The sequence below is a fragment of the Ruegeria sp. K11 genome, from assembly GCF_056531905.1.
Genome location: NZ_JBQFMP010000009.1, coordinates 56,688 through 172,030, shown reverse-complemented (window position 1 = coordinate 172,030; position 115,343 = coordinate 56,688). Strand labels below are relative to the sequence as shown.

General features: G+C 57.1%; 105 protein-coding genes, 3 tRNA genes and 2 riboswitches (2 of these 110 cut by a window edge). Of the genes, 42 read left to right on the top strand and 66 right to left on the bottom strand.

Annotation, left to right across the window (positions count from 1 at the left end):
- The 6 genes from dxs to ACR0K4_RS15755 all read right to left on the bottom strand — a co-directional run.
- On the bottom strand, positions 1-1,294 hold the 5' portion of the coding sequence (gene dxs, locus ACR0K4_RS15780; RefSeq protein WP_480854729.1) for a 1-deoxy-D-xylulose-5-phosphate synthase. The gene continues 635 nt to the left of window position 1, outside the view; only the first 1,294 of its 1,929 coding nucleotides appear in the window; the start codon lies at positions 1,292-1,294; its stop codon lies beyond the left edge, outside the window.
- 14 nt (positions 1,295-1,308) lie between these two features.
- The gene (locus ACR0K4_RS15775; RefSeq protein WP_480519963.1) at positions 1,309-2,172 is read right to left on the bottom strand and encodes a polyprenyl synthetase family protein; all 864 of its coding nucleotides are present in this window, start codon (positions 2,170-2,172) and stop codon (positions 1,309-1,311) included.
- Positions 2,173-2,415 (bottom strand): exodeoxyribonuclease VII small subunit, encoded by a 243-nt coding sequence (locus ACR0K4_RS15770; RefSeq protein ID WP_480519961.1) that lies wholly within the window; start codon positions 2,413-2,415, stop codon positions 2,173-2,175.
- Positions 2,412-3,338 carry a histone deacetylase family protein gene (locus tag ACR0K4_RS15765; RefSeq protein ID WP_480854728.1) on the bottom strand — a complete coding sequence of 309 codons (927 nt, stop codon included), beginning with the start codon at positions 3,336-3,338 and terminating at the stop codon, positions 2,412-2,414. Before ACR0K4_RS15765 ends, ACR0K4_RS15770 begins: the two co-directional genes overlap by 4 nt.
- A 69-nt stretch (positions 3,339-3,407) precedes the next feature.
- Positions 3,408-4,109, bottom strand: coding sequence for a response regulator (locus ACR0K4_RS15760; RefSeq protein ID WP_480854727.1), 702 nt, complete (start codon positions 4,107-4,109; stop codon positions 3,408-3,410).
- Positions 4,106-4,618 carry a MarR family winged helix-turn-helix transcriptional regulator gene (locus tag ACR0K4_RS15755; RefSeq protein ID WP_480519955.1) on the bottom strand — a complete coding sequence of 171 codons (513 nt, stop codon included), beginning with the start codon at positions 4,616-4,618 and terminating at the stop codon, positions 4,106-4,108. Before ACR0K4_RS15755 ends, ACR0K4_RS15760 begins: the two co-directional genes overlap by 4 nt.
- A 160-nt stretch (positions 4,619-4,778) precedes the next feature.
- Between ACR0K4_RS15755 and ACR0K4_RS15750 the strand changes: the two genes are divergently transcribed.
- From ACR0K4_RS15750 to ACR0K4_RS15740, 3 genes are all read left to right on the top strand, one after another.
- On the top strand, positions 4,779-5,645 hold the full coding sequence (locus ACR0K4_RS15750; RefSeq protein ID WP_480854725.1) for a branched-chain amino acid aminotransferase: 867 nt from the start codon (positions 4,779-4,781) through the stop codon (positions 5,643-5,645).
- Positions 5,646-5,772: 127 nt separating this feature from the next.
- The gene (locus ACR0K4_RS15745; protein WP_480854724.1) at positions 5,773-6,723 is read left to right on the top strand and encodes an AraC family transcriptional regulator; all 951 of its coding nucleotides are present in this window, start codon (positions 5,773-5,775) and stop codon (positions 6,721-6,723) included.
- Positions 6,724-6,831: 108 nt separating this feature from the next.
- On the top strand, positions 6,832-7,197 hold the full coding sequence (locus ACR0K4_RS15740; RefSeq protein WP_480854723.1) for an SPW repeat domain-containing protein: 366 nt from the start codon (positions 6,832-6,834) through the stop codon (positions 7,195-7,197).
- Between the two features lie 80 nt (positions 7,198-7,277).
- Here the strand turns inward: ACR0K4_RS15740 and cobO are convergent, their stop codons facing one another.
- From cobO to ACR0K4_RS15715, 5 genes are all read right to left on the bottom strand, one after another.
- Positions 7,278-7,877 (bottom strand): cob(I)yrinic acid a,c-diamide adenosyltransferase, encoded by a 600-nt coding sequence (gene cobO / locus ACR0K4_RS15735; RefSeq protein ID WP_480854722.1) that lies wholly within the window; start codon positions 7,875-7,877, stop codon positions 7,278-7,280.
- 59 nt (positions 7,878-7,936) lie between these two features.
- Positions 7,937-8,872, bottom strand: coding sequence for a DMT family transporter (locus ACR0K4_RS15730; protein WP_480519945.1), 936 nt, complete (start codon positions 8,870-8,872; stop codon positions 7,937-7,939).
- 54 nt (positions 8,873-8,926) lie between these two features.
- Positions 8,927-9,580: an HD domain-containing protein gene (locus ACR0K4_RS15725; RefSeq protein ID WP_480854720.1), complete on the bottom strand. Its 654-nt coding sequence runs from the start codon at positions 9,578-9,580 to the stop codon at positions 8,927-8,929.
- The gene (aroC, locus tag ACR0K4_RS15720; protein ID WP_480854719.1) at positions 9,573-10,673 is read right to left on the bottom strand and encodes a chorismate synthase; all 1,101 of its coding nucleotides are present in this window, start codon (positions 10,671-10,673) and stop codon (positions 9,573-9,575) included. Before aroC ends, ACR0K4_RS15725 begins: the two co-directional genes overlap by 8 nt.
- Positions 10,674-10,800: 127 nt before the next feature.
- On the bottom strand, positions 10,801-11,241 hold the full coding sequence (locus tag ACR0K4_RS15715) for a 6,7-dimethyl-8-ribityllumazine synthase (RefSeq protein WP_480519939.1): 441 nt from the start codon (positions 11,239-11,241) through the stop codon (positions 10,801-10,803).
- 127 nt (positions 11,242-11,368) lie between these two features.
- Positions 11,369-11,518: riboswitch (FMN riboswitch) on the bottom strand.
- Positions 11,519-11,573: 55 nt separating this feature from the next.
- On the opposite strand from ACR0K4_RS15715, the gene ACR0K4_RS15710 reads away from it, so the two are divergent.
- Positions 11,574-12,188, top strand: coding sequence for an FMN-binding negative transcriptional regulator (locus ACR0K4_RS15710; protein ID WP_480854718.1), 615 nt, complete (start codon positions 11,574-11,576; stop codon positions 12,186-12,188).
- Positions 12,189-12,244: 56 nt separating this feature from the next.
- Positions 12,245-12,853: a glutathione S-transferase gene (locus tag ACR0K4_RS15705; RefSeq protein WP_480854717.1), complete on the top strand. Its 609-nt coding sequence runs from the start codon at positions 12,245-12,247 to the stop codon at positions 12,851-12,853.
- Between the two features lie 47 nt (positions 12,854-12,900).
- Here ACR0K4_RS15705 and ACR0K4_RS15700 read toward each other — a convergent pair whose 3' ends face one another.
- Complete coding sequence (locus ACR0K4_RS15700; RefSeq protein ID WP_480519933.1) at positions 12,901-13,347, bottom strand: c-type cytochrome; 447 nt, start codon at positions 13,345-13,347, stop codon at positions 12,901-12,903.
- A 487-nt stretch (positions 13,348-13,834) separates the two neighbouring features.
- Here ACR0K4_RS15700 and petA point away from each other — a divergent pair, with 487 nt between their 5' ends.
- From petA to ACR0K4_RS15685, 3 genes are read left to right on the top strand one after another with little or no spacing between them, the layout of a single operon-like run.
- Complete coding sequence (gene petA, locus ACR0K4_RS15695) at positions 13,835-14,419, top strand: ubiquinol-cytochrome c reductase iron-sulfur subunit (protein ID WP_480519931.1); 585 nt, start codon at positions 13,835-13,837, stop codon at positions 14,417-14,419.
- Positions 14,420-14,431: 12 nt separating this feature from the next.
- Positions 14,432-15,763 carry a cytochrome b gene (gene petB / locus ACR0K4_RS15690; protein WP_480519929.1) on the top strand — a complete coding sequence of 444 codons (1,332 nt, stop codon included), beginning with the start codon at positions 14,432-14,434 and terminating at the stop codon, positions 15,761-15,763.
- A 17-nt stretch (positions 15,764-15,780) separates the two neighbouring features.
- Positions 15,781-16,566, top strand: a complete 786-nt coding sequence (locus ACR0K4_RS15685; RefSeq protein ID WP_480519927.1) for a cytochrome c1 — start codon at positions 15,781-15,783, stop codon at positions 16,564-16,566.
- A 142-nt stretch (positions 16,567-16,708) separates the two neighbouring features.
- On the opposite strand, the gene mtaB is transcribed toward ACR0K4_RS15685, so the two are convergent.
- Both mtaB and dapF read right to left on the bottom strand, forming a co-directional pair.
- The gene (gene mtaB / locus ACR0K4_RS15680) at positions 16,709-17,965 is read right to left on the bottom strand and encodes a tRNA (N(6)-L-threonylcarbamoyladenosine(37)-C(2))-methylthiotransferase MtaB (RefSeq protein ID WP_480854716.1); all 1,257 of its coding nucleotides are present in this window, start codon (positions 17,963-17,965) and stop codon (positions 16,709-16,711) included.
- On the bottom strand, positions 17,962-18,804 hold the full coding sequence (gene dapF / locus ACR0K4_RS15675) for a diaminopimelate epimerase (RefSeq protein ID WP_480519923.1): 843 nt from the start codon (positions 18,802-18,804) through the stop codon (positions 17,962-17,964). The genes mtaB and dapF overlap by 4 nt, the downstream gene beginning before the upstream one ends.
- Before the next feature lie 210 nt (positions 18,805-19,014).
- Between dapF and ACR0K4_RS15670 the strand changes: the two genes are divergently transcribed.
- Positions 19,015-19,090, top strand: a tRNA-Lys gene (locus ACR0K4_RS15670).
- Between the two features lie 95 nt (positions 19,091-19,185).
- On the opposite strand, the gene ACR0K4_RS15665 is transcribed toward ACR0K4_RS15670, so the two are convergent.
- The 9 genes from ACR0K4_RS15665 to ACR0K4_RS15625 all read right to left on the bottom strand — a co-directional run bounded on the left by ACR0K4_RS15665 (position 19,186) and on the right by ACR0K4_RS15625 (position 31,331).
- Positions 19,186-19,410 carry a tyrosine-type recombinase/integrase gene (locus tag ACR0K4_RS15665; protein WP_480519921.1) on the bottom strand — a complete coding sequence of 75 codons (225 nt, stop codon included), beginning with the start codon at positions 19,408-19,410 and terminating at the stop codon, positions 19,186-19,188.
- A gap of 25 nt (positions 19,411-19,435) precedes the next feature.
- Positions 19,436-19,702, bottom strand: a complete 267-nt coding sequence (locus tag ACR0K4_RS15660; RefSeq protein WP_480519919.1) for a tyrosine-type recombinase/integrase — start codon at positions 19,700-19,702, stop codon at positions 19,436-19,438.
- A gap of 174 nt (positions 19,703-19,876) precedes the next feature.
- A complete protein-coding gene (locus ACR0K4_RS15655; protein ID WP_480519917.1) occupies positions 19,877-20,089 on the bottom strand; it encodes a hypothetical protein in 213 nt (70 codons plus the stop codon).
- A 372-nt stretch (positions 20,090-20,461) separates the two neighbouring features.
- Positions 20,462-20,770, bottom strand: coding sequence for a hypothetical protein (locus ACR0K4_RS15650; RefSeq protein WP_480519915.1), 309 nt, complete (start codon positions 20,768-20,770; stop codon positions 20,462-20,464).
- A 523-nt stretch (positions 20,771-21,293) separates the two neighbouring features.
- Positions 21,294-25,049: an RNA-directed DNA polymerase gene (locus ACR0K4_RS15645; RefSeq protein WP_480854714.1), complete on the bottom strand. Its 3,756-nt coding sequence runs from the start codon at positions 25,047-25,049 to the stop codon at positions 21,294-21,296.
- A 273-nt stretch (positions 25,050-25,322) separates the two neighbouring features.
- Positions 25,323-28,715 carry a DEAD/DEAH box helicase family protein gene (locus ACR0K4_RS15640; RefSeq protein ID WP_480854713.1) on the bottom strand — a complete coding sequence of 1,131 codons (3,393 nt, stop codon included), beginning with the start codon at positions 28,713-28,715 and terminating at the stop codon, positions 25,323-25,325.
- 348 nt (positions 28,716-29,063) lie between these two features.
- Positions 29,064-30,038, bottom strand: coding sequence for a hypothetical protein (locus ACR0K4_RS15635; protein WP_480854712.1), 975 nt, complete (start codon positions 30,036-30,038; stop codon positions 29,064-29,066).
- A gap of 12 nt (positions 30,039-30,050) precedes the next feature.
- Positions 30,051-30,395 (bottom strand): hypothetical protein, encoded by a 345-nt coding sequence (locus ACR0K4_RS15630; protein ID WP_480854711.1) that lies wholly within the window; start codon positions 30,393-30,395, stop codon positions 30,051-30,053.
- Between the two features lie 21 nt (positions 30,396-30,416).
- On the bottom strand, positions 30,417-31,331 hold the full coding sequence (locus ACR0K4_RS15625; protein ID WP_480854710.1) for a DUF5655 domain-containing protein: 915 nt from the start codon (positions 31,329-31,331) through the stop codon (positions 30,417-30,419).
- 291 nt (positions 31,332-31,622) lie between these two features.
- Between ACR0K4_RS15625 and ACR0K4_RS15620 the strand changes: the two genes are divergently transcribed.
- From ACR0K4_RS15620 to ACR0K4_RS15605, 4 genes are all read left to right on the top strand, one after another.
- On the top strand, positions 31,623-32,789 hold the full coding sequence (locus ACR0K4_RS15620; RefSeq protein WP_480854709.1) for a tyrosine-type recombinase/integrase: 1,167 nt from the start codon (positions 31,623-31,625) through the stop codon (positions 32,787-32,789).
- A 314-nt stretch (positions 32,790-33,103) separates the two neighbouring features.
- Positions 33,104-33,322 (top strand): helix-turn-helix transcriptional regulator, encoded by a 219-nt coding sequence (locus tag ACR0K4_RS15615; protein ID WP_480854708.1) that lies wholly within the window; start codon positions 33,104-33,106, stop codon positions 33,320-33,322.
- Positions 33,315-34,088 (top strand): TOTE conflict system archaeo-eukaryotic primase domain-containing protein, encoded by a 774-nt coding sequence (locus ACR0K4_RS15610; protein WP_480854707.1) that lies wholly within the window; start codon positions 33,315-33,317, stop codon positions 34,086-34,088. Before ACR0K4_RS15615 ends, ACR0K4_RS15610 begins: the two co-directional genes overlap by 8 nt.
- A gap of 12 nt (positions 34,089-34,100) precedes the next feature.
- The gene (locus ACR0K4_RS15605; protein ID WP_480854706.1) at positions 34,101-35,669 is read left to right on the top strand and encodes a DUF5906 domain-containing protein; all 1,569 of its coding nucleotides are present in this window, start codon (positions 34,101-34,103) and stop codon (positions 35,667-35,669) included.
- Positions 35,670-35,843: 174 nt separating this feature from the next.
- Here ACR0K4_RS15605 and ACR0K4_RS15600 read toward each other — a convergent pair whose 3' ends face one another.
- Positions 35,844-37,223, bottom strand: a complete 1,380-nt coding sequence (locus ACR0K4_RS15600) for an exonuclease domain-containing protein (RefSeq protein WP_480854704.1) — start codon at positions 37,221-37,223, stop codon at positions 35,844-35,846.
- Between the two features lie 125 nt (positions 37,224-37,348).
- On the opposite strand from ACR0K4_RS15600, the gene ACR0K4_RS15595 reads away from it, so the two are divergent.
- Genes ACR0K4_RS15595 through ACR0K4_RS15580 form a run of 4 tightly spaced genes read left to right on the top strand, consistent with a single transcriptional unit; the run spans position 37,349 to position 44,184 of the window.
- Positions 37,349-39,019, top strand: a complete 1,671-nt coding sequence (locus ACR0K4_RS15595) for a type I restriction-modification system subunit M (RefSeq protein ID WP_480854703.1) — start codon at positions 37,349-37,351, stop codon at positions 39,017-39,019.
- Positions 39,009-40,322, top strand: coding sequence for a restriction endonuclease subunit S (locus ACR0K4_RS15590; protein WP_480854702.1), 1,314 nt, complete (start codon positions 39,009-39,011; stop codon positions 40,320-40,322). The genes ACR0K4_RS15595 and ACR0K4_RS15590 overlap by 11 nt, the downstream gene beginning before the upstream one ends.
- Positions 40,322-41,047, top strand: coding sequence for an abortive infection family protein (locus ACR0K4_RS15585; protein WP_480854701.1), 726 nt, complete (start codon positions 40,322-40,324; stop codon positions 41,045-41,047). The genes ACR0K4_RS15590 and ACR0K4_RS15585 overlap by 1 nt, the downstream gene beginning before the upstream one ends.
- Positions 41,044-44,184 (top strand): type I restriction endonuclease subunit R, encoded by a 3,141-nt coding sequence (locus ACR0K4_RS15580; RefSeq protein WP_480854700.1) that lies wholly within the window; start codon positions 41,044-41,046, stop codon positions 44,182-44,184. Before ACR0K4_RS15585 ends, ACR0K4_RS15580 begins: the two co-directional genes overlap by 4 nt.
- Positions 44,185-44,415: 231 nt before the next feature.
- On the opposite strand, the gene ACR0K4_RS15575 is transcribed toward ACR0K4_RS15580, so the two are convergent.
- Positions 44,416-44,491: transfer RNA gene (locus ACR0K4_RS15575), tRNA-Thr, on the bottom strand.
- Positions 44,492-44,829: 338 nt separating this feature from the next.
- On the opposite strand from ACR0K4_RS15575, the gene ACR0K4_RS15570 reads away from it, so the two are divergent.
- The 4 genes from ACR0K4_RS15570 to ACR0K4_RS15555 all read left to right on the top strand — a co-directional run bounded on the left by ACR0K4_RS15570 (position 44,830) and on the right by ACR0K4_RS15555 (position 49,740).
- A complete protein-coding gene (locus ACR0K4_RS15570; protein WP_480854699.1) occupies positions 44,830-46,026 on the top strand; it encodes a YcaO-like family protein in 1,197 nt (398 codons plus the stop codon).
- Positions 46,023-47,372 carry a TfuA-like protein gene (locus tag ACR0K4_RS15565; protein WP_480854698.1) on the top strand — a complete coding sequence of 450 codons (1,350 nt, stop codon included), beginning with the start codon at positions 46,023-46,025 and terminating at the stop codon, positions 47,370-47,372. Before ACR0K4_RS15570 ends, ACR0K4_RS15565 begins: the two co-directional genes overlap by 4 nt.
- Positions 47,373-47,397: 25 nt before the next feature.
- On the top strand, positions 47,398-48,696 hold the full coding sequence (locus tag ACR0K4_RS15560; RefSeq protein WP_480854697.1) for a gluzincin family metallopeptidase: 1,299 nt from the start codon (positions 47,398-47,400) through the stop codon (positions 48,694-48,696).
- 153 nt (positions 48,697-48,849) lie between these two features.
- Entirely contained in the window at positions 48,850-49,740 is an 891-nt protein-coding gene (locus ACR0K4_RS15555) for a hypothetical protein (protein WP_480854696.1), read from the top strand.
- Between the two features lie 52 nt (positions 49,741-49,792).
- Here the strand turns inward: ACR0K4_RS15555 and ACR0K4_RS15550 are convergent, their stop codons facing one another.
- The 4 genes from ACR0K4_RS15550 to ACR0K4_RS15535 all read right to left on the bottom strand — a co-directional run bounded on the left by ACR0K4_RS15550 (position 49,793) and on the right by ACR0K4_RS15535 (position 55,532).
- A complete protein-coding gene (locus tag ACR0K4_RS15550; RefSeq protein WP_480520115.1) occupies positions 49,793-51,514 on the bottom strand; it encodes an adenylate/guanylate cyclase domain-containing protein in 1,722 nt (573 codons plus the stop codon).
- A 126-nt stretch (positions 51,515-51,640) separates the two neighbouring features.
- Entirely contained in the window at positions 51,641-52,285 is a 645-nt protein-coding gene (locus ACR0K4_RS15545) for a GNAT family N-acetyltransferase (protein WP_480519905.1), read from the bottom strand.
- 1,246 nt (positions 52,286-53,531) lie between these two features.
- Positions 53,532-55,289, bottom strand: coding sequence for an FkbM family methyltransferase (locus tag ACR0K4_RS15540; RefSeq protein WP_480854695.1), 1,758 nt, complete (start codon positions 55,287-55,289; stop codon positions 53,532-53,534).
- A 166-nt stretch (positions 55,290-55,455) separates the two neighbouring features.
- A tRNA-Arg gene (locus ACR0K4_RS15535) sits at positions 55,456-55,532 on the bottom strand.
- 115 nt (positions 55,533-55,647) lie between these two features.
- On the opposite strand from ACR0K4_RS15535, the gene ACR0K4_RS15530 reads away from it, so the two are divergent.
- Entirely contained in the window at positions 55,648-56,673 is a 1,026-nt protein-coding gene (locus tag ACR0K4_RS15530) for a LacI family DNA-binding transcriptional regulator (RefSeq protein ID WP_480519893.1), read from the top strand.
- 4 nt (positions 56,674-56,677) lie between these two features.
- A complete protein-coding gene (locus tag ACR0K4_RS15525) occupies positions 56,678-57,898 on the top strand; it encodes a winged helix-turn-helix domain-containing protein (protein ID WP_480854694.1) in 1,221 nt (406 codons plus the stop codon).
- A 4-nt stretch (positions 57,899-57,902) separates the two neighbouring features.
- Here the strand turns inward: ACR0K4_RS15525 and hpaR are convergent, their stop codons facing one another.
- Complete coding sequence (gene hpaR, locus ACR0K4_RS15520) at positions 57,903-58,337, bottom strand: homoprotocatechuate degradation operon regulator HpaR (RefSeq protein WP_480519889.1); 435 nt, start codon at positions 58,335-58,337, stop codon at positions 57,903-57,905.
- A 66-nt stretch (positions 58,338-58,403) separates the two neighbouring features.
- Entirely contained in the window at positions 58,404-59,555 is a 1,152-nt protein-coding gene (locus ACR0K4_RS15515) for a DUF3095 domain-containing protein (RefSeq protein WP_480854693.1), read from the bottom strand.
- Between the two features lie 133 nt (positions 59,556-59,688).
- Here ACR0K4_RS15515 and ACR0K4_RS15510 point away from each other — a divergent pair, with 133 nt between their 5' ends.
- From ACR0K4_RS15510 to ACR0K4_RS15490, 5 genes are all read left to right on the top strand, one after another.
- Positions 59,689-60,861 (top strand): MFS transporter, encoded by a 1,173-nt coding sequence (locus tag ACR0K4_RS15510; protein ID WP_480854692.1) that lies wholly within the window; start codon positions 59,689-59,691, stop codon positions 60,859-60,861.
- 16 nt (positions 60,862-60,877) lie between these two features.
- On the top strand, positions 60,878-61,912 hold the full coding sequence (locus tag ACR0K4_RS15505) for a glycosyltransferase family 4 protein (protein ID WP_480854691.1): 1,035 nt from the start codon (positions 60,878-60,880) through the stop codon (positions 61,910-61,912).
- Positions 61,913-62,025: 113 nt separating this feature from the next.
- Positions 62,026-63,048, top strand: a complete 1,023-nt coding sequence (locus ACR0K4_RS15500; RefSeq protein ID WP_480498200.1) for an aspartate-semialdehyde dehydrogenase — start codon at positions 62,026-62,028, stop codon at positions 63,046-63,048.
- Between the two features lie 113 nt (positions 63,049-63,161).
- Complete coding sequence (locus ACR0K4_RS15495; protein ID WP_480854690.1) at positions 63,162-64,772, top strand: DUF4139 domain-containing protein; 1,611 nt, start codon at positions 63,162-63,164, stop codon at positions 64,770-64,772.
- Positions 64,773-64,915: 143 nt separating this feature from the next.
- Positions 64,916-65,851, top strand: a complete 936-nt coding sequence (locus ACR0K4_RS15490; RefSeq protein ID WP_480519877.1) for an endonuclease/exonuclease/phosphatase family protein — start codon at positions 64,916-64,918, stop codon at positions 65,849-65,851.
- A 3-nt stretch (positions 65,852-65,854) separates the two neighbouring features.
- On the opposite strand, the gene ACR0K4_RS15485 is transcribed toward ACR0K4_RS15490, so the two are convergent.
- Both ACR0K4_RS15485 and ACR0K4_RS15480 read right to left on the bottom strand, forming a co-directional pair.
- A complete protein-coding gene (locus tag ACR0K4_RS15485; protein WP_480854689.1) occupies positions 65,855-66,391 on the bottom strand; it encodes an SRPBCC family protein in 537 nt (178 codons plus the stop codon).
- Between the two features lie 93 nt (positions 66,392-66,484).
- Positions 66,485-67,135 carry a carbonic anhydrase gene (locus ACR0K4_RS15480; protein WP_480519873.1) on the bottom strand — a complete coding sequence of 217 codons (651 nt, stop codon included), beginning with the start codon at positions 67,133-67,135 and terminating at the stop codon, positions 66,485-66,487.
- A gap of 143 nt (positions 67,136-67,278) precedes the next feature.
- Between ACR0K4_RS15480 and ACR0K4_RS15475 the strand changes: the two genes are divergently transcribed.
- The 3 genes from ACR0K4_RS15475 to ACR0K4_RS15465 all read left to right on the top strand — a co-directional run bounded on the left by ACR0K4_RS15475 (position 67,279) and on the right by ACR0K4_RS15465 (position 69,992).
- Entirely contained in the window at positions 67,279-67,668 is a 390-nt protein-coding gene (locus tag ACR0K4_RS15475; RefSeq protein ID WP_480520113.1) for a hypothetical protein, read from the top strand.
- Positions 67,669-67,731: 63 nt separating this feature from the next.
- On the top strand, positions 67,732-69,114 hold the full coding sequence (locus tag ACR0K4_RS15470) for a leucyl aminopeptidase family protein (protein ID WP_480854688.1): 1,383 nt from the start codon (positions 67,732-67,734) through the stop codon (positions 69,112-69,114).
- The gene (locus ACR0K4_RS15465) at positions 69,111-69,992 is read left to right on the top strand and encodes a C40 family peptidase (protein WP_480854687.1); all 882 of its coding nucleotides are present in this window, start codon (positions 69,111-69,113) and stop codon (positions 69,990-69,992) included. Before ACR0K4_RS15470 ends, ACR0K4_RS15465 begins: the two co-directional genes overlap by 4 nt.
- 4 nt (positions 69,993-69,996) lie before the next feature.
- Here the strand turns inward: ACR0K4_RS15465 and ACR0K4_RS15460 are convergent, their stop codons facing one another.
- The 11 genes from ACR0K4_RS15460 to ACR0K4_RS15410 form a co-directional block, all read right to left on the bottom strand.
- Positions 69,997-70,347, bottom strand: coding sequence for a DUF2794 domain-containing protein (locus tag ACR0K4_RS15460; RefSeq protein WP_480519867.1), 351 nt, complete (start codon positions 70,345-70,347; stop codon positions 69,997-69,999).
- A 77-nt stretch (positions 70,348-70,424) separates the two neighbouring features.
- Entirely contained in the window at positions 70,425-72,089 is a 1,665-nt protein-coding gene (locus ACR0K4_RS15455) for an ABC transporter permease (RefSeq protein WP_480519865.1), read from the bottom strand.
- Positions 72,090-72,211: 122 nt separating this feature from the next.
- Positions 72,212-73,429: a phenylacetate--CoA ligase family protein gene (locus tag ACR0K4_RS15450; protein ID WP_480854686.1), complete on the bottom strand. Its 1,218-nt coding sequence runs from the start codon at positions 73,427-73,429 to the stop codon at positions 72,212-72,214.
- A 19-nt stretch (positions 73,430-73,448) separates the two neighbouring features.
- The gene (locus ACR0K4_RS15445) at positions 73,449-74,282 is read right to left on the bottom strand and encodes an ABC transporter ATP-binding protein (RefSeq protein WP_480519861.1); all 834 of its coding nucleotides are present in this window, start codon (positions 74,280-74,282) and stop codon (positions 73,449-73,451) included.
- Positions 74,283-74,350: 68 nt separating this feature from the next.
- Positions 74,351-75,634, bottom strand: coding sequence for an ABC transporter substrate-binding protein (locus ACR0K4_RS15440; protein ID WP_480519859.1), 1,284 nt, complete (start codon positions 75,632-75,634; stop codon positions 74,351-74,353).
- Between the two features lie 74 nt (positions 75,635-75,708).
- Complete coding sequence (locus ACR0K4_RS15435; protein WP_480854684.1) at positions 75,709-76,785, bottom strand: branched-chain amino acid ABC transporter permease; 1,077 nt, start codon at positions 76,783-76,785, stop codon at positions 75,709-75,711.
- 3 nt (positions 76,786-76,788) lie between these two features.
- Positions 76,789-77,046 carry a hypothetical protein gene (locus ACR0K4_RS15430; RefSeq protein WP_480854683.1) on the bottom strand — a complete coding sequence of 86 codons (258 nt, stop codon included), beginning with the start codon at positions 77,044-77,046 and terminating at the stop codon, positions 76,789-76,791.
- 2 nt (positions 77,047-77,048) lie between these two features.
- A complete protein-coding gene (locus tag ACR0K4_RS15425) occupies positions 77,049-78,035 on the bottom strand; it encodes a branched-chain amino acid ABC transporter permease (protein WP_480854682.1) in 987 nt (328 codons plus the stop codon).
- 29 nt (positions 78,036-78,064) lie between these two features.
- A complete protein-coding gene (locus ACR0K4_RS15420) occupies positions 78,065-78,883 on the bottom strand; it encodes an ABC transporter ATP-binding protein (RefSeq protein WP_480519851.1) in 819 nt (272 codons plus the stop codon).
- Complete coding sequence (locus ACR0K4_RS15415; protein ID WP_480854681.1) at positions 78,873-79,136, bottom strand: hypothetical protein; 264 nt, start codon at positions 79,134-79,136, stop codon at positions 78,873-78,875. The genes ACR0K4_RS15420 and ACR0K4_RS15415 overlap by 11 nt, the downstream gene beginning before the upstream one ends.
- Complete coding sequence (locus ACR0K4_RS15410) at positions 79,133-81,076, bottom strand: AMP-binding protein (RefSeq protein ID WP_480854789.1); 1,944 nt, start codon at positions 81,074-81,076, stop codon at positions 79,133-79,135. The genes ACR0K4_RS15415 and ACR0K4_RS15410 overlap by 4 nt, the downstream gene beginning before the upstream one ends.
- 293 nt (positions 81,077-81,369) lie before the next feature.
- Between ACR0K4_RS15410 and ACR0K4_RS15405 the strand changes: the two genes are divergently transcribed.
- Complete coding sequence (locus ACR0K4_RS15405) at positions 81,370-81,768, top strand: hypothetical protein (protein ID WP_480854680.1); 399 nt, start codon at positions 81,370-81,372, stop codon at positions 81,766-81,768.
- A 30-nt stretch (positions 81,769-81,798) separates the two neighbouring features.
- On the opposite strand, the gene mutT is transcribed toward ACR0K4_RS15405, so the two are convergent.
- Genes mutT through ACR0K4_RS15390 form a run of 3 tightly spaced genes read right to left on the bottom strand, consistent with a single transcriptional unit; the run spans position 81,799 to position 84,274 of the window.
- Positions 81,799-82,197 (bottom strand): 8-oxo-dGTP diphosphatase MutT, encoded by a 399-nt coding sequence (gene mutT, locus ACR0K4_RS15400; RefSeq protein ID WP_223117286.1) that lies wholly within the window; start codon positions 82,195-82,197, stop codon positions 81,799-81,801.
- The gene (argJ, locus tag ACR0K4_RS15395) at positions 82,194-83,420 is read right to left on the bottom strand and encodes a bifunctional glutamate N-acetyltransferase/amino-acid acetyltransferase ArgJ (protein ID WP_480854679.1); all 1,227 of its coding nucleotides are present in this window, start codon (positions 83,418-83,420) and stop codon (positions 82,194-82,196) included. The genes mutT and argJ overlap by 4 nt, the downstream gene beginning before the upstream one ends.
- A gap of 5 nt (positions 83,421-83,425) precedes the next feature.
- Complete coding sequence (locus ACR0K4_RS15390; RefSeq protein ID WP_480519843.1) at positions 83,426-84,274, bottom strand: peptidylprolyl isomerase; 849 nt, start codon at positions 84,272-84,274, stop codon at positions 83,426-83,428.
- A gap of 176 nt (positions 84,275-84,450) precedes the next feature.
- On the opposite strand from ACR0K4_RS15390, the gene secA reads away from it, so the two are divergent.
- From secA to ACR0K4_RS15375, 3 genes are all read left to right on the top strand, one after another.
- On the top strand, positions 84,451-87,168 hold the full coding sequence (secA, locus tag ACR0K4_RS15385; protein WP_480519841.1) for a preprotein translocase subunit SecA: 2,718 nt from the start codon (positions 84,451-84,453) through the stop codon (positions 87,166-87,168).
- Positions 87,169-87,268: 100 nt separating this feature from the next.
- A complete protein-coding gene (locus tag ACR0K4_RS15380) occupies positions 87,269-88,189 on the top strand; it encodes a hypothetical protein (protein ID WP_480854678.1) in 921 nt (306 codons plus the stop codon).
- Between the two features lie 24 nt (positions 88,190-88,213).
- Positions 88,214-89,770, top strand: a complete 1,557-nt coding sequence (locus tag ACR0K4_RS15375) for a phosphate ABC transporter substrate-binding/OmpA family protein (RefSeq protein WP_480854677.1) — start codon at positions 88,214-88,216, stop codon at positions 89,768-89,770.
- 3 nt (positions 89,771-89,773) lie between these two features.
- Here the strand turns inward: ACR0K4_RS15375 and radC are convergent, their stop codons facing one another.
- From radC to dnaK, 13 genes are all read right to left on the bottom strand, one after another.
- Positions 89,774-90,529 (bottom strand): RadC family protein, encoded by a 756-nt coding sequence (gene radC, locus ACR0K4_RS15370; protein WP_480854676.1) that lies wholly within the window; start codon positions 90,527-90,529, stop codon positions 89,774-89,776.
- 35 nt (positions 90,530-90,564) lie between these two features.
- Complete coding sequence (locus ACR0K4_RS15365) at positions 90,565-91,299, bottom strand: ABC transporter permease (RefSeq protein ID WP_480854675.1); 735 nt, start codon at positions 91,297-91,299, stop codon at positions 90,565-90,567.
- Positions 91,296-92,021 carry an ABC transporter ATP-binding protein gene (locus tag ACR0K4_RS15360; protein WP_480854674.1) on the bottom strand — a complete coding sequence of 242 codons (726 nt, stop codon included), beginning with the start codon at positions 92,019-92,021 and terminating at the stop codon, positions 91,296-91,298. Before ACR0K4_RS15360 ends, ACR0K4_RS15365 begins: the two co-directional genes overlap by 4 nt.
- Positions 92,018-92,692, bottom strand: a complete 675-nt coding sequence (gene tenA, locus ACR0K4_RS15355) for a thiaminase II (RefSeq protein ID WP_480854672.1) — start codon at positions 92,690-92,692, stop codon at positions 92,018-92,020. The genes ACR0K4_RS15360 and tenA overlap by 4 nt, the downstream gene beginning before the upstream one ends.
- Positions 92,689-93,624: an ABC transporter substrate-binding protein gene (locus ACR0K4_RS15350; protein WP_480854671.1), complete on the bottom strand. Its 936-nt coding sequence runs from the start codon at positions 93,622-93,624 to the stop codon at positions 92,689-92,691. Before ACR0K4_RS15350 ends, tenA begins: the two co-directional genes overlap by 4 nt.
- An 18-nt stretch (positions 93,625-93,642) precedes the next feature.
- Positions 93,643-94,608, bottom strand: a complete 966-nt coding sequence (locus ACR0K4_RS15345) for a HesA/MoeB/ThiF family protein (protein ID WP_480854670.1) — start codon at positions 94,606-94,608, stop codon at positions 93,643-93,645.
- Positions 94,605-95,201: a thiamine phosphate synthase gene (locus ACR0K4_RS15340; RefSeq protein ID WP_480854669.1), complete on the bottom strand. Its 597-nt coding sequence runs from the start codon at positions 95,199-95,201 to the stop codon at positions 94,605-94,607. Before ACR0K4_RS15340 ends, ACR0K4_RS15345 begins: the two co-directional genes overlap by 4 nt.
- Positions 95,198-95,962 (bottom strand): thiazole synthase, encoded by a 765-nt coding sequence (locus ACR0K4_RS15335; RefSeq protein WP_480854668.1) that lies wholly within the window; start codon positions 95,960-95,962, stop codon positions 95,198-95,200. The genes ACR0K4_RS15340 and ACR0K4_RS15335 overlap by 4 nt, the downstream gene beginning before the upstream one ends.
- A gap of 2 nt (positions 95,963-95,964) precedes the next feature.
- Positions 95,965-96,159, bottom strand: coding sequence for a sulfur carrier protein ThiS (thiS, locus tag ACR0K4_RS15330; RefSeq protein WP_480854667.1), 195 nt, complete (start codon positions 96,157-96,159; stop codon positions 95,965-95,967).
- The gene (locus ACR0K4_RS15325; RefSeq protein ID WP_480519817.1) at positions 96,143-97,120 is read right to left on the bottom strand and encodes an FAD-dependent oxidoreductase; all 978 of its coding nucleotides are present in this window, start codon (positions 97,118-97,120) and stop codon (positions 96,143-96,145) included. The genes thiS and ACR0K4_RS15325 overlap by 17 nt, the downstream gene beginning before the upstream one ends.
- Positions 97,117-97,920 carry a bifunctional hydroxymethylpyrimidine kinase/phosphomethylpyrimidine kinase gene (thiD, locus tag ACR0K4_RS15320; protein WP_480854666.1) on the bottom strand — a complete coding sequence of 268 codons (804 nt, stop codon included), beginning with the start codon at positions 97,918-97,920 and terminating at the stop codon, positions 97,117-97,119. Before thiD ends, ACR0K4_RS15325 begins: the two co-directional genes overlap by 4 nt.
- Before the next feature lie 44 nt (positions 97,921-97,964).
- A riboswitch (TPP riboswitch) is annotated at positions 97,965-98,071 on the bottom strand.
- Positions 98,072-98,242: 171 nt separating this feature from the next.
- Positions 98,243-99,391, bottom strand: coding sequence for a molecular chaperone DnaJ (gene dnaJ / locus ACR0K4_RS15315; RefSeq protein ID WP_480854665.1), 1,149 nt, complete (start codon positions 99,389-99,391; stop codon positions 98,243-98,245).
- A gap of 74 nt (positions 99,392-99,465) precedes the next feature.
- A complete protein-coding gene (gene dnaK, locus ACR0K4_RS15310; protein ID WP_480519811.1) occupies positions 99,466-101,373 on the bottom strand; it encodes a molecular chaperone DnaK in 1,908 nt (635 codons plus the stop codon).
- 216 nt (positions 101,374-101,589) lie between these two features.
- Here dnaK and ACR0K4_RS15305 point away from each other — a divergent pair, with 216 nt between their 5' ends.
- Complete coding sequence (locus tag ACR0K4_RS15305) at positions 101,590-102,192, top strand: alpha-ketoglutarate-dependent dioxygenase AlkB family protein (RefSeq protein WP_480854664.1); 603 nt, start codon at positions 101,590-101,592, stop codon at positions 102,190-102,192.
- Here the strand turns inward: ACR0K4_RS15305 and ACR0K4_RS15300 are convergent.
- On the bottom strand, positions 102,189-103,010 hold the full coding sequence (locus ACR0K4_RS15300) for an ABC transporter permease (protein ID WP_480519807.1): 822 nt from the start codon (positions 103,008-103,010) through the stop codon (positions 102,189-102,191). The genes ACR0K4_RS15305 and ACR0K4_RS15300 overlap by 4 nt on opposite strands.
- Positions 103,011-103,132: 122 nt before the next feature.
- On the opposite strand from ACR0K4_RS15300, the gene cysQ reads away from it, so the two are divergent.
- The 6 genes from cysQ to ACR0K4_RS15270 all read left to right on the top strand — a co-directional run bounded on the left by cysQ (position 103,133) and on the right by ACR0K4_RS15270 (position 110,202).
- Positions 103,133-103,930 carry a 3'(2'),5'-bisphosphate nucleotidase CysQ gene (cysQ, locus tag ACR0K4_RS15295; RefSeq protein ID WP_480854663.1) on the top strand — a complete coding sequence of 266 codons (798 nt, stop codon included), beginning with the start codon at positions 103,133-103,135 and terminating at the stop codon, positions 103,928-103,930.
- Positions 103,930-104,730, top strand: a complete 801-nt coding sequence (locus tag ACR0K4_RS15290; RefSeq protein WP_480519803.1) for a 3-deoxy-manno-octulosonate cytidylyltransferase family protein — start codon at positions 103,930-103,932, stop codon at positions 104,728-104,730. The genes cysQ and ACR0K4_RS15290 overlap by 1 nt, the downstream gene beginning before the upstream one ends.
- 104 nt (positions 104,731-104,834) lie before the next feature.
- A complete protein-coding gene (locus ACR0K4_RS15285; protein WP_480854662.1) occupies positions 104,835-105,878 on the top strand; it encodes a glycosyltransferase family 2 protein in 1,044 nt (347 codons plus the stop codon).
- 176 nt (positions 105,879-106,054) lie between these two features.
- Positions 106,055-107,041: a glycosyltransferase family 2 protein gene (locus ACR0K4_RS15280; RefSeq protein WP_480854788.1), complete on the top strand. Its 987-nt coding sequence runs from the start codon at positions 106,055-106,057 to the stop codon at positions 107,039-107,041.
- A complete protein-coding gene (locus ACR0K4_RS15275; protein WP_480854661.1) occupies positions 107,038-108,738 on the top strand; it encodes a DUF5927 domain-containing protein in 1,701 nt (566 codons plus the stop codon). The genes ACR0K4_RS15280 and ACR0K4_RS15275 overlap by 4 nt, the downstream gene beginning before the upstream one ends.
- A 6-nt stretch (positions 108,739-108,744) precedes the next feature.
- Positions 108,745-110,202: a nodulation protein NodH gene (locus ACR0K4_RS15270; protein WP_480854660.1), complete on the top strand. Its 1,458-nt coding sequence runs from the start codon at positions 108,745-108,747 to the stop codon at positions 110,200-110,202.
- On the opposite strand, the gene ACR0K4_RS15265 is transcribed toward ACR0K4_RS15270, so the two are convergent.
- The 5 genes from ACR0K4_RS15265 to ACR0K4_RS15245 all read right to left on the bottom strand — a co-directional run.
- Entirely contained in the window at positions 110,186-110,704 is a 519-nt protein-coding gene (locus ACR0K4_RS15265) for a L,D-transpeptidase family protein (RefSeq protein ID WP_480519795.1), read from the bottom strand. The genes ACR0K4_RS15270 and ACR0K4_RS15265 overlap by 17 nt on opposite strands.
- Before the next feature lie 61 nt (positions 110,705-110,765).
- Positions 110,766-111,551 carry an ion transporter gene (locus tag ACR0K4_RS15260; protein ID WP_480519793.1) on the bottom strand — a complete coding sequence of 262 codons (786 nt, stop codon included), beginning with the start codon at positions 111,549-111,551 and terminating at the stop codon, positions 110,766-110,768.
- Positions 111,552-111,565: 14 nt separating this feature from the next.
- Positions 111,566-112,795 carry a class I SAM-dependent RNA methyltransferase gene (locus tag ACR0K4_RS15255; protein ID WP_480854659.1) on the bottom strand — a complete coding sequence of 410 codons (1,230 nt, stop codon included), beginning with the start codon at positions 112,793-112,795 and terminating at the stop codon, positions 111,566-111,568.
- 138 nt (positions 112,796-112,933) lie between these two features.
- Entirely contained in the window at positions 112,934-114,766 is a 1,833-nt protein-coding gene (locus tag ACR0K4_RS15250; protein WP_480854658.1) for an ABC transporter ATP-binding protein, read from the bottom strand.
- Positions 114,763-115,343, bottom strand: the 3' portion of a protein-coding gene (locus ACR0K4_RS15245; protein WP_480854657.1) for an ABC transporter ATP-binding protein. Its footprint extends 1,258 nt past the window's final position; only the last 581 of its 1,839 coding nucleotides appear in the window; its start codon lies off the right edge, out of view; it ends in the stop codon at positions 114,763-114,765. Before ACR0K4_RS15245 ends, ACR0K4_RS15250 begins: the two co-directional genes overlap by 4 nt.

The following is a 115,343-nucleotide window of genomic DNA, read 5'->3' as shown; positions in this document are numbered from 1 at the left end:
CTGCGCCGACCAATCCCGCGCGGTCGATGGCAAACCGCACCGGCAGGCGCTGGATCGCCACATCATGCACCACCTGATCGTAGCCACGTTGCAGGAAGGTCGAATACATCGCGCAGAACGGCTTCATCCCGCCTGCGGCCAGCGCCGCTGAGAAGGTCACCCCATGCTGTTCCGCGATCGCCACGTCGAAACAGCGCGACGGGTAGCGCTCGGCAAACAGGTTCAACCCGGTGCCATCTGGCATCGCGGCAGTCACCGCGACGATCTTGTCATCGCGCGCGGCTTCTTCGACCAGTGTTCTACCGAAGACCGAGGTATAGGATGGCGCATTGGAGGGCGCTTTCTTCTGCTCGCCCGTCACCACATCGAACTTGGCGGTCGCATGACCCTTGTCGCGGGCCTGCTCGGCGGGGGCATAGCCCTTGCCCTTCTTGGTCAGCACATGGATCAGGATCGGCCCCGTCGCCCGCGCCTTGACGGTGCGCAGAACCGGCAGCAACTGGTCCATATCATGCCCGTCAATGGGGCCGAGATAGGAAAAACCCAACTCTTCGAACAGCGTCCCGCCCACGGCCATGCCTTTCAGCATCTCCTTGGCGCGCTTGGCGCCTTCGCGGAAGGGCTCTGGCAGCAGCGAAACCGCGCCTTTGGCGGCAGCTTTCAGGTCGTGAAACGGTTCCTCGGCATAGATGCGCGACAGGTAGTTGGACAGGGCCCCCACAGGCGGCGCAATGCTCATCTCGTTGTCATTCAGGATGACGATCAGGCGCTTCTTCAGGTGGCCTGCGTTGTTCATCGCCTCAAAGGCCATGCCTGCGGACATCGAGCCATCGCCAATGACGGCAATCGCATCGCCCAGCCCCTCGGGCGTCACACCACCCAGATCCCGCGCCACGGCAAACCCCAGCGCGGCACTGATCGAGGTGCTGGAATGAGCCGCGCCAAACGGGTCATACGGGCTTTCGCTGCGTTTGGTGAAACCGCTCAGCCCGTCCTTCATGCGCAGGGTGCGAATGCGGTCGCGGCGTTCCGTCAGGATTTTATGCGGATAACACTGGTGGCCCACATCCCAGATGATCTTGTCGCGCGGCGTATCGAACACCGCATGCAGCGCCGTGGTCAGTTCCACTACACCCAGCCCCGCCCCAAGGTGCCCGCCAGTGACGGACACGGCCGAGATCGTTTCAGCCCGCAATTCCTGCGCTACCTGATGCAACTGCGCGTCCGAAAACTGCTTGAGGTCCGCAGGGCGGTTCACAAGGTCCAGCAGAGGCGTATTCGGGCGGTCAGACATTTGGCAATCCTGGCTTAGCTGTCCCGGGCAATAACGAAGCGGGCAGCCTGCTTCAAGGTTTCTGCCTTCGGCCCGTACCCATCAAGCGCTGCGCAAGCCTGTTCGACCAGTTCGGCTGCGCGGGACTTGGCGGCATCCAGACCTAGCAGCGAGACAAAGGTTGCCTTGCCCGCATCGGCATCTTTCTGCAGTCGCTTTCCGGCCTTTTCGGCATCCCCCTCGACATCAAGAATGTCATCGGCGATCTGAAAAGCAAGGCCAAGCGCTTGGGCATATTGGCGCAAGGGGGTCGGGTCGGCCTGCGCCAGACGCGCCCCAGCGCACGCTGACCATTCAATAAGGGCTCCGGTCTTTCCCGCCTGTAAGCGCGTAATCTGATCCAATGTCAGCGGGTCTGACGTCTCCGCCGCGATGTCAAGGGCTTGACCCAATACCATCCCCTGCGCACCGCTTGCTTTCGCCAGTGTTAGGGTCAAATCGGCGCGGATTTCGGCATGACCAACTTCGGGTTGGGCGCATAGCTCAAAGGCCAATGTCTGCAGCGCATCCCCGGCCAGAACGGCCGTCCCGTCATCCCATTTCACATGAACCGTGGGGCGACCGCGCCGCAGGTCATCATCATCCATGCAAGGCAGATCGTCATGAACCAGCGAATAGGCGTGCAGCGCTTCTATGGCGGTGGCAGGCCAGATCGCTCGGGTTTCATCGACCCCATGCAACCGCGCACTCTCGAGCACCAGAAACCCGCGCAGACGTTTGCCGCCCTCGGTGGCGTAGGCCATGGCCCGGGTCACGTCCAGATCGTCCAGCCCCCCCAGAACCAGATCGAAATGGCCCTGAATCCGCGCCGCGTCCTGCGCCAGCCTTTCACGAAACATTTACTGACCTTCGACAGGCGTCGTCCCGGTGGGCTGACCATCCGCGTTCAGCGTGATCGCGGCCACCTTTTCCTCGGCGCGCTTCAACTCATCCTCACAGCGTTTCTTCAACGCCGCCCCGCGCTCATACAAAGCGATCGACTGATCCAACGCCACATCCCCGCGTTCCAGCTGGCCGACCACGGCCTCAAGCTCTTTCATCGCTTGCTCAAAGGTCATCTGTTCGACTGGAGTATCGGTCATCGTGCTGCCTTTATCAGTTCTTCCACATGGGCGCGTGTCGCCTCAGCCAGTGCGTTCAGATCATACCCGCCTTCCAGAGTCGAGACGATACGGCCACCGCAAACCTCATCGGCAATCTTGCACAGCTCGGCGGTGATCCAGGCGAAATCGCCGGTGGACCAGTTGAGATTGGCCAGCGGATCATCCTGATGCGCGTCAAACCCGGCAGAGATGATGATCAGTTCCGGCTTGAACGCGCGCAAACGCGGAAAAGCTTGCGTTTCATAGGCCGCACGCATTTCCGAACCGCCTGTGCCGGGGGCCAGAGGCATGTTCACCACCGTTTCAAACGCGCCCGTCTCATCCGCGCGGCCTGTGCCGGGCCACAGCGGCATCTGCTGGCTAGTGATCACCAGCGCCCGCCGCTCGTCCCACAACAGGTCCTGCGTGCCATTGCCGTGATGCACATCGAAATCCACCACCGCCACGCGGTTCAGCCCGTGATGGTCCAGCGCATGTTTGGCCGCCAACGCCGCGTTGCCGAACAGGCAAAACCCCATCGCCGTCTCGGATTCTGCATGATGCCCCGGCGGACGAATGGCGCAGAACGCATTCCCGACCTCGCCGCCCAAAACCAGATCGACCGCCCGCACCGCCGCCCCTGCCGCGCGATAGGCCGCATCGACCGAACCCGGCGACAAAAACGTATCCCCATCGATCTGAGCAAACCCCTCAACAGGCCTGCCACGCCGAATCTCGTCGATATGGCTCTGCGGATGCACCCGCAACAGATCATCATCCGCCGCCATCGGAGCCGTGCGTCGATCCAACTCCAAAGGCTCTAACGCGTGCAAAACATGCTCCAACCGCGCCACCCGCTCGGGGTGCCCGTCCGGTGTCACATGCCCCAGACAATCGGCATGAGTCAAAAGCGCAGTCGTCATCAGGATCCCATCTTCATCTGGCTAAAAATATCCTCGCCGAAGGCAAAAAACCGCCGCGCAGCGGCTAAATCAATCCGGCGCCAGCATATACCCGGCGCCGCGCACGGTCTGCAGATAGCGCGGCTGTTTCGGGTCCTGCTCGATCTTGCGCCGCAGCCGCGTGATCTGCACATCCACGGCCCGTTCCTGCGCCTGGCCCTTGTCGCGGCCCAGATCTTCAACCAGTTTGGCCCGGCTGATCGGCTCGCCCGGCTGCGCCGAAAAAATCTTCATCAGCTGGCTTTCGGTGGCGGTCAGGCGCACTGGGTCCTCGCCCTGCCACATCTCTCCGCGTTCGATATCGTACCGGATCGGGCCGAGGTTCAATATCTTCGCAACCGTATCTTGCGCAGGCGTCTCCGGCATACGCCGCAGAATGGCGTTGATCCGCAGCAAAAGCTCTTTCGGTTCAAACGGTTTGGCCAGATAGTCATCCGCTCCGGCTTCAAGCCCTGCGATGCGATGCTCGGTCTCGCCACGTGCGGTCAAAAGCAGGATCGGGGTCGCATTTGTTTCCCGCAACGCCTTGGTCAGGCTCACGCCATCCTCACCCGGCATCATGACATCCAGCACAATCATGTCGAAATCCAACCCCGACAAGACGCGCCTGGCATGAGACGAATCGCGCGCTGATGTGACAAGAAACCCGTTGCGCATCAGGAATTTCTTGAGCAAATCCCGAATACGCTCGTCATCATCCACGATCAGAAGGTGGGCATCCATATCACTCATGAGGTGGTATCCCGCAATTTCTTGTAGGCATGACGCATATCAGCATCCATCATTGCTTCAAGTACTTTACGAAATCCCGAAACCGCCTCGGGACCCGCATCCTTATACGCCGCGCGCATCCGAACGCGCTGCGCTTCGGACAATGTGGCCTCTAGCGCACGACCCTCTTCTGTCAGAAATAGATGTCTTTCCCGTTTGTCCACTGTCCCCACACGACTTTGAACCAAACCGTCCTCGATCAAGGTTCGCAACACCCGGTTCAGGGACTGTTTGGTCACACCCAATATGGCCAACAGGTTGTTCACAGTGGTTCCCGGTGCCCGATTGATAAAGTGGATCGCCCGGTGATGCGCTCGCCCATAGGCCATGTCCGACAGTATGCGGTCCGGATCGGCGGTAAATCCGCGATAGGCAAAAAACATTGCCTCGATGCCCTGCCGCAGCTGTTCATCTGTCAGAAACAACAGACTTTCTCCGCCAAAAACCTGGGCGGGGCGGATATCCGACATATCGTGCCTCATTCGTTACTCATTTCCGAGTTTATGTCAGCGTTATTGACATTCCAAGGGTAGACAGGTATCGAACCGCAGTTTTTGCGCAATTTTGTCGCCGGATCACACCGGTCGGGCGCAACATTCGAACTCATCAACCCAAGGCAGGAGGTTTCGCATGGCGGGGTATGACGATCGTGACGGTGTCATCTGGTTGGATGGCAAACTGGTGCCTTGGCGCGAGGCCAATGTGCACATCCTGACCCATGCGATGCACTACGCGTCTTCGGTATTTGAAGGCGAACGGGCCTATAATGGCAAGATCTTCAAAAGCCGCGCTCATTCCGAGCGCCTGATTGCCTCGGCCGAGGCGCTGGATATGCCGATGCCGTATTCGGTGGACGATATCGAGGCCGCCAAGGAAGAAGCCCTGAACGCCAGCGGCCTGCAAGACGCCTATGTGCGCGTTCTGGTGTGGCGCGGGTCGGGCGACGATATGGGTGTGGCGTCGGCCAAGAACCCGGTGCGGATGGCTGTGGCTGTCTGGCCATGGGGCGCTTATTATGGCGACGCCAAGATGCAGGGCGCCAAGCTGGACATCGCGGAATGGAAACGCCCCAGCCCCGAAACGATCCCGGTTCACGCCAAGGCAGCAGGTCTTTACATGATCTGCACCATTTCAAAGCACAAGGCCGAGGCCAAGGGCTGCTCGGACGCGCTGTTCATGGATTGGCGCGGTTACGTGGCCGAGGCCACCGGGGCCAATGTCTTTTTCGTCAAGGACGGCGAAGTCCACACGCCGCTGGCCGATTGCTTTCTGAATGGCATCACCCGCCAGACTGTCATCCAGATGCTGAAAGACAAGGGCATCACTGTGCATGAGCGCCGGATCAAGCCCGAAGAAATGGCCGATTTCGAACAGTGCTGGCTGACAGGTACCGCCGCCGAGGTCACTCCGGTCGGACAGATCGGCGACTACACGTTCGAGGTTGGCGATCTGACGCGCGAAATCGCTGCGGATTACGAGGCGCTGGTCCGCGCCTGAAGCCTCAACACGTCACAATCAAGAACCCTCGCAGAATTGCGGGGGTTTTTCTTGACCCAACGTGCGAGAATTCTTGCTGATCGTTCAGCATACTGGACGTCTGCGCGTATTGGTGTAGCTTACACACATGTTAGATCTGCTCAGCGATATCCTCACCCGCCTGTCCCTGCGGGGAACGTTCTATTTCAGAACCTCGTTCACGCCGCCATTCGGCATACAGGTTCCCGCCTTTGAAAACGTCGCGCGATTTCACTTTGTGCAGCGCGGGGAATTGAAGGTACATGTCTCTAACACAGGCGAAACGCTGCGTTTGAAACAGGGCGATCTTGTATTGATCCCGCATGGATTAGCTCACGCTCTGTTGTGCAACGAAGTCAAACCACTGGACGCGCTGCCTCTGGAACAGGTGCTGGATGATGCGGGTTACAAAGGCGATGGCGTTCTGGTGTATGGCGGGGAAGACAAAAGCCGCGACACGCAGCTGATCTGCGGGCATTTCTCGTTTACCGGGCCGCCGGGGCGTCAGGGCACGGGTCATATGCTGATTGACCGCCTGCCGCCCTATATCCTGATCGAAAACTACGGTGAAGAGGCCGGGGCCTGGATCGAATCCACCCTGCGCATGATCGGATCCGAGGTTAACGGTGCCCGGATCGGTGGTGACCTGATCGCCCTGAAACTGTCCGAGGTGCTGTTTGCGCAGGCGATCCGTGCCCATCTGGAGCATCAAAGCCCAAGCGAATCTGCTCTTGCGGGGTTTGCCGATCCGCGGGTCTCGCGTGCGCTGACTGCATTCCATCAGGCCCCGGCGCAGGACTGGAGCGTCGAGCTTCTGGCGCGAGAAGCCGGCATGTCCCGCACTGCCTTTGCCCAGCTCTTTGCGGAAAAGATGGGAACGACCCCGATGCAATATCTGACTGACTGGCGGATGCAGATCGCATGTCATGGCCTGACCGAAAGTCGCTGGAATGTGGCCGACGCCGCCGCCGAGGTCGGATATGCGTCCGAGGCCGCTTTTTCGCGTGTGTTCAAAAAACAGGTTGGCCTGTCTCCCGCAGCTTACCGCGCGATGCACTAAAGCCCCGCCATTTTGAACGATCTGCAATTCATCGCGAACGATCCGGGCTGATACGTTCGGTTTCCTTCCCCTATCTTAGCAATATGCCAAGCAAGGAAAGGAGCCTTCATGTCCGCCCGTTTCGTCACCCGCAATATTCACGCCTATCTTGACTATCCCGTTGCCATCGCGCTGATGACCCTGCCCTTTATTTTGGGTCTGGGCCAATCCAACCCGCTGGCACTTTGGCTGTCCGTCGTCACCGGCGTCGCGGCCTTTGTGCTAACCGTTCTGACGGACCATCATCTGGGGATTTGGCGCGTCCTGCCTTACAAGCTCCACCTGACGGTCGACCTTCTGGTCGGTTTGACATTCCTGGCCGCGCCCAGCCTGCTTGGGTTTACCGGTCTGGATGCCGCCTTTTACTGGATCAACGGCGCAGCCGTGGTCATTGTCATCGCCCTCAGCGCCCCCGAACAAACTGCGGCAGCCTAGACTGCGCGCCATTCTGTCTGTCCCGCGAGAGTACACAAAGGATGCCCCGGTCATGGCCGGGGCATTTTCGTCTCTGTTACTTAGAAATCAACACCACGCTGCGCTTTTATCCCAGCCTGGAACGGGTGCTTTTCTTCGGTCATCTCCGTGACCAGATCGGCATAATCACGCAATGCCTGCGGCGCATCGCGGCCAGTTAGAAACACGCTGGTTTTGCCCGAGCGCTCGTTCAACCCCTCGATCACCTGATCCACAGACAGGTATTCATATCGCAAGGCAATATTGATCTCATCCAGCACCACAAGGTCGTAATCTCCGCTGTGCATCAGCGCCCGTGCCTTGTCGAAAGCAGCATTGGCGGCGGCAATGTCGCGCTCGCGGTCCTGCGTATCCCAGGTAAAACCTTCGCCCATCGTGTGCCAGGTGACCAGATCACGTTCCTCGAAGAACCGCCGCTCGCCCGTCTTCCATTTGCCCTTGATGAATTGCACCACAGCGACCTTCTGACCCCAGCCCAGCGCCCGGATCACCACACCAAACGCAGCCGATGACTTGCCCTTGCCCTTGCCCGTATTGATCAGCACAAGGCCCCGGCCAGGATCGACTGCCTCGGACACTTTCTTGCGGTGCTGGGCTTGCACCTTCTGCATCTTTTCCTTGTGATCTTGCGCGTCGCTCATGTGGGGAACCTTTTTTCGATGTTGCGCTCAACCTAAGTGAAGTTTGCCAAAGGTAAAGGTCAGGCTTTGGGGTCCGTGACCGAACGCGCCTTTCCGCGCTCCAGACCCAGCTGATGTTCGCGCAGAATGACCAGTACGTTGCCTGCAATAACCAGTGTCGCCCCGCCCAGCATCACCAGGGTCGGCAATTCGTCGAACCAGATGTAACCAATGACAATCGCAAACAGCATGGTCGTGTAATCATAGGGTGCCAGCATCGAGGCCTGCCCGAACCGGTAAGACGAGGTCACCAGAATCTGCGCGACGCCGCCAATCAGACCCATTGCGATGAGAATCAGAGCCTGATTCCAGGTGGGCAGGGTCCATCCCCAAAAAGCGGTCAACGCCGATAGCCCTGTTGCGATAAGCGAGAAATAAAACACGATAGCCGCCGGATGATCCACCTGCACGAGCTGTCGGATATGAATCTGCACAAACGCGCGCGCGATGGTGGCCGCCAAAACGCAAAGCGCCCCCACGGTGGCTGCGAGTTCCATGTTGTTGCCGCCAAGGCGCGGCCAGATCATGATCAGAACCCCCAGCAAGCCGATCGCCACCGCGCCGATGCGGATCATGCGGATGCGTTCACCCAGCATGAATGCGGCGAGAATCAAGGTAAAGATCGGGGTTGCATAGCCGATGGCCGTCACTTCGGGCAAAGGCAGCAGGCTGAGGCCGGTAAAGGTCAGTCCCATGGCCGAAGTGCCCAGCACCCCACGCCAGAAATGTCCCATAGGTTTTTTGACGACAAAGCCCTGCGCCAGCTCTCGGCGCCAGATCAGCCAGCCGATGATGACCGGTATGGCAAAGAGCGAGCGGAAGAACACCATCTCGCCGGGCGGGAAATCCTCGGACAGCGCTTTGACCAGCGCAGCCATCGAGGTGAATAACACCAGCGCACTCAGTTTCAGACCCACGGCGAGCATGGGTCGATGCGATGTTAAGGATTGAGCCATTGCGCCTTTATCTGCGCCTTTGCGGCTCAAAGATCAACGAAAGTATTGTACCAATCAGGCATTCTTCCAGCACGCTGGCAAGGGACGGCCGATCTCATCGGCCAGCTCTTCGAGGTACCGAATCAAACAAGCGACCCGCCGTCGCGCCAAAACCCGACCCGGCTCAGTCAACATGCCATCGGGCAAGTTCAGAAGCTTGACCTTCCAGTGATCAACCGAAAATCGCAAATCATCCAGAGGTCGGTTTTCCGCAAATGGGTCGGTCGGATCATATAGCACACGACCCAGTGCGCCGCTGACCATGAAAGTGCGCGCAATGCCAACTGCGCCCAGCGCATCCAGGCGATCGGCATCGCGCAGAATACAGGCCTCGCGCGTTTCCGGAGGAATATTGGCCGAAAAACTGTGGGCCGCAATCGCATGTTGCGTGGCGGCAATGCGGGCAGAGGAAAACCCAACCTGCCTCAGAATAGGCTCTGATTGTTCGGCAGATCGACGCGATGCGAACTGTCGCTGAGGGTCATCTTTGGGCAGATTCACCAGATCGTGCAGATAGCAGGCCGCCAACAGCACCTGCATGTCCGTCTGGTTGTCTGAAATGGCTTGAGCGTTGCGCCAGACCCTGTCCAGATGCGCCAAATCATGAGCCGGGTCGGTCTTCATGCGTTCTGCGACAGCGGCGCGCAGTCGGCTGCGCAGATCAGCCAATCTGCCCCCGATTCTCGCCAATCTGGCCGCGATGCAGCAACAAGTGATCAAGAATCACACAAGCCATCATCGCCTCGCCCACCGGCACGGCGCGAATGCCGACGCAGGGGTCGTGGCGACCTTTGGTGATGATCTCGGTCTCTTCGCCCGATTTGGTGATGGTCTTGCGGGTGGTCAGGATCGATGAGGTCGGTTTGACCGCAAAGCGCACCACGATGTCCTGCCCGGTCGAGATACCGCCCAGAATGCCGCCTGCGTGGTTACTGCTGTATTGGGGGCCGTTCTGGCCCATGAAAATCTCATCCGCATTGGCCTCGCCGGTCAGTTCGGCGGCTGCCATACCCTCGCCGATCTCGACGCCTTTGACGGCGTTGATCGACATCATCGCAGCAGCCAGATCCGTGTCTAACTTGGCGTAAATCGGCGCGCCCAGCCCGGCGGGAACGCTGCGGGCGACGACTTCGACCACCGCGCCGACCGAATTGCCGGATTTGCGCAGGTCATCGAGATAGGCGGCCCAGTCTTCGGCGGCTTTTGCGTCCGGGGTCCAGAACGGGTTCTGGTCTATCTGGGACCAGTCGAAATTGGCGCGGTCGATCTTGCGAGGTCCGATCTGGGTCATATAGCCGGTGATCTGCACATTTGGCGCGATCTGTTTGATGGCCTCGCGCGCCAGCCCTCCGGCGGCCACGCGGGATGCGGTTTCACGGGCCGAGCTACGCCCGCCGCCGCGATAGTCGCGGATACCGTATTTCTGCCAGTAAGTGATATCCGCGTGGCCCGGGCGAAACTTGTCCATGATATCGCCGTAGTCTTTCGAGCGCTGATCAGTGTTTTCGATCATCAGCTGGACCGGGGTTCCCGTGGTCTGGCCCTCGAACACGCCGGACAGGATTTTCACCTGATCGGGCTCGCGCCGTTGGGTGGTGAATTTGTTCTGCCCCGGTTTGCGCTTGTCGAGCCAGTGCTGGATCATCGCTTCGTCGATGCTGACGCCCGGCGGACAGCCATCGACCGTCGCGCCCAAGGCGGGTCCATGGCTTTCGCCCCAGGTGGTAACGCGGAAGAGATGTCCGAAACTGTTCATCGACATAGGGCGTGCTCCTTTGAGGCTCGTGATTAGCGGGGAGTGCCTTTGGCCTCAAGCGGATTTGCGGCTGGATGGGTCAGGAGCGCTGCCCGGTGGGCAGCGCGATTGAGTATTTTTGAAAAGATGAAGATCAGGCGGCGGCAGCAAGCTTTGATCGGGTTGTCGTGATGCTGAGTGCTGCCTGGGCGGCCTCGCGCCCCTTTTCGACGAAATGCGCGCGGTAGATGGCGTTGTGGTGGTCGGTTTCCTGATACTGGTGCGGGGTCAGCGAAACCGAGAGGACCGGGACGCCAGTATCGAGACCGGCGCGCATCAGGCCGTCCACCACGGCCTGGGCGACGAAATCGTGGCGGTAGATGCCGCCATCGACAACAAAGGCAGCGCAGGCGATTGCGGCGTATCGCCCTGTCTGGGCCAGATCGCGGGCCAGCAACGGCATTTCGAAGGCACCCGGGACGTCGAAGACATCGACCTGGTCGGCCGGAATGCGTTCAAGGAACCCATCCAGAGCGCGGTCGACGATATCTGCATGCCAGTTGGCTTTGATGAAAGCATAGCGGGTGTGTGTCATGGTGATCTCCTTTCAGTTTGGTGGCCTGCTGGCGGTCGCGAAAACCGGTTCCCACTTTTCGCTGCCAGCCCGGCATGACACGTCACCCAAGGCGATCACGGACAGACGCGCCGCTGTGCGACACGCTGCACGTTCTCTTTCATCCGGACTATGACCGTCGGCTCTGGCCTCTCACCAGATCTGCTGTCACCCCGGAGGATCCGGGGCCGCTCGCGGGCTTACGGGTCGCAGCCCGCATACCGCCGGTGGGGAATTTCGCCCCGCCCTGAGAACGAGGCGGAGCTTGCCAAGCGCGCACCGGTTCTGCAAGAGAATTCGGCAGGAGGATCGCCATGCACCCCAACCCCGCCTTTCGGACCGAGACCGCAGCACAGAATGCCGTCTTTGCGCGTGACCGTGCCTTTGGCGCGTTGGCGGTGTCCACTAATGCAGCGCCGCTGATAAGCCATGTTCCGTTTCTGCTGAACGAGGATGCCTCCCTGGCCGAATTGCATCTGGTTCGGTCAAATCCGATCGTTCGCGCGCTAAAGATGCCGGTTGCGGCACGCATCGCGGTTTCGGGGCCTGACGGGTATGTCTCGCCCGATTGGTATGGGGTCGACGACCAGGTGCCCACATGGAATTACGTGGCGGTGCACCTGACGGGTCAGCTTGAGCTGCGCCCACCCGAGGAGTTGCGGGGTATGCTGGACCGGCAAACAGCGTTTTTCGAGGATCGGTTGCTGCCGAAACCCCCATGGCTGGCGTCGAAGATGTCTGACGAGGTGCTGGGCCGGTTCTTGCGGATGATCGTGCCCTGCCGCTTGCATATCAGCGATATCGAGGGCACCTGGAAGCTGAACCAGAACAAGCCGGACGATGTGCGCCTGCGCGCAGCCGACCGGATCGCAGATGACAGTTTCGGCCATGAGTTGGAGACATTGCGGGATCTGATGCGTGGCGCGTAGCGGGTTCTGTTTTGCTCTGCCTGCTGTACTCTGCGCGTCAGGCAAGGAGACCTGATATGAAGCTTTATCACAGCCCGACCTCACCATATGTGCGTAAGGTCATGGTTTTACTGCACGAGACCAACCAGCTTGAAGATGTTGAGGTGCAGGGCGTGGCCAGTACTCCCGTCGCCCCGGCCGAGGCACTGATCGGCAAGGCGCCATTGACCAAGGTTCCCGCGCTGGAGCGCTCCGACGGGCCCACATTGTTCGACAGCCGCGTGATCTGCGCTTTCATGGATGCCCGGGCGCAGGCGGGCTTTTACCCGGAGGGGGCTCGGCGCTGGGATGTGCTGACGCTTGAAGCGCTGGCCGACGGTATTCTGGATGCGGCGCTGCTGATGACATATGAGAGCCGGTTGCGCACCGAAGAGATGCAGTGGACTGCATGGGTCGATGCTCAATGGCTTAAGATCGAACGTGCTTGCACGGCACTGAACCAGCGTTGGCTGGCGCATCTTTCAGGCCCGCTGGATATGGGGCAGATCGCGGTGGGGTGCGCGCTGGGGTACCTCGATCTGCGCCATGACGCGCGAGGCTGGCGTAAAGGCAATGATGCGCTGGCGGCATGGTATGCCACGTTCAGCGCACGGCCCAGCATGGTGGCGACGCGTCCGCCGGTCTGATCACACGGGTAAGGCCGCGGCTGAACGGCCCCGGCCTTTAGATACGCTCAGGGGGCGCTGAAAGTAACGAGATAGGCAGCAATATCTTCTGCGCCTTTCTTCAGTTTGACGCTCATATTTGGACGAGCTGTGTCATCGCCAAGATAATCCTGAATAAAACCGATCGGGTCTTTGGAATAGGCCGCGATGTTTTCTTCGGTCCAGACCAAACCCTCCTGACCGGCGCGGATCATGTCATCCGTGAACATTCCGATGGGCAGGCGTTCGCTGCCATTCAGATAATCGTTCTCAGATCCCGCGATACGGCCGACCACGCCGTAGAGATTCGGCCCGGTTATGCCGCCTTTGACCAGAACCTCGCCATCTTTGATGATCGCGTGGCACGAAGAACAGCGATTGTAGAGCTTTTCGCCCCGGATCGGGTCTCCGGCGGCCAGTGCGTGGGGTGCGGTGGCAAGTGTAAGCAGCGTTGCGATGGCTGTGATCTTTGACATGGCTCTTCTCGCGATTGATGGGTGAATTGATTGCTGCGTATGTCCACTCTCGTAAAAAGTGCAATTGAAATCTGCCCCGACGGCCCGGTTTAAAAATATCTATTTCTGAGGCGTAATTTACGAGCGCCAGATTCGCGCCAAGCGTGAAATTCTGGCGACGATTTCAGGGCGATTTTCTGGTGGCATCCGGTCATATCCAAGGCGGATGCCGCCTGTGTGGAGCGGGCAACCTGTCCTTATCAGTACCGGCGAATCATCCACTGTCTGATTCGGGATTCGACCGCATCCATTCGCACAAAATGACGCCGGAACTTGAATTTTCGCCTCTGCGTAGTGACATGAATGCCCAGATGCGGCGTAGTGCGCGCCTATGACCGCTGGACGAACCGTTTTCTCCCGGATAGATAGCCGCGATGAGACGCCGCTTTGATGCGGTGCTGATGCATGTTTGCCCGAAACTCGGGCGCTGGTAATCGGAGAAAACCTCGTGTCCCACGCAGAAGACCACGAAGGCAACCGCAGAGATTTCCTCTACTACGTCGCTGGCGGCGCAGGTGTCGTTGCGACGGGGGCAGCCGTTTGGCCCCTGGTGAACCAAATGAACCCATCCGCAGACGTTCAGGCGCTGTCGTCGATCCGCGTGGATGTCAGCGGGGTCGAGCCGGGTACGCAGCTGACCGTGAAATGGCTGGGCAAGCCCGTGTTCATCCGTCACCGCACCGGTGCCGAAATTCAGGAAGCTCAGCAGCAGGACGAGGAAGCCGTTGGCGATCTGCCCGACCCGCTGGCGCGGAACTTCAACCTGAATGCCGATGCACCCGCAACGGATGCCAACCGCGTCATGCCTTCGCCCGAGGGCGAAGCACCCGGTGCCTGGATCGTTCAGATGGGCGTGTGTACGCACCTCGGTTGTGTTCCGCTGGGCGATGCCGGTGACTTTGGCGGCTGGTTCTGCCCTTGCCACGGCTCGCACTATGACCTTGCCGGTCGTATCCGCAGAGGCCCCGCACCTGAAAACCTGCCCGTTCCGCCCGCTGAATGGGTGGACAACAGCACCATCAAACTCGGCTAAGGGAGACCCAGAATGTCAGGAATTCCCCACGACCACTATGAGCCAAAGACCAACGGCGAGAAGTGGCTGAACAGCCGCCTGCCGATTGTCGGCCTGATCTACGACACCATCATGATCCCCACCCCCAAGAACCTGAACTGGTGGTGGATCTGGGGCATCGTGTTGGCCTTCTGCCTGGCGTTGCAGATTGTCACCGGCATCGTACTGGTGATGCACTACACCCCGCATGTCGATATGGCCTTTGCCAGCATCGAACACATCATGCGCAACGTGAATGGCGGCTATATGCTGCGCTATCTGCACATGAACGGCGCATCGCTGTTCTTTGTTGCGGTCTACATCCACATCTTCCGCGGCCTGTTCTACGGCTCGTACAAAGCCCCGCGTGAGATCACGTGGATCATCGGCATGCTGATCTACCTGATGATGATGGGCACCGCCTTCATGGGTTACGTTCTGCCCTGGGGCCAGATGTCCTTCTGGGGGGCCACCGTGATTACCGGCCTGTTCGGCGCGATCCCGTTTGTGGGTGACGCGATCCAGACCTGGCTGCTGGGTGGACCCGCAGTGGACAACGCCACGCTGAACCGCTTCTTCTCGCTGCACTACCTGCTGCCGTTTGTCATCGCGGCGCTGGTGATCGTGCATATCTGGGCCTTCCACACCACCGGCAACAACAACCCCACGGGTGTTGAAGTGCGCCGTGGCTCGAAAGCCGAGGCTGAGAAAGACACGCTGCCCTTCTGGCCCTATTTCGTGATCAAGGACCTGTTCGCACTGGCCGTGATCCTGGTCGTGTTCTGGGCGGTTGTGGGCTTCATGCCGAACTATCTGGGCCACCCCGATAACTATATCGAGGCCAACCCGCTGGTCACGCCGGCACACATCGTGCCCGAATGGTATTTCCTGCCGTTCTACGCGATCCTGCGGGCCTTCACCGGTGAGGTCTGGGTTGTGCAATTCGCCAGCTTCATCACCGGCGGCATCATCGACGCCAAGTTCTTTGGTGTGATCGCGATGTTCGGTGCGATCCTGGCGATGGCTCTGGCGCCGTGGCTGGATACCTCGAGCGTGCGGTCGGGCAAGTACCGTCCGATGTTCAAATGGTGGTTCTACCTGCTGATCATCGACTTCTTTGCCCTGATGTGGCTGGGGGCGATGCCCGCCGAGGAGCCCTATGCGACCTTCTCGCTGATCGCGTCGGCCTATTGGTTCGCCTATTTCTTCGTGATCCTGCCGATCCTGGGTGTCATCGAGAAACCCGAGGCGCAGCCCGAGACCATCGAAGAAGACTTCAACGCGCATTATGGCAAGGCTGACGCCGACGCCACGCCGGCCGAGTAAGAAGAGGGACCGGAAACATGTTCAAGAAACTTGCAATCGGTGCCGCGTTTGCTATCGCCCTGACCCCTGCTGCGTCTTTCGCAGCAGGTGGTGGCGAGCAGCATATCGAGGATTTCCACTTCTCGTTCGAAGGGCCGTTTGGCACCTGGGATCAGAACCAGCTGCAGCGCGGTCTGCAGATCTATACAGAGGTCTGCGCAGCCTGCCACGGCCTGCAATATGTACCGCTGCGGACGCTTGAGGATCTGGGTTATTCGGAAGAAGAGGTTATTGCCTATTCCGAGGCCAATTTCGAAGTGTTTGACCCGGAACTGGATGACTTCCGTCCGGCAAAGCCCGTCGATCACTTCCCGGCCAATAACGGTGTTGGCGCGCCGGACCTGAGCCTGATGGCAAAGGCCCGTGCCGGGTTCCACGGCCCCTACGGTCTGGGGATCAACCAACTGTTCAAAGGCATGGGTGGCGCGGAATACATCGCCTCGCTGCTGGACGGTTACACAGGTGAAGAAAAGGAAGAGGCAGGCACCGTTCTGTACGAAAACAAGGCCTTCCCCGGTGGCTGGATTTCGATGGCACCGCCATTGTCGGAAGATCAGGTCGAATTTGCAGATGGTCACCCTGCAACCGTCGAAGCCATGTCCGAAGACATCGCCGCCTTCCTGATGTGGACAGCCGAACCGAAGATGATGGAACGTAAATACTCCGGATTTGTCGGTGTCCTGTTCCTGACGGTCCTGTCGGTTCTGCTGTATCTGGTGAACAAGCGTCTGTGGGCCGGTGTAAAGGGCAAGAAGAAAGCCTGATCAGCCTTCAATACATGAATGCTGAAACCCCCGCGCCATCGGTTGCGGGGGTTTTTTATTGAAATCGGGTAAAAGGGGCCAGCCCCTTCTTGGCCTGCGGCCAATTCATCCCCGGGATATTTATGGCCAGATGAAAAGCGGATCAGGCCTGCAATTGGCTGGCTGTGTGGCCCTGTATCGCAACGGTCACGATCTGGCCTTCAGGCTGCGGGGTTTGGAAGGCGACCTCGGCGAATTGTTCGGTGCGGCCCATATGCGGGTTTTCCATGAGGACGTTGTGCGTTTTGCCGAACTGGGCGGTCAGGTGTTTGGCGATCTGCTCGTCGCCTGCGGCACGCAAGCGGGCGGCGCGGTCTTTAATGGTGGCACCGTTGACTTGCTGCGGAATACGGGCAGCTGGAGTGCCTTGACGTTTCGAATAGGGGAAGACGTGCAGCCATGTCAGGTTGCAGTCGTTGACGAGTTTCAGCGAGTTTTCGAAGTGAACCTCTGTCTCGGTCGGGAAACCGGCGATAATGTCGGCCCCGAAGGTCATGTCCGGGCGCAGTTTGCGAGCGTCTTCGGTGAACCGAATGGCATCGTCTCGCAGGTGGCGGCGCTTCATGCGTTTGAGGATCAGGTCATCGCCGTGCTGCAGCGACAGGTGCAAATGCGGCATCAGGCGCGGCTCGGTCGCGATGGCCTGCATCAGGTTCTCGTCCACTTCGATCGAGTCGATGGAACTGATCCGCAGGCGCGGCAGGTCGGGCACCAGCTTTAGGATCCGCATCACCAGATCGCCCAGCTTGGGCTGCGCGGGCAGGTCGGCGCCCCAAGAGGTGAGATCGACGCCTGTCAGAACAACCTCATTATACCCCCGGTCCACCAATCGCTTGATCTGATCCACCACGACGCCTGCAGGGACGCTGCGTGAGTTGCCGCGGCCGTAGGGGATGATGCAGAACGTGCAACGGTGGTCACAGCCGTTCTGAACTTGCACATAGGCCCGGGAACGGGTGCCGAAGCCATCGATCAGGTGGCCTGCGGTTTCGGTGACGGACATGATGTCGTCGACTTGCACGGCCTCGGTCTGACCGATGAAATCGGCGGCCATGCCCTTCCAGGTCTCCGGGCGCATCTTTTCGGTGTTGCCGATGACTGCATCAACCTCCTCCATCCGGGCGAAGGTTTCAGGTTCGGTCTGCGCGGCACAGCCAGTGACGATCAGGCGCGCGTCGGGATTCTCACGCCGAAGCTTGCGAATCTCCTGTCGGGCCTTGCGGACGGCCTCAGCTGTGACGGCGCAGGTGTTGACGACCACTGCGTTGTTCAGCCCGGCCTGTTGCGACAGCTCTTTCATCGCCTCGGTCTCATAGGCGTTCAGGCGGCAGCCCAGAGTGGTGAATTTGGGCGGAGTCATCCCAAAGACCTCAGGAATTCGGGTGTCAGCGAGCCCGAGAAGACATGGGCGGTGGGGCCGGTCATCCAGACGCCATCCTCGCGCCAGTCGATCCAGATGGTACCACCATCAAGGTCGATCTGCACCTTGCGCCCGGTCAGCCCGCGTCGTGCGGCGGCCACGGCTGTTGCGCAGGACGATGAGCCCGAAGCAAGCGTAATACCAACACCCCGCTCCCACACCCGCATCCGGATATGGTCGGGGCCGATCACCTGCGCCACCTGCACATTGGTTCGTTCGGGATAGAGCGGATGATGTTCGTACCGCGAACCGAATTCGGTGAGGGGGATGGCTTCGGCGTCGCTAACAAAAAAAGTACAGTGCGGATTGCCCATGCCGGTGGCCGTGGGGCCGCCTTCGATAGGCAGCTCCAGCGTGTCCACATCTTCGGCCAGCGGAATGTCACGCCAGTCAGTCTGAGGTTGCCCCATATTGACCGAGGTCAGCCCATCGCCCGCATCCCGGGCGTACAGAGTGCCGCGTTCGGTTGTGAGCGTCAGGTCGGATGTCCCGGACTCATCCATCAGGAACCGTGCGATGCAGCGCGTGGCATTGCCGCAAGCAGCCGAGCTCGACCCGTCGGCATTGTAGAATACCAAATGCGCATCAACCTCACCGGTTTCGATCACGGCGAGCTGATCAAACCCTACTCCGAACTGTCGGTGCCCGATGCCCTTTGCCAGAGCCGGGGTGATCGGCACAGGGTGCGCGCGCGCATCGACAATGACGAAGTCATTGCCCAGCCCGTGCATCTTCATGAAGAGCATTCCGGTATCATTTGTGCGTCGCATGGCGGGCATATAACGCCGGGTCCGGAATGAATCCACCCTGTCGCGCAGATTCCTGAAAAAAGGGCTTGACCCCCCAGCGCCACCTGCCTAATTAGGCCGCCTATCGGGTCGCCTGAACCTATATGGTACTGGCGAAACGCGATGCGAAATAAGGTCTTGAACCCGGTCGGGTTCTTCCCTTAGAGAGCGTCAGGGATCGATCAGATCCAACAAAAGAGTGGGCCGTTAGCTCAGTTGGTAGAGCAACTGACTTTTAATCAGTGGGTCGCAGGTTCGAATCCTGCACGGCTCACCACTTTTTTCAATAAATCTACATCCTGCAAGGCATTTGGCCGCCACGGAAAGTAAAGTAACTCCATATGAAGGCCAAATCCGGGGCCATCGATAGTTTCATGCCGTGTTTTGATTAAGTGTCGCCCTCGCCTCATCGGCAGCGGGACGCTTAGCATACTTCGCATATTTCTGGGTCTGCTGTAGGGTGGCATGACCTAGCAGGAACGAAACTTTATCCAAGGGCCTCCCATTGTTCAGGAGGCGGTTGGCATAAGTATCTCGGCAAGAGTGGATGGTTGCGCTCCCTTTTTCCGCAGGCACCCTCTTACTGGACGGACACATGGTCGCTATGGCTTCCCGCAGATTCTTACATCGAGACGAATGGTTGGGGCTGGTTGTGAAGGCGGGATAGAACGTCATACACCCGGTCACTGATCGGTACAAAGATCGCCTTATGGGTCTTGTGATTCCAGTTGTCGATAACCCTTTGTTGCAGGTCGATATCTGCCCACTCGACTCCAAGTGCTTCTCCAAGTCGAACGCCTGTATCGATATGATAAACGAACAGGTCGTGCGCCTTCTGCCACGCTCCTGCGCCGTGTTCAGCTTCCTTTTCAAGGCAGTAGGCAATCACTGCCCGTTCCTATTGGGATGACAGGGACCGTGAATTAACAAAGCCCTTTTGCATCTGGAAGTCTAAGTCTGGGTTCGTTTTATGACGCTTCTTGAAAAAGTTGTTGACGCGTTTCAGGAACCGAAGTTCGAGATTTATTGTGTTCGGTTTCATGCCTTCTTCCTTGCGGGCGAGTCAGTGATCATCCAGATCGCCGTCTGTGAGTGATGATAGGTAACGATTAGGATCGAGCGCCCATCGTCCCTCGAAGGCAGCTGTGATGCCCAGTAGTTTGTTGGTGGCATACTGGTAGCTTTCGGCAGTTCTGCCTTCTTCGGAGGTTACCGTGAGATCGCATGAATCCTGCATAGTGATTTCCGGTTTTTCGCCGTGCTGACGCAAATCCATGACCTTGTTGTATTAGGCCATCATTACTCTGTTTGCTTCGGGCAGCATCGCCAAACCGGTTTGGATATCAGCGTCCTGTTTTTGCAGTAGATGCAGGGCAAATCCGAAGGCAACAAGTTCCAAAATCAGTATCTGAAATCGGATGAACCCACCCACCGCGGACTTGCCAAGCCTTACTGCTCCATGATGATCTGCCGGTTTGGTGACAACCGTGTCAGTTTTTTTGGTCGCTCGTGGTAGGTGCCGAAAGATCGCCAAGGTTGCTGCCACAGTGTTTGCAAACGATGGCGGCGGTTTTGATTTCCTCTGCGCAGAACGGACAGAGTCGTGTTGAGTTTTTCATGTGATACATTCTCTTTAACGAATTGAAAATTAACGGAACACTTCGCCGGTGGAGGCGTCGAGATACAAACGATTGGCGACTGTAGGTCCCCCGCAATACATGAAGTACACGGGCCTCGGTTCAAATGAACCCGACCTCACCCATCCTCCATGTTCTACAAACTCGTTCGGTTTGCATGTGCCGTTCTCTACCAACTCTGTGGCAGCGATCAGGAATGCTCCGTGATGTCTCTGCAAATCATCCGACTTGGCGATCCAAGCGTCGGCACCCGACGCATGGGCGGCACCTGCATACATCACGCCTGCAAACAAATACGAAAGTGCAATTATTCTGCTCATAGCGGTTCCTCTACTAACGAAATCGGCCACCAGAGTTTCCTCTGGCAGCCGGGGAGTTAGTAAGCCGCCAAGAGACGACCGCGCTGGCCTTTAGGCCGGAGCCCTGGACATACGCCAGTGCCTCCCCGACCATAGGGTTCGAGGAGGTGTCATTTCGGCCGACACCGACCGCTCTTGGAGGGGTTACTACGCCCCGAGACTGGCTCTATCTGCCAATCCTGAACGCAGCCTAGCCCGGATACCTGAAAATCGAAAGCGCAATCGTCACCCTTCGGACTTGCCGAAGATGTTGATTCCAGTGAAAAAATCGGAATGCTATTGGAGAAGGGTGGTGCCGCTGATAGGACTCGAACCTACGACCCCATCATTACGAATTTTGGCGTCCATGTGTTGGACGTGATTGGACCAAGCCACTTTTCGCCGTACAAATCATTATGATTGTTAGACTAATTCTCGTCTCGACTTTGGACGGTGTCGGACGACGCAAGAGAACGTTTGACGTACATCCCCTACTAATCCCCTACTAATGCTCGGACCACTTCTTGTCCGGAATTACTGAACTTGCTGGAGGCGACTTAAATGGGCTGGAAATGCTTTTCGAAGGGGGCTTCACTTCTTCATTGGCTCCCGGAGAAGGAGATACATGTCTGGCCTTGAAATCAGCAATGCGTTCGATCTCTAGGAATGCAATCGAAGCCTGAGGCTGACCGTGCATGTGGAAAATTTGCCGCTTGTATGGCATTTTGTAAGGTGCATAAGCGTTACTTCCTCCGTAAAGACCATTGTTGGCAACGATTACCATTTGAAACATGTGGTAGTGGAGCGCTTGGGCCATCTGGTCAAAGGTCCCAACGTCTTTGTTCAAAGCTGGGATGAGGTACAAATCCGAATGATCTCTGAGGTCAGCGGCAAGGTTCAGATCGGTTGCGTCGTAACAAATTGAAGCGGTCAGCCACAGAGGTTCATGACCTGGTTCCGATGTCCATTGGTATCCGACAAGCCACTGGCACGGTCGAAAAGGTCGTATCAAAGTTGTTGGGTTGTTTAACTTACTCTCTTCAGGAGCTAGGTTTCCCTTGCCCTGCCTTCTTACTTGGACGCGAAAACCCCCATTGATGTCTTGCATAGGGAGGATCCAGAGAGCGCTGTTAACTAGGGGTTTCCCTTTCTCGATCTCTTCGTAAGTTAGACCAGCGAGGACCGTCGTTCGGTGTTTGCGCATAAAAGGAACGATATGAGTCTGAATATCTGCAGGATGAACTGCGAGCTCCGGTAAGATCAGCAGATCCAAGCGCCCATTCTGATCTTTATGCGTTTCCCGTAGTTCAAGAGACTTGGAAACTGCAGAGAGAGCCGCCGAGAGGTGTCTGCGGTGACGAATCCGCATGACGCTTTGAGACATCGTAAGATCGGATTTATCAAAATCCTTCTTTTGACCTGGAATTACTGTCTGGACGATGCAGGCCCTCAATGGTTGCGAAGCACTGCCAGAGTATGAGCGAGGAAGACTAATCGGAAGCGCGTCAACGCTTTTCCCCTGGAACCCCTCAAGAAACGAAGCTCTTTCATGAAGAGCGTCGAGTAGCACCTGGGCGGAAGTACTTTTTCCAATTTCTTCGCCTCTTTGTGGGCAGCCCGGCCATCTCAATAACTCAAAAAGTAGGTTTTCTGTCCACTCAGAAATTGGCAGCCAATCATCACCGAAAGCGGAATGGCCGCTGTAGAGACCGTAGAACCTTTGATACCAATGACTAGTCGCCGGACGATATATCGTGTCGAATTCTTTCCAATATGCAGCTCGAACGGGTTTGGTGAAGTCACGACGTCCTGTTAAAATAAACCTTAGCAAATAACCAAGCTGGAATCGCCAACGCTCTTCATCTGGGCACCAATCTGGTGGTGAATACAGAGAACCAGACCGCTTTCCCGACCTAGCTATCCTAACGGACTTTACTCTGTCCCTTTTCGAGTCATTAAGCGAGAAAGTCAGATAAACATCGGATGGCGAAATGTAGTCAAACGAACCCTTCTCGATCAACTCAGTCAAGAAAGCGGCAGCAAAACTGACTAGGGAATACTCGTTGCGGAGCATTCCTCTCGACTTGCTAGCCAGTATCAAAGCGGCTAATTGAGTTTCATCTTTCCGGTTTCTTGGTTTTTTGAATCCCAAGCTAGATTTTGCTGAGCCATAGAACAAATCCAACATCGGTGGGTTAGCTTCAGCGATTTCTCCTCCAAAATCAGGATCAAGTTTTGCGATCTTGTTAGCTCGTTTTGCATTCAAGTGCTTTGAGATAAGTGAACTGGTTTGCTCAACGCTCCTAAAAGAGCGTCTAACCAAAACGGAGTATGTAGCGAATTCATCGTCTGAGAAACCCGCCATCTCGCCTGCAAGAAAGCATTGAAGTCGTTCGTAGTGATCGCGCCTACTTTTCGTCTTATGACCCACAGCAGCCTGTCCATTTGTTGCAACGAGTAAGCGTGCTTGTTGAGCAAGAAACCAAGGGAGCTCGTTTGCTCTTTCATCAAGTAGTGTCTTCGCTTGCTTGGTCAGTTCGCTTCGATATTTCTTGGTATCGAGCTGAGATGGCAGCTTCTCGTCATCGTCTACAAAAGCCGTTTCAACGGCACCAGCGCGGAAGAGTTCTGCTAAGCAATAGGCTGCAACACTAACCTCAGCTGCACTACGGAAGTTTTCAAAGATTGCAGGAGTTAACAAATTGAGAACCCGCCTCAAAAGCGTCGAATCCGGCCAGATATCTAGCCCAATTCGCAACAGCCGAACATTGGCTGGGTCCTGAATCCATTTGGATACCAACTCATATGCGAAAGCTCTTGCTTCTTCATCCAACTCTTCTCGGCTTAAAGCCGAACCGAACCGCGAAGATCCACCCGCCTCTTCGCCATTAAGGTTCTCAAAGTACAGTAAAGGCCGCAAAGAACGGTAGGTACTTCGAAACCTAGCTGCGGCGAAGCGATCAACCGTTTCATCCCTCACATCTGGCACCGGAAGAAACTCCAATGCAGGCGCTTCTTTTTCTACCGTTCCCAACCTCTTTTGAGCGCCAATTAGCCCAAGGATCGAACCCAGGATTTCGCTTCCACCGGTAGCGTCAAAACCCCCTGACACCGCGGATTGAATTCGGCGCATTTTTTGGCTCTGGTTCACAACAGGTCGTTCTCCTCCGCGGAATACTGCGGCAACGGATTTTTCTTGGGATAACTCCAATCCGGGTGCGACTTTGTCTAACAATAAATTTGCCCAATCGAATAAATCGCGCTCCAAATCCTGGATACTAGACTCCGTTTCAACACTTAAAACCAGGCGAATATCATCAACATATCTAGCAGCATCCATTAGCCGAACACCTGGCGCTACCTCATTTTCCAAAGAATTCCGCAGCGCATTGTCGAACTCAACAAGAACAGTATTTGCAAAAAAACCCGATGCTACTAATCCCTGTGGAAGCGATATTCGATCAAACCGTTTTAGGGAGGCCTGATCTTTGTATTGATTGACTGCCGTAAAGTCATCTTCATGCCATGCCCAATCCAGGTACCTACAGGCAAAGTCGAAGAACGGCGCCTCATCATCACTCGCCTGGAAGCTTCGTAAGCACTTATGAAGTAAGTCCGGTGAAACTCGATCATAAAACTGCTTTACGTCAGATTGAAAAATTACGGTTCTAGCGCCACTTCCTACCAAGCTTTCCGCGATTGCATCTGGTCGTTCGAGAAAAGACTGATAGTCCTGAAAGTAACCTCGATACGACTTCGCAGAACCCCATCGGTGCCTGAGCTCTGTACCAACCTTGTCGCAAAAGAGACGATTGCCATACGATACAACCCGGTCCTTTTTTGTGCCCAGCTTGGGGAGCCTAGTGTCACCTTGTGCGGTCTCAATGCGATCGGCCAGGAGCAACATAAGTGCTGTCGTAATTACCTGATCTTTAAGCGAAACATGCGCTAGTGGTCTAAGCTTAGCTGGTGTACTGGATCCATTTGCTGGCCCCCAGCTGCCATTGCTGAGTATGCTCCATTCCTGACTTTTAGGGGCCGGTACCAGTCGCAGAGGATCATTTCTGGGCATGACCTTGGATTTTAGTTCTGCTGACAAGCTAGCAACGAAATCCTGCAAGTTAATAGCGGTCAGATCTAGCTCCAGGGTGTCAGAAAACCAATTATGGTACCGAATGTGCGCTGACGCTTTCTTCCAAGCCTGGACTAAGACTTCTTCGCGAGATAGTTCGTCTAGGCTCAGCCGAAGTTTTTCAATCACTGAAGCTTCCTTCTGATGTCATTCACAAAAAATGTGTGTTGCCAGATTCTTTTGAATTCGAGTTTCTTATCTCACGCGTCAGCTTGTTGATGTTAGGTTTCAACGTCAAGTTGTTCATTCCTTCGCGTTCACCTGGTTGCGTGATCGCTCGGCCTTGCACGCTTTTTCACGCCGGGGCAAACCATGGTAACCCCACCCCATCGACGGCTCTAGACAAGCCTTCCCGCTACTGCCCTCCGGCTTCGAGAGAAATGGAGCCCAACTTCGATGTCACTAGTGTTCGCCGGCACCCTCGGAAAAGAAGGCTACCGCAATCCGAGTTGCTATTTCCGGTTCATGCCTTGCGGAGAGTTGTTCCGCTTCCTCGAGAACTGTGAGCATTCTCTCAAGGATAAGGTCACGATTTAAGTAGTCCCCCTCAAGCTTCTGAAGAACTTGTTCAAGGGCAATGTATCCCTGTGGAAGGCCCTCGTAAGCGAAGCTGGTCCGTACTTCTTGCTTAACCTGTTCCCAAAACGGATCAATCAGTCTCCCCCAGCTTTCGCCTATCATCTCGAGGCCTTGCAGAGATAAATGTCCAAAAAGTTCTTGGTCGATCGATCCGAGTTCGGCATTCACGCTTAAATCGGGATTGTGCCGCACAAGGAAAGCGGCAAGCGCCTTAAGCAGGCTCTCAAGCCGCGATGGTCGAAGGTCCCACTCCGTCAGCTCATCAACATGCGATGCCAATGAAGCCAGGGCTACAGTTATCTGTTCTTGGCTGGGAGTATCATTTTCGAGACCCAGGCTTAGAGTCCGTTCGTAGGCCTCTTCGAGCTGCTGTGCGCAGGCAATTTGATCACGAATGAGCACTGCTCCTTCTGAAGCGCTTTGCCGGATCATTAGTAGCCGTGGAGGTAGGAAGCTGTCGTGGCTGTCGGTCCCTCTCAGATGCAACATGGTGAAGGCATCCCGACCCGAAATAAGCGCGAGTTCCGCCCCCCAGGTTCCTTCGATCTTCACTTTAGATACGTCGGCAAAGTGAGTGGGGCGGATCTGCTTCGATAGCCTCGACAACAAGTCATGATAATTGTTGGAGCGGAAAACCCGCGGTGCTCGCAGATATGAGATGACGCTCTCAAGGATCGCCTCAGTATCCTCAGTCTCAAGCCGGTCAAGCACCTCTGTAAGTTCTTCGCCGGACAGTGCCCGATAGTTAGAAATGCGCTGTGCGATTTTCTCGTCTGAAGCAAAATGACCCACAGGGATATCTATCAGATGATAGTTTACTTCGTCGAATTGGCTATCGATCCGGTCAATACGTCCGAGTCCCTGGATTAGTTCCTTGAGATTGGAGGTGAGACCGAGCAACACCAGCGTATCGCCGGATTGTAGGTTGATTCCCTCGGCCATCTTGTAGGTCATAAAGACGGAGGCGGGACCCTTCGGCGCCCTCCGACCCCCTGGGCGGAAGTAGGATTCAACACTCCTACCATTTGCGATCCGTTCAAAAGACCCTGCATCTTCGCCATACAAATCAGTGAGCGCGTTCACTTCGCCCTTTGGGCGATTTCCCACGACATAATTCGTATGAAGCCCCGTCTTGGTCATCTCTTCGGCAAAGATCTCAAGAGTGTCGGTTCGCTCAGCCAGGAAGACCACGCGATCCTTTCGTTTTTGAATCTCAGCGCAGGCACGATAGCGTTTGCGGTCAACATCCCTGAGCGGTCTGGATGCAAGCATCTTGGTTAAAGAATCACATTTCGGTGTCGGTGCGTCTTCAAGGGCCAGGTCTTCAAACAACTCCAGCTGACCGGGAATAATCTTCATCTTTTTCGCTGAATTCCTAGCTTCAAAATCCCGAAGCCATTTCCCAATGACGCCATTCTCCATTTCCCAGGCTGCCTGAGCAGAGTTCGCTCTGAGAATATTCAACAGGTTGCGGATGTAGAGCTGATCCTGGGTGTTCCGACGAGTGCTGGTATTGCCAAACCGACTGCGCTCGACGGCTGTAATTGTCAAACCTGGTGCGAGTTCCCTACAAAGCCTTGCCACTTCCTCCAGACGTTCAATCTGTGCCTCTGTGGCCGCCATTGATTTTGGGCGTCCATGGCTACGAAGCACCGGATATGCTTGTCTTCCAGGAGCATTGCCCTCACCAACGCAGTGTCTTTGTCTGCGGGTGAGAAAAGGCGCCATCATATCTGACAGTTCTCGCCTGGCGGATTGGGAAAGGGCGGTCTCTGGACCCTCGATGGCTGTTAGTTGGTCTATAAGTGTAAACTCCTCGACGGATCGCCGGGCCTCACGATCGAAGAGTTCGCCCATGCGTTGGATGTATTCCGGCGTCATGAAGATCGAAGCCCGCTTCTCCTGCATGTGGGACAACCAATCCACGTCACGGTTTCCAAGGAGAGTGGCGCTCAAACACACATTCCAACTCGGTGGAGCCAGTTCAATCGCAGCAGCACGCTGCGATGCCTGTTCGAACCCTGGGGTAACAGTGTGGCTTTCATCGATGATCAGAACACCAAATTGATCGAGACGCAGACCGCCCTGTTCATCGCTCCCAACGCCCCGAAGACTTTTCTTTGTAAGGCTACTGTTCGCGATGATCGTGACCGCATTCGTCTTGCTCTTTTCCCAGCTTGGAACGACTCGAGGTGGAGCAATGACGGCGGCATTCTTTCTCGAAACGTTGTGGACAGGCGACGGAGGAACCACATCTCGAAAGGTATCCGAAAGTACCTCACCCAAATGGCAGCCTATCTCCGTTTTCCCCGATCCGGTCGGCGCCTCTACAAATGCAATACCATGTTCATAGGTAATGGCTGAAGCCTCGTAGGTCAGTTCTTGCTGATAGTCGTAGAGCGAATGGCCAGTAATTTCTGTTCGGTTGCCACTCAACCAGGGCGCAAATCCCTTTTGTTCGACGATCGTACGGGCAACCGCAAGTTCGGCTGATACCGGCCGAATGAGCTTGTCCAAGATTTCAAGCGCTTCTTTGGTCCAATCAACACTTGCTTCCCAAATCTGCTCAGCGGCTTTCTGGCGTTCTTCCTCGAGTTCATGCGAACCGGAGCCTAGGCCATCAGCGTACTCGATGTTTCTGTAGAGCCCAGAACGGGAGAAGTTGGCTGATCCTGCCACAGCGCCGAGCGGACTAGAGACGATTTTGGCGTGCATTCTGCGGTCGCCTGAAATTCCATAGAGTTCTTTGGCTAGAGCGGGATCAAAAACTCGAAGCCTTATCTTCCCAGAGGCTATGGCGTCTCGTGCAAGGACGGCCATGAGATCAGAATGATCTTCGACCCTTAGGCCCGACCGCTCGAGCCAGTAGAGGCGCATTTCCTCGCTGACTGGAAGTGTGCGTCCAATGCGTGACGTGTTCCCGGTGTCTACTCCGAAGGCAATGCGGATTCTAACTTGTTCTGCAGACTCAGTATCTCGAAGTTGAGGCAGTTCGGTCAGCAGTATTGATAGTGACGACAGGAAATCGTGATAGCCAGTTGCGATTAGGCAATCTCCGGATTGGATGTGCGGTCGATAGATATCGACGACTGGGCTATCTATATTTGTTCCTACCGAATGAGAACTAGCCGATCCTTCCACCGGCGCCTGCAATGGGTCGGAGGACTTGGGAAGTTGTCTCGGGCGCGTCAGCAACCATTTCGGCAGGTTAATCATTTCATCTCAACTCAGGAGCTGCTGTAACTTCAAGTTGTAACGCCAGGCAATATCGGTGCAAGTTCAAGGGAGTATTCCGGTCCAGTCTGCGCAGCAGTCATTTTGAATAATGCCGGTTTGCGCGCGTTGCGTAAGCGCCCTTATGTAAACTTGGCGGGTAGAGCGCAGTTTTGCTAACCATCAGTGTAGCTGCCAGCAACCGCACCACCCTGGCAACCCCACCCCATCGACGGCTCTGTGACCAATTGGGGCCAGGACAAGGTCTGGTTCGACGGATTTTGAGAGCTATATTGGCCCCAATTCGATCGGCTTTTCGCAAAGTAAACAAACTGGGTTCAACAAACCCGATCATGAGAAAGCTTTCAACACATCTACCAGCCGCTTAAACTCTAAATCGTCATCCGCCCCTTTCCAGCGATTTGCGAACTTGCAAACAATCTGTAGGTTCCCTGGTTCGTAGTGGCGACTACTGTCGATACGATCCAACGATGCGCGCATTTCTGCGTCTCCGTCAGTCTCATTGAAATTGATCGGCAAGCTCGTCAGTGCACAGTGACGGTCTTGGTCGGCTATTAGACCCTCGATGTATTCTCTAAATGCTTCTTCAGACGCAAAACCCAAATCTTTGTTCTTATGAGTTCGCTCGGCTACCTGGCCGTTGGAATGAGTTATGGTTTGAATCGCTGTTCGCGCCATCCTCCACGCCGCAATCTGCTCATTGTTAAAAACCGTGACGGCTCCGGCTTTGGACTTCGACTGCTGAACCTTCTTTCTCCAGTCGTCGCGCCCATGCCAAGGTTCCAGGTCTTCTCCTCGGATCAAAGCGAGCGAATACCCCGCATAATCAGGACCCAACTGCTGCATCGTCGCTTCAGTGGCCAGGAAGTCTTTTGCCTTCGGGTGAAGCCCTGCCCAAGGCATAAGGTTGCCCTTAACATTCTTGTTCGACCAAGGCTTACATGGCTTGTGACATATGATAACGCGGCGCTGCCTACCGACCGGCTCTACGAGGTCCTCGAACAAAGGTTCGTCGTTTGAAGACTCCGTCCACCACAGGTGCTCCGTGTCGCTGTGTAGCCAAATGTCGCCGTTGCTCTCGGTAATGTTGGTTATCAGATTGAACCACCTAGAAGCTACAGCGCGTGTTGGCACGTTACCGGCGGCCGTTAAGGTGCCCATTCTATTTTGGATGTATCCTTCTCGGTCGCCCGCTTCCCAAAACGGCTGAGCCTCAACCGTGTTCATCGTCGCAATTGTTCCGCGGCTCAGACAGTCTGGCCACGCATAGTTTTGCTCACCAAAATTCGCGACGAACACCTTCATTCTGCTGCCTAACTAGACCCGCTTCAGTTTGACGACATGAAGCTCTTTGAGCCACTGACCCTCCAAGGGCCTGGTCTCCTTTGACACGACTTCCCATGTCCCTTCGTCGGGTTTTGAGTTTTCTGTCCGCATATTCCCCGTAACAGGATCCGGCGACCCGCGCTGAATGACAGCCCGAACCTCTTGCCCGGGCTGGAAATCGGCGAAGTACTTAGCATGCACATGCGTTTCCGCATCATCTCCATCTATGAGGTGTTCCCAGATCGAAACCACCTCAACGCCATCCGCAGCCGTCAGGTGCCATTGACGAAAAATTCCGGACGCACCCAGAGAAGCAAATGCTGTTCGTCTATCCAATGATCTCCTCCTTCTCGGCTGCTAGGATGCTTCGTAGCTCGCATCGAACAACGGTTTCGCGCGTTCAAAATCGGCCTCACTCGAAATTGCCACCTCAAGATCCCCAGTACCAAAATGTCCAATTTTTCGAACATCACGCGTGAAGCCGTCTTCTACCTCAATGCTGTCAGGATTGATCTTAAGATAGACAAGCACTTTTCCTGTTTGGGGCCGCACCTCCACACAGGCAAAGTTCTTGATGCGCCGAAAGGCGAAGTAGAACTTTAGCGTTTTTTCCTGAACATCGTCACCGAGCGCTACAAGATATGCCCGCACGGCCTCATATCTGTCTTTCACAGATTGGTCGCTTTGAGCCAGGTATTCTGATGCAGTTTTGTAAACGGCCGTGCTGGGTTTTGACTTTCCACCGTTGACTGTGGTTGTTGCAGCTGGCTCAGCCGAAGCAGCAGTCAATTGCTCAAGCAGAAGCAGATCACCATCAAACCGAACATATCTGATCAGCTCTATGTTCCGGTTCATTTGGTTTACAGCGTGAGTATCGTATTTCGTGAAATCTCCAGCAATGCAGATCAACCTTGGTGCAGACCATTCAATCTGGTCAGAAACTTCCTTCCCGAACTTCTCCAGGACAAGCAGGCGAAAATCGGCCTGGTGGTCCATTAGCCAATCCAAGTAGAACAAGCCTTGATTGATAACGTTCTCATTGGTGCTGCGTTTATACTCGATAATTACCGGGCAATTATTCTCATCAATTCCAAGCGTGTCCATTCGACCGCGGTTGGTTGTGCGAAATTCAGAGGCAAGAAATCGGACGCCAAGCAACTCTTCTAAGTTGTTTTCGAAAATGTCCTGTAATGACTTCTCCATAGCAACTGCTCGGCCTTCAAGCTCTGTCACCAAATTTGCGCCCAGCTTAAAAAGCTTAATATCTGCCATGCCTATACCAATCTTTTGGAGCGCACTCTTCAGCACTCACCGCTCAATTTTCTGCAGCTTAGCGACGTTCTCATCTCAAGGACAGAGCGTGACGCACGGTAGCGCCAAGTGGCTTGAAGCGAATCGATCTCATGAGCCCGAAAGCTCTATGTATTTAACCGGTGATCAAAGGTGTCTTGGTTCACGCATGCGCGTGTAGGACACAGCCAGACAAAACATGATAAGTCTCTGATAATGATTGTAATTTCGAGATTTCATGCTTAAGTTGAGTTGAGGCCACAGGAGGTTTCAATGCCTACACTTCGTTTTACCAAACGCGCCATCGATGCGCTTACACACCCCGAAAAGGGACAAGTTCTCTATCGCGACGAAATGCTGCGCGGTTTCGGCCTGCGCGTGGGTTCTCAGTCAAAAGTCTTCTTTGCTGAAGGTCAGGTACAGAACCGGACACGCCGCGTTTCTATTGGTCGTGCAGATGTGTTGGGCGTAGATGCCGCCCGCAAAAAAGCCTTGGCCGTTCTTAGCGAAATGGCAACAGGTATCGATCCAAACGCTGAGAAGAAGCGCGCCGCGCAAGAAAATATAACGCTTAGCCAGGCTTTCGATGGGTTCTTTGCCACACGTGCCACCCTCGCTAATAGCACGCGGGATCGCTACGGGCGCTCTGTGAACTTGTACTTGAAAGACTGGAAGCGCACGCCGGTCACTTCCATTAGTCGACAGATGGTGCTGAAGCGGCACCAACGGATTGCAAAGGCCAACGGCGAGGTGACAGCCAATAATGTAATGCGTCATTTTCGATCTGTGTACAACGTAACCGCGGCCGCGCATGACGAGTTCCCGCCGAACCCGGTCAACATCCTTACACAGGCGCGAGCTTGGTATCCTGAACGGCGGCGGCGTGGGGCTGTCACAGCACATGACTTACCTGTGTGGTGGGCGGCAGTCATGAAGGAACCCGACTATTCGCGCGGCTTCTTGCTTATCGCTCTTTTCACTGGCATGCGCCGCAACGAGATTGCCAGCCTTCGGTGGGAATATTTGGATTTACCAGATCAGGCGCTGCACATCCCACGAACCAAGAACGGTGATCCCCTAGATCTTCCGCTATCTGACTTCCTTTCAAAACTGTTGTTGGAACGTAAGAAAATCGTAGGAAAGTCTGAATGGGTGTTCCCCAGCAGCGGCCGCACAGGCCACTTGGTAGAGACGAAGAAGTTTACTAGACGGGTGACCGAACGCTCCGGCGTGGCTTTTACTCTACATGATCTGCGGCGAACGTTTATCACGATCGCTGAGAGCCTAGACATCCCGCACTACGCCCTTAAACGGCTTTTGAACCACCGTCTGTCGGGAGACGTCACTGCGGGGTACATTGTTTCAAACGCAGAACGCCTTAGGGGTCCCGTGAGTCAAGTTGCCGACCAGATACTCAAACTTACTGGTGGAGATGCATAATCCTGGCCCAATGTCGCTTAAGTATTTATCTATTAAGTATTATTTTTGCGTACCCGCATTGACGAAATTGCCGTTTAAGCGTACTGATAGCGTTGCCTGGAAGAAAGTTTGCCCTGAACGGCAAGGTGACACTTGCCAAGGCCGGTGAGATTAGGCCGGGTCCAGGTCGGTAGGATCGCAAGCGTGGTGATCCCTTAAACGAACGTCAAGTGTCCGCACAGCGGGCCAGCCCACGGCCGTAGTCATTCCCTGAAAATTAGCCTGATCGGCTTCAGGACTCTGTCCAGCCGCAGGTCACGCAAAGGAAATGGCTCATGGCTGTTCATTCGACATATTCCGCTTCGCGCGGACTCAACGACGACGCCCTATTGAACACAAAAGAGGCGGCGAAGTATCTGAACCTGCAACCCTGCACACTCGAAAAGTGGCGGAGTCAGAAACGCGGACCCAAGGCAATTCGCCTCGGAACAAAGGCGATCAGGTACCGCAAATCGGCGCTTGACACCTTCATTCAAGGAGGTGGTCATGACTGATTTCCAAAAATGCACATCTAACCTAATGCAGTTTGTTCACGCGATTGCAGAACTTGGTCGCACAGACGCTTACGCGGCCTATCAAAACAGAGGGTCGATCAAATACCGCAAGATCATTGCGACGATTGACGAGTCTGTTGTCCTTGCGCACCTAAACAATCGCGCGCCGATAGCATGTTACTTCGTCGTGGGTGACGAAACCCGGTGTGCCGTCCTCGACTTCGACGACCATGACAAAAATCTCGACTGGTCGGAAATGATCAAAGCGGCAGAACCCATCGTCAACGACCTACAAGAAAAGGGTATGCATGTGCTTCTGTGCCGTTCCGGTGGTGGGGCCGGGCTACACGCCTGGGTCTTCTGGGCCGCCCCTCAAAAGGCATATGATGTACGTGCTTACCTTAAGGAAGTCGTGGCACACCATGGTTTCTCAGACGGTGCCCGTGGCGTGCAATCCAAGCAAGTTGAAATCTTCCCGAAAAATGACCGCATCAAAGAAGGGGGTTACGGCAATGCCGTAGCTCTCCCCTTTGCGCGCGCGTCTGTTCCTCTCGACACAGAATTTCACCCTACGGCGCTTGAAGACTTCGAGCCGCCTATGCTGAGCGAATTCTTCTCCCCACCGGTGCCAGAAGCCAAGGCCAATGTGCCAACTAGAAATCGTGCATCAGAAAGCCCAAGCAATAGTTCGCACCAGAGTGATCGCAGTATCACGCTTCTAGAGGACGCGCTCTTGAGCATCCCCGCGGACGACTACGATATCTAGATCAAGGTCGGCTTGACTCTGAAAACCGTACATAGGGAAGCTGGATATTCGGTCTGGCTTTCCTGGTCGCGTTCATCAGCAAAATTTGAGGGTGATGACGAATGCCAGGATCGCTGGGAAACACTTGAGCCAGACGGCTCGCTAAGCCTCGGCACCATTTACCATATGGCGATAGAGAATGGCTGGAATCGCCCAGTTGATCCGATCATCGAGGACATGAATGTCAATTACGCAATCTTTACGCACGGTCAGAAGACAACGATCATCGTCAAAAAGCCCGAAGATGACGGCAACTCGGTGATATCGCTTCTGGGCAAGCGACCGTTTGAAGATCGCCTGGCTGCACAAAAGCACTTTGTAGTAAATAGCGATGGTAGCCAAAGTCCCATGCCTCTCTCGAAATACTGGCTGGGACACAAAGATGCTGATCACATATATCGCCTCGACTTTGATCCAGCGAACCCGCCAGGAAAAAACGGTACGGCATGGAACGTCTGGTCGGGATTTGCCGTGAAACCGGCTCCTGGCGACTGGAGCCTGCTAGAGGAGCATATCCGGGATAATATTACTGGTGGTGACACCGAGATTGCCGAATGGATGCTGAACTGGTTCGCGCTGGGCGTGCAGCGGCCTGGACTTGTAATAGGTACCGCGCCGGTGTTCCTCGGTCTGCCCGGGGTGGGAAAAGGCGTTCTGGCCCATGCGTACGGTAGCCTATGGGGGCGCCATTTCACGACGATTACGCATTCGGCACACGTGAAGGGACGCTTCAATAATCACCTCTTCGGGAAGCGCTGCGTCTTCATAGATGAGGGCATCTTTTCGGGTGATCGAACTGATTCCGGGGTCATAAAGACCCGGCTGACTGAACCGTTCGTGGTACTTGAGCAAAAGGGCATCGATCCAGTTCAGGTTCGAAACCACATGATCTTCATGGTGGCCTCGAATGAGGATGCAGCCGTACCCGCCGACCTAGCAGATCGGCGTTGGCAAGTGCTTGAGGTCGCCGACACACAACGCGATAACAAGACCTACTTCAAGGATATTGCGGTTCAGTTCGAAGGCGGCGGGCGCGAGGCTTTCCTTCACGATCTTTTGCAACGGGATATCTCGAAGGGGCCAGATCCGCGCAAAACGATCAAAACAGCTGGGCTCTTTGAGCAAACGGTACGTGCTGGAGGCCCTGTGCTACGGTACATGTTTGAGGTCTTGGATGAGGGTGTCCTGCCCCAACCGAACGCACCCGGAAACGCCCCAGGAGTGTCGACTATTGGCGCTCTCTATGGGGACATGTGCGCTCGGGATCGGCGTGGCGCATATATTCCGGTTACCACGTTCGGAAAGAATCTGAATCGCATGATTCCTTCTGTCAAAACCGTGCCAAGTGGCACATACCTTGTTCATGGTCCTGGTGGGCCTAAGAAGACGCGTTCCACCCGGTATAGTTTTCCGGAACTAAACAAGGCGCGCCGCGAATTTGAGCTCTACGCCGGGCAGCGGGTTCCATGGTCCAACAATCTGGATGAGTGGCAGGAATCACCGGAACAAGATGGGCGCTGGGAGCAAGAAACACCGTTCTAGTGGCTGATATGGGGGAGCTAGGTAATACAGGTGGTAACGCATCTTGTTGCTTCTGGTTCCCCCAACCCAAATTTTAAAAAACCTATACAACCCATACTTCCCAGTTCCACAACTTGGGCCAATCGATCGGGGTGAGGCGCCTATCCGCGCGCATTGCCTGTGCTTGCGGGCCCGTTAGCTTTTGAGGCTTTCCAGCCATCGTTCGATTTCCAGAAATTCTTCTGAATCATCATGTTCTGATTCTAGTTCCGCCAATTCCTCACGTGCATTCTCCAATGTTCTGCCAACTTCAACGCCGTCGCGTCCATATTTTCGATTTTCCAACCAGGTCAGCAGTTTCGTCCGGCGCTGATCGGTCAACGCCTCGGGCGCATTCACAAACACGAGCCGCCGCGCCAGTTCGCGGTATCTGTCGTCCTCAAAGGATCCGGCTATCGCCGCACGTTCCGGCCACTCCGACTTGTGGAACGACTGCATTTGGTTTTCGTCAGCGCGGCTAGGGAAGCCCTCATACATCCGCAGCTCGACGATCTGGGCAGGCTCGAAGGGCGGGTAACGCTGTTCCATCGCCCTGCCTACCCGTGCAGCAAATTGGCCGTCAGCGGACACCACAGCGGCCCGGCGGACGATCTCGGCCAAGGGCAGGCCAATGGTGGCTGGAAGGTCAGGCGCTAATGCTATGTCGACCACGGCTGGCATTTTGTTCGAATAGATGGTGCGAAGCGCCCGGTCGGGCCCCTTCGTTTCTTCAACTAATTCATTGTCGCCCAAGTTCAGAACTTCCGCAGGGTCTCGACGCAGATCAAACACAGCCTGCATGATTGGGTTCTTAGGGTGATGACCGCAGCCGACAACGGCACGAATGGACGGAACCCCCATGTGATACTCAACGAGGCACTTCGGCTCGCCTGACGTCACCCGCGCCGCAACCTCGCTCTTGTCCACCAGAGGCAACAAAGAATTCCAAACTGCAGGCGCGCGGTCGCGGATTAGCCGTGCCATGTAAATGGTGGCTTCCACATCTGCCAAAGCGTCATGGGCGTTTTCATGTGCGAAGCCGTTGGCTGGTGCCAGGGTATCAAGGCGCAGGGTCGGCTTACCCTTGGCGCTGATGGGCACAGTCATAGCGTTGGGGGCCAGCGCTGCTGTGGTCTGTGCCAGGCGCAGTACATCCGCCCGCTGGTTACCGTTGATATTGGTCAGGTAGACGGGTTGCAGTGTTTGGTAGAAGGCTTGGCGAAGCAAGGGCTCGTCGAAAGAGAGGGTGTTGTACCCGGTGAAGATCGCAGGAGACCACGCGCGCAGCTTCTCTGCGATCTGCAACATCATTTTGTAATGAGTGGGCAGGTTTGGGTCTGTCAGCATCTTGGGAGTTACCCGTGTCGCCAGTAGGGCGGCAGGAGATGGGATCACGTGAGGTAGAAGGCGGCAACGGATTTCGAAGCGGTCGAGCTCGTTTAGGTCACAATCCGTCCGGATCGCTGCGAACTGCAGGATTTGGTCGAACGTTGTATCCGTGCCGGTGGTTTCAGTATCGTAAAAGACGAAAGACATGTCGCAATCGTAGCTCGAAAACGTCGGTGCATTAAGTCCTGGTTTCGCCTAGAAAAATCTGCGGCGATTGTTATCCTCCGACTGATCGCACTCAGAGCGGATTGATTGTCGCAGAAGAAGAAAAAATGACAAATACAGATAAAGAAAAAGTGGCGGCCCTGGTAATTGACGAGAAGGAGCTTGGCATCGACCCAGAGGCGCTTTGGGCGGCTGCCGATAAACTGCGAGGTTCTATCGACGCGGCGGAGTACAAGCATGTTGTCCTGGGGCTGATCTTCTTGAAGTACATCTCAGATGCGTTCGAGACTCGCCGTGAAGCATTGCGACAGGAGCTGGAAGCCGATGGAATTACCGGCGTATCGGCTGAAAACATGCTCGAAAGCCGGGACGAGTACACCGCCGAGAGCGTCTTCTGGGTGCCGGTTGAGGCACGTTGGGCCGAAATTCAAGCCAAAGGCAAAACGCCAAATATCGGCAAGCTGATCGATGACGCCATGTACGCGATTGAGCGGGACAATCCTAAGCTCAAGGGAAAGTTGCCACGTGACTATGCTCGACGGGGTATCTCGCCTGAGCGCCTCGGTGGCCTGATCGACCAGATCGCCTCCATCGCGGTCGGGACCAAAGAAGCGCAAAAGAAAGACATTCTTGGGCGTGTCTACGAGTATTTTCTCGGCAAGTTCGCCGCCGCAGAAGGCAAACTCGGCGGTGAGTTTTTCACGCCCAGCTCAATAGTGCGGCTGATGGTCGAAATGATTGAACCCTATGAGGGCCGTGTTTATGACCCCGCATGCGGTTCGGGCGGCATGTTCGTTCAATCCGAACGCTTTGCCGAAGCTCACGGCGGATCGAAGCGTGATCTTTCTGTGTTTGGGCAGGAATCGAACCCGACGACGTGGCGTCTGGCCCATATGAACCTCGCCATTCGCGGTATTGAAGCTAATCTGGGCGAGCAGCCGGCTGATAGTTTCACCCGCGACCTGCACCCGGACCTCAAGGCAGACTACATCCTCGCAAATCCGCCATTCAACATTTCTGACTGGTCGGGCGATCTGCTTCGGAGCGATACTCGTTGGAAGTACGGTCCGCCTCCCGTTGGCAACGCGAACTATGCGTGGATACAGCATTTCATCCACCACCTCTCCCCGCCCAATGGCAAAGGCGGCGGCATCGCAGCTTTCGTAATGGCGAACGGGTCGCTGTCTTCGACGTCAGGCGGAGAAGGAGAAATCCGTACGAAAATAATCGAAGCTGACCTGGTCGACTGCATTATCGCCATGCCGCCACAGCTATTCTTGACGACTGGAATTCCAGTCTGCCTTTGGTTTGTAACGCGTGATAAATCGGGCAAGTATCTTGATAAGGGGCGCGGTGGTCGCGACCGTTCTGGCGAAACTCTATTCATAGATGCACGCGATATGGGCGCACTGGAAGAAGGATCGCGGACGTTGCGCTTCCTTTCAGGGCGCGACCACCCTACTTCCCCGCCACCACCCGAAACGGAGATCGGCCGGATCGTCGCGACCTATCATGCCTGGCGCGGCGAGCAGGACGCGGGCGCTTACGAAGACGTCAAAGGCTTCTGCAAAGCCGCAAAGCTATCGGACATCGCCAAATACAACCACGTACTAACCCCTGGCACCTATGTTGGTAGCGCAGCGCGCAAAGCCGATGATGAGCCATTCGAAGAGAAGATGGAGAGGCTGGTCGGGGAGTTGAGCGATCAGCTCGCAGCGTCGGATACTCTGGAGGCGGAGATAAAGAAGAATTTGGGGGCGCTTGGGTATGAGTTCTGAGCGATCCGAGTGGGCACTCGAGAAGTGCCTTGAAGTTCTGATTGATTACCGAGGCAAGTCGCCGACAAAATCGAAGACCGGTATTCCGGTCATCTCTGCAAAGGTCGTGAAAAACGGCAGAATTCTGGAGCCAGTTGAGCAAACCATAGACCCGTCTTACTACGAAGAGTGGATGCGCCGCGGCCTTCCAAGTGTAGGGGATGTCGTCATGACAACTGAGGCCCCCTTGGGAGAAGTCGCGCGCTTAAACGCGCGGACAGCTCAGTACGCCCTTGGGCAAAGAATTGTAACCATGCGTGGGCGTCCAGGTTGCTTGGACAATGGCTACTTGAAGTACCTACTTCTGTCGGACGAAATGCAAGATCGCTTGTACCGGCGCGCCACAGGCACAACAGTTCAGGGCATAAGCCAGAAGGCGCTTCGGCAAGTAGAACTTCCGCTTCCTGATTTTGACATCCAACGCGCCATTGCCAAAATTCTTGGTGATCTGGACGACAAGATCGATCTCATGCGGGAGATAAACGCGACGCTAGAAGAGATGGCTCGAACGGTGTTTCGGACATGGTTTGTCGATTTTGAACCCGTCCGTGCTAAGGCCACCGGCGCAACCAGTTTTCGCGGCATGCCTCAGGAGCTATTCGAAACTCTTCCAGATAGCTTTCAGCCGTCCGAGATCGGAGATATTCCTGCTGGATGGTTTTCGAAACCTCTTTCGGACCTCATTGAGGTAAATCCTGCTCGACAATTGAAGAAAGGCGTTGAAGCAACCTACCTAGGGATGACGGATGTTCCCACGTCTGGGCCGGCACCTGCCAACTGGGCGCAAAGGAAGTTCACTTCAGGTATGCGGTTCAAAAATGGCGATACACTCCTCGCCCGGATCACTCCGTGCCTTGAAAACGGAAAGACTGCATTGGTCGATTTCCTCGATACGGGGGAGATTGGCTGGGGTTCGACAGAATATATCGTGCTGGCACCTCAGGGTTCTGCGTCCCGCGAATTTATCTATTGTCTTGCCAGGAGCGAGCGCTTTCGGGAATTCGCGATAAAGAATATGACCGGGACAAGCGGTCGCCAGCGCGTCGGTCACGAGTCCATATCCGGCTACAAGATGGTTGATCCTGGAACGGAGGCTCTCCAAGCATTTGAGCAACTCTCGAAACCGATGTTCGAGCGGATAACAGCGAACCGAGACGAGATTTCTACTCTTTCAGCTTTCCGCGATACGCTTCTCCCCAAACTCATCTCCGGCGAATTGGATGCACCGAGTCTAGAGGACCTTGGCCTCGAAGGTGGCGAGTAATGGCAGTTGAGGCATACACATTCCAATTATCCGCCTGCCGTGAATTGATGGAAAGCCATCCGGAATCTCTTGTTATTCGCCAGCAAGTGGAAGCGTTGGAAGACGCGATGCCGGACAAGCCAGGCATCGCCGTGTCCTTCTGCCGTACATTGATCGAAACGACCTGCAAAACCATTTTGGTAGATCGCGGCCAAGCACCCGATGGCGCTTGGGAAGCTCCAAAACTCATCGCAGAAACCACTAAGTTTCTTCACCTCGGCATTCACGACGACGGGCACACCGACCCCACTTTGAAGAACGGTGCGGAGAAGCTGTTGCGCGGGGTCAACTCGATCATTGATGGCGTCATGGAAATTCGCAACGCTCATGGGGCAGCGGCTCATGGTTCAGATGCCTACGCCCCTATGCTGGACGCGCGCTATGCCGAAATTCTCGCCAGAGCGACGGATGCTGTCGTCGGGCTATTGTTTAAAACCCATCTGAACGGCTCAGGCAAAGCGCCGCTGGCGCGCTTGCGATATGGCGATCACAACGATTTCGACGAATGGATCGACAATGATTTTGGGCCATTCGAAGTACTCGAAACGCCACTCGTCGCGAGCGAAGCCTTGTTTCGAACTGATAACAACGCCTATCGGGCAGCGCTTGTCGCCTTCAAACAGGAGCAGGATGGCGCGCAAGAACAGCAACAAGAAGAACCTGATGGAGGGGAGGCCGAGGCATGAAAGAGGATATCGTCGAACAGGCCGCCCTAGGTTGGTTTGAATCTCTTGGTTACAATACCGCGCGTGGTGCCGATATCTCCGTTGGAGCGGAATATCCCTTGCGCGAGTCGTATGAAGACGTCGTGCTTTTGCCCCGTCTCAAGGCGGCGCTCCGCAAATTGAATCCAGACTTGCCTGAAGACGCCATCGGACAGGCGGCGACGCTTGCGTCCCGTCCACCAGAACCAACGCTTGAACAGAACAACCGATGGTTCCATCGCATGCTGACGGATGGCGTGGACGTTGATTATCGCACGGCTGAAGGCGAAACGCGCGGCGACAAAGCGAAGTTGTTCGATTGGCATAATTTGTCTGCGAATGACTTTCTGGTGGTTCGTCAGCTCACCGTGAAGAATGGAGAACATACCCGCCGACCCGATCTCGTGATCTTTTTGAACGGTCTGCCGGTCGCCGTGATTGAACTTAAAGACCCGACTAACGAAGAAGCGACCCTCTGGACAGCGTTTGATCAGCTCCAAGACTACAAGTCTGCAGTCCCGGCGCTTTTTGCCTACAATGAAGTCCTTGTCGTCAGCGATGGTGACCAGTCGCGAGTTGGCTCCCTCACCGCAGATCAGGACCGGTTTACGCCTTGGCGTTCGATCAAAGATGACGGATATCCAGGCGCGCCGACGCTAGAAACCGTGATCACAGGCCTGTTTCGTCGCGACGCTTTGCTGGACTACTTGGCTCACTGCATTGTCTTCGAGGAGCACGAGCGCACAGGTCGTATCATCAAGAAGATTGGCGGTTATCATCAGTTTCGCGCGGTTCGCAAAGCACGCGAACGGGTGACACTATCCCTCAAGCCTGAAGGTGATGGACGTGGCGGCGTCGTCTGGCACACGCAAGGCTCCGGCAAGAGCTTGACCATGCTGATGCTCTCGGGCGCATTAATCGGGGATACTGCGCTTCAGAACCCGACTATTGTAGTTGTCACCGACCGCAACGATCTCGACGGTCAGCTCTTCGGTACTTTTGCTGATGGACGCGCGCTCTTGCGCCAGGACCCAGAGCAAGCTGCGGATAGAGAAGACCTTTCTAGCAAACTCAACCGCGCTTCGGGCGGGGTGATCTTTACGACTATCCAGAAGTTCGAAGAGCGTGCGGAGCCCGTCAGTGACCGTTCAAATATTGTGGTTCTAGCGGACGAAGCGCACCGTAGCCAATACGGTTTTCTTAAAGGCGGTGCGCGTTGGATGCGAGAGAACCTTCCGAACGCAACTTTCGTTGGCTTCACAGGTACTCCGGTAGAAGGTGATGACCGATCTACACGTGGTGTCTTCGGAAGCGACGTCGATATCTACGACATAAAACAAGCAATCGACGATAACGCTACAGTCCCGATTTACTACGAGATGCAGCTCATCAAGCTAATTCCAGACGATGAGGGGATAACAGAGGCTGAAAGGCTGATCGCAGAAGCAGCAGATGACGACGACGCGGGTTCGTCCGTCGATCCTGACATTGCAGTTCCGTTAGAGATGCTTGCAGGGGCAGACCAACGTCTTGAGACCTTGGCCTCGCAAATCATCAGCCACTTCGATCAGAGATCAGAGGTGATTGATGGGAAGGCGATGATTGTCTGTATGAGCCGCGATATCTGCATGAACCTTTACGATAAGATTATATCACTCCGGCCTGACTGGCACTCCGAAGAGGACGATGCAGGCGCGATCAAGGTCGTAATGGATTCAAACGTTACACCGCGGCGAGTGAAAAAGGACTCAACGGGTAAGCCAATTAGAGATGCCGCCGGGAATCCAGTTTACGAAGAAACCGTCGAGCAGTTCGAAAAACGCACACAACGGACCAAGTATCACGGACGGACAAAGACACGTCGTGAGAAACTAGCACTTCGCCTGAAGGACAATGCCGATCCGCTCAATCTTGTCATCGTATGCGACATGTGGCTGACGGGCTTCGACTGTCCTTCCCTTCACACAATGTATCTCGACAAGCCGCTCGCCGGGCATAACCTCATGCAGGCCATCGCCAGGGTGAACCGTGTCTTTGGTGACAAGCCGGGCGGCGTAGTCGTGGACTATTTGGGTATCGCCGACCAGCTTCGCGACGCAATTCAGACCTACACACAGGCTGGTGGAGAAGGAAAACCTGTCGAGAACATTCAGGATCAGGCAGTGCCCCTCATGCTGCGACATGCGGAGGAGTTAGCGGCCTTCTTCGGTGAATTCGATTATGTGAGCCTTGTCGCAGGTTCAGATGCAGATCAGCTCAGGGCTATTATCGATGGTGCCAATTACGTTCTTCAAAAGGAGAATGGTAAGAAGCGATTTGACGAAATGACTGTCCGTTTGTCGAAGGCGTTTGCACTTGCCGTGCCACGCCCCGAGACCAATGCAGTCCGTGAACATCTTGCCTTCTATCAGAATGTCCGCTCTGCAATCCGCAAGCGGTTCGACGATGAAAGCCACACACGATCTAGCGCAAGCTCGCCGGCAGTGAATCAAGTCATTTCAGGTGCAATTCGAACTGACGGGGTGATCGACCTTTTTGAAGTAGCCGGATTACCAAACACAAACGTAGGTATTTTGTCGGATGAGTTCCTTGACCGCCTCGAAGCACTGCCCCAGAAAAATCTAGCGCTTGAGACGCTCAAAAAGCTGTTGAGCGATCAAATCCGAACCCGTGAGCAGGTCAACATCGTACAATCGCGGTCATTTCGAGAGTCACTTGAGAACGTCTTAATTCGTTATTCGAACCGGGCGATTTCAACGGCGCAGGTCATCGAAGAGCTAATCGGCCTAGCAAAGTCCATTTCGTCGGCGATTGCTGAGGGTCATGAGACTGGCCTAACAGAAGAGGAGATAGCCTTCTATCAGGCGTTGGCTGACAACTCTTCTGCTAAGCAAGTGATGCAGGATGAAACGCTCAAGCAAATCGCTAGGGAGTTGGCTGAGAGCATCAAGCGAAAGGCGACTTTGGATTGGACACAGCGCGATACAGTTCGAGCCGATATGCGTAGGACCGTGCGTAGATTGCTCGCAAAGTATGGATACCCACCTGACGCACAGGAATCAGCTACCAAGCTAATCATTGCTCAGGCAGAACTCATGGCAAAGAATGAGGTTACCTAGTAACCAATCAGATTTTCGGTACCTGAGCGGAATACCTTGCGTAAGCGGCTAGTCTCACGGCTGGGCCGCTTGAGTGTACATTCAGTTGATTTCCACATGTTTTGTAGGTCGGGGCCTTTGGGGCACTTTGCAAGTCTGGCACTTAGGTTTTGACGCCTACCGCACATAGGAACTAAGGAGTATGATCCAAGTTCGATAAAGATCGTTATTTTTCAGCTTCTTCGGAAGAACTGGTGCCGCTGAAGGGACTCGAACCCCCGACCCCATCATTACGAATGACGTGCTCTACCAGCTGAGCTACAGCGGCACACTTCTCTTATCCGAGGCCCTGATAGGAACCTCCTCGCAGCCCTGCACGATAGCTCGAAAACTTGCGGGCGGATGACCGACATATCCATGTCTGCCGAAGCCATCCCTCAGCCGGGAACCCGTATGCGGCAATGCTAAAGATCGTTTAAACTGACAACAGGCGCGGCGCAAGTGGGGATCGACAAAGGCGCGGCAGGGGGTTTCTCTGCGGTAGCTGCGCCTCACAAGGTTGACCCAATGACGTTCATCCCGCATCTTTTGTTCAAACTGATTGTATCTTTACCCGGCTGAACCGGGTTCCCTGCACTTTTTCAAAGGTTTAAACTAACCGTCGCAATGTCGGGATACTCGAAAAAGACATATGTTCTGGATACGCACAGGTTGCGCGACCCTGAAAAGACGCTGGCGATTGTCGAGCCCTTTCTGAAAGACATGGGCATCACCCGCATCGCAAATCTGACGGGGCTGGACCGTGTCGGTCTGCCGACAGTGATGGTGACCCGGCCCAACGCGCGCTCGGTCGCGGTTTCGCTGGGAAAGGGCCTGTCGCTGAATGCCGCCCGCGCATCAGGGGTTATGGAGGCTATTGAATCCTGGCATGCGGAGCGGATTGAGCTGCCGCTGCGGTTCGCCAGTTATGCGGATCTTTCGCAATCGGTCATGGTCGCTGATGTGACACGGTTGCCGCAGGTGACCGGAGGTCGCTTTGATCCCCATGACAGCCTGCTTTGGATCGAAGGGCTTGATCTTGGCACTGGTGTGGGGTGCTGGGTTCCTTATGAGATGGTTGATACGGACTATACCACCTCGCCCGTGGGCGCAGCCCGGGCGTTTCCGCGAACCACCAACGGGCTGGCGTCGGGCAACGATGTGACCGAGGCGAGTTGTCATGCGATCTGTGAATTGATTGAACGGGATGCCACGACGCTGTGGCATCAGCGCCGCAGTGACCCAAGGCTTGATCACAAGACGATAGACGACCCAAGGTGCCGGCAGGCGATGGATCAAATTACTGGTGCCGGGCTTGATCTGGGCATTTGGGACACGACCTCGGACATTGGTATTGCCAGCTTTCGGTGCGCGATTTGTGAGTCCTCGGGCAATACGGGGCATATCGGGATCGGGGATGGATGCCATCCCGACCGCGCCATTGCCCTGTTACGCGCCCTGACAGAGGCCGCGCAAACCCGACTGACCTACATATCCGGTGCGCGAGATGATCTGGACCCGGATGAGTTCACCGATGCCGCCCGGACCGACCGCAGCGGCTATGTTCAGAACCTGATCGACCATAGCCCTGCCACACGGCCGTTCAGCGCCTGCCCGACCCATGTAAGCGACTCACTGCACGCCGATCTGGCCCTTTTGATATCCCGTCTGGCAGCGGCGGGAATGGACCAGGTGATCACGGTCGACCTGTCGCGTCCACAGATTGACATCGCCGTGGTACGTGCGGTTATCCCCGGATTAGAAGCCCCGCATGACGATCCCGACTATGTCGCGGGCCCCCGCGCGAAAAGGATTGGCGCATGACCGTTGTCATTTTCGTCGGACCCACGCTGCGCAATAGCGACGTCTCGGATCATCTGGAGGCCACCATTCTGCCGCCGGTTCAGCAGGGCGATGTGTATCGCGTGGCCCGGGATAAGCCGCGCGCCATCGGGATCATCGACGGGTTCTTCGACGGAGTTCCTTCGGTATGGCACAAGGAAATCCTGTGGGCGATCGAGCAGGGCATAACCGTCTTTGGCAGCGCCAGCATGGGGGCTTTGCGCGCGGCGGAACTTTCCGATTTCGGAATGATCGGGGTTGGACAGATTTTCGAGGATTATCGCAACGGCACCCTTAGCGACGATGACGAGGTTGCAGTTCTGCACAGCCCAGCGGAACTGGGGTTTCAGGCGCTCAGCGAGCCGATGGTCTCTATTCGGGCAACGGTTGCGCGTGCTGTGTCCGAGGATATCCTGACACGCGAACTGGCCGGGCGGATTCTGGAGGTCGCGAAAGAGCTGAACTATCGCGAGCGGGCCTGGACAACCGTGATTGAAAGGGTCGATGGCCGCTTTGACCTTTCGGAATTTGCAAGCTGGCTGAGTGCGGGGCGCGTGGACGCCAAGGGCAATGACGCCCGACAAATGCTTGCCACAATGGCCGAGTACTTGCGCGACAACAACCGAGCAGCAGCCGACCATAGGGTCGAGCGGACTCTGGCATGGCGCGACCTGTGTGCCCGCATCGACGCTGAAACCGAGGCCGGCCCGTCAAAGGACGTAGCGTTGGTGAATGAGTTGCGCCTGACCCCTGATCGCTTTGCTGCGATCCGGGAACGGGCTGCGTTGACCTTGCTGGCAAACGACGAATCCTTGCGGTTGGGATACGTCCCGGATCGTGAGGCGCTGGTTCGAAAGATGTCGGAACATCGGGTTGAGGCAGGATTGCCCCGGCAAACGGATTTGATGGCTTGGTTGCAGACCAACAACCTGGACCCGCAGCAATATGAGAGTTTTCTGGCCGACAGGTCGCGCACGGATCAGGTGATGTCTGCGCTGCAGGACAGAATAGATACCGCCATCCTGGACGAACTGCGCCGCGCGGGCGATTACCCGGAAATGTCGGACCGCGCCGCGCGAAAATCCCGGGTTTTGGCCGCGCAAGATCCTAACCCCGACCCGGGTGCGCCAGCCAGCGCTATGCGTATGTTAATCTGGTATTTTGAAACACAACTTGACCAAAGGGTCCCGGATGATCTTGAATCCTATGCAATTGCGCTTGGTCTGAGCGGGCGCGATGCGCTTATTGAACTGATTGAAGCCGAATTTCTGTTTTGCCAATTGGATGGCGACCCGATGGATGACAAGCCCTCCGACATGGCGGGCTGACACCGGAGCGCCGCGGGAGGGGAAATTGACGATCTGGCCCGAACAACCCGAAGACGAAGCACCGGGCACACGGTTCCTGCTTTATCCGCAGTCGCCCTTTTTGGAACCTGACGCCCAGTTGGAGTTGGTTGAAATATCCGCGCCACCCGGCACGATTGGCGCAGGCCCTTCGGGGCCGCGCATGTATACCGTCAACCCGGTCGGCAAAACGACCCCTTACGGAGCCATGGTGCCCGGCCCCGGTGGGCCGCAGATGTACCTGCCGCCCTGGGACGGCTATTTCCAACCGCCACCGGAACCCGACGAGTTCGGTAACTTCGTCCACATTGATCCGGCAAACCCCAGTTTCGAGGCCGCGCATCTGTTCGGATCGGCCCATTTCACCATGGATGTATGGGAAGGTTATTTCGGCCGCCCGATCCCCTGGCATTTCCGCAGAGACTTCGACCGGCTTGAACTGTCTTTGCTTCCCAGCCTCGACAATGCGCATATCGGTTGGGGATTTCTGGAAACCGGCGGAACGTGGGATCACGGTGATGAATACCGCGCCTATAGTCTGAACTTTGACGTGGTGGCTCATGAAATCGGGCACGCGATCATCTACAGCGTGATCGGGATGCCCTCGGACGGGGATGCTTCGGGTGAGTATTACGGCTTTCACGAATCCGCCGCCGACATGGTCGCGCTGCTGGCCTCTTTGCATTTCGGCTCGGTTGTCGAGGATTTGCTCGAAAACACGCGGGGCAATCTTTACACGTTCAACCGCCTCAGCCGGTTCGCCGAGCTGTCGCACAATGCACAAATCCGGATCGCAGCCAATGACCGGGTACTGTCCGAGTTTTCGCAAGGCTGGTCCAGTGAACATGCCTTGTCCGAGCCCTTGACGGGCGCGATGTTCGACATTCTGGTCGACATTTACCACGAACGCCTGCTGGTCCATGACCTGATCACCCCCGAGATGGAGCATCTGTCGGATCAATTGGAAGGATCACCCGAATACAGCGCGGTGATGCAGCAGATGTTCGATACCCGTTATGAAAAAAAACCCGACGGGTTCCGTACCGCCTTGCTTGAGGCGCGGGATTTCCTTGGGTCCTATCTGGCTGACGCATGGGAATTGCTGGATGCCGACATGCTCAGCTATTTCGGCGTCGAGCGCGCTTTGCTGGCGGTGGATCACGAGATCACCGGCGGCGCGTTCCGTCAGATCATCGAAGGCAACTTCCGCATGCGCGACATCGGGCTGACCACGGCAGGTCCGCGGCTGAAAGAACCTGATGAGACCAGCCACGCCTCGTCGGTGCGCACACGCGTACCCGGGTGAGACTGTGCAAGTGGCTTTGATTTTTGGTTGTTTTGTGGCATTTTATGCCCACGGGGTGATATTTATTGCAATTGGGCACGCATATTTTGCGCGCCAAAAAGGGGGGAGATGAGGTCCTGGACGTCGTCGATCCCGTATGAGGGAGAAAGTGATATGTCTGAGTCCTTGCTCAGTTTTTCCGAAGTGCTGTTATTTGGGCGACTGCTTCACGATCTGAAAATCACAAAACCGAAAACCGTCGCTGATGAAACAGTTCGTTTGGTGGCTTTCAAGAGAATCAAAGTGAACACCGATCTTTCGGTTTCAAACGACACAGTTGATAAAGAAGAAGTTGCTAGTGGTGATCGTATTCTGGTCACCGCGAACAAAAGGAAAAAGAACGGTATTTATCAAGTTGTCATTGATGCAAGCGACGCTGACAAATATCAATTGCAAGGCAGGGCCTTGGTTGGCGAAGATGGGCTGGTCAAAGTTACAGATGGGGATACCTATGGGGGCAGCTACTGGGAACAGGTCCTCAAAGATCCGCTGAATAACAGACAGCAATTCAAGTTCAGTAAGCGCCTTACCGAAAGGCTCGGCGAGAACAAGCAGCTCGAGGATCAATATGGCGACGACGCGCGGCTGGCGCGGATTTATGGCTTTGCCTATGAGGGTACTTACTTCGACTTGCCCGAACCAACGGTTTTCTTGGTCCACGGCAAAGGAGAAAGCGCGACGGATAACAACAGCCCGGGCAATTTGGCGTCCCGTGCTCCTAATGATCCCAGCCGTAGTGGAGTGGCCACTGCCGATTTTCAAATTGCAGACGACATACGTGTCTGGAATTACGACAAGGCCGACTATACGATCCGAATGGATGTCATGACGGGAATGTTCGAACAAGTCCTGCTGGATCTCTACTTTGGCTTCGACAGCCCTGCCATCAGCGGAGCAAAGGTCAGCGGCGCGAAAGTCAGTGGGGCCAAGGTCAGCGGTGCGAAAGTGAGCGGAGCCAAGGTCAGTGGGGCCAAGGTTAGCGGAGCCAAAGCGCGCGGTGACTGAATGGGTGCGACAATGAATGCGAAGGGCGTGCAATTTGCGCGCCCTTTTTCGTTCAGAATCCGGCCTTTTTCAAACCTTCGACAAAATGCTGCGTGTCATCCTCCAGACGGTCCGGCAGCACCTTGGCCCAGCGCGTCAGAGAGAAGTTGGGATGCGCAGCGCGGTGCTTGTCAGCAATCTGGCGTGCCATATCCATATTGCCCAATTGCGCGTGGCTGGCCGCCAGCATCCGTTGCCCCTCGGTCGGGTTGTTCATCTTGTTAACCGAGGTGATCACGTCGTCATAGCGCTTGAGGTTGTAATAGGCCCCGCCCAGATGCCACAGATACTGGTCCGGGAAATAAGGGTTCAGCCGCATCGCTTGCTGAAGATGCTGAATCGCCGTTTCATTGTCACCGGAATGGGCCAGCGCATCCGCGTAATCCGAGTGCATATCGGCATCGTTGGGGTTCAGCACCAGCGCACGTTTGTAGGATTCGATCGCCGCGTCATGTTCCTTGCGATAGAGCTGAACAAATCCCAGCTCCCCAAACCCACGTGCATCGGTGGGGTCCAGTTCGACCGCGCGCTGGGCGAACGACAGCGCTTTGTCCAGCGCGGTTCCAGGATCCTTCGTCCAGGAATAACGCCAGTCTATGTTGAGCGTTCGTGACAAAGCTGCGGCAGCGCGGGCATAGCCCTCATCGCGCTGCAGCGCGGACTCATAACAATGCTGCGCCTCGCGATTGTCCTGTCGCGTATATTTGAAGATATGGTGTTGCCCGCGCAGGACCGAGCCATAGGCCTGTAAATCAGCCGGAATCGACTGAACCATACGTTGCTTTTCATGAGACTCGATCATCACCGCCGTTGCCGCAACGATGCATTCCGTGACTTCATCCAGAATATCGAAGATGTCATCAATTTTGCGGTCAAACCGCTCGGCCCAGATCGTGCGTTCGGAATTGGCATCAATCAGTTCGGCAGTGATCCGAATACGACTGGATGACCGCCGCACATTGCCCCGCGCGATATAGCGCACATTCAACCGGCGGGCGGCCTCTTGCGGCGCCATCGATTGCGCTTTGAAAAAGAAGGATGAGTTCCGGGCGATGATGAAGAGGTTACGAAACTTGGACAGGTTCATGATGATGTCATCCGTCAGCCCTTCGGCAATCCAGTTGTCATCTTCTTCTCCGCCCTGGCTGACAAAAGGCAGCACGGCGACCGAGGGGATATCCGGGCGCTCCAGCACTTCCAGGCTCATATCGGGCCGCAAGGTTGCCGCCATCGTCGCGCCCTCGACCTCGCTGCGGACGCAATAGGTCGGCACTGGCGACAGGATGTTTTTCAGCTGTTTGGGGCCCAGAAACTCGTAACCATAACGCAGCCGGTTGCGGATCTGGTCATATACCGCCGAGCTGACATAGACCCGTTCGGGCTCGGCAATCTCCTGAAGGCGGGCAGCGATGTTGACGTTGTCGCCATGGACACCGCGTTCATCCACCAGAACCTCACCCAGATGAACACCCGCGCGGAACTTGATTTTCTGATCCGCCGCGCGGTCCTGATTGTGCTCGGCCGCGATTCTGTGCAGTTCCACGGCAAACTCGACAGCGCTGGTCGCGGTTTCAAACAGGACCAGAATGCCATCCCCGCGTACTTCGACAACATTGCCTTCATATCGGGTGCTGGTGGACTCAAGCTGAGACAACAGAGATTTCAACGCGTTATACGTCTCCATCTCATTCTCGCTCATCAATCTGGAGTAGCCGACAACATCGGCAAAGAGCACCGCCCCCAATTTTTGTCTGATTGTCCGTTCCGAACTGGCGTTATTCACTGGCAATACTCGACTGAATTTCCTCGTCGGCTTTGACGAGAGATGTCTATCAGAAACTGGTCCGACATGCGCGGATTTTCAACTTTGTCCCTTATTTTTTGGCGGCCAGCACCATTTGGACGGTGTGTTCGGCCCAAAGGTGACCACAGTTTCGTCACCCAGTTCCCGGGCCAGATCCTTTCGACGTTTGTCCCATTCCTCTTTCAGTACACCGACAACGACCATGTCATGGTAATGACCATCCGCATACCAGGCCTGCCGCATTGTGCCTTCGATCTGACATCCCACATGCGCGATCAAATCGCGGCTGATGTGATTGTCGGCGCGGTAGTAAGAGGTGATCCGGTTCAGCCCCAGTTGCCGGAACGCAAAATCCAGAAGCAGCGCAATCGCCCGGACTGCAACGCCCTGCCGCCGCACGGATTTGTCGATAAAGATCGGTATGACAGCATCGCGGTTGACCTGCGATATCGCCTCGAGCCCAATCATGCCCTGCGGCTGGCCGCTTTCGGATTCAATGATAAACCAGCACTTGCCACAATCACGCGACGCACAGACGGCATCACCCCAGATTTCTTCGGTTTGCAGCAGGTTCAGCGGAATGCGCGACGTTCGGTCGAAGAACGCCAGATCTTCGATATCTTGAAACCAACGCGCGACGATTTCCAGGTCAGATTTCTCCAATGGACGCAGTTTGAACAGTCTTGTGGCAGAATTGGACAAAAGAAAAACGCCCCCTGAAATAAGTGCTTTAAAGTATTCAAACGATACTATCACAATCGCGCCGAAAACAAGAATTGTGTTTTGGCTGCCTTGCGCATGTGCCCAGGTCAAAACGATGCAACCCCATACAATGTTTAATACAGCTTAGATGACCTCGGCACGGCTGAATGTGAGCGGCGTCACAGACAGCGTCCCAAAAGACCGCTAAATTGGGGATATTAACGAGTTGGCGCCCATGTTGCGTTCCGGGCGCGAGTTTTTATTTTCCTCCCTGTGACTGGGCGCGCCATCAACTGGCGTGCCCGTTTTTGTTCCGGCTTGGCATCATCCTTCAAATTGACGTTTCGGCACATGGGATTGGCAAAGATGCACAAGCCATTTTCCCCGCGCAACTCCATATCTGGTTGCACGATTAGCGCGGAGGCAAACAGATGTCAGATATTGAAAAACGAATTGAAGAACCCACACTCAACCGACTGAACAAAACGGTCGGCGTATTTTCAAAACGCGGCTGGAGGCCGATAGGGCCAGTGATCAAATGCACAAAAGGCTATTCTCAATATGTCCAGCGCCAGTGCTGCCTGTGCTGAGCAGTCTTTTGTGGGGGTCTGAGGGGCTAGCGTGGGTGAGTGGGTTAAGGCCAGCCCCTCCTGAGGGGGTACACGGATCGGCCAATACCGTCCGTTGGGTTCAATCTACCGAACTGGCGTGATCGGGAAAATTGGGGGAATCCCTTAATTCGCGGCTCTTGGCAAAATTGGTTTCGGATTTCCGAACAGTGAGTTTCCGAGGAAATCATGGACACATTTCCGCCACAATGGCACGATGATCTCGTGGGCGGCATGTTTGAATTTTAGCATGCACTGGTTTTCAAACTAGTTTCCGAGGGGGTTATGAGTGCGACATGCCGCCCCACGAATTTCCCAAAGACGGAATTTTCAAATGTGGCCTTTTCGGTCACATACCGCACAGTATTTTAATAAACTCGACATATTGTGGTCATGCGGACCACCTATACATCAAGTGCGACGCGCCTTGGGATGTCGACGATTTATTTGAGGGGGTACGAGTTCGGCGTGTCGCACCCTGCTAACCCAAACGTCTGGCTTTGCGCGTCGTTTCTGAAAATCACGCCACCCCGGCAGGAAACAATCAACCCGTTCAACAACGCTCACCGCGCTTATTCGGGCCCAAGATTGGTAAAGCAACACCATCCGTCAACGCACCTGCCGATCAGTGCCCTCGCTTACCGCGTCAGGTGTTCGGGCAGCAACGCAATGTAGCTGTCAGTGTCTTCTGTTGAAAGCGCGCCTCTTCGGGCCAACTCTTCGAGGCACAAACACGCAAGATCAAAAGCGCCCATCACGCTGTCTGCAAGAATGCAAAGCTTGGACAATTGAACGTCACTCAACGAGCGCAGACGACGCAGGTCCCGGACGAAAAAAGCGTCCCCATCGACAATTTGCGAATGCGCCCGTCGGCGCAGTTTCGACCTCAGAGAGCGGCTGCCCAATACCGGTTTCAGGAAATCGAAACTGTGAAAAACAAACCCTTGCGCGCGCAGCTCGCTTTCAAGTTCACCAAATGTCGGTTCATTTTCGTACAGAGGGAAAAAGCGAACTTCTGTTTGGATCACCAGCGCATCAGACAGCTTTTGTCTTGCGTTTTGCATAACGCTCAACTCTCCGCCCTGGATGTCGATCTTGAGCAAGTCGACAGGTGGTACATAATCCAGATCATCCAGACGTTCGGTCTCAATCTCTTCTACGGCTTCGATCCGCATGGGCCTTCCAAAACCCAGATATGCTGCGCTGGCTCGGTCTGGTTTGAACAGTGATGTAAACCCTGAATGTCTGGTCAGGTTGAGTTGAGCAGGACCACCAGCCCCAATGGCCGTGCAATAATATGTCTCGTTGGATGCGGCTTCGTTCAACAGCTTTTGATGCGCTTCAGGATTAGGCTCGAAACCCACAACTTCGGCTTGGCCATGTTCCAGAAGATGCCCATACGACGGCGTGCCTTCAATTGGATTTGCGCCAATGTCCACGACACTAACGGTTTGAAAGCTGTCCAGTTTGCAGATGAGCCATGCCAGCCTTTCGGTTTTTTCAATGTTCTTTCCACCACTTGCTGTTTTTCGGACAGGAGAGTTCTTTGCCCGGGTCAGAGCCCTCGACAACGCCCTGCTCACGTGATCCGAAGAGGAAGGCAGAATGTTTCTCAGCCGATGTATCTTCAAATTCCCTTTTTGACCGCTTTGGATTCGCGTCAGTAGTTTCGACATCGGCACCGAGGGGTGCATCACGCGCGTATCTTCTTGCGACTTCTCAAGAATTTCCTGCATGTGAGGAGGGTTTGTATCAAAGCATTTTCTGTCAAAAACACCCTTGAAATCATATAGGTCAGTTACGCGGAGCGCCCCTTTGTGGGCCGCAGTTGCAAGTATGGCTTCATCGTTTACGCGAAGCGCAGAATGATGGTTTTGAACCTTCTTTCTGAGCGAGAACATGTCCGGGATTAACCGGGCGCTCACGCGCGTAACGGGAAAGATACACCCATAGTGAGTGTCCTCTTCGATTTGCTCCAGGTGTTTTGAGAATTTCCGCGGTTCGTCAAACCTTCGCAAGTCTGCGGCAACTGCGTCACTGGTGTTCGATTGCAGAATTGATTTCACCGCTTTCGCCGCGTCCTCACTTAGAAACACATCGGATTCTATCAGACAATAATATTCATAATCCGCGAGCTGATGGGCGGCGGCATAATAGCAATAATCCCCACATAACCAGCCCCAATCTCGAGGATGTCTTTCGAATTGCCAGTTTGCCAGGACGGAAGGTGACAACGAGATCTTTCTTGCCTCGGGAAAATCCAAATTGCGCTCTGTTTCATCACAGACAACGAATGTGTTGGGTGAAACATTGGCTTTCAGGTTGTTTAGGAGCGTCAGAATTTGCGAGCTGCGTTCATGAGTTCGAACGAGGAAGGCAGTGTTATCGATGGTCATAGGAGGACTTTTGCCGTCGAACTTCGATATTGGCAAGCGGCTCGATAGCAGCCCGGCAAATGGACGGTTTTCACCTGCATCGAGGTTCCAATTGCTGGCTCGCTTTCCCAGCCGAGACCACCCGCACCGCTTTGTGTACCCAATGGCGACCGTAGATCCGTCTGTCTGGCGACCCCGGCAGGATTCGAACCTGCAACCTGCCCCTTAGGAGGGGGCTGCTCTATCCAGTTGAGCCACGGGGCCGCGTAAGGCTGTCTGTAACCGGCTTTTTTCGGATTGTCATCGGTTATGCGTAACAGTTGAACAGATCGCCCTGTTCACGCTACCATTGTCGAAACAAACTATGCAGGTATCCCCGGTGACAACAGAAACTAAACGCCCTCTTACCCTTCGTGATGTCTCGGAAGCGTCCGGAGTGTCCGAAATGACGGTCAGCCGGGTGCTGCGAAACCGAGGGGATGTGTCGGATGCGACCAGAACCCGTGTTCTGGCTGCGGCGAAAGAGCTGGGATACGTACCCAACAAGATCGCGGGCGCGCTGGCGTCCAGCCGGGTCAATCTGGTGGCGGTGATCATACCATCGTTGTCGAACATGGTTTTTCCCGAGGTGCTGACCGGCATCAATCAAGTGCTGGAAGATACCGAATTGCAGCCCGTCGTGGGCGTGACCGACTATCTGCCCGAAAAAGAAGAGAAAGTGCTGTACGAGATGCTGTCGTGGCGACCATCAGGCGTCATCATCGCCGGATTGGAGCATACTGAAGCCGCGCGCGCCATGTTGGATTCTGCCGGTATTCCGGTGGTTGAAATCATGGATACCGACGGCAAACCCGTGGATGCTATGGTCGGGATTTCGCATCGCCGGGCCGGGCGCGAGATGGCCCAGGCAATCCTCAAAGCAGGGTACGAACATATTGGTTTCATGGGCACCAAGATGCCGCTTGATCACCGGGCACGAAAGCGCTTCGAAGGGTTCACCGAGGTGCTGGGAAAACACGGTGTCGAAATCGAAGATCGGGAGTTTTATTCCGGAGGTTCAGCGCTGGCCAAGGGGCGAGAGATGACGCAGGCCATGCTGGATCGGTCTCCGGAGTTGGATTTTCTTTATTATTCCAATGACATGATCGGGGCGGGTGGACTTTTGTATCTGCTGGATCAGGGAATCGATGTGCCCGGGCAAATCGGTCTGGCCGGGTTCAATAATGTCGAACTGCTGCAGGGGCTGCCGCGCAAACTGGCGACCATGGATGCCTGCCGGCTTGAAATCGGTCGGCAAGCCGCCGAAATCATCGCGACGCAGCTGCAAAACCCCGAGGCCGAGATCGAGAGCCGGGTAACGCTGACCCCCAAAATCAGTTTCGGCGATACGCTCAAACGGCGCTGAGCTGGTGACACTGCGTCATCTGGACAACAAAACCGCGCGCGCTGTTTTCATGGATCGTCACGCGCTTTTGGAACCGCCTGCGGGCAGTGCCAAAGGGGCCGCCCTTCTTAGCCTGATCCATCGGCTTGGCTTCGTGCAACTCGACAGTATCAACACCGTGGCACGCGCGCATGACATGATCCTGTTCGCGCGCAGGCCCACATACCGGACGTCCTACCTCAAACGGCTGTATGAGCAGGATCGCGCCTTGTTCGAGCACTGGACCCATGATGCAGCTGTAATACCGATGGGTTTCTACCGCCACTGGCACCTGCGGTTTCTGCGCGACGCCGAGATGCTGAAAGCGCGATGGAAGAACTGGCGCCGAGACGGATATGAACAGCGCTTTGACAAAGTCATGGAGCATATCCGGGATCACGGGCCTGTCGGGTCATCGGATGTGGGCAAGGATGAAAAGAAGGGATCAGGTGGTTGGTGGGACTGGCACCCCTCTAAAACGGCACTGGAGTATCTGTGGCGATCCGGGGCACTGACCGTTGTCGGACGTGAAGGATTTCAAAAGCAATATGACCTGACCGAAAGGGTGATCGACACGCATCTCTGCCCCGGAAATCTGCCTTGTGACACCGAAGGAACAGTGGACTGGTTGTGCAATGCGGCACTTGACCGATTGGGCTTTGCAACATCCGGGGAGCTGGCCGCCTTTTGGGATACAACCACCGCCGCAGAGGCAAAAGCGTGGTGTGAGCAGGCTCTGACGCGGGGAGAAATCGAGCAAATCAGTGTAAAATGCGCAGACGGGCGCGACCGAAAAACCTTTGCCCGGCCCGGCTTGATTGACGCAGCACTCAATCTGCCGACAGCGCCCGGCCGTATCCGGGTCCTCAGCCCGTTTGATCCAATGTTGCGTGACCGAAACCGTGCCCAGCGGCTGTTTGGGTTCCATTACCGCATCGAAGTTTTTGTCCCCGCCGCCAAGCGTATCTACGGCTATTATGTGTTTCCGCTACTGGAAGGGGACCGGCTGATCGGGCGCATAGATATGAAGGCGCACAGAGACAAGGATCTGTTGAATATTCGCGCGGTCTGGCCGGAGAAAACCATGAGATGGTCCGATGCCCGCACCAGACGGCTTGAGGCCGAATTGGATCGGGTCCGCCGGTTTGCGGGGCTGGGACAGGTCACATTTGAAAGGGATTGGCTCAAAGAGCCCATGAAACCTTAAACCGCTATTCTTCCAACCCATATAACTCGGCCAGCAGGTCCAGCAACAGTTCGTGGCGCTCCTGACCCAGCAACGATTTCATATGCGCGGCCTGTTCCACCATCGCTGCCAGATTGGCGTATATGATTTTTTCGCCCGCATTGCTGATATCGACGATTTGCCGCCGACGATCCTTGACATCGGGTCGTCGGGCAATCAGCTTTTTGTCTTCAAGGTTTTTCAGAATACGGGTCAGGCTGGGCAACAGCAGGCAGGCGCGCTCGGCGATTTGCGTCGGCTCAAGCGGCCCTTCTTCTTTCAAGACACGCAGAACGCGCCATTGTTGCTCGGTGACGCCAGCATCAGCCAACACGGCCCGAATTGGCCCCATGACTTTTTCCCTGGCCCGCAACAAGGCAATGGGCAGGGAGCGCGACGTCAGCGGAAGATCGCCAGACATATGGAATTGTTGCCGAAATCTAAAATGATAGCAAGTTCAGATAGTTTTCGATGCCAATTGACAAGTTTAGAGTCTGTTTTCGCGCATTGCCGCAGCAGCTTGCGCATATCCGCCCGAGGCACCGTCGACAAAGTGGACATGATCATCGCGCGTTGCCGACGGCACAAAACACGTCATCATCGCCTCTTTCTGGGCGTGCAGACCATAACGAATTTTGCCCAGCGCCTGCGCATCATCCAAAAGCCTGGTGATCTTCGACAAGGTTGACGCATCGCAATCCAATGTCATTTTTAACCCGTCGTCGAATTTGCGAAAATCGGCGTTGCGGCTAACCATCTCCTTGTAATGAGCGGGCTCGAACTGGCCCAAGCGCACCCCCGTTTTAAACAACAACGCGATCAAAAGGTTTTCGACCATCAGCCGCGCCTTGTGCGGCAGCAAGCGGCGTCCGGCGCGTGAGACATGGGCATCGATATCAAGGCCCGGCGGCGGCCATTTGATCGGGGGGCCCTTCGCCGCAACCGGGTGACCACCACGCTCAAGCACTTCGGCCACAGACAGCACCGCTTGGGTTAAAGTCGCGAAATCCCCTTCATCAGTGTCGTTTTCCGGTTGAATGACCAGCGAAACGATGTCTCCATTCCGGGACTGACTGTTAGACCACCTGCACGATAGCCCGGTCAGGTCGGGCTGAGCATCCGGTGCGGCCGGCGGCACCAGGTCCTGTCCTGATTTCATCCGTGCCTCGGCCCAGGCCAGACCACCGCCCGAGAACATGGCATAATCCACCCCCGAGGATGGCCCAAACCGCGCAACCCTCAAATCCCGTCCTGCAGCGCGGATATCGGAAATCGAAACGAGTGAGGCGCGCAACGAGATGGAAAACTCGGCCTTTGCCCAACTGCGCAACGTCGCGAGCGTATCTTGCGCAGCGGCACTGTCCTTGCCCGGTATGGCAAACGCGGCCCCGTCGCCTCCAAAAACATAGGGAAACACCCTGCCGCCCAGCGCATTGATCATGCCCGAGATCACAGCAGCACCCACCATATTGACCGTCTTGTAGCGCCCCCGCGCGATCTCGCCGGTTGAATCCACGATATCGGCAACGCCCAACACCCAATCCTCGGGCACGGGTGTGAATTTTGAAGGGTCGCTTAGGCTTAAAAAGTTACTGGATATTGGAATCGTGTCATAAAAATCAGTTTTGGTTTCAGTCATGATCTATCCTGAATTGCCTGTTCCGATTTCTTCACATAGCTCGATTGTGAAGCCTTTCCGTCCTTTGACCCTCTAAACACATGCTTGTGCCCCGCCGAACGACGTGTCAAGCAGACCGCCGAGGAGGAGATCGATGCAGGCAGGTTTGGTAGTATTGTGTCTGGCATATGTCCTCAGCCAGTTCTTTCGCGCGTTCCTTGCGGTTCTGACCGTGGATCTGGGTCGCGATATCGGCGCAACCGCCGAGGATCTGGCCTTTGCCTCGGGTCTTTGGTTTCTGGTGTTTGCGGGCATGCAAATTCCGGTCGGCTGGGCGCTGGATCGAATTGGACCCCGTCGCAGTTCTGCAATCCTGTTGCTGGTCGGAGGAGCAGGCGGTGCGGCACTGTTCGCGGTCGCAACAGCGCCCGTTCATGTCAGCCTTGCGATGGCATTGATCGGGGTGGGGTGCTCGCCAGTTCTGATGGCGTCCTATTTCATCTTTGCGCGTCAATTCCCGCCTGCGAAATTCGCCACGTTGGCTGCGGTGATGCTGGGGGTAGGGTCGGTGGGAAATCTGGTGGCCTCTTATCCGACTGCATTAGCAGTGGAATGGGTGGGCTGGCGCGCAACACTGACCGGTTTGGCGGTGATCTCCGCCATTGTGGCGCTGGGCATCTGGGCGACGGTACAGGACCCCGAGCGTGTCGAGACCGAGCATAAAGGGTCCGTTCTGGATTTGCTGAAAGAGCCCGCCTTATGGGCGATCCTGCCGCTGATGCTTGTGGCCTATGCGCCATCAGCGGCGCTGCGCGGGCTTTGGGCAGGGCCTTATTTGGGCGATGTCTTCGGGCTGGGTACAACACAGATCGGACAAGCCACGCTGATCATGGGTACCGCCATGATTGCCGGAACCTTCGCATATGGGCCACTGGATCGGGTTTTGAAGACCCGGAAATGGGTGATCTTCGGCGGCAACGCATCTGGTGCTTTGGCGTTGGTATTGCTGTGTCTCTGGATCGATAGCACGGTCTGGCAATCTGTGGCCTTGCTGGCCATCATCGGGTTCACCGGGGCCAGCTTTCCGGTCATTATGGCCCATGGCCGCGCCTTTGTGCCGGCGCATCTGGTGGGTCGCGGCGTGACACTGCTGAACCTGTTTGGCATCGGCGGCGTCGGGCTTGCCCAATTCGCTACGGGTCGTATTCACGCTGCCAGTGTTGGGATTAGCTCGACGGCCCCTTACACCGCAATCTTCGGGTTCTTCGCCATCACCCTTGCCATTGGATGCGTGATCTATCTATTCAGTCGCGACAGCATTGACTGACGGATTGGAGACGCCCGTGCAGGATATCGAGGTCATCGCACCCAATCTGAAACACTCCCTGTCGGGCGTGACAACCACGGTGGTCCGGCTGTTGCCGATACAGGAAAAGATGATCGGCATCCGCGCGACCGGCCCCGGCCTTCCCGACGATTTACCCCATATTAGGCTCTGGAAACTGCTGTTTCTGCCCAATCGCAAACGGGTCTGGCATGCGCGGCGTAATACCGAGATGCTGATGGGCCTGATCCTGCGCACTGTGTTCCGACGCAACTACAAACTGCTGTTTACCTCTGCCGCGCAACGCAATCATTCCGGGTTTACGAAACGGCTGATCCGCAAGATGGACGCGCTGATTGCAACAACCCCGCAAGCGGCCTCGTTTCTGGAACATCCCGCCACGGTCATCATGCATGGGGTGAACACCGACCTGTTCCATCCCACCGAGGACAAGCAAGCCCTGCGCCAGAAACTTGGTCTGCCCGATGGGCTTCTGATCGGCTGTTTTGGCCGCATCCGCCCGCAGAAAGGCGTCGATTTGCTGGTAGACGCCGCGCTCAAGGTCCTGCCCCATCACCCGAATGCCCATGTGATCTTCACCGGGCGCGCCACCAAGGAATTCGAGGCGTTCCAAGCCGAGCAAGAGCAAAAGCTGCAAGACGCAGGCCTTGGTGACCGCGTGCATTTTCTGGGTGAACGACCCTGGGACGAGATTGTCGAGACCTACCGCGCGCTTGATCTGTTCGTCGCCCCCGCACGTCACGAAGGGTTTGGCCTGACCCCGCTTGAGGCGATGGCCTCCGGCGTGCCCGCCATAGCCTGCCACGGGGTTGGTGCATTCAGCGCGCAGATCAGGGATGGCGAGACAGGCCGATTGGTCGAAAAGGACAACGCACCGGCATTGGCTGATGCTCTGGAAGACATGTTGCAGGATAGTACCGCGCTGGCCACAGCCGGTCAGGCCGCCCGCACTCATGTTGAACAGAATTTTCGAATCGAGGGCGAGGCACAGGCCATCGTCGAGGTTTATCGATCCTTGCTGAAACAACCCTGAACGGGTTTGAACCGTGTCAAATCGGTGTGACGGGGCGAAATAAGCCGAAACGCCTCTTTTTTCTTTGCCGCAACGCGGCTATGAACGCGCGTCCTTAACTTTGGAGACATGAAATGGGCTATCGCGTCGTTGTCGCCGGCGCCACGGGTAACGTGGGCCGCGAAATGTTGAACATTCTGGCGGAACGCCAGTTCCCGGTCGATGAACTTGCCGTGCTGGCAAGCCGTCGTTCGCTGGGTACCGAAGTAAGCTTTGGCGACAAGACACTGACCACCCAGGACATCGACACTTTTGATTTCACCGGCTGGGACATGGCGCTGTTTGCCATCGGCTCGGACGCAACCAAAGTCTATGCGCCCAAGGCGGCTGCGGCGGGTTGTGTGGTGATCGATAACAGCTCGCTCTATCGCTACGACCCGGATATCCCGCTGATCGTGCCGGAATGTAACCCGCAGGCGATCCACGACTACAAGAACAAGAACATCATCGCGAACCCCAACTGTTCGACCGCGCAGATGGTTGTCGCGTTGAAGCCGTTGCATGATCGTGCCAAGATCAAGCGCGTTGTGGTGTCGACTTATCAGTCGGTCTCGGGTGCCGGTAAGGAAGGCATGGATGAGCTTTGGGATCAGACCAAGGCGGTATACAACCCCACCACCGAGGTGGAACCGAAGAAGTTCCAGAAGCAGATCGCCTTTAACGTCATTCCGCAGATCGACGTCTTCATGGAAGACGGCTCGACCAAGGAAGAGTGGAAGATGGTTGTCGAAACCAAGAAGATCGTCGACCCGTCGATCAAGGTCACCGCAACCTGCGTCCGCGTGCCCGTGTTCGTTGGCCATTCCGAGGCCGTGAATATCGAGTTCGAAGAATTCCTGGACGAAGATGAGGCCCGCGACATCCTGCGCGAGGCTCCGGGCATCATGGTGATCGACAAGCGTGAGGCCGGCGGCTACGTCTCACCCATCGAATGCGCGGGCGATTTCGCCACCTTCATCAGCCGTATCCGTCAGGACTCGACCATCGAGAACGGCCTGAACCTGTGGTGTGTCAGCGACAACCTGCGCAAGGGCGCGGCTCTGAACGCGGTGCAGATCGCCGAATTGCTGGGCCGTGAGGTTTTGAAAAAGGGCTGATTGGCTCTCCTCATCACGATTGCATGGGCCGTTCGCAAGAGCGGCCCTTTTTGCTTGAAAAGCCTTGCGACGCCTGCAACCTTGGCGCGAAAATTCCTTTGTTGTGAGCTTTTATGAAACGTCTGACTTATCTCCTGATCCTTATGCCAACCCTGCTGCACGCCGAGACCTTTGCCATCGACACCAAAGTCAGCGCAGTGACGATGTATCCCCGAGGCGCAGAAATAACCCGGTCCGGGTCATTCAGCGTCCCGGCTGGAAATCACCGTCTTGTCCTGCTCGGAGTCCCGGAAGGGAGCGTGGAGAGTCAGTTTTTGACTATGCAAGTGCAAGCTGACGGGTTGACCCGCACCGCGCTGATCGTCCGGGAAGGGAATGTTCCATGGCATGATTACGTCAGCGATGACGTCAAGGCCGCCGAAGATCGTGTCACTCGGGTCGAGCGTCGGATCGAGGCGGTCAAGACTCTGGCCGAAACCGCGCGGTTGAAAGCCCAGGCCGCGCAGCACAAGATTGCGTTTCTGTCCAATCTTGGCCGCAATGAAGGGCTTGCCGGATCAGATGCTGAAAACCTGCGCAACATCGCGCGGATGATCGACCAGGAAAGCCTTGACGCAGAGAACGCCGCCCAGGCAGCAGAAATAGAAGCGCGCGAAATCGAAACACAGCTTGAAGATCTGGAAATCGAATTGCAGGCCGCCAAGGCCGATCTTGCTGCCCTGCTGCCGGAAACAGACGCGCGTGTTTTTGTGGCCGTCGACATCAATGCGCCTGAAGATACGGAAGGAATGGTGTCGCTGTCCTATCTGGACACGTATAGCGCCGGCTGGCAGCCGGGATATGACTTTGACCTGATCACCACAGGTTCGCCCGAGGTGCGGATCGACCGCCGCGTTCTGATCACGCAGGAGACCGGCGAGAATTGGCAGGACATCACACTCAGCGTCTCGACGCTACAACCGGTCGGACAAAATAGCGCGTCGTCGATCAGACCCCAGCGCCGCACCATCAGTGAAGAGGTCGCAAAACTCGAAGAACCGGTGGTTGAAGCTCCTGTCGTTGTCGAAGAGACCCAAAGATGGATGCCAGATGCAGCATCGGTCGAAGGAACGGGGCTGACCTATACCCTTCCCGGACCGATCTCATTGGCCAGCGGCTATACGATTGCTGAATTTGCTTTGGACAGCAGAACCCAATCGGCAGAGCTTTTTGCAACGACCACCCCGCTGAGAGATGACACCGCCTATCGCACAGCACGCTTCACCAACCCTTACGAGCAGAACCTGCTGTCGTCGAACGCGGTGAGGTTTCGGGTCAACGGCGTGCTGGTCGCTACTGATTCCGTTTCGGATATCGGACCCGGTGAAGAGGTCGAAATGGGGTTCGGCCCACTGTTTGGGGTGACCGTGCAGCGACGCATTCTGAACCGCAGTACCGGTGATGTCGGTCTGATTTCCCGTTCCAACCAGAATGTGGAGCGCGCGCAGATACGGGTCGAGAACTTTACCGATCAGACATGGCCCCTGCGCATTCTGGACCGCGTACCTTATTCGGAACAGGATGATCTGGACATCACATGGACGGCGGACCCTCGGCCGACCACGGAAAACGTCGACGACCAGCGCGGCATTCTGGCCTGGGAGGTCGAGTTGAAACCGGGCCAATCGGAAACCCTGCAGCTGGATACAACCCTGAACTGGCCGGAAGGAATGGTTCTCGACTAGCCCGCGCCTGGAAGCTGTTGCACGGATGTTGGAACTTCCGATCCTGGCCGGATTGTTTCGACCCGTCCAATTGACAAAGGCGTCAATCAGACCACAATCACATGGCAAATCGCAAACGGGCGGAAAGACAGCCCGGATAAACAATGATCGAGGCTAACCTGCAGTTTTTGGCCACCAATAAACCTGTACGAGGATTGATCTTCTTCTGCTCGGCCCTGTTGGTCGCGCTGATGGCCGTTGGATTCACCGGGCATTACTTTGCGGCAGGCGATTCCATAGCGCTTCTGCGTCCTCAGGTTGGCGTGTTGCTTGTGTTCAGCACGGTCGTGCTTTTGGCCGCGCGCGCAAGGAAGTTCGCGCTTTTGACCCTTGCCTCTGCCACCATCGCCATCGGTTCCGTGGCCTCGGGCGTGATCTCTCCTGCAGATGACTGCGATGACGCCTGTTTGACGCTCTATCAGAAAAACCTGATGTCCCAAGCCTGGCCGCGGTATCCGCTGACAGATGACATCCTTGCCTCGGGTGCGGACATCGTGACCCTGCAAGAGGTCTCCAGCCACAACCAGAAATACATGAGCCCCCTGTTCGAGCGCTACCCGTCATCGGCAATCTGCGAATTCAGACCCGAACAGAACGTGGCGATCCTGTCGGCGCTGCCGGTCATCGAAGGATCGGAATTCTGTCTGCCGGGTGACGGTATGGTCGGGGTGCAGATCGTGACCCCAACCGGGGACCCTTTGTGGGTTGTATCGCTACACCTGAGATGGCCTTATCCCTATAGCCAGTTCGAGCAAAGCAAGATAATTGCTCAACGCATTAAAGAACTTGATGGCCCGGTGATCATTGCAGGTGATTTCAACATGGTGCCCTGGGCCAGCAGTGTCCGGCGCATCGGCACAGCCGCGAACAATCGAAATTTTGGCTCGATCCTGAACACTCATTCGCTGGGTAGCTGGATGGTTCCGATGCCGATTGACAATCTGCTGGTGCCCAAGGGCAGCACGGGCTCGGCCGAGCTGCGCCCTTTCATGGGGTCCGATCATCTTGGGATTAAGGCGCGCATTGGCCTGCCGCGTTAACCCCTATTGCCCGCTTTCGACAAGACCTTTCAGATTGTCCAGCCCGCGCTCGTAATCGGCACCAACCCACTTGTCCATCATCAGGCCCATCCACCGCGACATGGGGTTCAATCCCAGATCGGATTCAAACCCCCACGTAACCTGAGTTGCAGCCCCTTCAGGTTGCAGAACAAACGAAGCGGATGCCTTACCCATAGAGCCAAAATCAAGTGCCGTCTTTACGCTTTGATCCGCGACGCTTTCGATGATTTCCTGCGAACCGGTTCCGACCTGCGGATGCTCGGAGCTCCAGTTCAGAACGTTCCCCACCCCAAAAGCCGGCCCGTCATAAGACAGCTTGGTTTCCGGGTCCCGCGACAACCAAGGTGACCACTTTTCAGTTTCCTGCATGGAGTTTACGTATGGAAATATGGCGCTGGCCGGGGCGTTGATCGTAACGCTGCGCGATACTTCGGCCTTGCCCGGCAACACATAGGATATGCCGACCAGAGTCAGCAGAAGAACTAAAATCGTCAGTAAAATTCTTTTTATAAACAACATATTCAGCCCTTACATCAGATACAGGCATCCTGAGCTTAACACAGAATGCGCTGAATCCGATGTACGCGCGACCGAGATTGGGGGTCTGTGGGATCAGACCGGCTTGAACGCGCCGGTTTCCGGATCGTAGCACTGCAGTCCGCCTTCGCCGATATCGGTCCAGAGACCGTGAAGGCTCAGCGCGTTGGACTCGACCGCTGAAGACACAAAAGGAAAGGTCATCAGGTTTTCCAATGACGCCACGACCGCCTGTTTCTCAAACTGTCGCGCCTGATCGGTTCCATCTTCGACATCTGCAACCAGATCGTATTTGGGTTTAAGGATATCCATCCAGCGCCCGACAAAGCTGTCTTTGGCTTCAAGTTGCGGGGCTTTGCCCTTGCACATGTCGATGCAGCCTTGAACGCCACCGCATTGTGAATGACCCAGAACGATCAGATGTGCCACTTTCAAAGCCGTAACCGCGTATTCAATCGCAGCACTGGTGCCGTGATGATCGCCATCCGGGGCATACGGCGGCACGAGGTTCGCAATGTTGCGGTGAATAAAGAACTCACCCTGATCCGCTCCGAAAATCGAGGTCACATGAACCCGGCTGTCGCAACATGAAATTACCATCGCGCGCGGGCGCTGACCTTCGGTCGCCAATCTCCGATACCAGACCTGGTTTTCCGAGTAAGTCGTCGCCTTCCAACCGTGATACCGTTTCGCCAGGTAAGTTGGCAGAGGTTTGGCTTTTTGCATTCCGTGGTCCTTGCGTACTGAGATTATCCGCTCTGTAACCCGAATTCTCGCAAAATTCGAGACATTATCGAGATGCGGGTCAAGGATTTGCAAAGGAGTTTGATGGCAGGATCGTCCCGTGCCGTGGGGGCATGCAAGCTGAGGTGAACGTGGTGGAAAAGATAATCACGCTTGAACAAAAGGAATCCGTGCGGCTGGATCCGGATCGTTTGAACATGCTGTGTCGTCAATTGGGCGATACCAACGCAATCGATGTTCTGTGCCGCACGGTCGAGGAATTGGCCGTGCGGCTGTCTAATTGCGAACGGTTCTGGCGACAGCGCGATTGGACGGGTCTGCGCAAATGCGCCAAATCCCTGATCGCCATCGCCGAACAGATCGGCATGACTGCGCTGGCCCGCGTGGCGGGGGATGTGTCACACGCCGTGGATGCAGGCGATGTTGTGGCAACAGCGGCCACGCTGAACCGAATGATCCGGGTCGGAGAACGCTCATTGACGGCGATCTGGGATCAGCAGGATCTTTCAGTGTGACGGGGGTTGCGGGCGGGCCATCGACCGCTAGTCTGGGCGCATCCCAAATCAGCCGAGACACCCATGACCCTGTCCTTTGCCCAGCCCGATGATGTGGCCCTGCCTCTTCATGTTGTTTCCCAATCCGATCTGGACGACTGGTTGTCGACACAGACCGATCACGTGCGGTCCTGGGTTGCGACCAACGGATTTACCGGGGCGCTGGGTCAAACCCTGCTGGTACCCGATCAAAACGGCGCGCCGGGTTTGGCACTGGCAGGGTATGGAACCAGCGACAAGCGATCCCGCAAACGGTTCCCGTTGGCGGGCGCTGCCGAATCTCTGCCACAAGGAACCTATCGGATCGCGTCCGGCGTCCCTGCCGAGGCTTTGGCCACCGAAGCGTTAGGTTGGCTGCTGACGGGTTATGCGTTTGACCGCTATGCCACGCAATCTGCGGCCAAAGCGGCGCTAATGGCTCCGGATGGGATCGACGCCAAGCAGATCGAAATCCTTGCCGAGGCCGAAGCTCTGACCCGCGATCTGGTGAACACGCCTGCCTCCGACATGGGGCCTGCACAATTGCAGGCTGCCGCAGAATCTCTGGCGGCGGAATTCAATGCGACGTGCTCGGTCATCGTGGGCGACGGCCTGCTGGATCAGAACTTTCCGATGATCCACACGGTTGGACGCGCGGCCGAGCAAGCCCCTCGGTTGATCGAGATGACCTGGGGAAACACTGGTCCCAAGCTGGCCCTGGTCGGGAAAGGTGTGTGCTTTGACACAGGCGGGCTCGACCTGAAGCCCGCATCCGCCATGGGGTTGATGAAAAAGGACATGGGCGGTGCAGCCAACGTGCTGGGGCTGGCCCGGATGATCATGGCGCTGAATCTTCCGCTGCAATTGCGGGTTCTGATCCCGGCGGTCGAAAATGCAGTTGCGGGCAACGCGTTCCGGCCCGGCGATATCCTGACCGCGCGCAACGGCCTGACGGTCGAGATCAACAACACCGATGCCGAGGGCCGTCTGGTGCTGGCCGATGCACTTGCACTGGCCGAGGAAGGACAGCCGGATTTCGTGATCTCGATGGCGACGCTGACCGGCGCCGCGCGGGTGGCGCTGGGCCCCGATCTTGCCCCGTTCTACACCGATGACGACGATGCCGCCGCCGCTTTGTCCCAAGCGGCACAAACGGCAGCGGACCCGGTCTGGCGCATGCCGTTTCACGAACCCTATGAGGCGATGATCGAACCGGGGATTGCCGATCTGGACAATGCGCCTTCGGGCGGGTTTGCGGGGTCGATCACGGCGGCGCTTTTCCTGCGCCGGTTTGTGAAAGACTGCAGATACATGCATTTCGACATTTATTCCTGGCAACCCAGCAAGCAACCAGGCCGCAGCAAAGGCGGGCTGGGTCAGGGGCCGCGGGCGGTGCTTGCCGCACTTCCCGAGATTTTAGGTCTATGACCGATCCCAGGCTACTGCCGTTCAACGGGCGGGTCGCGCATTCATCGCTGAAGGGTCAGGTGGATGCACAGACCTTTAGCGATGGGGAGATTAGATATTTTCACCGTGTTGTAACGGACATTCTGGACAAGCCCGAAGGCGCGCGACAATGTCAGCTGGTGGCCGGAGAGGGTTTTGTCGTTCTCGACACATTGCAGAAATACCAGTTCGGATACCGGGAAAAGGATGGCTATGTCGGCTGGGTGTTTCCCTATATTCTGGACCGCGCGTTGCAACCGACACATCGCGTTGGTGTCCCTCGCGCGGTGGTTTTGGAACATCCTGATGTCACGCAAAACACCAACGAACGGATTCTGCCCTTTGGTTGTGGTGTAGAACACTGGCCCATCCCGGGGCCCGAGCGCGAGGCGGCACTGCGTAGCTCGGGCTGGATCCGCATCATACAACATGGCCATATCCCGACGCCGGGATACATTCGTGAAACACAGTTGGTCGAATTAGACTGGGTCTCGTCAGACCCAGTAACTGTGGCAGAGCAGTTTCTTGCCACCCCATACATATATGGTGGTGACACAGGGCTTGGAATTGACTGTTCCGGCTTGATTCAAGTCGCGTTTCAGTCCTGCGGATTGTCCTGCCCGCGCGATAGCGACATGCAATCAAGGTTTTTCAAACCGATCTCGAAACCTGACCTACGCCGAGGCGATCTGGTGTTCTGGAAAGGTCACGTGGGGATGATGTTGGACGCGGAAACACTTCTGCATGCGAATGCCCATCACATGGCCGTCGCCCGAGAGCCTTTGGAACAAGCTGAAAAACGGATCGGTCAGAAAGAATTCGGGGCTATTACGGGATACGGACGGCACCCGGAATTTTGACGCGCTAGTCCAGATTCACGGGCCGGATCAGTTTGCGCTCCAGCACGCGCAATACAGCACGCAGGTCATGGCCACGCTTGAGGATACGACCGTCCATCCCAACCACCGAATACATACCCTGCCGTTGCCGCAGCCGCGGATGTTTTTCCACACGATAGATCGGGTGTTCTGCGGTGCGACGGAAAATCGAGAAGATCGCCACATCCCGCAGATTGGAAATACCATAGTCGCGCCACTCTCCGGCGGCGACCATCCGACCGTATACGGACAGGATATGAGACATCTCTCGCCGGTCGAACGCGACGGGCATCTGGGCCGAGTTTGCAGAGAACCGGCTGGGAGGCTGCATGTTCATACGCCAAGCCTTGCCGGAAATCGCTTCTGAATCAAGTCCGCACGGCACAGGTGTGGTATTTTTGGATCGCGCCGCCGTTACCGGCGTCCGACCTGGCGACAGATCAGGATCACCGGCAACAGCCCGACTGCCAGAATGACCAGTGACGGTACAGCCGCCCCTTCCAGCCGCTCGTCAGAGGCCAGACGATAGGCCTGAACAGCAAGTGTGTCGAAATTGAACGGGCGCATGATCAACGTGGCGGGCAGTTCTTTCATCACATCCACAAAGACGATCAGCAGTGCCGTCAGCAGCGACGGCGTCAGGATTGGCAGATGCACCCGACGTAATGTCCCCAGCGGGGACTGACCCAGCGACCGCGCAGCCGCATCCATATTGGCATGCACGGTGCTTTGCCCCCCTTCATAAGCACTGAGCGCCGCAGCCAGAAACCGCACCATATAGGCCGCAACCAGCAACCAGATAGACCCTGTCACCAGCAATCCGGTCGAGATGTCAAAAGTCCGGCGCATCCAGGCGTCCAACGCATTATCAAATCCTGCAAATGGAACAATCAGACCCACGGCAATCACACCGCCCGGAACCGCATATCCAAGGCGCGCGAGATAGGCGGAAATCGACGAGCCACGCCCCGGTCTGAGCCTCTGGAAGAACCCCATGCAGATCGCCGCACAGACAGTGATGACCGCCGCGGTTCCGGCCAGCGTCAGCGAGTTCCGGATAAAGCCGACATAGCGTCGTGACAGCAGATTTTGTTCAGACTCCATGCCCATTTGCACAAGGATTACCACCGGCAGAAGAAAGCCGAACAGGACCGGGATCGCACACAGAAGAAAGGCCGCAATGGCCTGCCATCCCTTGAGTTGCGCAGCAGGAAGAACCGCATGACGTTTTCCTGCCTGATAGTATTTGGCCTTTCCCCGTTGCGTGCGTTCAGCCACCGCCATGACAAGGGCAAACCCCAGCAAACACAGGGCCAATTGGGCGGCAGCCGCCCGGTCGGCCATTGAAAACCAACTGGTATAGATGCCCGTGGCAAAGGTCTGCACGCCGAAATAGGCCACGGTGCCGAAATCGGCGATGGTTTCCATGACGGCCAGAAGAACACCGCCCGCAATGGCCGGGCGCGCCATGGGCAAAGACACGCGCCAGAACGCGGACCACGGCCCGTTGCCCAGCGCGCGCGCGGCCAGAAAGGCGGTCGCGCTTTGCTGCAGGAAGGCTGCGCGGGCCAACAGATAGACGTAAGGATAAAGTACAAGGATCAGCATGACCGCCGCGCCCTCGGTCGAGCGGATCTCGGGGAACCAATAGTCGCGGGGCCCCCAACCGGTCACATCGCGCAGGGTGGATTGGACGATTCCCGGGTGATCCAGAATGAACGTGTAGGCATAGGCCAGAACGTAAGCGGGAAAAGCCAGCGGCAACACCAGCGCGATTTCAAGCACACGCACGCCGGGAAAACGCGTCATCGTCACCAGCCAGGCCGCACCCACACCAATCGCAAAAGTTCCGATGGACACCAGCACCACAAGAACCGCCGTGGTCATCGCGTACCCTGGCAGTACAGTCTCTAACAAATGAGAAATCGTGTCCGTGCCGCCTGTGAACGCCGCCAGAACGACCGCCACCATGGGGAGCAGGCATGCTGCGGCAACCAGATAGGCGATGCCACCGACCAACCGTGTTCCCAACGCACCGCGATTGCGCGTTCCGTGTTCTGAGTATTCGACTTCGGCCATGGCTCCGGCGTTTTGACTGGCGACCTTACTGGGCTTCGCCTTTAATCGACCAAAACGCTAAGAAACACCAGTGGCAGGGTCAACAAATCTGCGAAACATGCTGCCGCAGATGTGTTGATGCGTTACTCGTAGACGCGCTGATCCTCGATCACCAGCCCGTCTTTGGGCAGGGAACCCGGTGCCACGATCTCGATCGCGCCTTTGAGTTTCAAAACCTCAACCACAGATCTGGAATAGGCACCATCATTTTCGCAGGGGCTTTCGATCTGAACCGTCATGGTGTCCATCTCACCCTGACGGGCGGCAATGACGCGGGCCTTGACGATCTCATCATGTTTGTCGACCAGCGCCGCGACCTGTTCCGGGCGCACGAACATGCCCTTGATCTTGGTGGTCTGATCGGCCCGGCCCATCCACCCCTTGATGCGCATATTGGTGCGACCGCAGGGAGAGGCTCCGGGCATGATGGCAGACAGATCGCCGGTCGCAAAGCGGATCAGCGGGTAATCGGGGTTTAGCGTGGTAACAACGACTTCGCCCACCTCGCCCGGGGCGACAGGCGTTCCGGTGCCGGGGGTGACAATCTCAACGATGACGTGCTCATCGATGATCATCCCCTCCATCGCGGGGCTTTCATAGGCGATGTTGCCGAGATCGGCAGTGGCATAGCATTGCAGGCAGGCGATGCCGCGATCTGCGTATTCCTGACGCAGCGACGGGAACAGCGCACCACCCCCGACAACGGCTTTCTGGAAGTGCAGGTCAACACCCATCGCATCTGCTTTGTCGAGGATGATCTTCAGGTAATCCGGCGTGCCCGCATAGGCCGTACAGCCCACATCACGGGCGGCGGTCACCTGCAGTTCGGTCTGGCCGGTGCCTGCGGGCAGCACGGCGGCCCCAACCGCTTGCGCGCCGCTTTCAAAGATCATGCCCGCCGGGGTCAGGTGATAGCCGAAACAGTTCTGCACGATGTCGCCGGGGCCAATCCCGGCGGCGTTCAGGAACCGGCCCATGCGCCACCAGTCATGATCGGTGCTGCCGGGCTCATAGATCGGGCCCGGAGACTGAAACACATGCTGGAAATGCCGCGCGGGCTTGACGGTGAACCCACCGAACGGAGGCCGCGTGCCCTGCGCCTGCGTCAGATCGGATTTGCGCAGCACCGGCAGGTTGGCCAAAGCCTCGGCACTGGTCACTGCATCCGCATCGACGCCCGCGAGGATCGTTGCATAGCCGGGTGCAGACTGCGCCCGCGCGATCTGCGCGGGCAGGGCATCCGCGTGATCGGCCGCGCGTTCATCGGCGGATCGGGTTTCAAGCTTGTCGAAAAAACTCATCGAAAGATCCTCCATCCGCTTACAGCCATCTCTTGCGGCGGCGGTATGAGCGCACGTCGCGAAAGCTTTTGCGGCCTTCGTCCGACATGCCGAGGTAAAATTCCTTAACGTCCGGATTTTCGCGCAGTTCAGCGGCGGGGCCATCCATCACAATGCGACCCGATTCCAGAATATAGCCGTAATGCGCAAACCTGAGCGCCACATTCGTGTTCTGTTCAGCCAGCAGAAAAGACACGCCTTCCTTCTCGTTCAGGTCCTTCACGATGCCGAAAATCTCTTCGACCAGTTGCGGAGCCAGACCCATCGAAGGCTCATCCAGCAGAATGGTTTCAGGTCGCGACATCAGCGCCCGACCCATCGCCACCATTTGTTGCTCACCGCCCGAAGTGTAACCTGCCTGCGATTTGCGGCGTTCCTTGAGGCGAGGGAAATAGGTATAAACCAGCTCCAGATCCTGCTGAATTGCCGCCGCGCCATCCTTGCGGGTATAGGCCCCGGTCAGCAGGTTCTCCTCGACCGTCAGATGTTCGAAACAGTGGCGGCCTTCCATCACCTGAATGACGCCCTTTTCCACCAGATCAGCCGGGTCGCTTTCATGCACGCTGGTGCCGCGATAGGTGATCGTTCCCTTGGTCACCTCGCCACGTTCCGAGTGCAGCAGGTTCGACACAGCCTTCAGCGTCGTTGTCTTGCCCGCACCATTGCCACCCAGCAACGCCGTGATGCCACCCTTGGGCACGGTCAGGCTGACGCCTTTCAGCACAAGGATCACATGGTTGTAGATCACCTCGATATTGTTGACCTCAAGCAGGGTTTCCGCCTGCACGTCCGTGGTTTGAGCCGCATCCAGCATCAGCGCGTGTCCTCATGCGAGTGTTGGGGTCGGGGCGGCGAGACCGCCGCCCCGGAATTCAAAGCGCCTTAGCTGCAGCGCCCCTCGATGTTGTTCTCTGCGGCGAATGCCGAGGAATCCGCATCAATCAGCGGCTGAATGACGTCCTGATCCGACTGTTTGAAGTCCGAGATCAGCGACCATGTCTTCGTCGACGCATCCCATTGGGTCACACCCACCAGACCGTCACCACCATGGTTGCCGCACGACACTGAGAAGGTGGGTCCGAAATTCGGCAGGCCCAGTTCGCTCATCAACGCTTCGTCAATCACCAGCGCTTCCATGCCGTCGCGCATCATGACCGAGTCGATATCTGCGACGCCGTGCATCTCTTGCGCCTTTTTGGCAGCCTCGGCCACCAGCATCGCCGCATAGAGACCCCGGTTATACAGAACCGTACCGGACTGATCGCCCGCACCTGCAGACAGGTTCTTGTCATAGACATGGGTCTTGAGGTCTTCGTAGATCGGGTAATCCGCCCCCACATTGTGGAAGCTCAGCGCCTTATAGCCATTTGCGGCCTCACCCGTGGGCAACACGTCGTTCTCTGACCCAGACCACCAGACACCGATGAAATTCTCCATTGGATAGCGGATGTTCGCGGCTTCTTGCACCGCAACCTGGTTCATCACGCCCCAGCCCCACATCAGGACATAGTCGGGGCGGTCACGGCGGATTTGCAGCCACTGTGATTTCTGCTCTTGTCCCGGATGATCGACGGGCAGCGCCACCAATTCGAACCCATGCTTTTCAGACAGTTCTTCAAGCGTGCGGATCGGTTCCTTGCCATAGGCCGAGTTGTGATAGACCAGAGCGATCTTCTTGCCCGAGATGTCGCCGTCATTGATATCAAGGATGTGATTGATCGCACCGGATGCGCCATCCCAGTAGTTGGCCGGGAAGTTGAACACCCATTCAAACACCGACCCGTTCTTGGCCGAGGTACGTCCCAGACCCGATGTCAGCATCGGAATCTTGTCCACTGCCAGTTTAGGGATCAACTGATAGGTGATACCGGTCGACAGCGGTTGATAGACCAGCGCGCCTTCCCCCTTGGTCGCTTCATAACATTCCACACCTTTTTCGGTGTTATACGCAGTCTCGCATTCCGGAACGCTGACAGTGACTCCACCAATGCCGCCGTCACGCTCGTTCAGTAGGGTGAAATAGTCGGCGTAGCCGTCCGCAAACGGGATACCGCCGGCCGCGTATGGCCCTGTACGATAACTGAGCGATGGGAAAACGAGGTCGGCCATAACCGGACCTGCCGCCATTACGGCGCCCAGCGCCATGGTTGCCAGTTTCAATTTCATCGGGTGTCTCCTCCCTTGGTTGGTCCGATGGTGAGTTCGGGCTTTGCACCCGTTATCTGGTTGGGCCTGCCCGCTTAATGCGGGAACGGCCAGAGTCTGAGTTTTTCTTTTGCAACGCGCCACAGCTGCGCCAGCCCGTGAGGTTCAAGGATCAGGAACATGATGATCAGCAAGCCGACGATCACGAGGTTCAGATGCGCCACGATATCCGTTGGCCAGCCCAGCATATCCGCGCCGACAACCTTCAGAACCACCGGCAACAGAACCAGGAAAGCCGCACCCGCGAAACACCCGAAGATTGACCCTAATCCGCCGATAATGATCATGAACAGAACCAGGAATGATTTCTGGATGCCAAAGACCTCTCCGACCTCGACGGCGCCCAGATAGACAGCAAAGAACAGCGCGCCCGAGACGCCCACAAAGAAAGAGCTGACGGCAAAGGCGGTCAACTTGGCCTTCAGCGGATTCACCCCGATGATTTCGGCTGCAATATCCATGTCGCGGATCGCCATCCATTTGCGGCCTGTGGTGCCGCGCGTCAGGTTGCGGGCAATAACGGCGCAGAATGTCAGGAAGATCAGGCAGAACAGGTAGGTCGCCCAAGCCGGAGCGTTCGGACCGGTAATGATAATGCCAAACACATCCCGTTCGGGCGCGTTGATCTGACCCGAGGCCGAGTAGTTGTAGAACCATGGCACCCGGTTAAACAGCCACACCAGAAAGAACTGCGCCGCCAGCGTGGCCACCGCCAGATAAAACCCCTTGATCCGCAGGGATGGCAGACCAAACAGAACGCCGACCAGGGCCGTGACCCCACCTGCCAGAAGAATATGGATGAACATGCTGACATCGGGAAATGCGGTCATCAGTTTGTAACAGGCATAGGCCCCCACGGCCATGAACCCGCCCGTGCCCAAGCTGACCTGCCCGCAATAGCCCACCAGAATGTTCAGTCCGATCGCTGCAATCGCATAGATCAGGAACGGCAGCAGCAGCGCGTTCGCCCAATAATCGTTGATGATGAATGGGATAATCCCAAACGCCACCGCCAGCACGACATAATACCGGTACCGGTCGAACTTGATCGGGAAAGTCTGGCTGTCATCCACGTACGAGACTTTGAAGTCCCCGGCCTCACGATAGAACATGTCTTACTTTCCCCATTCTTCCTGCGCCTGGTTGCGCATGGCGGCGTCCAGTTGGTTCGACCCTTTGGCATATCCCGTTGCCTCGGATGCCCGCACCAGTTTCAGATAGGCCAGAACGCCCATGATCAGCCCGGCAAAAGCCAAAATCGCGGCGATGGTCAGCTGCCCGTCTGTCAGATCATCCGAAGTGAGGGCGATATAGCCAAACGCCCAGAACCCGGCCCATGCAATCACGTTGACGATGGCGATCAGTTTTTGCATCGCTACACCCTCTCGATGATCTTCTCACCGAACAGGCCTTGCGGTCGGAACACGAGGAAGATCAATGCCAGTACATAAGCGAACCAATTCTCGGTCGCGCCGCCCACTAGCGGGCCAATGGCAAATTCAAACAGCTTTTCGCCCACCCCGATGATCAGTCCGCCAACAATGGCTCCGGGGATCGAGGTGAACCCGCCCAGCATCAGTACTGGCAACGCCTTGAGCGCAATCAGCGACAGTGAGAACTGCACACCTGATTTCGTGCCCCACATGATCCCTGCGACCAGCGCAACAAAGCCTGCAACAGACCAGACCATGACCCAGATGAAATTCAGCGAAATCCCGACCGACAGCGCCGCCTGATGGTCATCGGCCACCGCCCGCATTGCACGACCCTGCTTGGTATATTGGCTGAACGCCACCAGCGCCGCCACAAGCATGGCTGCGATGACAGTCGCAATGATGTCCAGATTGTCGATGAAGAAGCCGTAGCCGAAGATGTTGAACGTGCTTTCATCAATCCACAGGTTGATACCCTGCGGCAGACCTACATCCAACGTCTTGATCTCGGAGCCCCACATCAGGTCTGCCACGCCTTCGAGCAGATAGGCGAGGCCAATCGTGGCCATGAACAGAATGATAGGCTCTTGCCCCACAAGATGCCGCATCACGAACCGCTGCACGGCCCAGGCCAGCAGCACCATGACAGCCATGGTCAGGACAATTGCCAGCAAAGCGGGCACGTTCCAGCCAAAGTAGTGGATATGGGTTCCGAATGTGGCATTGATCAGGTGCGCAAACGGCACCTGCCCGTTCATGATCCCGACCAAGGTCATCGCCGCAAACAGGGCCATAACACCTTGCGCATAGTTGAAAATTCCCGAAGCCTTGTAGATCAGCACAAAGCCCAGCGCGACCAAAGCGTAAAGAACTCCGGCCATCAGGCCATTCAGAATGACCTCCATCGCGAATACCAACTGATCAGGCATGTGCCCCCCCTCTCATGTCTGTCAGACGCTCAGTCATGGCTCACCCCCAGATAGGCGTCGATGACTTCCTGGTTGTTGCGCACCTCATCCGGCGTGCCGTCCCCGATCTTGCGGCCGTAATCCATCACCACCACGCGGTCGCTCAGGTCCATCACAACCCCCATATCATGCTCGATCAGAGCAATCGTGGTGCCGAACTCATCGTTCACGTCCAGAACAAAGCGGCTCATGTCCTCTTTCTCTTCGACGTTCATCCCCGCCATCGGTTCATCCAGCAGCAACAGCTTCGGCTCAGCCGCCAGGGCACGCGCCAGTTCAACGCGTTTCTTCAACCCGTATGGCAGGCGCGATACCGGTGTTTTACGAATGTGCTGAATTTCCAGAAAATCGATGATCTTCTCGACGGCTTCACGGTTCTCGGTCTCTTCCGCTTCGGCCTTTCCCTTCCACAGAGCCTGCTGGAGGATGTTGGTCTTCATAAATCCCAACCGCCCGGTCATCACGTTGTCCAGAACGCTCATCCCCTCGAACAACGCAATATTCTGGAACGTCCGCGCGATCCCCTGCTGCGCCACCTCGAACGGGCGCATCGGCGGGCGCTTGGCCCCGTGAAACCAGACCTCCCCCTCCTGCGGCACATAAAACCCCGAGATCACGTTAAGCATCGAGGATTTCCCGGCCCCGTTCGGTCCGATGATCGCCCGGATCTCTCCCTCGCGAATGTCGAACGAGATATCCTTGATCGCCACCACGCCACCAAACCGCAGAGTGATGTTCTTCATCTCCATCACCACACCGCCGATCTTGCGACCGTCTTCGGTGACATATCCTTCGGAATTATCCAGCATCATTCGCCCACTTCACAATTCGGTTCAGGAAAAGGCAGCTAAGCACGCCTGCGCCGAGGTATCCGTAAATGACACCGCCATCGAATGCCTTTGCGGGATAGGCGAAGGCGCACATAACGCCAACGACCCCACCAACAATCGCGCTGACAAAATAGGAAACGGCGTTCGAAACTCGCTCGGCAAAATAGACGACCGCTCCAGCACCAATACCCATCGACAAAGCGACAATCATTATTGGCAAAATGAAACTCATTCGGCCGCCACCTTGTGCTGCGTCGCAGTCACCACGGGCGCATCGACAATCTCCAGCGTGGCCGAGATCGACCCTTTGCGCCCATCCTCATAAGTCACCTCAGTCGTGGTCGAAACACTGGACGACCCGTCATAGAGCGCATCAATAATGTCTTGGAACTTCTCTTCCACAAACCCGCGCCGCACCTTGCGGGTCCGGGTCATCTCGCCATCGTCTGCATCCAGTTCTTTGTGCAACACCACGAAGCGATGCACCTGACAGCCTGACAACATTTCATCAGCGGCAACCGACTTGTTCACCTCTTCCACATGGGACTTGATCGTCTCCAACACACGCGGATTCGCCGTCAGTTCTTGATACGAACCGTACGCCACGTTGTTGCGCTCGGCCCAGTTCCCCACCGCCGTCAGATCGATATTGATAAAAGCGACGCAGCGATCCTTGCCGTTGCCGAACAATACGACCTCAAGAATATCCGGGAAGAACTTCAGCTTGTTCTCGACATATTTTGGCGCAAACATCGACCCGTCGGCCATTTTGCCAACGTCCTTGGCGCGGTCAATGATCCGCAGATGGCCCGAGCCCTCCTCGATGAATCCGGCATCCCCGGTGGCCACCCACCCCTCGGCATCCTTGGTCGAGGCCGTCGAGTCCGGGTTGTTGTAATACTCGACGAACACCCCGGGTGAGCGATAGTGAATCTCACCTTTGTCGTCGATCTTCAACTCGACATCCGGTGCGGGCACACCAACGGTGTCCGCCCGAACCTCGCCATCGGGCTGCACAGTGATGAACACGGTCGCCTCGGTCTGACCGTAAAGCTGCTTCAGGTTGATGCCCAAAGAGCGATAGAAATCAAAGATTTCCGGCCCAATCGCCTCACCCGCTGTATAACCCACGCGGAACCGACCATAGCCAAGCGTATCTTTTAGCGGGCCATAGACCAGCAAATTGCCCAGCGCGTATTTCAGCTTGTCACCAAAGCCCACCGGCTTGCCGTCCAGCAGCAACCCACCCACCTTCTTGGCGTGCGCCATGAAGTGATGGAACATACGTTGCTTCAGCTTGCCCGCATCCTCCATCCGGATCATGACGTTGGTCAGCTGGGTTTCGAACACGCGCGGCGGGGCGAAGAAATAAGTCGGCCCGATCTCGCGCAGGTCGGTCATCATCGTGTCGGCGCTCTCGGGACAGTTCACGCAGAAGCCGCACCAATAGGCCTGACCGATGGAGAAGATGAAATCACCCACCCACGCCATCGGCAGGTAGGACAGAATGTCCTCGTTCCGGGTCAGATGATCGAACTCGGCGGAGTTCTTGGCGCTTTCAATCACATTCCGGTTCGACAGCACCACGCCCTTCGGCTTGCCCGTGGTCCCCGAGGTGTAAAGCATCACACAGGTATCGTCATAGGTGATCGCCGCGATGCGCTTGTCCAATTCGGCATCGAACCGAGCATGACCAGCGCTGCCCTCGGCCATGATGTCCTCAAGCGCGTTCATCTGGGAATGGTCGTATTTCCGCATCCCGCGCTTGTCGGTATAGAGGATATGTTTGACCTGGTGCAGGTTTTCCTGAATCTCAATGACCTTGTCGACCTGCTCCTGATCGCCGCAGACGACATATTTTGCGCCACAATGCTCCAGCACATAGGCCATCTCTTCCGCGACCGAGTCCTGATACAGAGGCACCGGCACCGCGCCCACCATCTGCGCGGCCACCATCGACCAGTAATGCGCCGGACGGTTGCGGCCTATGACGGCGATGTGGTCGCCTTTTTCAACGCCCAATTCCAGAAACCCAAGCGCGATGGCACGGATTTCCTTGGCGGTTTCAGCCCAGGACCAGCATTGCCAGATGCCGAATTCCTTTTCCCGATAGGCCGGGGCATCCCCGAACTGAGCGACATTGCGGTGTAACAGCGCCGGAATGGACTGCATCCCTTCGGCACCCGACTGCGTCTGAGCCAATCTTTCTCTCCTCCCCACCCGACCCCTCCCTGAGGTCGGAAATGGCGGGTCCGGGTCAGGCCCGAACGCCAATGCCCCATTGAGGGACAGGCGGAGGATCAGCGTCAAGTTTTACCTGATGTTTTCTCAATTCTTACGAATTGTAACAGCGGTGGAGGAGTGTTCCTGAGGATTGAACGGTTTACAAGACCTCGCTTGGCGAGGCAGGTGATATGTGCGACCTCTACCGCATGTGTGTTTTAGGCAATTAATTAGGCAAGTTGATGACCAGCACCATCTATAGGTTTTTGTTCATATTGAGCTTGCTCACGGGATCAGGGGCAGTTGCAGAGCAACCCTCGGAGGTACTGATCCAGGGGCATATTAAAGTTGAAGACGATGAAGTTGTTTTTCGGTTTACTTGCGAAGAGTCTGCGGATTGCAAGGTTGCTATGGGAGACTTTGAAAGCACTCTAAGGCCAGGGCGCAATATCGTTTTCTTCCAGATCGTAAAGAGTGCAGGCAAGTTTCAGTTCATCAATGAAAACAGGCACGCGATTATTCAATATGGAAAAAGCGTCAACACGTTTTCAATATTTGATGCTGCAGACGCAGATTTTGTCAGAAATGGCGCAAATACTCCGGTTGGGTATCTCAAATTGTCGGTGACACGCATTGAGTAACCCGGTGCTTGCGTAGCGGCTTTTGAGGCTCTAGAGCCAATCCCGCAAAATCGGAATCAAAGGCACATCCGCCGCTGGCATTGGATAATTCCGCAGGTCATTCGCGCGCACCCATTTCAGTGCCTGACCCTCTTTCGACTGCGGGATGCCCTCCCACTTGCGGCAGGCGTACAGCGGCATCAGCAGGTGGAAATCGTCGTAGCTGTGGCTGGCGAAGGTCAGGGGCGCGAGGCAGGAGGCCCAGGTGTCGATACCCAGTTCCTCGTGCAGTTCGCGGATCAGGGCGGCTTCGGGGGTTTCGCCGGGCTCGATTTTGCCGCCGGGGAATTCCCACAGACCGGCCATAGATTTGCCCTCGGGGCGTTGGGCCAGCAAGACGCGGCCCTCGATGTCGATCAGAGCCACAGCAGACACTAATACAGTTTTCACGAGCGATAATCCGCGTTGATCTCGATATAGCCGTGGGTCAAGTCGCAGGTCCAAACGGTGGATGCGCCCTCACCCAAGCCCAGATCGACGGCGATTACCAAGTCCTGACCTTTCATATAGGCGGCGGCGGCGTCTTCGCTGTAATCGGGACTAACCCAACCTTTTTCGGCGACGAGGATGTCTCCGAAAGAGATGCTCAGGCGGTCGCGATCAGCGGCGGCTCCGGACTTGCCGATGGCCATGACGATACGGCCCCAGTTTGGGTCTTCGCCCGCGATGGCGGTTTTGACCAAAGGAGAATTGGCGATGGCAAGCCCGTGGGTTTTGGCGTCGGAATCCGTGGCAGCTCCGGTCACACGAATTTCTACGAATTTCGTGGCCCCTTCACCGTCGCGCACCACTTGCTGCGCGAGGTCCAGCATCACCGTTTCAAGCGCCTGCTCGAAGGCAGCATTGCCGGTGGCATCGACGCCAGAGGCTCCGGTGGCACAAAGAAGAAGGCTGTCCGAGGTCGAGGTGTCGCTGTCCACGGTGATGCAGTTGAAGGTGCGACCTGTCTGCGCGCCCAGCATCGTTTGCAGGGCGGATTGGTCGACCTGCGCATCGGTGAAGATATAGACCAGCATCGTCGCCATGTCGGGTGCGATCATGCCGGACCCCTTCGAAATCCCTGCAATAGAGACTGTTTTGCCGTCGATCTCGACCTGCGCGCTGGCTCCTTTCGGGAAGGTATCAGTGGTCATGATGGCGCGCGCCGCGTCTTCGATGGCGTAGCGGCTGAGGCCCGATTTCAGCGCCTCAAGCTGCGACACGATGCGGTCGTGTGGCAGTGGCTCGCCGATCACGCCGGTGGATGAGGTAAACACACGCTCGACCGGCACGCCAGTCGCCGTGGCGACAGCCTGCGTTACCTCGGCCACCGAGGTCTGCCCGAAATGACCCGTGAAAGCATTGGCGTTGCCAGAGTTCACAAGGATCGCCGCGGGCCCCCCTGACGGCCCGCCGATCTTGTCCTGACAATCCAGCACCGGGGCCGCGCGGGTGGCGGACCGGGTGAATACCCCGGCTACCGAGGTGCCAGGGTCCAGTACGGCCAGCATCACATCGGTGCGGCCCTGATAGCGGACGCCCGCCGCGACCGTCGCAAAGCGCACGCCGTCGATGGCGGGCAATTCGGGAAAGCTCGCCGGGGCCAGCGGGGAAACCTTGGTGATCGTCGCCACGGGGGTTACTCCTGCAGCAATTCGATCTGGCGCATGATCTCGGGGCCTGCACCTTCCAGCGCTGGGCGTTCGATCTGAGCCTGCTGGGTCAATTCATCAATTTTGGTCTGAATCGCCTCTTGCCGCAGAGTTTGTGCCAGTTCCTCGCGTACGGCCGCCAGATCCGGGGCCTGCGATTTGCGTTTGTCATTCAGGATCAGCACATGCCAGCCGAATTGGGTCTGCACCGGGTCCGAGATCTGGCCTTTCTCCAGCTCAAGAACGGCCGCCTCAAACGGAGGCACCATCTGTCCCTTGCCGAACCAACCCAACGCGCCCCCGTTAGGTCCGGACGGGCCGGTGGATCTCTCTTTCGCAAGCTCGGCAAAATCAGCTCCGCCATCCAGCTGCGCCTTGATTTCCTTGGCCTCTTCTTCGGTCGCGACAAGGATATGGCTGGCATCAAACTCATCCGCGCCCTCGAAACCTGCGAATTGCGCATCATAGGCGGCCTGAATGGCATCGTCCGTCACGGTGGCGGCGGTGATCTCTTCGACCGTCTGAACCGCGCGCAGGGACCGGGTTTCATTTTCCAGCCGCAATGCATTCAGCGTGTTCAGGTTCTCCTGCTCAAGGCTAAGCAGATGCTGCTGAACCAGTTGTTCGAGGATGAAATCATATAGCACGTCGTCTTCAAGCTGCTGATACTGCGGCGGCAATGTCGTCGCGGTGGCGATAACGTGACCCAACGTGATCTCGTCCCCGTTCACACGCGCCACAACCGTCGACGCATCGGGCGCGGTTTGAGCGGCAAGCGGCAGGGCCATCGCGGCGGTTATGACCAGCGATGGAAGAAAAGTGAGGCCTTTGGGCATGGAATCATCCTATTTCTTTGCCGCGACGGGGCGCAGCGTTGACACTTCAGAACCTGCCGCTTACATCGCTTTGAAGCCTTGGACAGGGCCGCCTTTCACCCCCCGTATCTATGGGTTGCGCGCAAGGTGGGCAAGCCTGTCGCAACCAAGACAAGAACAGATCCGCTGGAGTGAACATGCTGGGACTCGGAACGCTCGCCAAAAAGGTGTTCGGAACACCGAACGACCGCAAGATCAAGGCGACACGCCCATTGATCGACAAGATCAACGCGCTGGAACCCGAGTTCGAGAAACTGACCGATGAGGGGCTGATCGAAAAGACCGCCGAGCTGCGCAAACGGGCGCTGGATGGCGAAAGTCTGGATGATCTGCTGCCCGAAGCCTTTGCCAATGTGCGCGAGGGCGGTCGTCGTGCGCTGGGTCTGCGGGCCTTTGACGTGCAGCTGATGGGGGGCGTGTTCCTGCATCAGGGCAACATCTCGGAAATGAAGACGGGTGAAGGCAAGACCTTGGTCGCGACCCTTCCTGCCTATCTGAACGCGCTGACCGGCAAGGGCGTGCATATCGTCACGGTGAACGAATACCTGGCCAAGCGCGACTCGGAATGGATGGGCAAGGTATTTGCTGCCGTGGGCATGACCACTGGCGTGATCTGGTCGGGTCAGCCTGATGCAGAAAAGATGGCGGCTTATTCCTGTGACATCACCTATGCCACCAACAATGAGCTGGGCTTCGACTATCTGCGCGACAATATGAAAGCCGAACTGGATCAGGTTTACCAGAAGCACCACAATTACGCGATTGTGGACGAAGTGGATTCGATCCTGATCGATGAAGCCCGTACGCCGCTGATTATCTCGGGCCCATCCGAGGACCGATCCGAGCTTTACACATCGATCGATGCGCTGATCCCCACTCTGGGCGAAGACCATTTTACGCTGGACGAAAAAACCCGAAATGTGACCTTCACCGACGAAGGCAACGAGTTTCTGGAAAGCCAGCTGCAGGCAGCCGGTCTTATCGAAGAGGGGCATTCGCTCTACGATCCCGAAAGCACCACTGTTGTGCACCACGTCAATCAGGGTCTGCGCGCGCACAAGCTGTTCCAGCGCGACAAGGATTACATCGTGCGTGACGGTAACGTGGTGCTGATCGACGAATTCACGGGTCGCATGATGCCGGGCCGCCGCCTGTCCGAGGGCCTGCACCAGGCCATCGAAGCCAAGGAAGGCGTACAGATTCAGCCCGAAAACGTGACGCTGGCCAGCGTGACCTTCCAGAATTACTTCCGGCTTTATGACAAGCTGGGCGGAATGACCGGCACCGCGCTGACCGAGGCTGAAGAATTTGCCGAAATCTACGGGCTTGGCGTGGTTGAGGTTCCGACCAACAAACCAATTGCCCGTGAGGATGAAGACGACCAAGTCTATCGCACCGCCGTCGAAAAGTATGGTGCGATGATCTCGGAGACCAAGAAAGCGCAGGAAAAAGGTCAACCGGTTCTGCTGGGAACCACGTCCATCGAAAAATCTGAATTGCTGAGCCAGCTTCTGACCAAGGAAGGCATTGAGCATAACGTTCTGAATGCGCGTCAGCACGAGCAGGAGGCGCAGATCGTAGCCGATGCCGGCCGGTTCGGGGCCGTCACCATCGCAACCAACATGGCCGGGCGCGGCACAGACATTCAGTTGGGCGGCAATGTAGAAATGAAAGTGCTGCGGGCGCTGGCCGAGAATCCCGAAGCAGATCCCTCGGAACTGCGCACCAAGGAAGAAGCGCGCCATGCCGAGGAGAAGGAAAAAGTGCTCGAAGCCGGCGGGCTTTACGTCATGGCGTCAGAACGCCACGAAAGCCGCCGCATCGACAACCAGCTGCGGGGTCGGTCCGGCCGTCAGGGTGATCCGGGCCGCACTGTCTTTTACCTGAGCCTGGAAGACGATTTGATGCGCATTTTTGGCTCCGAACGGTTGGACAAGGTTCTGACCACTTTGGGGATGAAAGAAGGCGAGGCAATCATTCACCCCTGGGTCAACAAATCTCTGGAGCGTGCGCAGTCCAAGGTCGAGGGGCGCAACTTCGACATGCGCAAGACCGTCTTGAAGTTCGATGACGTGATGAACGATCAGCGCAAGGTGATCTTCAGCCAGCGGCGCGAAATCATGTCCACAGATGATCTGTCCGAGATCGTGTCAGACATGCGCGAGCAGGTGATCGACGATCTGATCGATGAGTACATGCCGCCGAAATCTTATGCCGACCAATGGGATACCGATGGTCTGCACGAAGCGGTCAAGGACAAGCTGACCATTGACGCGCCGGTTCAGGAATGGGCCGCCGAGGAAGGCGTGGATGATGAGCAAGTGCGCGAGCGTCTGGTCAAGGCTGCGGACGAAATGATGGCACAAAAGGCCGTCGCCTTTGGCCCCGAGAACATGCGCAACATCGAAAAACAGGTGTTGCTGCAGACCATCGACGGAAAATGGCGCGAACACCTGCTGACGCTGGAGCATTTGCGCTCGGTCGTCAGTTTCCGGGGCTATGCACAGCGCGACCCGCTGAATGAATACAAAAACGAAAGCTTCCAGCTGTTTGAATCCATGCTGGACGGTCTGCGCGAGACGGTGACACAGCAGCTGTCGCGCGTGCGTCCACTGACCGAGGAAGAGCAAAAGGAAATGCTGGCGCAGATGGCCGCGCAACAGGCTGCAAGTCAGAAAGCGGTCGAACAGGCCACCGATCAGGCCGAAGCACTGGCCGAGGCCGAAGCCTCGGGCGACCCGCGCCCCGGCTTTGTCGAAGACGACCCCGAGACCTGGGGAAACCCGTCGCGCAATGACAAATGCCCCTGCGGTTCAGGCAAGAAATTCAAACATTGTCACGGCAGGTTGACCTAACGTTATGTGAACTAAGTCACAATGAGTCCGTCTGTCGGCCACATATTGGCCTCGATTCGGCGACAATGTACGACTCGCTCCTTCAACTGGGGAGGGTGTCTTGTTTGTAATAAAGAACTACGTGACCACGGGCGGTACTGTTGCCTGCGCCCTGGCCATCGGATATTTGATGCAGAACGAGACGGCTTTGAGACCCAAGGCCGATCCCGTCGCAACCGGCGTGGCAATCGCCTCGACCGAAGATACAGCCTTGGCTGGTCTGGAAGATGTCGTGCTGACATCGTCTTCACCCGACCAGACCCGTACAAATCAGTTGCGAAAATCGACGTTACCCACATCGCTCAAACCGCGCGATGCGGCGACCTGCAACGTGACGGCAAGGGCAATGCCCAAGCCCGGTGCATCTGTTCAACTGCAGATCAAAGCGCCCTGCCATACCGACGACTCGATTGAGATTCATCACAGCGGTCTGGTCTTCTCAGCCATGACCGATACACGCGGACATCTGGACATCACTGTTCCGGCACTGTCCGAATATGCGATCTTTCTGATCTCGCTGGGTGATCAAAAAGGGACCGTTGCCACAACCCATGTTCGCGACATCGGAATGTATGACCGTGTCGCATTGCAATGGCGCGGTGAAACCGAGCTTCAGCTGCACGCGCTGGAATTTGGGGCGGGTTACGGTGACGACGGCCATGTCTGGTCAGGATCGGAATCGGCAGGTGCAGGATCGGTGATCCATTTGGGGTTCGGCGAAACCAATATGGCGCGTAACATCCAAGTCTATTCCTTCCCAAATCAACGCGCATCACAGTCTGGCGCGATCGAACTGTCGGTCGAGGCCGAAGTGACCGCCGCCAATTGTGGGCAGGATCTGGATGTGTTGTCTCTGCAACTGCAGGCCAATCAACGCCTGGAAACCCAGGAAACCACCCTTAATTTTCCGGATTGCAGCGCGGTCGGGGATTTTCTGGTGTTGAATAATCTGTTCCAAGACCTGACAATCGCAGCAAAGTAATAACAGGCAACGCATCGGTTCATAATGACTGTAGCTCGTGCGGCATTGGCCGCGCTGTTCAGCGCATACATCGCTCATCCGGCGGCGGCACAAGATATCTCTCTGACCTCCCATGACGGCAAGGTCGAGGTGATCGGCACATTGCTTGGTTATGACGGAGAGTTTTACCGCGTTCAGACCCAGTTTGGCGAACTGACGGTAGATGGCTCGGGCGTGACCTGCGATGGACCGGCCTGTCCAAACCTGACCGATTTCGTCGCAGATATCCGTTTTGCCGGCTCATCGATCATGGCCGAATCTCTGATGCCTGCGCTTGTTCAAGGCTTCGCGGCGCAGGAAAACCTGACCGTCGAAACGTCGAGCCCATCAGACGCCGTGCAGATTTATGCTTTGTACCAACCGGACCGAAACGCACCTCTGGCACGGTTGACACTTCACGCGACAGATACCGCGAATGGGTTTTCCGCTTTGGCCGACATGACGTCGGATATCGTATTGGCTCAGCGCGAAATTCGTCCCCAAGAACAGGAGATGACCCGCAATGCGGGGCTTGGCGATTTGACCAAGGCGCGGCGTTCACGCGTCCTGGCGTTGGATGCAATGGTCCCCGTTGTGTCGCCGGACAATCCGGTGCGGCAGATTTCGCCGACCGATCTGACACGTGTTTTTGCCTCCGAGATTGACAATTGGGCACAGCTTGGTGGGCCGGATGCACCGATTTCATTGCATCTGCCACCTGCCGGGTCCGGACTGTCGCAGGCGGTGGAAGACCGGTTGATGCGCCCCGCCGGCTTAGCTTTACATGAGCACATTATTCGGCACCCCCGCAGCAGCGATTTAATTCAGGCTGTGGCCGAAGACCCATTCGCGATCGGAATCGCCAGTCACGCCGAGGCTGCCGATGCGCGGGCGCTTCCTTTGGCTGGCGGCTGCGGTCATGCCTTGTCTGCAAACCGGCACGCGGTCAAAACCGAAGATTATCCGCTGACATCGCCCATGTTCCTCTATCTGCCTCATCGACGACTCCCGCGTGTTGCACGTCAGTTTCTGGCCTTTTCCTTAAGCGGCGCGGCGCAAAAGGTCATTCGGCAGGCAGGTTTCGTCGATCAGGCAACCGAAACCACTGCGCTTGAGGCGCAGGGCGACAGGCTGGCCAATGCAATCACAACAGGTGCCACTGAGGTGGGCTTGGAAGAAGTGCAACGCATGATCGAAATCTTGCGACCCATGGAACGCCTGTCCCTGTCAGTCCGGTTCGAGCCGGGCTCCTCGCGTCCCGATGCGCAATCCCGGTCAAATATCCTTCAGCTGTCGCAAGCATTGGAGAGCGGTACTTTGGGCGTGCAGAAGGTTCTTTTTGTCGGATTCAGCGATGGGGATGGCGCTGCCGCTGCAAATACGCGTATTGCATTGCGTCGCGCCCAGACAGTACGGAACGCAGTGTTGGCCGCAGTCGAAACCGCCCTGCCAGCCAGCCTGGACATGGCAGCCGATGGATTTGGTGAAGCGATGCCGATGGCCTGCGACGACACCGAATGGGGGCGCAGAACCAACCGCAGGGTCGAAATCTGGGTGCAGTGACCACTACAAATACCCCTGCGACCGAAAACTCAACTCGGTCGATTTACCGATAATCAGATGGTCATGCAGCGTCAGCCCAAGGGCCGAACAGGCATCCTGTATCCGGTTGGTCATATCAACATCCGACTGTGACGGAGTGGGGTCACCGGACGGATGATTGTGCACTAAAATCAAGGCCGATGCATTCAGTTCCAGCGCCCGTTTCGCCACTTCGCGCGGGTAGACAGGGACGTGGTCCACCGTGCCCTTGGCCTGTTCTTCATCCGCGATCAGCACGTTCTTGCGATCCAGATAGAACACCCTGAATTGCTCGATCTCGCGATGCGCCATGGTGGTGTGACAATAATCCAGCAGCGCATCCCAGCCCGAGATCACATGCCTTTGCATCACCCTTGCGCGGGCCATGCGGTGTGCGCAGGCCTCAAGGATTTTCAGATCGGTGATGACCGTATCGCCAACCCCTTTAGTCTGCCGCAGCCGCTCCTCGGGCGCGGTCAGCACACGGTTAAAATCGCCGAACGTGTCCATCAACGCTCGCGCTAAAGGTTTCACATCCTGCCGGGGGATGGAACGGAACAGCACCAGCTCCAACAGTTCATAATCGGGCATCGCAGTTGCGCCCCCTGACATGAACCTTTCGCGCAGCCGCTTGCGGTGGTCTTTGATATAGGAGGGCAATCGACCAGAGGGCAGCGGCTGCGCGGGCGCTTCGTCCGTGTCAAACAGCATGGGGGCTTCGGCAAAGGCGTCCTGTGTCATGGACCCACCTTGACGCAGATTCGGTTTCCAACTGGTTAACGTGTCTCACCCGCCATGCGCGCTGTGGCGCGGCGGACCATCATATGCAGCACAATCGAGAACACGCCCAGCGTCAGCATCGCGGCGAACATCAGATCGGTCTTGGCGCGGCCATTGGCCAGCAGCATCAGGTAACCCAACCCTTGCGAAGATCCGACCCATTCGCCGATCACGGCCCCAATCGGCGCATAAACCGCCGCCAAGCGCATCCCCGAAGCCAGCGAGGGCAGGGCCGCCGGGATACGGATATGCCACAAAACCGCGCGCGGGCTCGCTTGCATGGTGCGGGCAAGGTCCAGATAGCCCGCAGGCGTCCGCATCAGCCCATCAAAAAAGGACGAAGTAATCGGAAAATAAATAATCAGAACCGCCATCGCGACCTTGGACCAAAGCCCATAGCCCAGCCACAGGGTCAGCAGCGGGGCCAATGCAAAGACCGGCAGCGCCTGCGTGAACACCAGCATAGGCTGCACTAACACCCGCGCGGCGCGTGAATTGGCCAGTTGCAACGCCGTCACCACGCCCAAAACGGTTCCGACGGCCAGACCGATGACCACTTCAACCGCCGTGATCCAAGTGTGTTCGGCAATCAGCCAGCGGTTCTGCCACCATGTCTCGGCCACCAGCGCGGGACCGGGCAGGATGAATTTTGGCAGCCCTGTCAGACTGACAATCGCCTGCCAGATGGCCAGCGCAAACACCGTTGCCGCAAGTCCCGAGAGCAGTTTCATGCGGCTTCTCGCAGCAGCTTGAGCAATGCGCCTTGTGTTTCCAGCGTTTCAAGATCATCCACATGGCGCGGCGCGGGGGCCGAAGGCGGATCGCACGGGGTCAAACCCTGCTCAGTCATCACCACGATGGATTGGCCCAGACGCGCGGCCTCGGCCGGATCGTGGGTGACCAGCAGAACAGTGCGGCCCTGCAGTACCTCGGCCGCCAAATCCTGCATGTCGGCACGGGTGCGGGCGTCGAGCGCTGAAAAGGGCTCGTCCAGCAGCACGATGGGGCGGTCCTCCATCAGCGTGCGAGCAAGGGCCACGCGTTGCCGCTGACCTCCCGAAAGCTCAGCCGGTTTCTTGGTCAGGTGATCCTGCAGACGCATCCGCTCGATCAGCCGGTCCCGGCGGGCCAGGTCAACGGTTTCACCCCGCAAGCGCGCGCCCAGCGAGACGTTCTGCGTAACCGTCGCCCAAGGCAGCAACAAATCGTCCTGCGCCATATAAGCCACGCGCTCGGGCACAGGCTCTCCATCGCTCGCTGTGATCTGGCCGCGGAAGTCAGCCCCGGTTTCCAGCCCGGCAATCAACCGCAGAATCGTGGTTTTCCCTACGCCCGATCCGCCCAGCAGGCAGGTCCAGTGCCCCGACCCAAGAGTCAGGGTCAACGGCGCGAACAAGGTCGCGCCGTCGATGGTGGCCGTACCGCTGATGGTCAGATCGGGCGCAGAGGTCATGGGGTCAGGCCCATTTGCCAGAAATTGACCTCAAGCTCGGTCGCGGTGTGGAAAGTCTGGCAAAGACGATCCCAGCGCGGTGAGGCTTCGAAATCCGCCCCGATGCGACGTGTTAGAGCCTGATCAAGCAATTCTCCGACCGCGTTACACGCGCCTTGGTAATCTTCACCGGCATAGGTGTTGATCCAGTCCCGATAGGTGTCCGAGCTCGCCTCACTCGCGAGTCGCGCACCGATCTCGCCATAACCCATCACGCAGGGCGCAAGCGCTGCAAGCAGGTCCAGCAGATCGCCACTGTATCCGGCCTCGAGCACAAACCGCGTATAGGCCAAATTCTCGGCCCGTTCCGGCGTCGCGAACAATTCCTCTTGAGATATCCCTGCCGCTTTGCAGATACCGATATGCAGTTGCATCTCTTCGGCCACCAGCGCGTTGACAGTACCCACCGCGGTCAGCATTTCCGAATGAGTCTCGGACTTCACCACCGCCAGCGCCCAGGCGCGGGAAAAGTGGATCAGGAACACATAATCCTGCCGCAAGTAATGCAGGAACGCCGCGCGCGGGAGCGTGCCGTCCTTCAGCCCTTCGACAAAGGCGTGGCGGGTGTAATCCCGCCACGGGCCCTGCGCGGCATCTCGCATCAGGGCGAAGGCTTTGCCATATCCGCTCATTGCGCGGTCACGTCGATGGCGATGTCACTGACCGGGTTCAAGCTGTCGATCATGCCGCTGTCCTTCAGGAACTGCTCGAACCTTGCATACCGGCCCGCATCAAAACCCGCCGGACGCAAGGCGAACCGGGGCAGCGTGTCAACCCACGCGCGCGCGTTCAGCTCGTCCTGCAGCTCAGGCGACGTGGCCGAGAAGATCTCCCAGCTTTTTTCCGGGTTGTTCACGATATACTGGGTCGCTTTTTCGGTCGCGGCCAGAAAACGCGCCACCTTGTCCGCGTCCATGGTTTCAGGGTTGGCGACATAGATCAGCTCGTCATATGAGGGGATGCCTTCCTCTTCGATATAAAAGCACCGACCCGCGACGCCTTCGATATCCATCTGGTTCAGCTCAAAATTGCGGAACGCACCGATCACGGCATCGACCTGTTTGGTCATCAGCGAGGGCGACAATGAGAAGTTGACGTTGATCATCTCGATCTCATCCAGACCGATATCATGCTGGCCCAGCAATGTGGTGAGGATCGCCTCTTCGACACCGGCAACCGAGAAACCAATCTTCTTACCACGCAGGTCGGCCAGCGATTGGATTGGGCCGTCTTCCAGAACCAGAAGACAGTTCAGCGGCGTGGCAACCAGCGTGCCGACGCGTTTCAGCGGCAGGCCCTCGTGGATTTGCAGGTGCAGTTGCGGCTGGTAGGACACTGCCAGATCGGCCTGACCGGCGGCGACCAGACGGGGCGGAGCGGACGGGTCGGCAGGCGGGACGATTTCGACCTCAAGACCTTGCTCGGCGAAATAGCCATTTTCCTGCGCTACGATGATCGGGCCGTGATCGGGGTTGATGAACCAGTCCAGCAGAACGGTCATCTTGTCCTCGGCCCAAGCGGGCGCGGCGGCCAGCAAGGCAATTGCGGCGATCAGTTTCTTCATAGCTCGCGTTTCCTTTTTTCACGAGGTTGAGGCCGCGACGAGGACAATCTCGCCCGGCCAATCCGGTTCAATCTGTTCAGCCGCGCGCCACGCGCGCAGGCCGGTGGCACAGCACAGGGCCAGTCTTCTACCATTGTTAGACGCTATTTTATTCAACTGTTCAGGTGAGATGCGCTGTGCAGCGGGGTGCACAGGAGTCGGTGCTTCGTCAGCGCCCCGCAGTTCAATGATCTGATCCTCTGCCGTCAGTTGACTGGCAGAGAGGAAGCGGAAACAGCTGCTCGGCTCGGGCGCATTGTCAAAACGGAAACTGCTGCTGCGCAGGGTGCGGCCATCATATTGCACCATCTGACCCAGAGGCGACGGGCCGATGCCCAAAAGCAGGTTCAGTGCCATTTGCGCCTGCATCGCACCGATGGTTCCAACCACCGGACCTAGAACGCCCGCCGTGGCGCAACTGGCCCCGCTCTCCGGCGCATCCGGAAACAGAGCGCGTAGCGACGGAGCCCCGCCACAGAACCCACCGACATAACCCGACAGACCCAGAACCGAGGCACTGATCAACGGTTTGCCCTGCGCTAGACAAGTATCCGACAGGATATAGCTGGCCGCATAGCTGTCGGCGCAATCGAGGATTACGTCTGCTTGCGTCACCATATTACTGGCATTTTCACTTGTTAGAGCCTGTTTTTGACCGGTGACATCCACCTCACCATTCAGGGCGCGACACCGATCCGCCGCGATCTCGGCTTTGGGCTGACCGCAATCCACCTCGGCAAACAAAGTCTGGCGATGCAGATTTGACAGATCGACCGTATCACCATCCACAATCGTGATCCGCCCGACGCCTGCCCCGGTCAGCAATGGCAAGACCGGCGCAGCCAGCCCTCCGGCCCCCACAACGAGAACCCGCGCTGTCGACAGGCGGGCCTGTCCCTCGGAGCCTATTTCAGGCAGCAACGTCTGGCGGGCATAGCGGCTCATCTGGTGACCTCGATCCACTGACGCACCCGCGCCTCGGGGTCGTCGTTCAGGGTGATATCCGTGACGACCGAGACGATATCCGCCCCCGCCTGCAACACGCCAGGTGCGCGTTCCACGCTGATCCCGCCGATCCCGACCAGAGGGATATTACCCACGCACGCCTTCCATTCGGTGACGCGCGGCAGACCCTGCTGATGCCATTTCATCTTTTTCAGGATGGTCGGATAGACCGGGCCCAGCGCGACATAATCCGGGTCCATGGCCAACACCCGCTCAAGCTCATCATCGTCATGAGTGGATACGCCCAGTTTAAGCCCCGCCTTGCGGATGGCTTTCAGATCGGCATCGTCCAGATCCTCCTGCCCCAGATGAATCCAGTCGCAGCCCAGATCAATCGCCTGTTGCCAATAGTCGTTCACCACCAGCACCGCGCCATGGTCCCGGCACAGATCGCGCGAGGTGGCAATCTGGTCGCGCACCACATCCTCGGGCTGGTCCTTGATACGCAGTTGCACCAGCTTCACACCCAAAGGCAGCATTCGCCGCAACCAGTCCGAGTGATCAAAGATCGGATAGAAACGATCCAACGTCATGACAGAAAGGCCTTTCCGATCACAGGGGTTGAGGGTTCGGCCATATCCCGCGCCTCGATCGGGTCGGCCTGATAGGCCAGTTGCCCGGCCTCAATCGCGCGCATCATGGCGCGGGCCATCATCGCGGGGTCTCCGGCGCGGGCCACGGCGGTGTTCAGCAGCACCGCGTCATAGCCCAGCTCCATCGCGTGCGCGGCATGGCTGGGCAGGCCTATACCTGCGTCGATCACCAGCGGTATGTCGGGAAACTCCGCCCGCATCGCACGCAGGGCGTATTCGTTGTTCAGCCCCCGCCCCGATCCAATCGGCGCGCCCCAAGGCATCAGCACCTCGCACCCGGCCGCAAGCAGGCGTTCCCCCACGATCAGATCGTCGGTGGTATAGGGAAAGACCTGAAACCCATCCTCGGTCAGAATGCGCGCAGCCTCGACCAGTTGGAACACATCCGGTTGCAGGCTGTCGGTGTGGCCGATCAGTTCCAGCTTGATCCAGTTGGTATCAAACACCTCTCGCGCCATCTGCGCTGTGGTCACCGCCTCCTTCACCGTGTGGCACCCGGCGGTGTTGGGCAGGATCAACACGCCAAGGTCCTGAATCATCTGCCAAAAGGTCTGCCCTGCCCCGGATTCACGCCGCAGAGACACCGTGGCCACGCCCGCGCCACTGTCGCGAAACGCCTGTTCCAGAATGGCGGGGCTGGGATATTGCGCGGTGCCCAGCATCAGCGGGTTGGGCAGTTCGGTGCCGAAAAACCTTTTCATCCTCAGCCCCCCTGCATCGGTGAGACGACCTCAACCCGGTCGCCATCGGTCAGTTGATGAGCGATGCGCAGACTTGAGGGCACGAAGCTTTCGTTCACCGCCGTCGCGACACGACCCGAAAAGCCGCATTCCTCCAGCACCTCGGCCAACGTTTCCGCCTGCACCTCACGCGCTTCACCGTTAAGCACGATCTTCATCGACCATCTCCGAATGTTTGTTCTCAAGCGCCAGATCGGCCACGCCCTGCGCCAGCGCGGGGGCCAGCAGGTACCCATGGCGGTACAGCCCATTGGCATAGATTGTCCGACCCAAACGTCGGATACGCGGCAGGTTGTCCGGGAAGGCCGGGCGCAGATCCACGCCGATCTCCAGCACTTCGGCTTCTCCGAACGAAGGGTTCAGCGCATAAGCCGCACTGAGCAGTTCCAGCATCGAACGCGCGGTGATCCGGCTGCTATCCTCGGATTCGATCATCGTCGCACCCAGCATATAAATTCCATCCCCACGCGGCACGATATAGAGCGGCATCCGGGGATGCAGCAGACGCACAGGACGCGTCAGCGTAACGTCCGGGCAGCGGATCACCAGCATCTCACCCTTCACACCGCGCAGATCATGCAGATACTCACGCGCATGCAAGCCGCGACAGTCGATAGCGTTCTCCAACTGGGCTGGAGCAAGCTTCTTGTGAAACACCACGCCCTTACCCTTTAGTGCGCAATACAGATCGTGAAGTGCCTGACGCGGATCCAGATGAGCTTCATCCGGAAAATGAAGGGCCTTGCCGAACCCATGCAGATCAGGCTCTAATTTAGTGATTTTACCGCGATCAACTTCCGAAAACCCCTCGGTCCGACGTGCAAAACGGCGCAGGTCGGGCAGATCGCGCGCATTGGCCACCACCAGAGTCCCCTGCCGCGTCACACACGTATGCGCAGCCCACCAGTCGATGGCCGTTTTACCCAGACGCAGTACAGGTTCTTCGGCGTTTTCGAACTCACACCAGGGGGCCAACATGCCCCCGGCCCACCAGGAACATCCATGCGGCCCGGGCGGGCCGGCAGGATCGAAGACCTGCACCTTTGCGCCACGCGCCGTCAGTTCGCTGGCGATTGCCAACCCGGCCACCCCGGCCCCTATGATCGACCATGTCGTCACGCGGACCAAACCTGATGAAAATGATGCACTGGCCCATGGCCCCGCCCGATATTCAGCGCATCGGCTTGCGAGATCGCACCCTGAAGATACGCATGCGCCTGCGCGACCGCATCATTCAGAGGCAAGCCCTTGGCAAGCCCTGCCGCAATGGAAGAGGACAATGTGCATCCCGTCCCATGGGTGTTGCGAGTGTCCTGCCGAAGGGCCTGGAACGAAGTTACCGAACCCGACGCATCCACCAGAAGGTCATGGCAGACATCCCCTGCCCCATGGCCACCCTTCATCAGAACCGCCTGCGCCCCTATTGCGCAAAGCGCGCGGCCCTGCTCGGCCATCTCTACCCAGCCTGCTGCCTCATCCCCATCAAGCAGACGCGCCGCCTCGGGCAGGTTCGGAGTAAGGACGCTGGCGCACGGCAGAAGAACTTCGCTGAGCGTCTTAACAGCGTCTTCGACCAGCAAGGGATCTCCGGATTTCGCAATCATTACGGGATCAAGCACCACCGGTCCCTCAAACCCGGCAATACGATCAGCCACTGTCTGGATAATCTCGGGCGTTGCCAGCATTCCGATCTTGATCGCGCCCACGTCCAGATCGCTCAGAACCGCATCAATTTGCGCTGAGATCACATCCAAAGGAACACCGTGCGCCGCCGTCACGGCCTGAGTGTTTTGCGCGGTAACAGCCGTAATCACACTGGCCCCGTAAACGCCCAGCGCCGACATGGCCTTTAGATCCGCCTGTATCCCGGCCCCGCCGCCGCTGTCGGATCCTGCAATGGTCAGGGCAATAGCCACCATGTCGTTGCTCCATCATTCTGGGGCAACGGCGCATGGAAAACGTCTGTGTTCAAAAGACCGTTCCCTACGCCGGAATTGCCCGGATCAGGTTCGATGGGTTGACGCCGATACGCCTCTCAGCCTTGCAAACAAGGCACCCCAACGGTTGCGCGGAACATCTCAGGCGCGGCGTAAAGAATCAAGTGGTTTTTGCGAGGCTCTGCCTCGCGCTCCGGGATATTTGTAGCCAGATGAAGCTGGGGATCCAAACTTCATCTGGCCCAAAATATCCCGGGGGAGTCGCGGCTTGCCGCGGCGGGGGCAGAGCCCCCTATCACCTGCCTTACCCCTTCATCCCGTCCCAAAAGGACTTTACGGAGGAGAAAAAACTTTTGGACTCCGGGTGGTTATCTTCACCCAGATCTTCAAACTCTCGGAGCAGTTCTTTTTGGCGGCTGGTCAGATTGACCGGGGTCTCCACAGCCAGTTCGATGAACATGTCACCCACGCCACCGCCGCGCAGGGCGGGCATGCCTTTGCCACGCAGGCGCATCTGACGACCTGACTGGCTGCCGGCCGGAATTTGCACGCGACCGCGACCGCCATCGATGGTCGGCACTTCTATGGAACCGCCCAACGCCGCTTTGGCCATGCTGACCGGCACGCGGCAATAGAGGTTCACGCTGTCGCGCTCGAACAGTTTGTGGTCTGACACCTCGACAAAGATGTAGAGATCGCCCGGAGGACCGCCGCGCATTCCAGCTTCGCCCTCGCCCGCCAGCCGGATGCGGGTGCCGGTTTCGACACCGGCGGGGATGTTGACGGACAGCGCGCGTTCTTTTTCCACCCGACCGGCACCCTGACAGGTGGTGCAAGGGTTCTTGATGATCTGACCCAGTCCCGAGCAGGTCGGGCAGGTACGTTCAACCGTGAAAAAGCCCTGCTGCGCACGCACCTTACCCATGCCGGAGCAGGTCGGGCAGGTTGTGGGTTCAACACCGCCTTCCGCGCCCGAGCCATCGCAGGCCGAACAGGACACAGCAGCGGGTACGTTGATGGTTTTCTGTAGGCCCGAGAACGCCTCTTCCAGCGATACGCGCAGATTATAGCGAAGGTCGGATCCGCGAGCTGCGCGGCGTCCACCACCGCCACCCCGCTGGCCACCCATGAAGTCACCGAACAGATCGTCAAACACATCCGAGAACGCGCTGGAGAAATCACCCTGCCCGCCAAAACCGCCACCGGGACGTCCGCCGCCGGTTCCATTTTCAAAGGCGGCATGGCCAAAGCGATCATAAGCCGCTTTTTTGTCGGCATCGCGCAGGATGTCATAGGCCTCGTTAGCCTCTTTGAACTGCGCCTCGGCATCCGGGTTGTCTTTGTTGCGGTCGGGATGCAGTTCTTTGGCCTTCTTGCGAAAACCCTTTTTGATCTCGTCCGCCGATGCGCCCTTGGATACGCCGAGCACATCATAGTAGTCGCGTTTTGACATCAGTGTTTCCTTATGCCTCAACGTATTTGGGCCGGCCCGGTGTCCGGACCGGCCCGCATTGGCCCGGTTACCCGTTAGTTGCGCTTATCGTCGTCCAGATCTTCAAACTCGGCGTCGACAATGTCATCATCACCCGGCGCGGCATCTGCTGCTGCCGGTTCTTCTTCACCTTCTTCGGCTTGCGCCTTGTAGATGGCTTCGCCCAGCTTCATGGCCGCCTCAGTCACGTTCTGGATGCCCGACTTGATCTTGTCGGCATTCTCGGTTTCCAGCTCATCCTTCAGCGCGGCAATGGCCAGTTCGATCGCTTCGATCGTGGTCGGATCGACCTTGTCGGAATGCTCTTCCATCGACTTCTCGGTCGAGTGGATGAGGCTTTCCGCCTGGTTCTTGGCGTCGACCAGCTCGCGGCGTTCTTTGTCGGCTTCCGCGTTCTCTTCGGCGTCCTTGACCATCTTTTCGATGTCCTCGTCGGACAGACCGCCCGATGCCTGAATGGTGATCTTCTGCTCTTTGCCGGTGCCTTTGTCCTTGGCCGAAACCGAGACAATGCCGTTGGCGTCGATGTCGAAGGTCACCTCGATCTGAGGCATACCGCGCGGTGCGGGCGGGATGTCTTCAAGGTTGAACTGACCCAGGATCTTGTTGTCCGCAGCCATTTCACGCTCACCCTGGAACACGCGGATGGTCACGGCGTTCTGGTTGTCTTCGGCGGTCGAGAAGACCTGAGACTTTTTGGTCGGAATGGTCGTGTTGCGGTCGATCAGACGGGTGAACACGCCACCCAGCGTTTCGATCCCCAGCGACAGCGGCGTCACGTCCAGCAGAACCACGTCTTTAACGTCACCCTGCAGAACACCGGCCTGAATGGCGGCGCCCATGGCAACCACTTCGTCCGGGTTCACGCCTTTGTGGGGCTCTTTGCCAAAGAACTTGGTGACCTCTTCGATCACTTTCGGCATCCGGGTCATACCACCGACCAGAACAACCTCATCCACGTCGCCAGCCGACAGGCCCGCGTCTTTCAGAGCGGCCTGGCAGGGCTTCATCGACTTCTTGATCAGGTCGCCAACCAGCGATTCCAGCTTGGCACGGGTCAGTTTCATGACCATGTGCAGCGGCTGACCGTTCGACCCCATCGAGATAAACGGCTGGTTAATCTCGGTTTGCGAGGTCGAGGACAGCTCGATCTTGGCTTTCTCAGCGGCTTCTTTCAGACGCTGCAGGGCCATCTTGTCGGCAGACAGATCGACACCGTGTTCCTTTTTGAACTCATCCGCCAGGTAGTTGACGATGCGCATGTCAAAGTCTTCACCACCCAGGAAGGTGTCGCCGTTGGTCGATTTGACCTCGAACAGGCCGTCGTCGATTTCCAGAATGGTCACATCGAAAGTACCGCCACCAAGGTCATAGACCGCGATGGTTTGGGTTTCTTCCTTGTCCAGACCATAGGCCAGCGCAGCCGCTGTTGGTTCGTTGATGATCCGCAGCACTTCCAGACCGGCGATTTTACCGGCGTCTTTGGTGGCCTGACGCTGGGCGTCGTTGAAATAGGCCGGAACGGTGATAACCGCCTGCGTGACATCCTCACCCAGATAGCTCTCGGCGGTTTCCTTCATCTTGCCCAGAGTGAAGGCCGAGATCTGGCTTGGCGAGTATTTTTCACCGCGGGCTTCAACCCACGCGTCGCCATTTCCGCCATCAACGATGGCGTACGGCACCATTTTCTTGTCTTTTTCGACTTCGGCATCATCCACACGACGACCGATCAGGCGCTTGACGCCAAAGATCGTGTTGTCGGGGTTGGTGACCGCCTGACGTTTTGCAGGCTGACCGACCAGACGCTCATCTTCGGTGAAGGCGACGATCGAGGGCGTGGTTCGCGCCCCTTCGGCGTTCTCGATGACCTTCGGCTGCGAGCCGTCCATGATGGCCACACACGAGTTGGTGGTTCCGAGGTCAATCCCGATTACTTTTCCCATTTTTGCAATCCCTTTCTCTTCAAGGCGATGTCCCGAGGCCGGGACCCGTTATGGCATCCCTGCCCCGATCAGTTGTGCACGAATGGCTCTACACCATCGCGCGTCCCGGCGTATATAAGGGCGCAATCTGGGGCCTGCAAGCGTTCAGAAACGCTGGGTTTAGGGATTCTGTGGCCTTTTTTTGGCAAGGTTTTGGCAAGGTTTGGGGATTCTGGCATGGCGCGGCTGGTTTTGCGCGATTTCGATATCCGTAAAGGGTTTCTGGACGGGGACGCGCAGGTCCAGCTTGTCGAAGCGCTGCGCCCGATTCTGAAGGTCGCGCCCTTGTTCCGGCCCGTTACACCATCGGGCAAAGAAATGTCGGTGCGCATGACCTCGGCCGGGGCGTTGGGCTGGGTGACGGATCGGGGCGGCTATCGCTATCAGGCGCAGCACCCGCGCGGCATGGTCTGGCCCGAGATTCCACAACCCGTATTGGCGATCTGGCACAGGCTGGTTGGACGGGATCGCGACCCCGATTGCTGCCTGATCAACTACTACGGCGAGGGCACTAAAATGGGCATGCATCAGGACAAGGACGAGGCTGATTTCTCTTGGCCGGTTCTGTCGATCTCATTGGGCGATGACGCGCTGTTCCGCATCGGCAACACCACGCGCGGCGGCAAGACCGAGTCCATCTGGCTGAGTTCCGGCGATGTGGTGATCATGGGCGGACCCGCCCGGCTGGCTTATCACGGGGTGGACCGTATCCGGTTTGGCTCGTCCAGACTGTTGCCCAAAGGCGGGCGGATCAACCTGACGCTGCGTGTCGCCACCTAGCGGCGGGCATCCCAGCTTTTCGAGACCTGCTTGCGGGTGTAGAACTCAGCCAGCAATCCGATCATGGTCAGAACTATGCCGACCCAAAGTGCATATTCCCAACTGGAGTTGCGCGGGAAATAGTTGCGGAACACGAAACCGCGGCACTGGTCGATGATGTGAAACAGCGGATTCCACGCAAACATGGTCAGCATGAAACCGCCCAGCGCGTTGCCCACAAACATCTTGCCCGAGAACACCATGTTCATGCGGCGATAGACGTTCTTCAGAATGGCAACCGTATTTGGAAACCATGGCTTGAGCGCCAGAAACACCAGCCCCACGGAGCATCCGGTGAACCAGGCCAGCACCAACATCGCAAACGCCCCGCCGGGCTCCTGTATCTCCAGCGGAGAAACAGTGACGCTGTAGACGAACAGAATGACGATGATGGAAACAAGTTGGGTATAAAACGAACCAAAGGCAGCGGCCAATAACGCAACCATCATGTTCATAGGGGAATGCAAACGCATAGGGTTATTACCGTCACCGACGCCCCCAATCGCACCGGCCGCCTTGATATGCGTTATGAACAGGAAGACGCCACTCAGCAGAAAGAGAATGAACTCACCCCGGATTTTTGCCACCCGGGCGCCCATGAAAGACAAAATGAAATAGAAAGCCATGGCAACCAGGACCACCTGCAGGATATTCATCAATATCGCCACCACCGCATTGGCATGCTGGGACCGGATGTTGCGCACCACCGCGTGAAAAATCAGCTCTGCAGTGGTGAATGCCCCGCCCAGAAGTGACCGATTTCGCTTGTAGTGGAACACCTGTTGTCTCTTTCCTGCTGTGTCGCCGTCAATCTGGCACGAATTTCTTGCTGTTCCGTTTCCTTGGCATCATAAGTCCGTCAGGATTTTGGATCAACAAACCGCAATAACGGAGCTTTTTTGTGACCTACGACGCGCTTATTCCCGTCATCAGACGCCTGGCCCTGGAAGCCGGAGACAAGATCATGGAGATCTATGAGGCGGATGATTTTGACGTAAAGGTCAAATCCGACGCAAGCCCCGTGACCGAGGCGGACGAGGCGGCGGATGCGCTGATCTCAGCCGGGTTGCGCGAAGCCTTCCCCGACATCCTGCTGGTGACCGAGGAACAGGCGGACTCGCATTCGGAAAAGGGTGATACGTTCCTGATTGTCGATCCGCTGGATGGTACCAAGGAATTCATCAATCGGCGCGGCGACTTCACCGTGAATATTGCGCTGGTCGAAAACGGCGTACCCACGCGCGGTGTCGTTTACGCGCCGGCCCGGCAGCGAATGTTCTATACCCAGCCTGACGGTCAGTCGGTCGAGGAAACCGGGGCGCTCGACAAGACGCAACCCGGAGAGATTTCGGAAATATCAGTCTCTAAACCGGATAATTCGGCGTTGCTGATCGTCGCCTCCAAGTCGCATCGCGATCAGGCAACCGAGGACTACATCAACAAATATCGGGTGCAAGACAGCAAAAGCGCGGGCTCGTCGCTCAAGTTCTGTCTGGTCGCGACAGGCGAGGCCGATTTGTATCCCCGTGTGGGCCGCACGATGGAATGGGACACAGCCGCAGGTCATGCGGTTCTGTCCGGCGCAGGCGGCAACGTGGTGCGCTTTGATGATCATTCGCCGTTGACCTATGGCAAGGATGGCTATGCAAACCCGTTCTTCATCGCCTACGCTCCGGGCGTTGACCTTCAGGAGGCCTGATGTCCGTCGCCATTGTAATCCCCGCCCGCTATGCCTCGACCCGTTATCCGGGCAAACCGCTGGTGCCATTAACCGGGGCCAACGGAAGATCCATGACCCTGATCGAGCGATCCTGGCGTGCCGCTATGTCGGTTTCAGGCGCGGACAGAGTTGTCGTTGCAACAGATGATGACCGCATTCGCGAGACTTCCGAAGGTTTCGGGGCCGAGGTTGTCATGACGTCCGAGACATGCCGGAACGGCACCGAGCGCTGTGCCGAAGCGCATGGCGTTTTAGGGGAAGGTTACGACATTGTAGTGAACCTGCAGGGCGACGCGCCCCTGACACCACATTGGTTTGTCGAGGATTTGATAACCGGCCTGCGCGACGCACCGGATGCGGGTGTTGCCACGCCGGTATTGCGCTGTGACGGTGAAGCACTGAACAGCTTGTTGAATGACCGCAAACATGACCGTGTCGGAGGAACAACGGCCGTGTTCGGCCATGATCACAGCGCGATGTACTTCTCGAAAGAGGTCATCCCCTACACGTCTGACACCTACACCGATGCCGAGGCGACCCCGGTTTTTCACCATGTCGGCGTCTATGCCTACCGACCGGACGCTTTGGCAGCCTATCCCACCTGGCCGACCGGACCGCTGGAAACCCTGGAAGGGTTAGAGCAGCTGCGCTTCATGGAAAACGGTCGTAAAGTTCTGTGCGTCGAGGTCGAGGCCAAAGGCCGTCAGTTCTGGGAACTGAACAACCCGCAGGACGTTCAGAAGATCGAAGAGATGATGGTCGCGATGGGGCTGGACTAACGAAAAACGTGGGCAAGCCTTGCCGGAAAACCTTTATTAGAGACTAAAATGTACGACGTGACGGACACTGATCCAGAACGCAGACCCCGGGGTTTCAAGCAGAGGTGGTACAGGACAACTTACACCCCGCAACCATTGGATGGGTGTCGCAATATCGGCTGCGGCTGAAACGGCGGCGCCTTTTGTGGCGTTCGTTCCGAAGCCGCCATCAGTTGACCTGTCTGACAGACCGCACCCGATCCATCCGGCCAAACGCGATTCTGGCCGTCACGACGTTGCGAAATGAGATCACGCGCCTGCCGTGGTTCTTCCGTCATTACCGACGGCTGGGCGTTGACCACTTTCTGATCGTTGACAATGACAGCGACGACGGATCGGTAGCCTATCTGCTTGACCAGCCGGATGTCTCGTTATGGCAGACCGGTGCCAGCTATCGCGCAGCGCGGTTTGGGCTGGATTGGCTGACCTGGCTGCAGATGCGGTATTGTCACGGGCACTGGACGCTTATGGTGGATGCGGATGAACTGCTGATATACGCCCATCACGACAGGCATTCCTTGCAGGACCTGACGCGTAGGCTGGCCCAATCGGGGCAGACTGCCTTCGGGGCGCTGATGCTGGATCTTTATCCAAAAACTCCGCTTGGGGCGCAGGATTATGACCCCCAGACTGACCCGACCCATCTGCTCAACTGGTTCGACAAAGGACCTTACCGCGCTCAACGTCAGAGCCCGCTGGGAAATCTCTGGGTTCAGGGCGGTGTTCGCGAACGCGCGTTTTTTGCCAGCCGACCACATCGCTCGCCGACCTTGAATAAAATCCCCCTTGTCCGGTGGTCCCGTCGGTATGCTTATGTCAACTCAACCCACTCTGCTCTGCCCCGGTCGCTGAACTTTGCTTATGATGGCCCCGGCGGCTCTGTGCCCTCTGGCGTATTGCTGCATACCAAGTTCCTGCCCGAGATCATCGGCAAGTCGCGGATCGAGAAAGAGCGAAAGCAGCATTTTCACGATCCGGACGAGTTTAGTGCCTATTACGATGGAATATCAGCCCAACCCAACTTATGGACACCGCACTCTGTCCGCTATGAAAGCTGGGAACAGTTGGCGCAGCTTGGGTTGCTGCAACCGGGCGAAGACGGCCCGTAAGGCTCGGGGCGCAATTCGCGGGGAAGTAAACCGGATTTAAACCCGTTGCCTCGCAAGGTGTAAAAATGTCATAAAACGTTAATTGTCCGGCACCACTCAGGTTTCAACCACCCCGGGCATGCTCGCGTATCATATGAAGGTTGGGCCGTCGCGTGAGCCTATTGGATTCCTATCGCATGAGATTGCGGCGCAAGCGCCGTTTGCTGAGGTGCATCCGAAAGCGGCGCGAGGTGAAACCCTTGGCCAACAAGACCCCTACGATAAGACCTGACAGTGTTTTGTTGATGAGCGTTGTGCGCAACGAAAAAATCCGACTGCCGTATTTCCTACATTACTACCGGAAACTGGGCATCGACCACTTTCTGTTTGTCGACAACAACAGCGACGACGGTACCGCCGATTATCTGGTCGGGCAACCGGATGTCTCGGTCTGGCACACAACGGCCAGTTACAAACGTTCGACCTTTGGCATCGACTGGTCCAATTACCTGTTACGCAAATACGCGCACGGGCATTGGGTTCTGACTGTCGATCCGGATGAATTCTTTATCTACCCGTTTTGCGACACCCGCCCCATTCAGGCCCTGACCGGGTGGCTGGACGATACCGGGGTGCGCAGTTTCGGCACCATGCTGATCGATATGTACCCTGACGGCCCGATCGAAAACGCACCCTATCACGAAGGGCAGGATCCGTTCGAGATCGCCGCGTGGTTTGATTCCGGGAACTATATGATCTCGCGCAACCCGACCTATGAAAACCTTTGGATACAAGGGGGGCCCCGCAGTCGGGTATTTTTTCAGGAGAACCCCTCCAAGGCGCCGGCGCTGAACAAGATTCCGCTGGTCAAATGGCACCGGCGTTATGTCTATGTCAGTTCGACCCACGCCTTGCTGCCACGCGGCTTGAACCACGTTTATGAAGAACAGGGTGGCGAAAAGACAAGTGGCGCGTTGCTGCATGCCAAACTGATCAACACCCTGGGCGACAAAACCCGGGAAGAGCTTTCGCGCAAACAGCATTATCGGGCATCGGGTGAGTATTTGGCCTATGCCGAACAATTGAGCGGCAAGCCTGTTTTCTGGAACCAATGGTCCGAGAAATACATCAACTGGCGTCAGCTTGAAGTTCTGGGTCTGATGTCCAAGGGCAATTGGGCATGAGCGGTCTTGGTATCGTCATGCTGGTGCACACCGCTCTGGACCGCGCGGAACAGGTCGCGCGACATTGGACAGCCGCAGGCTGCCCGGTTGTGATTCATGTGGATCGCAAGGTCGAACCAGCCACGTTTGATGCATTTGTGGCATCCTGCGCCGACAACCCTCTCATCCTGTTTTCGGACCGCCACATTTGCGAGTGGGGCAGATGGGGCATTGTCGCCGCATCACAATCGGCGGCCGAGCTGATGTTGGATCGGTTCCCGGATGTTCGTCACGTGTACCTCTCATCAGGTGCCTGTTTGCCGTTGCGGCCCGTGCGCGACCTTGTGGAATATCTGGCGGATCGACCGCGTGTTGATTTCATCGAAAGCGCAACAACCCGCGACGTGACCTGGACCATCGGCGGGCTGGATCTGGAGCGGTTTACGCTGCGGTTTCCGTTTTCCTGGCGTAAGCAGCGCAAATTGTTCGACGCCTATGTCAGATTGCAACGGGCAACCGGACTGCGGCGCAAAGTCCCCGATGGTCTGGTTCCGCATATGGGTAGCCAATGGTGGTGCCTCACGCGGCAAACTCTGTCCGCGATCCTGCAAGACCCCAAGCGAAAAACCTATGACCGGTATTTCCGACAGGTCTGGATACCGGATGAAAGCTATTTCCAGACCCTTGCCCGGCTCTATTCCACGCATATCGAAAGCCGATCCTTGACCTTGTCGAAATTCGATTATCAGGGCCGACCCCATATGTTCTATGATGATCATATGCAGTTGCTACGCCGGTCCGATTGCTTTGTGGCGCGCAAGGTCTGGCCACGAGCAGAGCGTTTGTATCAGGCGTTTCTGACCGATCAGGACAGTGCGATGACACCGGCAGAACCGAACCCGGGCAAAATAGATCGCCTGTTCTCAAAGGCGGTCGAACGACGAACGCGCGGTCGGGACGGGCTGTATATGCAAAGCTGCTTTCCGCGTCAGGGCAAGGAATTTGGCCTGACGGCCTTTCCCTATTCCGTTTTTCAGGGATTTTCCGAGGTTTTTGAGGATTTCGAACCCTGGCTCGCTCAGGCAACAGGCGCGCGGGTGCATGGGCATTTGTTTGCGCCAGACCGGACGGAGTTCTTTGGTGAGACGGACTTGACCAACGGCGCGCTCTGCGACAGTGCAACGTTGCGCGACTATAATCCAACGGCGTTTCTGACCAATCTGATCTGGAACACCCGTGGTGAGCGACAGTGTTTCCAGTTTGGCCCGGCGGATTCCCAGAAGATCAACGCGTTTCTGGCCCGTGACAAGAATGCCCAAATGTCGATCATAACCGGTGCCTGGGCTTTGGCGCTGTTCCGGTCAAACCTGAATTTCTCCGACATCCGGTGCGAGGCCGCGCGCCTTCAGCAAATTGAAACCAAACAGCTTGAGATTCTGGATTCCGCCCGGGCCAAGGCCCGCATTCACATCTGGTCGCTGGCTGATTTCCTGGAAGCCCCGATGGAAGCTCTTTTCAGCGTGACCGAGGAAATTGGCCTTGCCGAACCGACCCACCTGTCTGAAGCCCCCAGACTGGTCGATCTGAGCGGCTTCGGAAAGTTCCTGCAGAACCTGAAGAACCAGGGTATGCATCCATACCTGATGGGAGATTTCCCACCCGATGACGTGTTTGGCCCTCAGACCCGGCGGTATCCAAAGCCGTATTTGGTGAAATAAGCCGACATGGGGTCAAAGTTCGACTATTTCATCGTCCTTGCGGATATGCGCACCGGCTCGAACCTGCTTGAGGCGCACCTAAATGCGCTGGACGGCGTCACCTGCTTCGGAGAGGCGTTCAATCCCTTTTTTGTCGGGTTGCCAAAGCTGGATGGACTGCTTGGCTTTGAACTTGAAGACCGTGAACGTGACCCCTTTGCGCTGATAGACGCCATACGAAACGCTCCGGGCGATCTGAACGGATTTCGGTTCTTCAGCGATCACGACATCCGTGTGCTGAGCCCTGCTCTGGACGATCCGCGCTGTGCCAAGATCGTTTTGTCGCGCAACCCTTTGGACAGCTATATCTCTTGGAAAATTGCGGTGGAAACCAAGCAGTGGCGGCTGGTCAACATCAAACAACGCCGAGAAGCGCTGGTCACATTCGACGCTGACGAATTTGCCGGGCAACTGGCGAACCGCGCACAGTTCCAGCAGACCATACGCAGCCATTTGCAGAAGACCGGGCAGACAGGGTATTACATCGACTATGACGACCTGAATGATCTGGACGTTCTGAACGGCCTCGCAACCTGGTTGGGTGTTGAGGCGCGCCTTGAGGCAACGAACCAAAAGCTGAAACGCCAAAACCCCGCTCCTGCGTTGTCCAAGGTCGCCAATCCACAAGACATGGAGCGCGCGTTATCCCGGCAAGACAGGTTCAACCTGCACCAGATCCCCAATTTTGAACCTGCACGCGGGCCTGCCGTATCCCGATATGTCTGCGCCGCATGCGCGCCTCTGATGTACCTGCCGATCCGGGGTGGGCCCGAGGATGAGATCACCACTTGGCTGGCCAATCTGGACCGGGCCGGGTCTGACGATGTTCTGACCGGACAAAACCAGAAACAGGTGCGTCACTGGATGCAGTCCAACCCACAGCACCGAAAATTTACAGTTTTGCGTCATCCTTTGGCTCGTGCGCATACGGTGTTTTGCAAACATATTCTCGGCACCGGTCCCGGCACCTATGTTGCCATCCGCAACATGTTGCAAAGGCGGTATAACGTGCCGCTTCCTGAAAAGGACAAACCAGAATCATATGGCGCCGATCAGCATCATGCCGCGTTTTCTGCGTTTCTCGATATGCTGGGGCCTATTCTGGCGGAACAAACACCCATTCGCGTTGACGGGACGTGGTGTGGTCAGGCGCAGACGCTGGAAGGTATGGCACGTTTCGCCTTGCCCGATGTTATATTGCGCGAAGAGGAGATTGCCGTTGCGCTGCCAAAACTGGCACGAGACATCGGTGTGGCGAACCCGCCCTCGGTACGTCCACCGCCAAATGACAAGCCGTATTCGCTTGTCCAGATTTACGACACCACTCTGGAACAAAAAGCCGAAGCTGCGTATCCCCGCGACTATCTGAGCTTCGGGTTCGGTCCATGGGCACCCATTGAAAACCGGATCATGGACGCAGAGTGATTATGGTGCCTTCAGTCACCATTGCGTAAATCTCTTCCATCTCTTCGTTTTTCACGGCGATGCATCCCGCAGTCCAGTCGACTGTTTTCTTCGCCCGCTTGCGTTCGGCGCGGCGGTTGGGTTGTCCGTGAATGAAGATATCCCCACCCGGGTCGACACCCGCGGCCCTTGCCTGTTCGATATCTTTTGAATTGGGATAGGAAATTCCCAGCGACAGATGATAGCGACTGCGCGGATTACGGCGATCAATCCGATAGGTTCCCTCGGGCGTGCGTCCGTCGCCTTTCTTGGTCTTCGTGCCCGCCGGGGCAAAGCCAAGATCGACCTTGTATTCCTTCAAAATCTGCTCGTTATGCAGAAGATAAAGCTTGCGCGCGCCCTTGTTGATGACCAACGAGGTCACCTCGGGGCCATCATAAGCCAGAAATCTGGGGCTGGCTGAGGCACATGCCGAAAGGCTCAGCGTGGCCACCGCACCCAATCCAAATGCTCGACGATCCATGAGTTTCACTGCCTGCTGCTCTTTTTTTGCAAGTATTACGTCAGACCCGCCAAAACGGAAATCACTTTTTGATGTGTGCCTGTTCGGTTAGACGGCGTTCGATGGATTCCAGCCGCTCGAGCACCTCGTCGCGATAGGCATCGGTTCTGACCTCATCCTCGGCATGGTGTGCGTCCTGCATCGAATTCACGATCAGACCGACCAGCAGGTTCACCACGGCGAAGGTGGTCACCATGATGAAGGGCACAAAGAACAGCCAGGCGTAGGGATAAACCTCCATCACCGGGCGGACGATGCCCATGGACCAGCTTTCCAGCGTCATGATCTGAAACAGCGTATAGGCCGACAGACCCAGATCGCCGAACCAGTCGGGGAAGGTGGCCGAGAACAGTTTGGTCGAGATCACCGCGCCGATATAGAACAGGATCGCCATCAACAGGAACACGCTGGCCATGCCTGGCAGGGCCGAAATGAAGCCTTCGACCACCCGGCGCAGGCGTGGCGCAACCGAGATCACCCGCAGCACCCGCAAAATCCGCAGCGCCCGCAGCACCGAGAGGGCCCCGGCGCTGGGCACCAGCGCGATGCCCACGATGATGAAATCAAAGATATTCCAACCGCTTGTAAAGAACCTGCGCCCGGTCGCGATCAGTTTCATCGCGATCTCCGCGACAAAGATGGCCAGGCACAGCTTGTCCAGCGCCACGATCAGGGGGCCCGCAACCTCCATCAACGTGGGTGAGGTTTCCATGCCCAGCAGCACCGCGTTGAACATGATCACGCCGGTGATGAATTTCCCGAAAGCGGGCGCTTCGATGATGGGCAGCAAGCGTTGGGCGATCCCCATGCGGGTGTCTCCTGTCAGGATTTCGGGTTCAGGGCGAACCGGGCGGCAAGTTCGGTGTGTGACGACCATCGAAATTGGTCAACCACCTGTACCCATTCAAGGGTGTATCCCGCGTTAACCAGCGTCTTTGCGTCGCGGGCAAAGGTCACAGGGTTGCACGAAACATAAGCAATCACTGGGCGTTTCGCCTGCGCCAACTCGCTCACCTGCGCCTCGGCCCCGGCGCGCGGCGGGTCAAGGACCACCGCGTCGAATTTTTTCAACTCGTCCGGCATCAGCGGGCGGCGGAACAAGTCCCTCGTCTCGGTCGTGACCTGTTTCAGACCTTGTGCCCTGCGCCAGCCCTGATCCAGGGCTTTGGTCATCTCACCCTCACCCTCAACCGCGTGGATTTCGGCGGTTTGCGCCAAAGACAGGGCAAAGGTTCCGCAGCCCGCGAACAGATCGGCGATACGCTTTGCGCCCTGCGTTGCCTCGGAAACAGCTCGTGTTAGAGCCTGTTCTCCGTCCTTCGTGGCTTGCAGAAAGGCCCCCGGCGGCGGCACGACAGCGGCAGGGTCAAATCGTTGGATCGGGGGTTCGCGCATGGCGATCACCTCCCCCTCCCAACTCAACCGAGCGAGGCCGTGGTGTTCGGTCGCCTGTGCCAGCGCCAGTTCCAGCGGGCCGTCCAGTGGCTTGCCGCCTTTGACCGACACGTCCAGCCCAACGTCGGACAGGATCAGCGTCACGGCCAGAACGCCCTTGCGGCTGCCACCCAGCAGCGCCAGCGCCTGAGCGACCGGAATGGCGGCGATCAGGTCGAGATGCAGCAGGCGGCAATCGGGGATCTCGGTGATCGTATCGGATGCGCGACCGTGGAACCCGGCCAAAGTGCCCTTCTTGGTACGCCGCACGGCGATGGTGGCGCGGCGGCGCGAACGGTCGGGCGAGGTGTGAATGGGCCGCATCGGGGCATCGAGCCCCTGCGCGGCCAGCGCGTTGCGCACCACGTCGACCTTCCAATCGGCAACAAACGCATCCGATGCGTGCTGCAACTGGCAGCCGCCGCAGGCCTTATAGTGCCGACAGGGCGCTTTCACCCGCTGGTCCGAGGGTGTTTCGACCCGGATATCGGTCAGCATTTGACCAACCAGCGTGCCACTGACCACCTCACCCGGCAAGGTACGCGGGGCGTAGACGGGTCCGTCGGCGATGCCGTCACCCTGATGGCCAAGGCGGGTTATGGTGTATTGCTGCGTCATGGGGGCCTGATACCGGGGGATTGCAGGCAACAAAACCCCTTTGGGTCCTTTGCGTGTACTTTGGATCGAAATACGCTGTCTCTCCCTACGGTCGAACGCGCATTCCGATGCTTGATTTGTGAGAAACGCAAAGGCCCCTTATTCTGCCGCTTCTGCCTGAATGAACCCGCCAGACTGACGGTGCCAGAACCTTGCGTATAACCCGCCGCGCTCTAGCAGCGCACCATGCGTGCCGCTTTCAACGATATGCCCCTGATCCAGCACGATGATCCGATCCATCTCGCTGAGAGTCGACAGGCGGTGGGCGATGGCGAGCACCGTCTTACCCTGCATGACCCGATGCAGCGCGGCCTGGATCGAGGCCTCGACCTCGGAATCCAGCGCCGAGGTCGCCTCGTCCAGCACCAGTATCGGCGCGTCCTTCAGAATTGCGCGGGCCAGAGCGATCCTTTGCCGTTGACCGCCGCTGAGCTTCACGCCCCGCTCCCCCAGATGCGCGTCATAGCCCTTGCGGCCCTGCGCGTCCTCTAGGCCAAGGATGAATTCATGCGCTTCGGCCTTGGTGGCGGCCTCGATCATCTCGGCCTCGGTCGCGTCCGGGCGACCGTAGAGGATGTTCTCGCGCGCGGACCGGTTGAACATCGCGGTTTCTTGCGTGACCATCCCGATCTGACGGCGCAGACTGTCCTGCGTGACCGTCGCGATATCCTGCCCGTCGATGCGAATAGCGCCTTTTTCCCCGTCATAGAGTCTGAGTAGCAGCGAAACCAAAGTGGACTTCCCTGCCCCCGACGCACCGACGATGCCCAGTTTTTCACCCGGGGCAGCGGTGAAATGCAAGTCCGACACGCCGCCCACATCGCGGCCATAGGCAAAGCTGACGTGATCGAACGCAATCTCTCCGTCAGACACCGCAAGCGGGGCGGCATTTGCGACGTCCTCGACACGGTCGCGTTTGGTCAATGTGTTCATCCCGTTCTCGATCTCGCCGACATTGGCATAAAGCCCCATCAGCGTGAAACTGACCCAGCCCGTCATTTGCGAGATGCGCACAGACACGGCCCCCGCCGCCACAATATCGCCGGTGGTCGCATTGCCCGCCTGCCACAGCCACAGGGTCGCGCCGATCAACATCACCGGCAGCACTCCGGCCAGCGTCATCAGGATGAACCGGAAACTGGCCGAGAGCAGACCGAAATCCAGTGCCTTTTTACGCAGGTCGACCAGCGCGGTGCGGGCAGCCTGATCCTCGTGCCGGGCATGGGCAAACAGCTTGACGGTCTTGATGTTGGTGATCGTATCCACGATCTGCCCCGACACCATCGCCCGCGCCCCGGCCCGCGCGCCCGAGCGTTTGCGGATGCGCGGCAGATACCAGCGCACCAGCAGGAAATAGACGGTCAGCCACAGCACAAAGGGCAGCATCACCAGCGGATGAATAGACCCTAACAAAAGCAAAGAGCCCGCAAGTGAGGCCAGTGCGAACACAATCGCACTGATCGTTTCCGAGACCACCGAAGTCAGCGCGGTCGCGGTCTGAACCTGTTTCTGTGCGATCCGTCCGGCAAAATCATCGTCGAAATAGCTGACCGACTGGCCCAGCGTCCAGCGGTTCAGTTTGGCCAGAACCAGCGGCGGGATGTTGGGCATGACCACGTAGTTGTTCGAGAACGCTGAAAGGCCAAAGAACACCGGGCGCAGCAGCATGAAAAACGCCACCGCCCCGAGGATCATCCACAGATTGCTGCCGGTCAGAAACGCATCCGGCCCTCCGAGCGTCGCCACATCGATCACCCGGCCCAGAATCCACGCTGTCCCGGCCTCCATCGCGCCTGCGGTGGCCGAGAACAGGGCGGCGACAAACAGCATCGGCCACGCGCCGGACAGGGCCCAGCGAATGAACGCCCCCAGCTTTTGCGGCGGGGGCGTGTCGGCGTCTTTGAACGGTTGGATGAGGTCGGCAATCCTCATTCGGCGGCCTCCGGGTTCAGGAAGCCCCCAGATTGCCGCGCCCAGAACTGAGCGTAAAGCCCACCCTGCGCCAACAGGTCGGAATGGCCGCCCTCTTCGACGATGCGGCCGCCATCCATGACCAAGATGCGGTCCATCTGCGCGATGGTGCTGAGCCGGTGGGCGATTGCGATCACGGTTTTCCCCTGCATCATACCGTAGAGCGTTTCCTGTATCGAAGCTTCGACTTCGGAATCTAGGGCAGACGTCGCCTCATCCAACAGCAAAATCGGCGCATCCTTCAGGATCACCCGCGCCAGCGTCACCCGCTGCCGCTGACCACCCGACAATTTCACACCGCGTTCACCTACATGGGCGTCGTAACCCTTGCGTCCCTGCGGGTCCTGCAGATCGAGGATGAACTCATGCGCCTCGGCCTGTTTGGCGGCGGCGATCATCTGTTCCTCGGTCGCGTCAGGTCGACCATAGAGGATGTTGGCCCGAACCGAACGATGCAGCAAGGCGCTGTCCTGCTGCACCATGCCGATATGGCTGCGCAGACTGTCCTGCGTGACCTTAGCGATATCCTGACCGTCAA

Coding starts and splice junctions, on each gene's coding strand:
- ACR0K4_RS15775 (WP_480519963.1), bottom strand. CDS start 2,172: ATGTTTCGTGAAAGGCTGGCGCAGGACGCGGCGCGGATTCAGGGCCAT.
- ACR0K4_RS15770 (WP_480519961.1), bottom strand. CDS start 2,415: ATGACCGATACTCCAGTCGAACAGATGACCTTTGAGCAAGCGATGAAA.
- ACR0K4_RS15765 (WP_480854728.1), bottom strand. CDS start 3,338: ATGACGACTGCGCTTTTGACTCATGCCGATTGTCTGGGGCATGTGACA.
- ACR0K4_RS15760 (WP_480854727.1), bottom strand. CDS start 4,109: ATGAGTGATATGGATGCCCACCTTCTGATCGTGGATGATGACGAGCGT.
- ACR0K4_RS15755 (WP_480519955.1), bottom strand. CDS start 4,618: ATGTCGGATATCCGCCCCGCCCAGGTTTTTGGCGGAGAAAGTCTGTTG.
- ACR0K4_RS15750 (WP_480854725.1), top strand. CDS start 4,779: ATGGCGGGGTATGACGATCGTGACGGTGTCATCTGGTTGGATGGCAAA.
- ACR0K4_RS15745 (WP_480854724.1), top strand. CDS start 5,773: ATGTTAGATCTGCTCAGCGATATCCTCACCCGCCTGTCCCTGCGGGGA.
- ACR0K4_RS15740 (WP_480854723.1), top strand. CDS start 6,832: ATGTCCGCCCGTTTCGTCACCCGCAATATTCACGCCTATCTTGACTAT.
- cobO (WP_480854722.1), bottom strand. CDS start 7,877: ATGAGCGACGCGCAAGATCACAAGGAAAAGATGCAGAAGGTGCAAGCC.
- ACR0K4_RS15730 (WP_480519945.1), bottom strand. CDS start 8,872: ATGGCTCAATCCTTAACATCGCATCGACCCATGCTCGCCGTGGGTCTG.
- aroC (WP_480854719.1), bottom strand. CDS start 10,673: ATGTCGATGAACAGTTTCGGACATCTCTTCCGCGTTACCACCTGGGGC.
- ACR0K4_RS15715 (WP_480519939.1), bottom strand. CDS start 11,241: ATGACACACACCCGCTATGCTTTCATCAAAGCCAACTGGCATGCAGAT.
- ACR0K4_RS15710 (WP_480854718.1), top strand. CDS start 11,574: ATGCACCCCAACCCCGCCTTTCGGACCGAGACCGCAGCACAGAATGCC.
- ACR0K4_RS15705 (WP_480854717.1), top strand. CDS start 12,245: ATGAAGCTTTATCACAGCCCGACCTCACCATATGTGCGTAAGGTCATG.
- ACR0K4_RS15700 (WP_480519933.1), bottom strand. CDS start 13,347: ATGTCAAAGATCACAGCCATCGCAACGCTGCTTACACTTGCCACCGCA.
- petB (WP_480519929.1), top strand. CDS start 14,432: ATGTCAGGAATTCCCCACGACCACTATGAGCCAAAGACCAACGGCGAG.
- ACR0K4_RS15685 (WP_480519927.1), top strand. CDS start 15,781: ATGTTCAAGAAACTTGCAATCGGTGCCGCGTTTGCTATCGCCCTGACC.
- mtaB (WP_480854716.1), bottom strand. CDS start 17,965: ATGACTCCGCCCAAATTCACCACTCTGGGCTGCCGCCTGAACGCCTAT.
- dapF (WP_480519923.1), bottom strand. CDS start 18,804: ATGCCCGCCATGCGACGCACAAATGATACCGGAATGCTCTTCATGAAG.
- ACR0K4_RS15665 (WP_480519921.1), bottom strand. CDS start 19,410: ATGTGTCCGTCCAGTAAGAGGGTGCCTGCGGAAAAAGGGAGCGCAACC.
- ACR0K4_RS15655 (WP_480519917.1), bottom strand. CDS start 20,089: ATGGATTTGCGTCAGCACGGCGAAAAACCGGAAATCACTATGCAGGAT.
- ACR0K4_RS15650 (WP_480519915.1), bottom strand. CDS start 20,770: ATGAGCAGAATAATTGCACTTTCGTATTTGTTTGCAGGCGTGATGTAT.
- ACR0K4_RS15640 (WP_480854713.1), bottom strand. CDS start 28,715: ATGATTAACCTGCCGAAATGGTTGCTGACGCGCCCGAGACAACTTCCC.
- ACR0K4_RS15635 (WP_480854712.1), bottom strand. CDS start 30,038: ATGAAGGTGTTCGTCGCGAATTTTGGTGAGCAAAACTATGCGTGGCCA.
- ACR0K4_RS15625 (WP_480854710.1), bottom strand. CDS start 31,331: ATGGCAGATATTAAGCTTTTTAAGCTGGGCGCAAATTTGGTGACAGAG.
- ACR0K4_RS15620 (WP_480854709.1), top strand. CDS start 31,623: ATGCCTACACTTCGTTTTACCAAACGCGCCATCGATGCGCTTACACAC.
- ACR0K4_RS15615 (WP_480854708.1), top strand. CDS start 33,104: ATGGCTGTTCATTCGACATATTCCGCTTCGCGCGGACTCAACGACGAC.
- ACR0K4_RS15610 (WP_480854707.1), top strand. CDS start 33,315: ATGACTGATTTCCAAAAATGCACATCTAACCTAATGCAGTTTGTTCAC.
- ACR0K4_RS15600 (WP_480854704.1), bottom strand. CDS start 37,223: ATGTCTTTCGTCTTTTACGATACTGAAACCACCGGCACGGATACAACG.
- ACR0K4_RS15595 (WP_480854703.1), top strand. CDS start 37,349: ATGACAAATACAGATAAAGAAAAAGTGGCGGCCCTGGTAATTGACGAG.
- ACR0K4_RS15590 (WP_480854702.1), top strand. CDS start 39,009: ATGAGTTCTGAGCGATCCGAGTGGGCACTCGAGAAGTGCCTTGAAGTT.
- ACR0K4_RS15585 (WP_480854701.1), top strand. CDS start 40,322: ATGGCAGTTGAGGCATACACATTCCAATTATCCGCCTGCCGTGAATTG.
- ACR0K4_RS15580 (WP_480854700.1), top strand. CDS start 41,044: ATGAAAGAGGATATCGTCGAACAGGCCGCCCTAGGTTGGTTTGAATCT.
- ACR0K4_RS15570 (WP_480854699.1), top strand. CDS start 44,830: ATGTCGGGATACTCGAAAAAGACATATGTTCTGGATACGCACAGGTTG.
- ACR0K4_RS15565 (WP_480854698.1), top strand. CDS start 46,023: ATGACCGTTGTCATTTTCGTCGGACCCACGCTGCGCAATAGCGACGTC.
- ACR0K4_RS15555 (WP_480854696.1), top strand. CDS start 48,850: ATGTCTGAGTCCTTGCTCAGTTTTTCCGAAGTGCTGTTATTTGGGCGA.
- ACR0K4_RS15540 (WP_480854695.1), bottom strand. CDS start 55,289: ATGACCATCGATAACACTGCCTTCCTCGTTCGAACTCATGAACGCAGC.
- hpaR (WP_480519889.1), bottom strand. CDS start 58,337: ATGTCTGGCGATCTTCCGCTGACGTCGCGCTCCCTGCCCATTGCCTTG.
- ACR0K4_RS15515 (WP_480854693.1), bottom strand. CDS start 59,555: ATGACTGAAACCAAAACTGATTTTTATGACACGATTCCAATATCCAGT.
- ACR0K4_RS15510 (WP_480854692.1), top strand. CDS start 59,689: ATGCAGGCAGGTTTGGTAGTATTGTGTCTGGCATATGTCCTCAGCCAG.
- ACR0K4_RS15500 (WP_480498200.1), top strand. CDS start 62,026: ATGGGCTATCGCGTCGTTGTCGCCGGCGCCACGGGTAACGTGGGCCGC.
- ACR0K4_RS15495 (WP_480854690.1), top strand. CDS start 63,162: ATGAAACGTCTGACTTATCTCCTGATCCTTATGCCAACCCTGCTGCAC.
- ACR0K4_RS15490 (WP_480519877.1), top strand. CDS start 64,916: ATGATCGAGGCTAACCTGCAGTTTTTGGCCACCAATAAACCTGTACGA.
- ACR0K4_RS15485 (WP_480854689.1), bottom strand. CDS start 66,391: ATGTTGTTTATAAAAAGAATTTTACTGACGATTTTAGTTCTTCTGCTG.
- ACR0K4_RS15480 (WP_480519873.1), bottom strand. CDS start 67,135: ATGCAAAAAGCCAAACCTCTGCCAACTTACCTGGCGAAACGGTATCAC.
- ACR0K4_RS15470 (WP_480854688.1), top strand. CDS start 67,732: ATGACCCTGTCCTTTGCCCAGCCCGATGATGTGGCCCTGCCTCTTCAT.
- ACR0K4_RS15465 (WP_480854687.1), top strand. CDS start 69,111: ATGACCGATCCCAGGCTACTGCCGTTCAACGGGCGGGTCGCGCATTCA.
- ACR0K4_RS15460 (WP_480519867.1), bottom strand. CDS start 70,347: ATGAACATGCAGCCTCCCAGCCGGTTCTCTGCAAACTCGGCCCAGATG.
- ACR0K4_RS15455 (WP_480519865.1), bottom strand. CDS start 72,089: ATGGCCGAAGTCGAATACTCAGAACACGGAACGCGCAATCGCGGTGCG.
- ACR0K4_RS15450 (WP_480854686.1), bottom strand. CDS start 73,429: ATGAGTTTTTTCGACAAGCTTGAAACCCGATCCGCCGATGAACGCGCG.
- ACR0K4_RS15445 (WP_480519861.1), bottom strand. CDS start 74,282: ATGCTGGATGCGGCTCAAACCACGGACGTGCAGGCGGAAACCCTGCTT.
- ACR0K4_RS15440 (WP_480519859.1), bottom strand. CDS start 75,634: ATGAAATTGAAACTGGCAACCATGGCGCTGGGCGCCGTAATGGCGGCA.
- ACR0K4_RS15435 (WP_480854684.1), bottom strand. CDS start 76,785: ATGTTCTATCGTGAGGCCGGGGACTTCAAAGTCTCGTACGTGGATGAC.
- ACR0K4_RS15430 (WP_480854683.1), bottom strand. CDS start 77,046: ATGCAAAAACTGATCGCCATCGTCAACGTGATTGCATGGGCCGGGTTC.
- ACR0K4_RS15425 (WP_480854682.1), bottom strand. CDS start 78,035: ATGCCTGATCAGTTGGTATTCGCGATGGAGGTCATTCTGAATGGCCTG.
- ACR0K4_RS15420 (WP_480519851.1), bottom strand. CDS start 78,883: ATGCTGGATAATTCCGAAGGATATGTCACCGAAGACGGTCGCAAGATC.
- ACR0K4_RS15415 (WP_480854681.1), bottom strand. CDS start 79,136: ATGAGTTTCATTTTGCCAATAATGATTGTCGCTTTGTCGATGGGTATT.
- ACR0K4_RS15410 (WP_480854789.1), bottom strand. CDS start 81,076: ATGCAGTCCATTCCGGCGCTGTTACACCGCAATGTCGCTCAGTTCGGG.
- ACR0K4_RS15405 (WP_480854680.1), top strand. CDS start 81,370: ATGACCAGCACCATCTATAGGTTTTTGTTCATATTGAGCTTGCTCACG.
- ACR0K4_RS15390 (WP_480519843.1), bottom strand. CDS start 84,274: ATGCCCAAAGGCCTCACTTTTCTTCCATCGCTGGTCATAACCGCCGCG.
- secA (WP_480519841.1), top strand. CDS start 84,451: ATGCTGGGACTCGGAACGCTCGCCAAAAAGGTGTTCGGAACACCGAAC.
- ACR0K4_RS15375 (WP_480854677.1), top strand. CDS start 88,214: ATGACTGTAGCTCGTGCGGCATTGGCCGCGCTGTTCAGCGCATACATC.
- radC (WP_480854676.1), bottom strand. CDS start 90,529: ATGACACAGGACGCCTTTGCCGAAGCCCCCATGCTGTTTGACACGGAC.
- ACR0K4_RS15365 (WP_480854675.1), bottom strand. CDS start 91,299: ATGAAACTGCTCTCGGGACTTGCGGCAACGGTGTTTGCGCTGGCCATC.
- ACR0K4_RS15360 (WP_480854674.1), bottom strand. CDS start 92,021: ATGACCTCTGCGCCCGATCTGACCATCAGCGGTACGGCCACCATCGAC.
- tenA (WP_480854672.1), bottom strand. CDS start 92,692: ATGAGCGGATATGGCAAAGCCTTCGCCCTGATGCGAGATGCCGCGCAG.
- ACR0K4_RS15350 (WP_480854671.1), bottom strand. CDS start 93,624: ATGAAGAAACTGATCGCCGCAATTGCCTTGCTGGCCGCCGCGCCCGCT.
- ACR0K4_RS15345 (WP_480854670.1), bottom strand. CDS start 94,608: ATGAGCCGCTATGCCCGCCAGACGTTGCTGCCTGAAATAGGCTCCGAG.
- ACR0K4_RS15340 (WP_480854669.1), bottom strand. CDS start 95,201: ATGACGTTGGATCGTTTCTATCCGATCTTTGATCACTCGGACTGGTTG.
- ACR0K4_RS15335 (WP_480854668.1), bottom strand. CDS start 95,962: ATGAAAAGGTTTTTCGGCACCGAACTGCCCAACCCGCTGATGCTGGGC.
- thiS (WP_480854667.1), bottom strand. CDS start 96,159: ATGAAGATCGTGCTTAACGGTGAAGCGCGTGAGGTGCAGGCGGAAACG.
- thiD (WP_480854666.1), bottom strand. CDS start 97,920: ATGGTGGCTATTGCCCTGACCATTGCAGGATCCGACAGCGGCGGCGGG.
- dnaJ (WP_480854665.1), bottom strand. CDS start 99,391: ATGTCAAAACGCGACTACTATGATGTGCTCGGCGTATCCAAGGGCGCA.
- dnaK (WP_480519811.1), bottom strand. CDS start 101,373: ATGGGAAAAGTAATCGGGATTGACCTCGGAACCACCAACTCGTGTGTG.
- ACR0K4_RS15305 (WP_480854664.1), top strand. CDS start 101,590: ATGGCGCGGCTGGTTTTGCGCGATTTCGATATCCGTAAAGGGTTTCTG.
- ACR0K4_RS15290 (WP_480519803.1), top strand. CDS start 103,930: ATGTCCGTCGCCATTGTAATCCCCGCCCGCTATGCCTCGACCCGTTAT.
- ACR0K4_RS15280 (WP_480854788.1), top strand. CDS start 106,055: ATGAGATTGCGGCGCAAGCGCCGTTTGCTGAGGTGCATCCGAAAGCGG.
- ACR0K4_RS15275 (WP_480854661.1), top strand. CDS start 107,038: ATGAGCGGTCTTGGTATCGTCATGCTGGTGCACACCGCTCTGGACCGC.
- ACR0K4_RS15270 (WP_480854660.1), top strand. CDS start 108,745: ATGGGGTCAAAGTTCGACTATTTCATCGTCCTTGCGGATATGCGCACC.
- ACR0K4_RS15265 (WP_480519795.1), bottom strand. CDS start 110,704: ATGGATCGTCGAGCATTTGGATTGGGTGCGGTGGCCACGCTGAGCCTT.
- ACR0K4_RS15260 (WP_480519793.1), bottom strand. CDS start 111,551: ATGGGGATCGCCCAACGCTTGCTGCCCATCATCGAAGCGCCCGCTTTC.
- ACR0K4_RS15255 (WP_480854659.1), bottom strand. CDS start 112,795: ATGACGCAGCAATACACCATAACCCGCCTTGGCCATCAGGGTGACGGC.
- ACR0K4_RS15250 (WP_480854658.1), bottom strand. CDS start 114,766: ATGAGGATTGCCGACCTCATCCAACCGTTCAAAGACGCCGACACGCCC.